General features: G+C 67.7%; 108 protein-coding genes and 2 pseudogenes (2 of these 110 running past the window's edge). 50 read left to right on the forward strand and 60 right to left on the reverse strand.

The genetic code is table 11. From position 1 onward, the window contains the following. From EV648_RS15885 to EV648_RS15905, 4 genes are all read left to right on the forward strand, one after another. A protein-coding gene (locus EV648_RS15885) for a 6-phospho-beta-glucosidase (protein ID WP_132291315.1) crosses the window boundary here: on the forward strand, positions 1-1,142 show its 3' portion. It extends 112 nt beyond the left edge of the window; 1,142 of the gene's 1,254 nt are visible here — the last part of the coding sequence; the start codon falls outside the window, past its left edge; the stop codon is at positions 1,140-1,142. 2 nt (positions 1,143-1,144) lie between these two features. Further along, entirely contained in the window at positions 1,145-2,170 is a 1,026-nt protein-coding gene (locus tag EV648_RS15890; protein WP_132292315.1) for an N-acetylglucosamine kinase, read from the forward strand. A 126-nt stretch (positions 2,171-2,296) separates the two neighbouring features. Further along, positions 2,297-2,845, forward strand: coding sequence for a hypothetical protein (locus tag EV648_RS15895; protein WP_132291318.1), 549 nt, complete (start codon positions 2,297-2,299; stop codon positions 2,843-2,845). Positions 2,846-3,450: 605 nt separating this feature from the next. Next, positions 3,451-3,903, forward strand: a complete 453-nt coding sequence (locus EV648_RS15905) for a GNAT family N-acetyltransferase (RefSeq protein ID WP_132291324.1) — start codon at positions 3,451-3,453, stop codon at positions 3,901-3,903. Between the two features lie 77 nt (positions 3,904-3,980). Here the strand turns inward: EV648_RS15905 and EV648_RS15910 are convergent, their stop codons facing one another. Together EV648_RS15910 and EV648_RS15915 are read right to left on the reverse strand one after the other, a co-directional pair. Beyond that, positions 3,981-5,285 carry a neutral zinc metallopeptidase gene (locus EV648_RS15910; RefSeq protein WP_132291327.1) on the reverse strand — a complete coding sequence of 435 codons (1,305 nt, stop codon included), beginning with the start codon at positions 5,283-5,285 and terminating at the stop codon, positions 3,981-3,983. Between the two features lie 26 nt (positions 5,286-5,311). Further along, on the reverse strand, positions 5,312-6,577 hold the full coding sequence (locus EV648_RS15915; protein ID WP_241995223.1) for a neutral zinc metallopeptidase: 1,266 nt from the start codon (positions 6,575-6,577) through the stop codon (positions 5,312-5,314). Positions 6,578-6,774: 197 nt separating this feature from the next. Here EV648_RS15915 and EV648_RS15920 point away from each other — a divergent pair, with 197 nt between their 5' ends. From EV648_RS15920 to EV648_RS15930, 3 genes are all read left to right on the forward strand, one after another. Beyond that, a complete protein-coding gene (locus tag EV648_RS15920) occupies positions 6,775-7,542 on the forward strand; it encodes an SDR family NAD(P)-dependent oxidoreductase (RefSeq protein WP_132291330.1) in 768 nt (255 codons plus the stop codon). Between the two features lie 275 nt (positions 7,543-7,817). Then, positions 7,818-8,321, forward strand: a complete 504-nt coding sequence (locus EV648_RS15925) for a DUF2199 domain-containing protein (RefSeq protein ID WP_132291333.1) — start codon at positions 7,818-7,820, stop codon at positions 8,319-8,321. A gap of 579 nt (positions 8,322-8,900) precedes the next feature. Further along, positions 8,901-9,305, forward strand: a complete 405-nt coding sequence (locus tag EV648_RS15930; protein ID WP_241995225.1) for a PPOX class F420-dependent oxidoreductase — start codon at positions 8,901-8,903, stop codon at positions 9,303-9,305. Between the two features lie 732 nt (positions 9,306-10,037). On the opposite strand, the gene EV648_RS15935 is transcribed toward EV648_RS15930, so the two are convergent. From EV648_RS15935 to EV648_RS45210, 4 genes are all read right to left on the reverse strand, one after another. Beyond that, positions 10,038-11,765, reverse strand: coding sequence for an HNH endonuclease signature motif containing protein (locus tag EV648_RS15935; RefSeq protein ID WP_132291336.1), 1,728 nt, complete (start codon positions 11,763-11,765; stop codon positions 10,038-10,040). A gap of 189 nt (positions 11,766-11,954) precedes the next feature. Continuing rightward, positions 11,955-12,749 (reverse strand): class I SAM-dependent methyltransferase, encoded by a 795-nt coding sequence (locus EV648_RS15940; protein WP_132291339.1) that lies wholly within the window; start codon positions 12,747-12,749, stop codon positions 11,955-11,957. A gap of 91 nt (positions 12,750-12,840) precedes the next feature. Continuing rightward, complete coding sequence (locus tag EV648_RS45205; RefSeq protein ID WP_132292322.1) at positions 12,841-13,389, reverse strand: NUDIX hydrolase; 549 nt, start codon at positions 13,387-13,389, stop codon at positions 12,841-12,843. 93 nt (positions 13,390-13,482) lie between these two features. Continuing rightward, positions 13,483-13,614 (reverse strand): hypothetical protein, encoded by a 132-nt coding sequence (locus EV648_RS45210; RefSeq protein WP_132292324.1) that lies wholly within the window; start codon positions 13,612-13,614, stop codon positions 13,483-13,485. Between the two features lie 396 nt (positions 13,615-14,010). Here EV648_RS45210 and EV648_RS15955 point away from each other — a divergent pair, with 396 nt between their 5' ends. Further along, entirely contained in the window at positions 14,011-14,748 is a 738-nt protein-coding gene (locus EV648_RS15955; protein WP_241995229.1) for a cyclopropane-fatty-acyl-phospholipid synthase family protein, read from the forward strand. A 106-nt stretch (positions 14,749-14,854) separates the two neighbouring features. Further along, on the forward strand, positions 14,855-15,277 hold the full coding sequence (locus EV648_RS15960; RefSeq protein ID WP_132291345.1) for a hypothetical protein: 423 nt from the start codon (positions 14,855-14,857) through the stop codon (positions 15,275-15,277). A gap of 27 nt (positions 15,278-15,304) precedes the next feature. Here EV648_RS15960 and EV648_RS15965 read toward each other — a convergent pair whose 3' ends face one another. From EV648_RS15965 to EV648_RS15980, 4 genes are all read right to left on the reverse strand, one after another. Beyond that, entirely contained in the window at positions 15,305-16,030 is a 726-nt protein-coding gene (locus EV648_RS15965; protein ID WP_241995232.1) for a class E sortase, read from the reverse strand. 26 nt (positions 16,031-16,056) lie between these two features. Beyond that, positions 16,057-16,617 (reverse strand): DJ-1/PfpI family protein, encoded by a 561-nt coding sequence (locus EV648_RS15970; protein ID WP_132291348.1) that lies wholly within the window; start codon positions 16,615-16,617, stop codon positions 16,057-16,059. Positions 16,618-16,712: 95 nt separating this feature from the next. Beyond that, entirely contained in the window at positions 16,713-17,258 is a 546-nt protein-coding gene (locus EV648_RS15975) for a molybdenum cofactor biosysynthesis protein (protein WP_199234638.1), read from the reverse strand. 76 nt (positions 17,259-17,334) lie between these two features. After that, the gene (locus EV648_RS15980) at positions 17,335-18,090 is read right to left on the reverse strand and encodes an aminoglycoside 3'-phosphotransferase (protein ID WP_132291351.1); all 756 of its coding nucleotides are present in this window, start codon (positions 18,088-18,090) and stop codon (positions 17,335-17,337) included. 98 nt (positions 18,091-18,188) lie between these two features. Between EV648_RS15980 and EV648_RS15985 the strand changes: the two genes are divergently transcribed. Next, a complete protein-coding gene (locus tag EV648_RS15985; RefSeq protein ID WP_132291354.1) occupies positions 18,189-20,522 on the forward strand; it encodes an FUSC family protein in 2,334 nt (777 codons plus the stop codon). A gap of 3 nt (positions 20,523-20,525) precedes the next feature. Here EV648_RS15985 and EV648_RS15990 read toward each other — a convergent pair whose 3' ends face one another. The 4 genes from EV648_RS15990 to EV648_RS16005 are packed head-to-tail and all read right to left on the reverse strand — an operon-like array spanning position 20,526 to position 25,080. After that, complete coding sequence (locus EV648_RS15990) at positions 20,526-21,515, reverse strand: LacI family DNA-binding transcriptional regulator (protein ID WP_132291357.1); 990 nt, start codon at positions 21,513-21,515, stop codon at positions 20,526-20,528. Positions 21,516-21,542: 27 nt separating this feature from the next. After that, a complete protein-coding gene (locus EV648_RS15995) occupies positions 21,543-22,418 on the reverse strand; it encodes a carbohydrate ABC transporter permease (protein ID WP_132291360.1) in 876 nt (291 codons plus the stop codon). Then, positions 22,415-23,428 (reverse strand): sugar ABC transporter permease, encoded by a 1,014-nt coding sequence (locus tag EV648_RS16000; protein ID WP_241995234.1) that lies wholly within the window; start codon positions 23,426-23,428, stop codon positions 22,415-22,417. Before EV648_RS16000 ends, EV648_RS15995 begins: the two co-directional genes overlap by 4 nt. Before the next feature lie 8 nt (positions 23,429-23,436). Further along, positions 23,437-25,080, reverse strand: coding sequence for an extracellular solute-binding protein (locus EV648_RS16005; protein WP_132291363.1), 1,644 nt, complete (start codon positions 25,078-25,080; stop codon positions 23,437-23,439). 181 nt (positions 25,081-25,261) lie between these two features. Between EV648_RS16005 and EV648_RS16010 the strand changes: the two genes are divergently transcribed. Next, positions 25,262-26,152, forward strand: a complete 891-nt coding sequence (locus tag EV648_RS16010; RefSeq protein ID WP_241995236.1) for an amino acid-binding protein — start codon at positions 25,262-25,264, stop codon at positions 26,150-26,152. Positions 26,153-26,172: 20 nt separating this feature from the next. Here the strand turns inward: EV648_RS16010 and EV648_RS16015 are convergent, their stop codons facing one another. Further along, on the reverse strand, positions 26,173-26,937 hold the full coding sequence (locus EV648_RS16015) for an RNA methyltransferase (RefSeq protein ID WP_132291366.1): 765 nt from the start codon (positions 26,935-26,937) through the stop codon (positions 26,173-26,175). 147 nt (positions 26,938-27,084) lie between these two features. Between EV648_RS16015 and EV648_RS16020 the strand changes: the two genes are divergently transcribed. Then, positions 27,085-27,690: a hypothetical protein gene (locus EV648_RS16020; RefSeq protein WP_132291369.1), complete on the forward strand. Its 606-nt coding sequence runs from the start codon at positions 27,085-27,087 to the stop codon at positions 27,688-27,690. A 122-nt stretch (positions 27,691-27,812) separates the two neighbouring features. After that, entirely contained in the window at positions 27,813-28,826 is a 1,014-nt protein-coding gene (locus EV648_RS16025; protein ID WP_132291372.1) for a LacI family DNA-binding transcriptional regulator, read from the forward strand. Here the strand turns inward: EV648_RS16025 and EV648_RS16030 are convergent. Both EV648_RS16030 and EV648_RS16035 read right to left on the reverse strand, forming a co-directional pair. After that, positions 28,811-29,509, reverse strand: coding sequence for an alpha/beta hydrolase (locus EV648_RS16030; protein ID WP_241995237.1), 699 nt, complete (start codon positions 29,507-29,509; stop codon positions 28,811-28,813). The two genes, EV648_RS16025 and EV648_RS16030, sit on opposite strands and share 16 nt — an antisense overlap. Positions 29,510-29,621: 112 nt before the next feature. Further along, entirely contained in the window at positions 29,622-30,398 is a 777-nt protein-coding gene (locus tag EV648_RS16035) for a uracil-DNA glycosylase family protein (protein WP_132291375.1), read from the reverse strand. A gap of 77 nt (positions 30,399-30,475) precedes the next feature. Here EV648_RS16035 and EV648_RS16040 point away from each other — a divergent pair, with 77 nt between their 5' ends. Continuing rightward, entirely contained in the window at positions 30,476-31,993 is a 1,518-nt protein-coding gene (locus EV648_RS16040) for an amidohydrolase family protein (RefSeq protein WP_132291378.1), read from the forward strand. 51 nt (positions 31,994-32,044) lie between these two features. Here the strand turns inward: EV648_RS16040 and EV648_RS16045 are convergent, their stop codons facing one another. Beyond that, positions 32,045-32,335, reverse strand: a complete 291-nt coding sequence (locus EV648_RS16045; RefSeq protein WP_132291381.1) for a DUF4287 domain-containing protein — start codon at positions 32,333-32,335, stop codon at positions 32,045-32,047. Between the two features lie 158 nt (positions 32,336-32,493). Here EV648_RS16045 and EV648_RS16050 point away from each other — a divergent pair, with 158 nt between their 5' ends. The 3 genes from EV648_RS16050 (at position 32,494) to EV648_RS16060 (ending at position 34,891) form a co-directional block, all read left to right on the forward strand. Further along, positions 32,494-32,616 carry a ribosomal protein bL36 gene (locus EV648_RS16050; protein ID WP_132291383.1) on the forward strand — a complete coding sequence of 41 codons (123 nt, stop codon included), beginning with the start codon at positions 32,494-32,496 and terminating at the stop codon, positions 32,614-32,616. A 104-nt stretch (positions 32,617-32,720) separates the two neighbouring features. Next, entirely contained in the window at positions 32,721-33,929 is a 1,209-nt protein-coding gene (locus tag EV648_RS16055; RefSeq protein WP_241995238.1) for a low temperature requirement protein A, read from the forward strand. A 95-nt stretch (positions 33,930-34,024) separates the two neighbouring features. After that, entirely contained in the window at positions 34,025-34,891 is an 867-nt protein-coding gene (locus tag EV648_RS16060) for a MerR family transcriptional regulator (protein WP_132291386.1), read from the forward strand. Positions 34,892-35,027: 136 nt separating this feature from the next. Here the strand turns inward: EV648_RS16060 and EV648_RS16065 are convergent, their stop codons facing one another. Next, positions 35,028-35,588 (reverse strand): isochorismatase family protein, encoded by a 561-nt coding sequence (locus EV648_RS16065; protein WP_132291389.1) that lies wholly within the window; start codon positions 35,586-35,588, stop codon positions 35,028-35,030. Between the two features lie 209 nt (positions 35,589-35,797). Between EV648_RS16065 and EV648_RS16070 the strand changes: the two genes are divergently transcribed. Further along, on the forward strand, positions 35,798-36,511 hold the full coding sequence (locus EV648_RS16070) for a GAF and ANTAR domain-containing protein (RefSeq protein WP_132291392.1): 714 nt from the start codon (positions 35,798-35,800) through the stop codon (positions 36,509-36,511). A 122-nt stretch (positions 36,512-36,633) separates the two neighbouring features. On the opposite strand, the gene EV648_RS16075 is transcribed toward EV648_RS16070, so the two are convergent. From EV648_RS16075 to EV648_RS16105, 9 genes are all read right to left on the reverse strand, one after another. Then, entirely contained in the window at positions 36,634-37,092 is a 459-nt protein-coding gene (locus EV648_RS16075) for a GNAT family N-acetyltransferase (RefSeq protein WP_132291395.1), read from the reverse strand. A 32-nt stretch (positions 37,093-37,124) separates the two neighbouring features. Next, positions 37,125-37,349 carry a hypothetical protein gene (locus tag EV648_RS16080; protein ID WP_132186792.1) on the reverse strand — a complete coding sequence of 75 codons (225 nt, stop codon included), beginning with the start codon at positions 37,347-37,349 and terminating at the stop codon, positions 37,125-37,127. Between the two features lie 134 nt (positions 37,350-37,483). Then, positions 37,484-38,158 carry a GAP family protein gene (locus EV648_RS16085; protein ID WP_132291398.1) on the reverse strand — a complete coding sequence of 225 codons (675 nt, stop codon included), beginning with the start codon at positions 38,156-38,158 and terminating at the stop codon, positions 37,484-37,486. Between the two features lie 92 nt (positions 38,159-38,250). After that, positions 38,251-38,631, reverse strand: a complete 381-nt coding sequence (locus tag EV648_RS16090) for an SHOCT domain-containing protein (protein WP_132291401.1) — start codon at positions 38,629-38,631, stop codon at positions 38,251-38,253. Then, on the reverse strand, positions 38,628-39,233 hold the full coding sequence (locus tag EV648_RS16095) for an RDD family protein (protein ID WP_132291404.1): 606 nt from the start codon (positions 39,231-39,233) through the stop codon (positions 38,628-38,630). Before EV648_RS16095 ends, EV648_RS16090 begins: the two co-directional genes overlap by 4 nt. Next, positions 39,230-39,793, reverse strand: a complete 564-nt coding sequence (locus EV648_RS16100; RefSeq protein ID WP_132291407.1) for a hypothetical protein — start codon at positions 39,791-39,793, stop codon at positions 39,230-39,232. Before EV648_RS16100 ends, EV648_RS16095 begins: the two co-directional genes overlap by 4 nt. A 146-nt stretch (positions 39,794-39,939) precedes the next feature. Then, a complete protein-coding gene (locus tag EV648_RS43225; RefSeq protein ID WP_199234639.1) occupies positions 39,940-40,101 on the reverse strand; it encodes a hypothetical protein in 162 nt (53 codons plus the stop codon). A 99-nt stretch (positions 40,102-40,200) separates the two neighbouring features. Next, complete coding sequence (locus EV648_RS43230; protein WP_199234640.1) at positions 40,201-40,563, reverse strand: hypothetical protein; 363 nt, start codon at positions 40,561-40,563, stop codon at positions 40,201-40,203. 178 nt (positions 40,564-40,741) lie between these two features. Next, a complete protein-coding gene (locus tag EV648_RS16105) occupies positions 40,742-41,236 on the reverse strand; it encodes a DUF1269 domain-containing protein (protein ID WP_132291410.1) in 495 nt (164 codons plus the stop codon). A 222-nt stretch (positions 41,237-41,458) separates the two neighbouring features. Between EV648_RS16105 and EV648_RS16110 the strand changes: the two genes are divergently transcribed. The 3 genes from EV648_RS16110 (at position 41,459) to EV648_RS16120 (ending at position 44,009) form a co-directional block, all read left to right on the forward strand. Continuing rightward, positions 41,459-42,577: an NAD(P)/FAD-dependent oxidoreductase gene (locus tag EV648_RS16110; protein WP_132291414.1), complete on the forward strand. Its 1,119-nt coding sequence runs from the start codon at positions 41,459-41,461 to the stop codon at positions 42,575-42,577. 112 nt (positions 42,578-42,689) lie between these two features. Beyond that, positions 42,690-43,652 carry an N-acetyltransferase gene (locus tag EV648_RS16115; protein ID WP_132291417.1) on the forward strand — a complete coding sequence of 321 codons (963 nt, stop codon included), beginning with the start codon at positions 42,690-42,692 and terminating at the stop codon, positions 43,650-43,652. 114 nt (positions 43,653-43,766) lie between these two features. Beyond that, positions 43,767-44,009, forward strand: a complete 243-nt coding sequence (locus EV648_RS16120) for a hypothetical protein (protein WP_132291420.1) — start codon at positions 43,767-43,769, stop codon at positions 44,007-44,009. 10 nt (positions 44,010-44,019) lie between these two features. On the opposite strand, the gene EV648_RS16125 is transcribed toward EV648_RS16120, so the two are convergent. Both EV648_RS16125 and EV648_RS16130 read right to left on the reverse strand, forming a co-directional pair. Continuing rightward, positions 44,020-44,415 carry a type II toxin-antitoxin system VapC family toxin gene (locus EV648_RS16125; RefSeq protein WP_132291423.1) on the reverse strand — a complete coding sequence of 132 codons (396 nt, stop codon included), beginning with the start codon at positions 44,413-44,415 and terminating at the stop codon, positions 44,020-44,022. Positions 44,416-44,438: 23 nt separating this feature from the next. Continuing rightward, on the reverse strand, positions 44,439-45,344 hold the full coding sequence (locus EV648_RS16130; protein ID WP_241995239.1) for a hypothetical protein: 906 nt from the start codon (positions 45,342-45,344) through the stop codon (positions 44,439-44,441). Positions 45,345-45,549: 205 nt separating this feature from the next. Between EV648_RS16130 and EV648_RS16135 the strand changes: the two genes are divergently transcribed. Continuing rightward, the gene (locus tag EV648_RS16135; RefSeq protein WP_132291429.1) at positions 45,550-46,437 is read left to right on the forward strand and encodes a hypothetical protein; all 888 of its coding nucleotides are present in this window, start codon (positions 45,550-45,552) and stop codon (positions 46,435-46,437) included. A gap of 80 nt (positions 46,438-46,517) precedes the next feature. Continuing rightward, a complete protein-coding gene (locus EV648_RS16140; protein ID WP_132291431.1) occupies positions 46,518-46,724 on the forward strand; it encodes a three-helix bundle dimerization domain-containing protein in 207 nt (68 codons plus the stop codon). An 11-nt stretch (positions 46,725-46,735) separates the two neighbouring features. Here EV648_RS16140 and EV648_RS16145 read toward each other — a convergent pair whose 3' ends face one another. Further along, entirely contained in the window at positions 46,736-47,971 is a 1,236-nt protein-coding gene (locus EV648_RS16145) for an NAD(P)/FAD-dependent oxidoreductase (RefSeq protein ID WP_132291434.1), read from the reverse strand. A gap of 45 nt (positions 47,972-48,016) precedes the next feature. Continuing rightward, complete coding sequence (locus EV648_RS16150; protein WP_132291437.1) at positions 48,017-48,448, reverse strand: DoxX family membrane protein; 432 nt, start codon at positions 48,446-48,448, stop codon at positions 48,017-48,019. Positions 48,449-48,535: 87 nt separating this feature from the next. On the opposite strand from EV648_RS16150, the gene EV648_RS16155 reads away from it, so the two are divergent. Beyond that, positions 48,536-49,222, forward strand: a complete 687-nt coding sequence (locus EV648_RS16155) for a metalloregulator ArsR/SmtB family transcription factor (RefSeq protein ID WP_199234641.1) — start codon at positions 48,536-48,538, stop codon at positions 49,220-49,222. Between the two features lie 4 nt (positions 49,223-49,226). Here EV648_RS16155 and EV648_RS16160 read toward each other — a convergent pair whose 3' ends face one another. The 6 genes from EV648_RS16160 to EV648_RS16180 all read right to left on the reverse strand — a co-directional run bounded on the left by EV648_RS16160 (position 49,227) and on the right by EV648_RS16180 (position 56,899). Continuing rightward, positions 49,227-51,017 (reverse strand): ABC transporter ATP-binding protein, encoded by a 1,791-nt coding sequence (locus tag EV648_RS16160; protein ID WP_132291443.1) that lies wholly within the window; start codon positions 51,015-51,017, stop codon positions 49,227-49,229. Further along, on the reverse strand, positions 51,001-52,773 hold the full coding sequence (locus tag EV648_RS16165) for an ABC transporter ATP-binding protein (protein ID WP_241995240.1): 1,773 nt from the start codon (positions 52,771-52,773) through the stop codon (positions 51,001-51,003). Before EV648_RS16165 ends, EV648_RS16160 begins: the two co-directional genes overlap by 17 nt. A gap of 141 nt (positions 52,774-52,914) precedes the next feature. Then, positions 52,915-55,506 carry a DUF4153 domain-containing protein gene (locus EV648_RS16170; RefSeq protein ID WP_132291449.1) on the reverse strand — a complete coding sequence of 864 codons (2,592 nt, stop codon included), beginning with the start codon at positions 55,504-55,506 and terminating at the stop codon, positions 52,915-52,917. Further along, positions 55,503-55,919 carry a response regulator transcription factor gene (locus tag EV648_RS44095; RefSeq protein WP_241995241.1) on the reverse strand — a complete coding sequence of 139 codons (417 nt, stop codon included), beginning with the start codon at positions 55,917-55,919 and terminating at the stop codon, positions 55,503-55,505. The genes EV648_RS16170 and EV648_RS44095 overlap by 4 nt, the downstream gene beginning before the upstream one ends. Then, entirely contained in the window at positions 55,825-56,202 is a 378-nt protein-coding gene (locus EV648_RS44100; RefSeq protein WP_241995242.1) for a response regulator, read from the reverse strand. Before EV648_RS44100 ends, EV648_RS44095 begins: the two co-directional genes overlap by 95 nt. A 73-nt stretch (positions 56,203-56,275) precedes the next feature. Further along, positions 56,276-56,899: a TetR/AcrR family transcriptional regulator gene (locus EV648_RS16180; RefSeq protein WP_132291452.1), complete on the reverse strand. Its 624-nt coding sequence runs from the start codon at positions 56,897-56,899 to the stop codon at positions 56,276-56,278. A gap of 88 nt (positions 56,900-56,987) precedes the next feature. Between EV648_RS16180 and EV648_RS16185 the strand changes: the two genes are divergently transcribed. After that, positions 56,988-57,467 carry a hypothetical protein gene (locus EV648_RS16185; RefSeq protein ID WP_132291455.1) on the forward strand — a complete coding sequence of 160 codons (480 nt, stop codon included), beginning with the start codon at positions 56,988-56,990 and terminating at the stop codon, positions 57,465-57,467. Here EV648_RS16185 and EV648_RS16190 read toward each other — a convergent pair. Further along, positions 57,450-58,214, reverse strand: a complete 765-nt coding sequence (locus tag EV648_RS16190) for an SDR family oxidoreductase (protein ID WP_132291458.1) — start codon at positions 58,212-58,214, stop codon at positions 57,450-57,452. The genes EV648_RS16185 and EV648_RS16190 overlap by 18 nt on opposite strands. Positions 58,215-58,228: 14 nt before the next feature. After that, a complete protein-coding gene (locus tag EV648_RS16195) occupies positions 58,229-58,954 on the reverse strand; it encodes an SDR family NAD(P)-dependent oxidoreductase (protein WP_132291461.1) in 726 nt (241 codons plus the stop codon). Positions 58,955-59,106: 152 nt separating this feature from the next. On the opposite strand from EV648_RS16195, the gene EV648_RS16200 reads away from it, so the two are divergent. Beyond that, positions 59,107-60,108 carry a sigma-70 family RNA polymerase sigma factor gene (locus EV648_RS16200; protein WP_199234642.1) on the forward strand — a complete coding sequence of 334 codons (1,002 nt, stop codon included), beginning with the start codon at positions 59,107-59,109 and terminating at the stop codon, positions 60,106-60,108. Positions 60,109-60,208: 100 nt separating this feature from the next. On the opposite strand, the gene EV648_RS16205 is transcribed toward EV648_RS16200, so the two are convergent. Beyond that, the gene (locus EV648_RS16205; RefSeq protein ID WP_132291467.1) at positions 60,209-60,781 is read right to left on the reverse strand and encodes a dihydrofolate reductase family protein; all 573 of its coding nucleotides are present in this window, start codon (positions 60,779-60,781) and stop codon (positions 60,209-60,211) included. Between the two features lie 149 nt (positions 60,782-60,930). Between EV648_RS16205 and EV648_RS16210 the strand changes: the two genes are divergently transcribed. From EV648_RS16210 to EV648_RS16220, 3 genes are all read left to right on the forward strand, one after another. Then, complete coding sequence (locus EV648_RS16210; RefSeq protein ID WP_241995246.1) at positions 60,931-61,944, forward strand: sigma-70 family RNA polymerase sigma factor; 1,014 nt, start codon at positions 60,931-60,933, stop codon at positions 61,942-61,944. Positions 61,945-62,125: 181 nt separating this feature from the next. Then, positions 62,126-62,812: a hypothetical protein gene (locus tag EV648_RS16215; protein ID WP_132291470.1), complete on the forward strand. Its 687-nt coding sequence runs from the start codon at positions 62,126-62,128 to the stop codon at positions 62,810-62,812. An 83-nt stretch (positions 62,813-62,895) separates the two neighbouring features. Further along, positions 62,896-63,573, forward strand: coding sequence for a cytidylate kinase family protein (locus EV648_RS16220; protein ID WP_132291473.1), 678 nt, complete (start codon positions 62,896-62,898; stop codon positions 63,571-63,573). A gap of 39 nt (positions 63,574-63,612) precedes the next feature. On the opposite strand, the gene EV648_RS16225 is transcribed toward EV648_RS16220, so the two are convergent. Next, complete coding sequence (locus EV648_RS16225) at positions 63,613-63,882, reverse strand: hypothetical protein (protein ID WP_132291476.1); 270 nt, start codon at positions 63,880-63,882, stop codon at positions 63,613-63,615. A 648-nt stretch (positions 63,883-64,530) separates the two neighbouring features. Between EV648_RS16225 and EV648_RS16230 the strand changes: the two genes are divergently transcribed. Beyond that, complete coding sequence (locus EV648_RS16230; protein ID WP_132291479.1) at positions 64,531-64,773, forward strand: hypothetical protein; 243 nt, start codon at positions 64,531-64,533, stop codon at positions 64,771-64,773. After that, a complete protein-coding gene (locus EV648_RS16235; protein ID WP_132291482.1) occupies positions 64,770-65,000 on the forward strand; it encodes a hypothetical protein in 231 nt (76 codons plus the stop codon). Before EV648_RS16230 ends, EV648_RS16235 begins: the two co-directional genes overlap by 4 nt. 42 nt (positions 65,001-65,042) lie before the next feature. Here the strand turns inward: EV648_RS16235 and EV648_RS16240 are convergent, their stop codons facing one another. Further along, positions 65,043-67,577, reverse strand: coding sequence for a LuxR C-terminal-related transcriptional regulator (locus EV648_RS16240; RefSeq protein WP_158293993.1), 2,535 nt, complete (start codon positions 67,575-67,577; stop codon positions 65,043-65,045). Positions 67,578-67,946: 369 nt separating this feature from the next. Here EV648_RS16240 and EV648_RS16245 point away from each other — a divergent pair, with 369 nt between their 5' ends. The 3 genes from EV648_RS16245 (at position 67,947) to EV648_RS16255 (ending at position 72,863) form a co-directional block, all read left to right on the forward strand. Next, positions 67,947-69,212 carry an MFS transporter gene (locus EV648_RS16245; RefSeq protein ID WP_158293994.1) on the forward strand — a complete coding sequence of 422 codons (1,266 nt, stop codon included), beginning with the start codon at positions 67,947-67,949 and terminating at the stop codon, positions 69,210-69,212. A gap of 98 nt (positions 69,213-69,310) precedes the next feature. Continuing rightward, positions 69,311-71,995 (forward strand): LuxR C-terminal-related transcriptional regulator, encoded by a 2,685-nt coding sequence (locus EV648_RS16250; protein WP_158293995.1) that lies wholly within the window; start codon positions 69,311-69,313, stop codon positions 71,993-71,995. Between the two features lie 76 nt (positions 71,996-72,071). Then, positions 72,072-72,863, forward strand: coding sequence for a CPBP family intramembrane glutamic endopeptidase (locus EV648_RS16255; protein WP_132291494.1), 792 nt, complete (start codon positions 72,072-72,074; stop codon positions 72,861-72,863). A gap of 267 nt (positions 72,864-73,130) precedes the next feature. On the opposite strand, the gene EV648_RS16260 is transcribed toward EV648_RS16255, so the two are convergent. Next, a complete protein-coding gene (locus EV648_RS16260) occupies positions 73,131-73,850 on the reverse strand; it encodes an alpha/beta hydrolase-fold protein (RefSeq protein ID WP_241995249.1) in 720 nt (239 codons plus the stop codon). A gap of 64 nt (positions 73,851-73,914) precedes the next feature. Next, positions 73,915-74,568 (reverse strand): TetR/AcrR family transcriptional regulator, encoded by a 654-nt coding sequence (locus EV648_RS16265; protein WP_132292343.1) that lies wholly within the window; start codon positions 74,566-74,568, stop codon positions 73,915-73,917. A gap of 89 nt (positions 74,569-74,657) precedes the next feature. On the opposite strand from EV648_RS16265, the gene EV648_RS16270 reads away from it, so the two are divergent. Together EV648_RS16270 and EV648_RS16275 are read left to right on the forward strand one after the other, a co-directional pair. After that, complete coding sequence (locus EV648_RS16270; RefSeq protein ID WP_199234644.1) at positions 74,658-75,704, forward strand: alpha/beta fold hydrolase; 1,047 nt, start codon at positions 74,658-74,660, stop codon at positions 75,702-75,704. Positions 75,705-75,736: 32 nt separating this feature from the next. After that, positions 75,737-76,708 (forward strand): class I SAM-dependent methyltransferase, encoded by a 972-nt coding sequence (locus EV648_RS16275; protein ID WP_199234645.1) that lies wholly within the window; start codon positions 75,737-75,739, stop codon positions 76,706-76,708. Positions 76,709-76,914: 206 nt separating this feature from the next. On the opposite strand, the gene EV648_RS16280 is transcribed toward EV648_RS16275, so the two are convergent. Then, positions 76,915-78,393, reverse strand: coding sequence for an MFS transporter (locus tag EV648_RS16280; protein ID WP_132291497.1), 1,479 nt, complete (start codon positions 78,391-78,393; stop codon positions 76,915-76,917). 87 nt (positions 78,394-78,480) lie between these two features. Here EV648_RS16280 and EV648_RS16285 point away from each other — a divergent pair, with 87 nt between their 5' ends. From EV648_RS16285 to EV648_RS16300, 4 genes are all read left to right on the forward strand, one after another. Beyond that, on the forward strand, positions 78,481-79,116 hold the full coding sequence (locus EV648_RS16285; RefSeq protein WP_132291500.1) for a TetR/AcrR family transcriptional regulator: 636 nt from the start codon (positions 78,481-78,483) through the stop codon (positions 79,114-79,116). A gap of 25 nt (positions 79,117-79,141) precedes the next feature. Beyond that, the gene (locus tag EV648_RS16290) at positions 79,142-79,684 is read left to right on the forward strand and encodes an alpha-isopropylmalate synthase regulatory domain-containing protein (protein ID WP_255512844.1); all 543 of its coding nucleotides are present in this window, start codon (positions 79,142-79,144) and stop codon (positions 79,682-79,684) included. Positions 79,685-79,981: 297 nt separating this feature from the next. Continuing rightward, a complete protein-coding gene (locus EV648_RS16295) occupies positions 79,982-80,341 on the forward strand; it encodes a YciI family protein (RefSeq protein ID WP_132291506.1) in 360 nt (119 codons plus the stop codon). Between the two features lie 161 nt (positions 80,342-80,502). Continuing rightward, entirely contained in the window at positions 80,503-80,721 is a 219-nt protein-coding gene (locus tag EV648_RS16300) for a hypothetical protein (protein ID WP_132291509.1), read from the forward strand. A gap of 127 nt (positions 80,722-80,848) precedes the next feature. On the opposite strand, the gene EV648_RS16305 is transcribed toward EV648_RS16300, so the two are convergent. Beyond that, the gene (locus EV648_RS16305) at positions 80,849-82,957 is read right to left on the reverse strand and encodes a PD40 domain-containing protein (protein ID WP_132291513.1); all 2,109 of its coding nucleotides are present in this window, start codon (positions 82,955-82,957) and stop codon (positions 80,849-80,851) included. Positions 82,958-83,838: 881 nt separating this feature from the next. Here EV648_RS16305 and EV648_RS42595 point away from each other — a divergent pair. Further along, positions 83,839-83,982, forward strand: coding sequence for a hypothetical protein (locus tag EV648_RS42595; protein ID WP_158293996.1), 144 nt, complete (start codon positions 83,839-83,841; stop codon positions 83,980-83,982). Positions 83,983-84,118: 136 nt separating this feature from the next. Next, positions 84,119-84,844 carry a hypothetical protein gene (locus tag EV648_RS16310; RefSeq protein ID WP_132291516.1) on the forward strand — a complete coding sequence of 242 codons (726 nt, stop codon included), beginning with the start codon at positions 84,119-84,121 and terminating at the stop codon, positions 84,842-84,844. A 748-nt stretch (positions 84,845-85,592) separates the two neighbouring features. Here EV648_RS16310 and EV648_RS42600 read toward each other — a convergent pair. After that, complete coding sequence (locus tag EV648_RS42600) at positions 85,593-85,748, reverse strand: hypothetical protein (RefSeq protein WP_158293997.1); 156 nt, start codon at positions 85,746-85,748, stop codon at positions 85,593-85,595. A 406-nt stretch (positions 85,749-86,154) separates the two neighbouring features. Between EV648_RS42600 and EV648_RS42605 the strand changes: the two genes are divergently transcribed. Together EV648_RS42605 and EV648_RS16315 are read left to right on the forward strand one after the other, a co-directional pair. Beyond that, a complete protein-coding gene (locus EV648_RS42605) occupies positions 86,155-86,310 on the forward strand; it encodes a hypothetical protein (RefSeq protein WP_158293998.1) in 156 nt (51 codons plus the stop codon). Between the two features lie 315 nt (positions 86,311-86,625). Further along, on the forward strand, positions 86,626-87,096 hold the full coding sequence (locus EV648_RS16315; protein ID WP_132291519.1) for a hypothetical protein: 471 nt from the start codon (positions 86,626-86,628) through the stop codon (positions 87,094-87,096). A gap of 622 nt (positions 87,097-87,718) precedes the next feature. Here the strand turns inward: EV648_RS16315 and EV648_RS16325 are convergent. Then, a pseudogene (locus EV648_RS16325) lies at positions 87,719-88,127 on the reverse strand (transposase); the annotation flags it as partial. A 348-nt stretch (positions 88,128-88,475) separates the two neighbouring features. Between EV648_RS16325 and EV648_RS16330 the strand changes: the two are divergent. Continuing rightward, positions 88,476-89,091: pseudogene (locus EV648_RS16330) on the forward strand (transposase); the annotation flags it as partial. Here EV648_RS16330 and EV648_RS16335 read toward each other — a convergent pair. From EV648_RS16335 to EV648_RS16350, 4 genes are read right to left on the reverse strand one after another with little or no spacing between them, the layout of a single operon-like run. After that, on the reverse strand, positions 89,088-89,993 hold the full coding sequence (locus EV648_RS16335) for a carbohydrate ABC transporter permease (RefSeq protein ID WP_132291522.1): 906 nt from the start codon (positions 89,991-89,993) through the stop codon (positions 89,088-89,090). The pseudogene EV648_RS16330 and the gene EV648_RS16335 sit on opposite strands and share 4 nt — an antisense overlap. Continuing rightward, positions 89,990-90,892 (reverse strand): carbohydrate ABC transporter permease, encoded by a 903-nt coding sequence (locus tag EV648_RS16340; RefSeq protein WP_132192503.1) that lies wholly within the window; start codon positions 90,890-90,892, stop codon positions 89,990-89,992. Before EV648_RS16340 ends, EV648_RS16335 begins: the two co-directional genes overlap by 4 nt. A gap of 3 nt (positions 90,893-90,895) precedes the next feature. Further along, positions 90,896-92,236, reverse strand: coding sequence for an extracellular solute-binding protein (locus tag EV648_RS16345; protein WP_132291525.1), 1,341 nt, complete (start codon positions 92,234-92,236; stop codon positions 90,896-90,898). After that, positions 92,236-92,466 (reverse strand): hypothetical protein, encoded by a 231-nt coding sequence (locus tag EV648_RS16350; protein ID WP_132291528.1) that lies wholly within the window; start codon positions 92,464-92,466, stop codon positions 92,236-92,238. Before EV648_RS16350 ends, EV648_RS16345 begins: the two co-directional genes overlap by 1 nt. A 102-nt stretch (positions 92,467-92,568) precedes the next feature. Between EV648_RS16350 and EV648_RS16355 the strand changes: the two genes are divergently transcribed. The 3 genes from EV648_RS16355 to EV648_RS16365 all read left to right on the forward strand — a co-directional run bounded on the left by EV648_RS16355 (position 92,569) and on the right by EV648_RS16365 (position 96,850). After that, entirely contained in the window at positions 92,569-94,302 is a 1,734-nt protein-coding gene (locus EV648_RS16355) for a glycoside hydrolase family 36 protein (protein WP_132291532.1), read from the forward strand. A 12-nt stretch (positions 94,303-94,314) separates the two neighbouring features. Continuing rightward, positions 94,315-95,331 (forward strand): LacI family DNA-binding transcriptional regulator, encoded by a 1,017-nt coding sequence (locus EV648_RS16360; RefSeq protein WP_132291535.1) that lies wholly within the window; start codon positions 94,315-94,317, stop codon positions 95,329-95,331. A gap of 385 nt (positions 95,332-95,716) precedes the next feature. Further along, positions 95,717-96,850 (forward strand): zinc ribbon domain-containing protein, encoded by a 1,134-nt coding sequence (locus EV648_RS16365; protein WP_158293999.1) that lies wholly within the window; start codon positions 95,717-95,719, stop codon positions 96,848-96,850. 374 nt (positions 96,851-97,224) lie between these two features. On the opposite strand, the gene EV648_RS16370 is transcribed toward EV648_RS16365, so the two are convergent. The 4 genes from EV648_RS16370 to EV648_RS16390 all read right to left on the reverse strand — a co-directional run bounded on the left by EV648_RS16370 (position 97,225) and on the right by EV648_RS16390 (position 103,166). Further along, entirely contained in the window at positions 97,225-99,300 is a 2,076-nt protein-coding gene (locus EV648_RS16370; RefSeq protein ID WP_132291541.1) for a N,N-dimethylformamidase beta subunit family domain-containing protein, read from the reverse strand. Positions 99,301-99,509: 209 nt separating this feature from the next. Next, complete coding sequence (locus EV648_RS16375) at positions 99,510-100,052, reverse strand: sigma-70 family RNA polymerase sigma factor (RefSeq protein WP_132291544.1); 543 nt, start codon at positions 100,050-100,052, stop codon at positions 99,510-99,512. Between the two features lie 405 nt (positions 100,053-100,457). After that, a complete protein-coding gene (locus EV648_RS16380; protein ID WP_132291547.1) occupies positions 100,458-101,477 on the reverse strand; it encodes a redoxin domain-containing protein in 1,020 nt (339 codons plus the stop codon). Positions 101,478-101,960: 483 nt separating this feature from the next. After that, a complete protein-coding gene (locus EV648_RS16390) occupies positions 101,961-103,166 on the reverse strand; it encodes an epoxide hydrolase family protein (protein ID WP_132291550.1) in 1,206 nt (401 codons plus the stop codon). 229 nt (positions 103,167-103,395) lie between these two features. Between EV648_RS16390 and EV648_RS16395 the strand changes: the two genes are divergently transcribed. Next, positions 103,396-105,216 carry a glycoside hydrolase family 15 protein gene (locus EV648_RS16395; protein ID WP_132291553.1) on the forward strand — a complete coding sequence of 607 codons (1,821 nt, stop codon included), beginning with the start codon at positions 103,396-103,398 and terminating at the stop codon, positions 105,214-105,216. 677 nt (positions 105,217-105,893) lie between these two features. Here the strand turns inward: EV648_RS16395 and EV648_RS16400 are convergent. From EV648_RS16400 to EV648_RS16410, 3 genes are all read right to left on the reverse strand, one after another. Continuing rightward, entirely contained in the window at positions 105,894-108,965 is a 3,072-nt protein-coding gene (locus EV648_RS16400) for a LuxR family transcriptional regulator (protein ID WP_199234646.1), read from the reverse strand. A gap of 65 nt (positions 108,966-109,030) precedes the next feature. Then, entirely contained in the window at positions 109,031-109,702 is a 672-nt protein-coding gene (locus tag EV648_RS16405; protein WP_132291556.1) for a response regulator transcription factor, read from the reverse strand. Beyond that, the gene (locus EV648_RS16410) at positions 109,699-110,100 is read right to left on the reverse strand and encodes a response regulator (RefSeq protein ID WP_199234647.1); all 402 of its coding nucleotides are present in this window, start codon (positions 110,098-110,100) and stop codon (positions 109,699-109,701) included. Before EV648_RS16410 ends, EV648_RS16405 begins: the two co-directional genes overlap by 4 nt. Positions 110,101-112,020: 1,920 nt before the next feature. Here EV648_RS16410 and EV648_RS16415 point away from each other — a divergent pair. Further along, positions 112,021-113,017 carry the start of an AAA family ATPase gene (locus EV648_RS16415; RefSeq protein WP_199234648.1) on the forward strand. It continues 4,562 nt past the right edge of the window, so 997 of the gene's 5,559 nt are visible here — the first part of the coding sequence; it begins with the start codon at positions 112,021-112,023; its stop codon lies beyond the right edge, outside the window.

Consider the following 113,017-nt stretch of genomic DNA (forward strand, 5'->3'; position numbering starts at 1 on the left):
CTGCGGACCGGCTCGCGCTGGTCGGCGGCCTGGCGCAGCGGATCTTCGCGAAACAAGGCCATCCGGGCCGGATCGTCACCACCTCGAACCTGGACGAGGGGATCGACGGCGCGGACGCCGTACTCCTGCAGCTTCGCGTCGGCGGTCAGGCCGCCCGGAACCAGGACGAGACCTGGCCGCTCGAGTGCGGCTGCGTCGGCCAGGAGACCACCGGCGCCGGCGGCCTGGCGAAGGCGCTGCGCACCGTCCCCGTCGTACTGGACATCGCCGAGCGGGTCCGGCGGACCAACCCGGACGCGTGGATCATCGACTTCACCAACCCGGTCGGGATCGTCACCCGCGCGCTGTTGTCCGAGGGCCACAAGGCGGTCGGGCTGTGCAACGTGGCGATCGGGTTCCAGCGGCATTTCGCCCGGCTGCTGGGGGTTTCACCTGACGAGGTGGCGCTGGACCACGTCGGGCTGAACCATCTGACCTGGGAGCGGGCCGTCCGCGTCAACGGGGAGAACGTGCTGCCCGAGTTGCTGGCCTCCCATGCGGCCGAGCTCGCGGACGGCCTGCACCTGCCCCCCGAGTTGCTGCTGCAGCTCGGGGTCGTTCCGTCGTACTACCTGCGTTACTACTACGCGCACGACGCGGTGGTTCGGGAGCTGCTGGACAAGCCCTCGCGCGCCGCCGAGGTCGCCGCGATCGAGAAGGAACTGCTCGACCTCTACGCTGACCCCGCACTCGACGAGAAGCCTGCCCTGCTGGAGCGACGCGGCGGCGCCTACTACTCGGAGGCTGCTGTCGCTCTGGCCTCGTCGCTGCTGAACGACACCGGTGACGTCCAGGTGGTCAACACCCTCAACAACGGGGCGCTGCCGTTCCTCCCGGACGACGCGGTGATCGAAGTACCGGCGACTGTGGGAGCAACCGGTACGACGCCGCTGCCGATCGCGCCGCTGGAGCCTTTGTACGCAGGCCTGGTCGCAGGAGTCACGGCGTACGAGAATCTTGCTCTCGAAGCGGCTGTGAAGGGTGGTGCGGACCGAGTGTTCACCGCGTTGCTGGCGCACCCCCTGATCGGGCAGATCGAGTACGCGAACGCCCTCACCGAGAAGTTGCTCGCGCACAACCGCGAGTACCTTCCGTGGGCGTGACGATGGCCGTCTCCGACGACGTGGTCCTCCCCCTGGTGCCGGGCGGCGTACTCGCCTTCGACGCCGGGAACAGCAAGACCGACGTCGCCCTGGTCGCCGCCGACGGCACAGTCCTCGGTACTGCGCGAGGCGGTGGCTTCGAGCCGCACATCGTCGGGCCGTTCGCGGCGGTGGAAGGCCTGGCTCCGCTGGTGGCCGCCGCGGCGCTCGAGGCCGGGCTCGTGATCGGCGAGGTACCGCTGGTGCAGCAGCTCTCCGCGTGCCTGGCGAACGCGGACCTCCCGATCGAGGAGGAACGGCTGGCCGAGGCGTTCGAGTCCTTCGGTTGGGCGACCTCGGTGTACGTCACGAACGACACCTTCGCCCTGCTGCGCGCGGGGGTGGACCAGCCGCGGGGCGTCGCGGTCGTCTGCGGCGCCGGCATCAACTGCGCCGGCCTGCTGCCGGACGGCCGTACCGCTCGCTTTGCCGCACTCGGCAAGATCTCCGGGGATTGGGGCGGTGGGCTGGAACTCGCCGACGAGGCGTTCTGGGCGGCCGCCCGCGCCGACGACGGGCGTGGTCCCGAAACCGCCTTGTCCACGGCGCTTCTGGCACACTACGGGGTCGATTCGGTGGCGTCGCTGATCGAGGCTCTCCACCTCGGTGACATCTCGGCCGCCCGTCGCCTGGAGGCAGCGCCGCTGCTCTTCCAGGTCGCCGCGGCCGGTGACGCTGTAGCGGCCGACCTCGTACTCCGCCAGGCCGAGGAGATCGTCTTGATGGCGGTGGTCGCCATGCGCCGCCTCGACCTGCTCGACGAACCCACTGACGTGGTGCTCGGCGGCGGGGTCCTCACCGCCGGCCACCCCCTCCTGATGGAGACCGTCGTCCGGTTGCTGACCGAGTCCGCCCCGAAGGCGATCCCCCGGGTCATCGACGTACCGCATGTGGTCGGTGCCGCCCTCCTCGGCCTGGACCACACCGGCGCCGCGCCTACCGCCCACCAAACCCTCCGCTCCACCTACCACCCGCCCCCAGCCGCCTAACCACCGCCCGATCCGCCGGTCGCCCAGCGGACGACCTGCTGTTCGCGCTTCGGCCGGCAGGTGCGTTTCCCGGCAGCTGTTCTCAGGGGTTGAGTGTCGCTTGACCTGGGGTGTAATCATGATTACATGAGTACACAGCATGAAGGTGAGCGCGTGAAGGGCTGGCTGACCGGCCGGCTTCCTTCGGACTGGTTCGAAGGCGAACCAGAGGTGACGATCGACCGCGACGAGATTCTCGTGGTCGGCAGGATTCCGGCGCCGCGGCAGGAAGGTGAGGTCAGTGCTGCCTCGCGGTCGGCCGCTGAGGAGGGCCGGATCAAGCAGTTCCGGGAGGACACCCGGGAGAAGCGGATCGAGATCGCCCGCGAGCTCGAGCACGCGACCAGGCGGAAGGTCGCCTGGGGCGTCCAGGCCGGCGACACCCGGACGATCTTCACGTCCCTGTCCGCACCGGTGATGACGAGGCTGCGGCAGCCCGAACGCCAGGTGCTCGATACTCTCGTCGACGCCGGCGTCGCCCGCTCCCGCAGCGACGCCCTCGGCTGGTGCGTCAAGCTCGTCGCCCAGCACAGCGAGAGCTGGCTCGCCGAACTCCGCGAGGCCATGGCCAAAGTAGAAGACGTCCGCCGCTCCGGCCCCGACGCCACCCCCGCCGAGGACGAGTCCACGTCTTAACCCGTTTGCCGGCCTCCTGCGGCAGCGCGGGTGAATGGCTCGGGGCTGTGAGTGGTGGGGTGTTGGGCGGGGGTGGGCGGGCGCGATCCGATCGCGCCCGCCCTGGGCTCGTGCCGGAGGTGACCCCTTCCGGCGCGAGGGATTAGCTGTGCGGCAGCGGGACTAGCTGTGCCGCGGGGGCTGGTTGCCTGGCGTACCGCTCCAGCCGTTGTCGCCGCCGGACCAGTTGCCGTTCGAACCGGCCTGCGGCGAGCCCTGGTGGGCCGGGTACTGCGCCTCCGGCGTCCCGGCTCTCCATACGCCTGCGGCTGACCGCCACCCTGACCGGCGTACCCGCCCTGACCCGCGCACCCGGTCTGACCGACGTACGCGTTGTTCTGGGCCGTGGTGCCGTTGGAGCGGCCCGCATCCGCCGCCACGCACCTGCTCCGCGACTCCGGCTACGGGCGGATGCAGTGGGTGTCTCCCTTCACCCGTTCCCGGCGACCCGGCCCGCAAACGCTGTTTTCCAACGCAATGTGATTGCGTAAGGCAATTAGCGTCACCACCGATCGATGCTGACCCCGCAGACTGAACCGGTCAACGCGGTTGAGATCCTGGGCGGTATGACCGATGTTCAGATCCGCAGCGCCACCGCCTCCGACGTCGCCGGGATCGTCGCGATGATCGCCGCCGACCAGCTCGGCGCCACCCGCGAGGACCCGTCCGACCTGACGCCGTACCTGGCCGCCTTCGAGCAGCTCGACCGGGACCCGAACCAGATCCTGGTGGTTGCCGAGCGCAACGGTGAGCTGGTCGGCACCCTGCAGCTGACGATCATCCCCGGCCTGTCCCGCAAAGGCTCGTCCCGCGGTCTCGTGGAAGCCGTCCGGGTGGCCGACTCAGCCCGCGGCGAAGGCCTCGGCACCACGCTGATCGAGTGGTCCATCGAGGAATCCCGCGCCCGCGGCTGCTCCCTGGTCCAGCTGACCTCCGACAAGACCCGCACCGACGCCCACCGCTTCTACACCCGCCTAGGCTTCACCAACTCCCACGAGGGCTTCAAACTGAAGCTCTAGTACTCCGCTTCGCCAGATGCCGCCCTAGTACTACGGCGCTTCCCCGAGTTGCCCCGGACGTCGGGAGCGGTCGGGCATCAACTGACCTTTGCGCTGGGGGCGGTGAATGTGTTGCAGGAGGCGGGGTTGGTGGTCTTGAAGGAGGAGCCGGACCAGACCCACTGGTTCTTGCGGGAGCCGTGGTCGCGGACCTTCTTCGGGTTGTACTCGTCGCCGCTGTGCTTGGTCATGTACTCCCAGGCGCGGAGCTTGTTGCCTTTGATGCCGAGGCTGACCTTGTTCGCACCGAGGAACGCCGCTCCCAGGCAGTTCGCCTGCAGCTCGACCCGGCGGCTCTCCTCCAGCTTCGCGGCCTGGGTCTTCGCCCAGCCCTCCCGCGAATCCGCGGAGATCAGGATGTTGGTGAGCTGCTGGACGTGATGGCCGTACTCGTGCGCGAGCGTGTCCATCATGTCGACCCGGGTGGATTCGTTGTCGATCTTGTAGTTCTTGACATCCTGTTGCCAGCGCATCGAGATCGTCTCGTCGGTGGGACAGTAGAACGCCGTGTCGGACTCGCCGCTGCATGCCGACGGCAACGACTTGCTGTAGAGCACCAGCCGGGGTGCGCGGAACTCGTAGTGGGACTTGCGGACCAGGGGCGCCCATGCCTTGTTCAGGCACGGCAGCAGAGCCTGGTAGTACTTCAGCACGTTCGCCTGAGTGGTCGGCCTGACGGCCGGCTCGGCGCACTTGACCGAGGGCACCTTGCCGGCGGTGTAGAGCTCGTTCTTCTGCACCCGCACCGCGTCGGGCACCGTTGGAACGGTCACCGTGACGGTGGGCTGCGGCGGCGCGGGCGCCGGCGGCTCCTCCGACGGCCTGACCGACGGACGGGCCAGCGGGTTCTCGACGGTGTTGTCGAAGTTGTCGATCAGCTTGTAGCTGGCCACCGCACCGCCGCCGAGAGCGATCAGGCCGAGCACCGAGCAGACCGCTATGAGCGGCTTCGAGAACCGCCGCGGCGGCTTCAGCGGCGGCGGAGCGGCCGTGAACTGCGGTACTCCGGTCCGGGTCGAGGTGGAGTGCCAACCGACGGGGCGGGCGCCACCGAGCTGGCGGGTCCCCTTCAACGGAGTGACCGGGGCACCGGGCAGTGGAGCGGACGGAGGTGCGCCGAAGCCACCGGCAGCCAACGGGTCGGGCGGCAGCGGAGTACCGCGTCTCAGGGACCGGTCCGTCGTGCTGCGCACCGGGCGTGCCTTGCCGAGGCCGAGTTCCTGACGAGCGGTCTGAAGCGGCGGCATCGGAGTACCGGCTGTGTCCACCGGTGCGTCGCCTGCGCCGCCGGGCAGGAAGTGGCCAGGCATGGGCCCAGCGCCCTGCGACTCCTCGTCAGCCATCAGACGTCCCCAGTCCCGGTCGGTGATCAGCTGACCTTGGTCGCTGCTGCCACGAAAGTGTTGCAAGAACCGGGGTTCATGGTCGAGAAACCCCGGGTCATCCAGAACTGGACGTTCTTGCGGGAACCATGATCGCGCACCGAGCCCGTGGTCAGTTCATCGCCACTGTGCGAACTGCGCCACTTCCACGCGTTGAGCAGGCCACCACGGACCGGGAAGGTGCCCTTCGCCGCGCTCAGGAAGATCGAGGACAGGCAGGTCGCCTGCAGCGCGAGCCGCCGGTCGATCTCCTGCGCGGCCAGTTCGCCCGGCGCCTCGTCCCGCATGTTGCGCGACGCCGCGAAGATGCCGGTCAGATTCGCCACGTGCACCCCGTAGACGTAGCTGAGCGCGTCCGCCATGTCGATCCGGGCCAGCGCCGGGTTCTTCGAGTACTCGTCCTGCAGATCCTGCCACGGCAGGGCGACGCTGCCGCCGTTCGCGTCGCAGTACGAGGAGACCTGCTTCTGTACTCCGCAGGCGGTCTCCTGGCCGTCGTCGAAGATGATCAGTTGCGGGGCCTTGAACTCGTAGCCGGCTTTGCGGACGACCGGCTCCCATGCCGTGTTCAGGCAGGTCAGCAGGGCCTTGTAGTAGGAGCGGACGTTCTCCTTCGAGGTCGGCCGGAACTGCGGCTCCCGGCACTTGACCGGTGCCAGCTTGCCGTTGGCGTAGAGCTTGTTCTCCTGCGCGACCACGGTGTCCGAGACCGGGTCGGCGTCCGGCTCCGCGTCAGTCGGTACTCCGATCGGCTTGGGTGACGGCGTGCCCAGCGGGTTCGCGACGAAGTCGTCGTACGACGAGAGCACCTTGCCGGCGGCGGCGACTCCACAACCGACGACCAGCAGCGCACCGACGACGATCGCGGCGATCAGGCCCTTCGACCTCTTCCGCGGGTGGAACGGGATGGGGTCGGGCTGGTACCGCGCCTTGAACGCTGCCGCGGCCGGATCCCCCGGCGGGGGTGGTCCGAGGCGGGAACCATGAAGCTGCGGTGGCCCCGTGGGGGTTTCCGCTCCCGGGCCGAGGCGAGGAGTCGGCGCGGCCAGCGGGGTCAGCCCGGCCTGCGGCTTGGCCATCTCGGGTTTGGGTGTTGTCGTGACTGAGGCCTGACCTGCGCCGCCTGGGAGGAAGTGCCCGGGCTTCGGGGCGGCGTCGTTCGGCGTACCGGCCTTGATCGTCTCGTCGGTCGGCGTCTCGCTCGCGCCGCCCGGCAGAAAATGCCCGGGCTTGGGCCCAGACTTGTCGGACATGGATTCCCCTGCTTCCCCAGATCAGGCCTGCGGCCCGCCCCACCCATCAGCTGATCGCGGCAAGACCCCCCGGTCCGAACCGCCGGATGATGGTACGCCGCAAACAGTCGTTCGATGTACTTGATTTGCAGCTATTGACATCGGATCGCGACCTGCGTCCGCTGGTTGCCTACTCTCCGTACCGAATGGAGCACTGAATGAATGTGCTGGACAGTTTCGCGCTGAATGGCCGGCGGGCTCTGGTGACCGGCGGCAACCGCGGACTCGGCCGCGCCTTCGCCCTGGCGCTCGCGGAGGCCGGCGCCGACGTGGCGATCGCCGCGCGCGACGCCGCGCTGAACGCTCAGGTCGTGGAAGAGCTGGAAGCACGCGGCCGGCGCGGGCTCGCAGTACAGGCCGACATCACCGCGAAGGACCAGGTGACGGCGATGGTTGCCGAGGTCACCTCGGCGTTCGGCGGCATCGACATCCTGGTGAACAACGCGGGCATCGCGATCCACCGGCCGGCCCTCGAAGTACCGGACGACGAGTGGCAGCAGGTGATGGACCTCAACGTCACCGCGTTGTGGAACACCAGTACTGCGGTCGCGCCCGGCATGATCGCGGCCGGCGGCGGGGCGATCGTGAACGTCGGCAGCATGTCCGCGCAGATCGTGAACCGCCCCCAGTGGCAGGCGTCGTACAACGCGTCCAAGGCGGCGGTCCACCACCTGACCAGAAGTCTTGCGGCCGAGTGGGCGCCGCATGGGATTCGGGTGAATGCGATCGCCCCCGGCTATGTGAAGACCGAGATGGCCCCGGTCGATCGGCCGGAGTTCCGCCAGAACTGGATCCTCGACGCTCCCTTGCAGCGGTATGCCACGCCTGAGGAGATAGCGCCTTCGGTCGTCTACCTCGCCTCGCCCGCCACCTCCTTCATGACCGGCACCATCCTGCTGATCGACGGCGGCTACTCGGTCTATTGAGCGGCTCGGGTACTGGTGGCGCTCGGGTCGTTGGAGGGGACTCGGCTACTGAGGGCGGCCCGGGTCATTGGAGAGGGCTCGGTTGTTGAGAGGGCTCGGTTATTGGGGGGCCCTCGGCTCGCCTGATCGTCGACCACCTTGCCGACAACCCCGGCGACGGCGTCGTCTTCCGGTTCACGGGCTCGATCGACCCCGTCCTGGCGGCCCGCTTGTAGACAGCCTTCGAGATCCTCGCCGACATCGTCCCCGCGGACTGGGTGCTCTAGGGTTCGCGCATGGAACTGGGGTTCAGGTGTTCTTGTTGTGGTGAGCTGCATGCGGAACTGCCGATGGCGTTCCATCTCGAGGCCCCGGTCTACTGGAGCCCGGAGATGGCCGACTCGCCGGACTGCGAGCTGACCTCGGACCAGTGCGTGATCAATCGGGAGCACTTCTTCGTCCGCGGGCTGATCGAGATCCCGGTCCTCGACAGCAAGGAGAGCTTCGTGTGGGGCGTCTGGGTGTCGCTGAGCGAGAAGAGCTTCGCCCACATCTCGGACCGCTGGCAGACCGAGGGCCGCGAGCACGACGACCCGTACTTCGGCTGGTTGTCCTCTGCCCTCGACTACGACCCGAGCACGCTCAACCTGGCGACGAACCTGCACAGCCGCCCCGTCGGCGTACGGCCCTTCATCGAACTAGAGCCGACCGACCACCCCCTCGCCGTCGAACAACGCAACGGCATCACCCTCGCCCGGGTCCAAGAGATCGCCGAACGCGCGCTACACCCCAACAACTGAAGCCGCGCAAGCAGGCCGCCTACCTCTTCTCTCTAGTCGGAGCTGGCTTGGCGGCTGGGACTCCGGGAGTTGGACTCTGGCCTGACCTCCGACATCGGCAGGCCGTGCTGCCCGGAGACGCCGCCCCGTCAGGCTGACGATCCACGGGCACCTGTCGGAGTACCGCGTCGTGCAGTGCTCCCCGGTCGACGGCCGCACGGCAGTCCAGCGGCACCGCTGCGCTCCGGTCATCAAGAACCCACAAGCTGCCGGTGGAGCTGTCGGTCAACCTCCTGCTGGGCATCCTCGGACAACTCCTCGACCGCCCGGACCTGGCAGTATGAGGCCGATCTCGGCGGCGGGCCGGACGATCCCGTTCTGCGGCTACCGTGCCCGGCGACGGCGCTCCCTGGCGCGCGTTCGGTGCCTTCCGCACACCCAGCACAACCGCAGGGCGCGCAGCCGCAACCGCCCTCCCAGGTCTGGCACAGCGCCCGATGGAACGTGGCGCAGTACGCACAGTGGCGATGCGCGCCCGGACTACCCTGTCTCGCAGCGCCCGGTGGAGGGGTGGGCCGGGCGGGCCGTAGCATCGCGCGGGTGACGGTGAGCTTGGGTGAGGACGCGCGGCGGCTGGTGGATGGCGCGAATCCGGCGATACTGGCGACGGTGAACGCCGATGGGAGTCCGCAGACCTCCGTGGTGTGGGTCGGCCGCAAGGGCGACGAGGTGGTGATCTCGACACAGGCCGGGCGGCGCAAAGACACCAACCTGCGGAACGACCCGCGCGCCAGCCTCCTGGTGATTGCCAAGGACAACCCCGACGAGTACGTCGAGATCCGCGGCACAGCCACCGTCACGGAGGATGTCGGCCGAGCGGTGGCGCAACAACTGGCGGAGGTCTACGCCGGCGAAGGCGCCGGAGCCGAGTACGCCGCGCTGCCTCCCGAAGTGGTCCGCACCGTAGTACGCATAACCCCACACAAGGTCGTCCTCCACGTCTAAACCCAGATCCACGGGGCGCTGAGCAAGAAGCGCCGTCGGCGGCTGCCGCGCTCCCGGCCTCCGCCTCGCCGCGCACGGCCGGGGGGCTACTCCGCCGACGTCCGTTCAGGACGGTTGTCCGTCTGCGTGCGGTCAGCCCGGTGGGGCACATGATGGTTCTGCCCGGTGGCCTGTGGTCCGCTTGGTGGCTGGTTGCCGCCAAGGCTCTGCTGAGGGTGGCGACCCCGGGAGCGTCGTCGACGCGGTGAGTGCCGAGCCGACTGCTGTCGTTGACCGTCCCCGCGGCACCTGGGTCGCTGACCGTGCCCGCGTTGGCCGTGCCCGCGGCACCTGGGTCGTTGAGCGTGCCCGGGTGGGCCGTGCCCGCGACACGTCGGTCGTTGACCGTGCCCGCGTTCGCCGTGCCCGCGGCACCTGGGTCGTTGACCGTCGCCGCGACAGGTGGGTCATTGACCGTCCACGTCGCACGTGGGTTGTTGACCGTGTCCGCGTTGGCCGTGCTCGCGACACGTCTGTCGTTGACCGTTCCCGCGTTGGCCGCGCCCGCGAGACGTTGGGCGTTGGCTGTGCCTGCGGAAGGCCGGTCGCGGTCGTCCCATGGGTTGAACCGCGGTTCGATGTCTCGACGGCGGGCTGTTCCGGCTTATCTGTGGGGATGCTGTGGTCGGCCCACGGATCTAGCCGTGCGTCAGCGTCGGCAGTGTTGGCCCGCGTTGGGTCATCGGTGCGGCGCTAGTGCCGGTCACCGGTGAACGTCTGTGCCGGATGGCTCGCGTGGTGCCAGTCCCGGTCGGTGGTGGCCGGTGGCGGGTTGTTGGCGTGGTGCAGCGCCCGCTGACCTGGGGACGGGTCGTCGGGTGAACGGGTGTGTTTGCCGGAGGCTGGGTCGGGCGGGTCGGGATCTGCCCAGGGGTCGAACTGTGCGGCAAGGTTGCTCTCGGCGGCGGGGTTGTTCTCGGTGGTGGTGCGTGCCGGGTCGTGGGTGCGGTTCCGGGCAGGGCTGTCCGGCCGTCCGCGGTCGCGGTGACTGGTGGTGGGTGTGCGGTAGCGGGTTCGGGTGGGGCCGGGTTCGGCCCAGGCGGGTCGGGCGACGGTGACGGCGCCGTGGTGGAGGGTGATGGTCCAGTGGCCGTGGTGGGTGTCGATGTGGTGGCGGCGGCAGAGCAGGACCAGGTTGGTCAGGGCGGTGGGGCCGTTGTCGATCCAGGAGATCAGGTGGTGGGCGTCGCAGAAGATGGGTGGGGCTTTGCACACGACGCAGCCTTTGTCGCGGGCGTTCAGGGCGCGGCGGATGGCGCGGTTGACGAAGCGTTGGGCCATGGCGACGTCGAGGGGTTCGGAGTTGGCGCCGAGCACGATCGGGATGATCTGGGCCTCGCACGCCAGGCGGCGGATCGCGCCCGCGGACAGTCCCTCGCCGTGCACCAGGGTGCCGACCGCGTGGGCTCCGGCGTCGGTGAGGTCTTTGAGGTCGATGGTGATCGTGATGTGTGCTTTCGGGCCGTGCCCGGCCTCCGCCGCGGCGCCACTCGCGGCGGCACGAGTCTGGGTGGCGCTGCCGGCCGCCGCTGGCGTGCCGTTGCCGCTGGGTGATCCGGTGGTCTCGGCATCGTCCAGGGTTGCTCCGGCCGGGTCGGCCGGATCGGCTGGATCTGCCGGGGTGGCGGTGGTGATGGCGTTGGAGGCGACGTTGAGGACGTCGGTGAGGGCGTCGGCGCGGCGCTTGTCCGGTGAGCGCGGGTCCAACTCACCGGTGACGGTCTTGCGGGGCTTCGAACCGGACAGGATCAGCGCCTGGAACAGTTCGGCGTTCTCGTTGGCCAGGTAGCCACTGAACTTCACGCCCCGGTCCGCGGGCCGCAGCCGCAACTCTTCCCGGGCATAGGCCTTGTCCTCTTCGGGTGCCGGCCCGTCGGCGTCCAGCAGGTCGCGGACCCGGCGGGCCGCCTTGCGCAGTTCCGACGGACAGAAATGGCGGCCCAGGGCGACTAGCTGTTGTTCGGCCACGGCCAGGTCCTCGACCGCGACGGTCTTGGGCACGTTCTCCAGTTCGGCCACGATCGCCGCGGCCTGCGCCGGAGACAACACCACTGCATCGGCTCCGGCCTCCCCGCCCGGCTCACCACCCGGGTCGCTGGCCGGCTCGTCGTCGTTGGCGTCTGCCGGATCCCCGACGCCGGTGGCTGGCAGGGCGTTGGCGACGGCGGGGTACTTGCGCAGCGCCTTGGCCAGGGCCAGGTCACGCTTGATCACGCCCGGGTCGAGACGGTGCCGAAACGCCAGCAGGCGGGCGGTGTCGCCGGCGCCGAGGGTCGCGGCGTGACCGGACGCGTCGTAGACGGCCAGAACCTGCAGACGGTAGGTCTGCAACCGGGAGATCTCAGCCTGCAGCGCGTCGAGAGCCGACAGCTGCTCGCTGTCACTCATCGACCACACCGGCCACTCACCCAAGAACTCCATACCCCAGACCCTAGACACCAGCTCCGACACTGTCCGGTCTGGAAGGCCCTTATTTACAAGGGATTCCGAAGATTGGCCGGAATTGTGCCGACACTCCGGATACAGACGAGTTGTCCACAACCCGACGCCACCTGTGGACCCGCGAGCAGGATCCTCGGAGTGCGGTCGCCGGGCGGAGCGCCGTACTCGTTAGGGGACGCGGCCGAAGGCTAGGAAGTGGAGGCTGGCGGACATCATCAGGGGGTCGGTCTCCAGGAGGCGAGCCAAGAGGATCGCGGACGGGAGTAGGCGGGGAACTTCTGCGAGGGTGGCGTTGTCGAGGGTGGGGGCTGCTGGACCTTCGACGCCCAGTACTGCGATGTCGGTGAGCCCAGAGTTCTCGAATTCCGAGCGCAGTTCCTCCGCATGGTGGAAGTGTGCGTTCGTGAATCCCTCGGGGTCGTCGTAGTTCCGGCCCGTCGCCAGGGCGTCCGTGAACAGGTGAAGGTTCTCCTCGGCGAGCCGGCCGTTGTTGCCGTACTCGAGCAGCCCGGCATACCGGCTGATGCCTGCGGCAACCACCACCCCACCGGGTCGCGTCACCCGGGCAGCCTCGGACAGAGCCCGGGCGCGATCCGCCGCCTCGACCAGGTGATACAGCGGCCCGAGGAGCAATGTCACGTCGACGCTGTCGTCCTCCTGGTCCAACTGCCGCGCATCCCCCACGACAGCCGCGAACGTGCCCACCGCCGCTGCCTTCTCGACATGCTCCACCAGTGGATCGACCAAGGTCACCGAATACCCGTCCGCGGCCAACCACCGCGCATGGACGCCCGTCGCTCCGCCCACATCCAGGATCGTTGCCGGAGGCACCGGTAGGAGTCGGCGCAACAGCTCTTGCGTCCGTAGGAACTCCAGCTGCCCGTGGCCCGATCGACTCAGCCGGTCCTCCTCGATATACCGGTCCCGATAGAACGATCTGATCGCCGCATCCAGTTCAACCATTCGTCCATCAAACCGTCCCTGAAAACCTCTGACATCCCATTTCCCCAGCCGCTACCCTGCGCACTCATGCCTAGCAACCGCATCGTGTTCCTTACGGATCACGGTCCACCGACAAGATGACGTAGGCACGCGGCGCTGCCGGAGCTCGTCCTCTACCAGTCGCTGGCGGCTTCCGCCGCTCGATCCGGGCTCCGTTCTGGACTCGCGGCCCAGCGGCCGGCCTGTTCGATCGGGTCCTCACCACGTGCCCGGTACTTCGGTCCCCCGACCGCCACCAACCTGTTTCAGCGGGGCTGGAGCGAGGCCGGGGTTGCAAGGGGTGGAACGGGAGGGTGGCGAGCTGGGCGATCGCGTCGGGGACGGGGAACCAGCGGGCCTCTTGGATGGAGGGGTCGGCGATGTGGAAGTCACCGGTGGGGATGTCGGCGCGGTAGTTCCAGGCTGTGCTGTGGTGCCCGTGGTCCTGGCTGATGAGGTGGACTTTGGCGATCAAGGTCAACTGGTCGGCGGTGACGATGAGGCCGGCTTCTTCGTGGAGTTCGCGGATGGCTGCGACTTCGGGGGATTCGCCGGGTTCGAGGGCGACGGAGGGGAGGTTCCAGTACCCGGTGTTCCAATGCTCGTAGCGTTCGCGGACCAGGGCCCGATCTGGTCGTCGCGGAAGGCTATGACGCCGGCGTAGTCAGGCATTCAGGTCCAGGCGGAACTCGAGTTCGCCGAAAACCGTTCTCGCTCAGTTCGGTGAAGCCGGCTGTGCGGAGGACGGCGAGCTGGCGGTGTTCGTGGGTTCGACGGCGGCGTGGATCTGGCGGGCGCCCTTGTCCGTCGCCAGCGTGACGACCTGGGCGATGGTGGTTCGGCCCAGGCCTTGGCGGCGACGGCGGGGCTTAGGTAGTACGTGACCTCGGCTTCGCCGTCGAGGATCTCGAGGTCGATGAAACCGACCGGGCCTTCGTCGTCAGAGGTGAGCCAGCCGTGCCGACTCGGTGCCTGGAGCAACGGTGTCCAGCGGGCGACCGCGTGGCCGTAGAACCCCCCGAAGATCGCGCCGCCGACCAGGTCCGCCGCCAGCCATTGTTCGACCTGCCGCAGCCCGTCCCCGTCCATCGGCCTCACCCGCATGCCACGAAACTCTGCCCCACCCCACACCCCTTGTCGACCCACCGCGCGCCGGTACGGCGGACCGCCCACGCGCCCGTACGGCGTACCGGCACGTCTAATTAGCTTGCGGGTTCCGTGCCAGGGGCGGTTGGGTGGCGGGGTGGCTGAGCTGGGGCGGGATGAGTATCCGTTGGCGTCGAAGTACGACGCGGACTGGTTGCTCGACTGTGACATGGGACCGAATCCGTTGTGGTTGCTCGAGGATCTCGCCCGGGATCTCGACCTGCGGCCGGGGATGAAGGTGCTCGACCTCGGTTCCGGCAAGGGTGCCACTTCCGTATTCCTGGCGAAGGAGTTCGGCGTACAGGTCTGGGCCGCTGACCTCTGGATCGACCCGACCGACGCGGCCGCGAACTTCGCGAGCCAGAGCATCGACGTCACCGCGATCAAGGCGGAGGCGCACGCGTTGCCGTTCGCCAGGGAGTTCTTCGACGCGATCGTCTGCATCGACGCCTACGAGTACTTCGGTACTGCGGACAACTACCTCGCCTACATCACCGGATTCCTCAAGCCGGGCGGGCAGTTCGGCATCGCCACGCCCGCGCTGACCCAGGAGGTCCGCGAGCTCGGCGAGATCCCCGCGCACATCAAGAAGCTGGTCGGCTGGGAGGCGATCGCCTGGCACACGGCCGACTGGTGGAGGTTCCACTGGGAGATCACGGAGCTCGTCGAGGTCACGTCCGCGCGGCTGCAGGAGTCCGGCTGGCGCGACTGGCTGACCTGGGCGCAGGTGAGTTCCGAGCGCAACGGCAGCCCCGATCCGAGCCTCGAGATGCTGGCGGCGGACCAGGGCGAATACCTGACGTTCGCCCTGGTCACGGCCCGCAAACCCGGCTGACCGATCCCGCCCGGCGAGGCTGACCCGTCCCGCCGGCCAGCCTGACCGGTCCCGCCCCGCGAGCCCGGGTGTGCGCGATTCACCAGTCCTGAGCAATGCTGTCCGTATGAGCTGGGCTATCTACGCGATGCGAGGGCCAGGAGGCGTACGCCGCCTCGAGGACATTCCGGACGGCTACGAGCCGCCGTCCCTCGGTACTGCGGAGGCGGTGGTCGAGGCCGTTCGCGAGGTGGTGCCGGGCGTGGACGCGAGCAAGCGGTCCTGGCTGCTGCTGAAGAGCGACGAGTACGACGTCGAGATGACGATCGGCAAGGATGTCGAGGTCCGGGACATCACCTTCTACATCAACGACGGGGCCCGCTCGATCCCGGTGGTGATGGAGATCAGCAGCCGGCTGGGCGTCACGCCGTACGACACAGAGTCGGGCAACTTCCTCACCGAGGAGTCGAAGCCGCCGGTACCGCCGCCGCTGACCGAGGAAGAGATCAAGGACAACAAACCCAAGTGGTGGAAGTTCGGCCGCAGCTGACAACCGCTCGTACTGCGGTGCCGGTGGTCAGGCGGCCGGGCGGGTGGCAACCAGGGTGCCGATCTTGTTGATGCGGTGCTCGGGGTTGCCGAGGGCGTCGCTCCAGTAGTTGCCCTCCGCGTGGTCCTCCGGGGTCGCGCAGGTGGAGAGGGTGATCATGGCGCGGGTCGGCTTCTCCCCCGGCCGACCGGGGACGGCCGCGTTCTGCTGGGCCTTCTCCTCAGGTTTGCGGAACGAGATCTTCATCGTCTTGATGACCACGTAGTCGTAGATCATCCCGTCCGCGGTCACCAGGATGTGGTCGCCGTTCTGCAGCTCCGGCACCCGCCCGAACGGTCGCCCGTGCGTGGTCCGGTGCGCGGTGAGGATGAAGTTGCCGGTTTCGCCCGGACCGACCCCGCCGGCCGATCCGCGCGGGCTGGCGGCGGCCCCGCGGTTCTGGATCACCGTGCCGGGGCGATCGTCCGCAGTACCGGTGTATGCCACTACCCGCAGCTCGCGTACCCCGATCGCCGGGATCCCGATGCTCATCGCGGTCGTCGTCATCGTCCGCTGGGCCGTCGGCTTCGGCTGCGGGCGCACGGTCTTCTCGGGCACCGAACGCTCAGGCTCCGTCGGCTTCGGGTCCAAGGTCGGCTTGGTGGGTGTGGTCGGCGGTGCCGTCGAAGGCGTCTCGGCGATCGTGTCGGCGACGTCCGAGCAGCCCACCAGGGCAGCCGTCAGCAGTACCGCGACCGCCAACCGCCCCACCATGCTGAAAAAGTAGCTCGCAACGCCAACTAGGCCGGGGCGTGCTCCTTCAGAACAGCCATGAACGCGCGCATCCAGCCCGGGTGGTCCGGCCACGCGCGCCCCGACACCACGGTGCCGTCCACGACCGCGTCACCGTCGACCCACTCGCCACCAACGGCCCGGATGTCGGCCGCCAGGGCAGGGTACGCCGACGTCTTGCGCCCCTGCAGTACTCCGGCCGCCGCCGGGATGAGTGGTCCGTGACAGAGCTGCGCCACAGGCTTCGCCTCGCCGTAGAAGTGCTTCACGATCCGTAGGCAGTCCTCGTCGTTGCGGATGTACTCCGGCGCGCGGCCGCCCGGGATCACCAGCGCGACATAGTCCTCGGGATTCACGTCGGCGAAGGCGAGATCGGCCTGCCAGGTGTGCCCGAGCTTCTCCGTGTACGTGTCGAACCCGTCCACGAAGTCGTGCACCACGAACTGCAACTTCTTCGCACTCGGCGCCGCCACGTGGACCTCGTACCCCTCCTCCTGCAACCGCTGGTACGGGTAGAACACCTCGAGCGTCTCCGCCGCATCCCCCGTGAGAATCAATACCTTCGCCATCACAACTCCTCCGCCGCCGGATCCTCCAGCCAGCCTCCGCCGCCCCCTCGCACCCGGTCAACCCCCTCGCCGTACCAACCGCATCCTGCAGACAATCAGGGGGTGGTGAGGGTCGCCGGGCCTAGGTGGAGTGTGCCGGAGGTCAAGGGTGTGCAGCGGATGCCGCCGTGGCCGCGGAGGGCTTTGAAGGCGCCGGGGGCCAGGACCTGGTCCATCCAGGCGCAGGGGTTGGCGGGGCGGTGGGCTTGGAAGGTGATGGGGCCGGAGCCGCTGTCGAGCGTGAAGGTGGCGCCTGGGACGCGGTGACCGGGTTCATCCAGGCGCGCGGCCAGTTGGTCTACGGGGAAACCGCGGAGCGCGATGTTGCGGCGGGGTAGGTGCGGGTCCGGGGCGGCCGGGAGGCCGAGGTCGTGGGCGAGCTGGTCGAGGACGCCGGCGTCGAAGACCGTGACTGCGGCGTTGCGGTGGATCGCCTGGTTGAAATATCTGTCGCCGACGATTCCGAGCCCGGCCTTGACCGTGACCTCGGAGCGCTCGATCGGCGCGGGATCAGGCCGCGGCCCGTCCAGAGGCCGCCCGTCGAACGCATGCACCGCCGAAACCACCAGCGCGACGATCTCCACCGGCACACCCTCAGCCACGCCCCCACGCTACTCGCCACCCACCGGCCCGACCGCGCTCGCCCAAGCCCCGACGTACGCTGGCGCCCGCCGGGGGTCAGCCCCAGGTGAGGGGGTCCAGGAGGTGGTAGAAGGCTAGGCGGGTGGGATCGGTGGGGCCGTAGGTGGTGAAGAAGGTGGGGGCGGTGCCGGGGTGTAGTTCGTCGAGTTGGGCTCTGAGGAGGGCCAGGTCGGAGTGGCGGTCGGCGATACCCAGGCGGCCCAGGTCGATCAGGCCGGCGCATTCCAAGGTGTCGGGGTCGAAGAGGACGTTCGGGAGGCAGGCGTCGCCGTGGCAGACGACCAGGTCGGCCGCGGGCACCTCGGCGAGCGCAGGAACCTCGGCGAGCTCGGCGTGGATCCTGGCCAGCAGGTCTTCCGGGCGGACCTGGCGCCACTCGTCGGTGAGGAACGCCGAGTTCACGGCACCACGCCGTACTACGTCCTCTGCCTGGCTGACGACGTCGTGCAACCGCCGCTCGAACGGGCACTTCTCCGGCGGGAACTCATGCAAGGACCTGATCACCCCCGCGAGGCTGTCGGACAGAGCGCGAGACCAGGGCAGGTCGGCAGCAGCGACCCCAGGAACGGCCGTCGTCAGCAGGTAAGCGCCATCGACGGACTCAACCCAGTCGACCACTTCAGCACCAGCCCACCCGGTCCCGGCGAGCCACTCCACCCGGTCACGCTCATCACGCAACTCCGGCACCCCAGCGGCGCTGCAGCGCTTGGCGAAGACGTCACCGCGGCGGAACACCTCGGCCGCCGACTCGCCAACAGTCACCGGCTCCCACCCACTCCCCGGCAGCTCCATCGATCAATCCTCACACAAGCGCCGCTCACCCCGAGGCCACCAGGAGGCGGACTATAGAGTCCCCTCAAGGTGGTTCTGACCGAGATGCGGAGCCGGACATGACGATCCTTCGCTGGCTGCGAACGCGGGATGCCAACCTGTCCGCCCTGCGCCGCAGCGCCCGGGCCGCGCTCGTGATGCCGGTGCTGTTCGCCCTGTACGCCGAGGTGGTCGGTGACCCCAACGCCGCGACGTTCGCCGCCTTCGGCTCGATGTCGCTGCTGATCTTCGTCGACTTCGGCGGCCAGATCCGGGATCGCGTCCTCGCCCAGGGGTCGCTCGTGCTGGCCGGAGCGGTGCTGATCTGCCTCGGGACCCTGGCGGCCCAGCGGATCTCGCTCGCGGTACCGGCGATGTTCCTGGTCTCGTTCGCGGTGTTGTTCAGCGCCGTCGTCAGCTCGGTGTTCGCCAGCGCGACCACCGCTCTGCTGGTCACCTTCGTGCTGCCGGTCAACCTCCCGGGAGCCGTGAGCACCATCCCGGATCGGCTGCTCGGCTGGCTGACCGCAGGCCTGGTGTCGATGATCGCGATCGCCGTCCTCTGGCCCGCACCCACCAAGGATCCGTTGCGGCTGGCAACAGCCCGGACCCTGGCCCTCCAAGCCAGAACCCTGCGCACCGAGGTCGCCCGCATCCGCGCCGCACATGGTGCCCCGAGCACCCAAACCGACAACACCCCGCCCAGCGACGCCCAGACCAGCGACGCCCAGGTCACCGACGCCCAGGTCACCGACGGCCAGACCGCCGACGCCGAGGTCACCGACGAGCTGACCGACAGCGCCGAGGCCGTCGCGGACCTGCGCAGAACCTTCTTCAGTACTCCGTACCGCCCGACCGGCCTGTCCACCGCGACGCGGACCCTGGTCCGGCTGATCGACCAGATCCTGCTGCTCCAGTCCGTCCTAGAGCAGCCCCCGCTCGCCCACACCCCGGGACGGCACGTCAAAGCAGTCTGCGAGGTCAAACTCGCCGCCGCGACCCTGCTCGACCACGGCGCCACCGTGCTGGAAACGGTCGGCGACCCCGCCACCCTCGACGCCGACCTGGCCCAGCTCCGGAAGACCCAGCGGGCAATGGAAGAAGCCATGACCTCGGCCCTTCCACTCAAGGAGGACCAAGCCGAATTCGTCACCTCACTGGAACCGGGCTTCCGTGCCCAGGAGATGGCCTTCGCGATCTCCGAGATCAGCGAGAACCTCCGCTTCACCGTCGCCGCCAGACGCCGTACCTGGTGGCAACACGTCGCCGGCAGCCCACCACCGGGCGCGGGATCGGTCCTCTCCTCGGCGCAGGATCGCGCCGGTGCCCACGTCGAGCGGCACTCCGTCTGGCTGCACAACAGCGTCCGCGGTGCCGCCGCCCTCGCGCTCGCAGTACTGGTCGCCGATCTCACCGGGGTCGGCCATTCCTTCTGGGTGGTCCTCGGCACTCTGTCGGTACTGCGGTCCAACGCGCTGACCACCGGCCAGAACGTCGTCCACGCGCTGGCCGGAACGGTCGTCGGCATTCTGATCGGCGTCGCCCTCATCTTCACCGTCGGCTCTGACACCATGGCCTTCTGGTTCATCCTTCCGATCGCCGTCCTGTTCGCCGGCCTCGCGCCCGCGGCGATCTCCTTCGCCGCCGGGCAGGCCGGCTTCAGCGTGGTGATCCTGATCCTCTTCAGCCTGATCCAGCCGGCCGGCTGGGAACTCGGCCTGGTCCGGATCGAGGACGTCACCCTCGGCGCCGTGGTCAGTCTCGTGATCGGCGTGGTGTTCTGGCCACGCGGCGCCGTCCCCGCGCTCCGGCAGGCCCTGTCCGAGGCGCTCTCCGACAGCGCCCGCTACCTCGGCAGTTCAGTCGCGTACGCCGTGTCGCGGTGCGACGCGCTCGCCCCGCGGGCGGACCCGCCGGCCGGAGAGGCTCGCGAGGCGGCGGCGTCCGCTCGGCGGCTGGACGACGCCTTCCGCGGGTTCCTCACCGAGCGCGGCACCAAGCAACTCCCGCTCGCCGAGGTGACAGCCCTGATCTCCGCGGTCGCGCTGATCCGCCTGACCGCCGAGTCGATCCTCGACCTGTGGCGCGACGACCAGGGCGAACCGGGCGTCGACAGAACGGCCGCGCGCGCCGAGATCATCGCCGCGACCGACCAGGTCCTCGCCTGGTACCAGCAGGCCGCTCAGGCCCTCGCCGGTCCCGACGACATCCCGGCACCACTGACCCCCGACCACTCCGCGAATGCCCGGCTCGTCGACGCAGTACGCCGGGACCTGGGCGGGGCGGAGACCCCGGTCGCAGTACGGCTGATCTGGACCGCCGACCACCTGGACGCGATCCGTCGCCTCCAGCAAAGCCTGTCGGCCCCGGCCGAGCCGCTCAACCAGAGCACCCTGGCGAAGTCTCCCGCCTGAAATCTAGGACGAGGACTCGCGGATGATCAGCTGCCAAGGGAAGTCGAAGACCTGGCCGGGAGCTCCTTCGCGGTCGGTCAACCGGCCGACGATGATCCGGCTCAGGGCCGCGTTGAACCCGACCGGACCGACCGTCGACAGCGACGGATCCAGGTGTTCGCCCTCCGGGGTGTTGCCCACCCCGATCACCGCGAGATCGCCCGGCACGTCCAACCGCAGCCGATGCGCCGCCCGGATCGCCGCGATCGCCGCGAAGTCCGTGGTGCAGTACAACGCGGTCGGCCGGTCCGGCTTGGTGAGCACGGACATCGCCGCCCGGTAGGCGCCTTCGGGATGCGGCTCGAAGGTCGCCACCTCGCCGAGCGGCAACCCGGCGGCCGCCATCGTCCGCCGGTACGCGTCGAAGCGCGGTGACCCCTCGAGCTTCGACGTGAGCGCGCCGATCCGGGTGTGCCGTTCGAGCAGATGCTCCACGGCCAGGTGACACCGCGGCTCGGCACCCGACCGGATCACGTCGAATCCTCGCGGCTCCAGCACCTCGCTGAACGCCACGATCTGCACGCCCTGGTCCGCGAAGGACTCCAGCTGATCCACCAGCTCCGGATCGTCGGCCACGTGGTCGATGAAGATCACGTCGGGCGTCCGGTTCGCCAGCACCGTCCGCCAGTCGCCGTCGGCAACGATCAGCGCGGTCTTCCCCAGCGGAGTCACCGCTTCGCTCACCGCAGCGGCGACAGCCTGCGCCCACGGATCGGCGAGCACGCTGAGCGACAGCAGAACGAGATCGGACTTGCCGGTACGAATTGCGCGCGCCGCGTCGTTGCGCCGGTACCCGAGCCGGGCCGCCACCTCGCGCACCCGGTCCGCGGTCGTCTCGGAGATCGTCTGGCTGCGGCGATGACCGGACAGCACGTACGACACCGTGGCGATCGAGACCCCCGCCTCGGCGGCCACCGTACGCAGCGTCGGCTTGTCGGTCATCCCCGTCGGCATGACACCGATTCTCTCAGAACGGTGACCTCAGCCCTTGACGGCGCCGGTGATGACGCCCTTGTTGAAGTGCCGCTGCAGGAACGGGTAGACCATCGCGATCGGCACCAGCGCGACCACCACGACCGCCATCTGCAGGGACTGCGGTTGCGGCGGCGGCGCGACGCCCAACTGGTCCGCCGACAGCGACTTGCCCTGCAGCACGTACGTCCGCAGGATCACCTGCACCGGCCACTTCGCCGTGTCGTTGAGGTACAGCAGCGCGTTGAAGAACGCGTTCCAGAACCCGACCGCGTAGAACAGCCCGACCACGGCGATCACCGCCTTCGACAGTGGCATCACGATCCGCCGCAGGATGGTGAAGTCGCTCGCCCCGTCGATCCGCGCGCTCTCCAGGATCTCCTGCGGCACGTTCATGAAGAACGTCCGCATCACCACGAAGTTGAAGGCCCCCAGCGCACCGGGCAGGATCAGCGACCACAGGCTGTCGATCAGCCCGAGCTGCTTGACGATCAGGAACATCGGGATGATGCCCGGCGCGAACAGCAGGGTGAACAGCACCAGCAGCAGCACCGGACGCCCGAACAGCACCGGCCGCGAGGTGGCGTAGGCCAGCGCGATCGTGGTGGCAAGGGCGATTGCAGTGCCGACCACCGTGACGAAGACGCTGACCATGATCGCGCGTCCCATCAGACCGCCGCTGAACAAGGTCTCGTAGGCCTTCACCGTCGGGTGCGACGGCCACAGCACGTACCCGCCGGCGGAGATGATGTCCTGGTCGCTGGCCAGCGACGTCGACACCACGACCATGATCGGGATGATGATCGCGAGCGCGAAGCCGCCGAGCACGACCGCCTTGATCGTCTGGTAGGCCGGCGACGGCCGCTCCTTCCAGATCGGCCTCATGACTGTCCCCTCTTCTGGAAGATGCCGGGTTCGCCCAGCCGGTGGGCGATCGAGTTGGCGCCCCAGAGCAGCAACGCGCCGACGACTCCCTTGGCCAGACCGGCCGCGGCCCCGCTGCTCCAGTCACCGCCGACCACGCCGGCGTAGTACGTGAACGTGTCCAGTACTTCGGCCGCGCCCGGGCCGACCGAGTCGCGCTGCAGGATGAACTGCTCGAAGCCGACGCTGAGCACGTCGCCGATCCGCAGGATCAGCAGCAGCACGATGACGGTCCGCATCGACGGCAGGGTGATGTGCCAGAGGCGGCGCCACCGACCGGCACCGTCCGCGGCGGCCGCCTCGTACAGGGAGACGTCCACGGCGGACAGCGCGGCGAGGAAGATGATCATCGCCCAGCCGGCGTCCTTCCAGACCAGTTGCGCGACCACCAGCAGCGGGAAGGTGTCCGGGTTCGTCATGAACGGGATCGGGTCGAGCCCGGCCTGCCGGAGCAGGTTGTTGACGAAGCCCGCACCACCGAGCGACTGCTGGAACAGCGCGATCACCAGCACCCAGGACAGGAAGTGCGGGAGGTACGCGATGGTCTGGAACGCCCGTCGGGTCCGGTTGCTGACCAGGGAGTCCACGATCAGCGCCATCGCCAGCGGCACCGGGAAGAACAGCACCAACTGGACGAACGCGAGCACCAGCGTGTTGCGCAACGCGTCCCAGAAGTCCGGGTTGGCGTACAGGTTGATGAAGTTCTGCACGCCGTTCCACTCGCTGTGCATGATCCCGAGGTACGGCTGGAAGTCCTGGAAGGCGACCACGTTGCCGAGCACCGGCACGTAGAAGAACACCAGCAGGAACAGCACGCCGGGCACCATCAGCACCAGCATCTGCCAGTCCCGCCGCAACCGGACCCCGAACGGCAACTCCTGTCCGGTACTGCGCTGACGCCTGCCGCGCCGCCGCTTGGGCGTTTCCCTGACTGTCTTGGCGGAGTCCGGCCGCTCTGTCACCAGTGTCATCGGCGGACTCAGGACGCGGTGACCGGAACGCCGGCGGGCAGCACGGCCTCGAACTCGCCGCGCATCTTGTCACCGCCGCCGGACTTCCAGCGCTTCAGCGCCTCGTCGTACGCGTCCATCTTCTGCCGGCCGGTGACGATGTCGATGATCGTGTCGCGGAACGCCTCGGTCAGCTTGGGTCCGACCTTGCTGCTGGTGTCGGAGTACGTGCCGGCGGTCGGGTTGCGCATCGCGTATTGCAGCAGCTTCTGCTCGGTCGCGTGCACCTTCCGGGTGTCCTCCGGATAGGCCGGGTTGAAGATCACGCTCTCCGGCGCGGTCATGATCTGCAGCGCGCTGACCAGACCGGGCGCCTGCTGGTTGCCGGCCTGGGTGAGCACCGGGTTCTTCTTGGCGTCCAGCGAGTACTGCTGGCCCGCGGTACCGAAGTTCTTCTGCAGGTACTCCTTGGTGCCGAAGGGCGCCGAGAGGTAGTTGACCAGGGCAAGGAGTTCGCGGATCCGGCCTTCGTCGGTCTTTTTGAACGGGGTGAACCCGACGGTGCCGTAGCCCATGTCGTAGACCGGCTTGGCCTTGCCGTCGTGGCCGAACGGGATCATCGTGTCGACGAACAGCGTCGGGTCGGCGGCCCGGAAGTCGGCGGTCGCCCGCGGTCCGACGGTGACCTGCGCGGCGATCTGGCCGTTCACCGTCTTCGGCGTCGCGTCGGCGAGGTTGAGGTCGGGGTAGAAGACCTTCGCCGCCCACAGCTTCGCGGCGTACTCGACCGCGGCCTTGTAGTTGTCGGTCTCGTAGAGGTGCGTCAGCGAGCGGTCCTGGTTGACCCGCCAGCTGTTCGGGGCGCCGAACCACTCGCCGAACATGTGCAGCATGTTCACGATCGCCGGCTCCAGCGCGTAGTTCGTGCCGCGGGTCAGCTCCTTGCACTTGGCAAAGAACTCGTCGGCCGTCTTGCACTGCAGACCGCCCACCTTGGCCCAGGTCTTAGGGTTGCCCATCATCACCTGGCCGAACGGCGTGGACGGGATCGGAGCGCCCCAGATCTTGCCGTTCACCACCGCGGTCCGCCAGGAGGCCGGCTTGAGCGCCGCGAGGTTCGGGTACTCCAGCACCGCGTCGCCGGCCAGGTACTTGGTCAGGTCCTGGAACTTCGCCTCCAGCATCGGGCCGATGTTCGGGATGCCCTGGTTCGGCGGCAGCCACATCAGGTCCGGCAGCGAGTCGCTGGCCAGCAGGGTGGCGAACTTCTCCGGGTAGCCGGGGTCGGTGCCGATGGTGAGCTTCAGGTCCGCGCCGAGCGCCTGGTTCAGCGCCTGCCACATCGGGTTGCTGCCCATCGGCGGCGGGGGCGTCGCGAACGTCTCGGTGAGCGCGGTCACCGCGTTCTTCAGCGGCGGCGCCTGCACGCTCGCAATCGCGTTCTCGGGGAACTGCAGGAAGCCGGGCTCGAGACCGGACTCGGCGCCGGCCAGTTCGGGTCGCAGCCCCTCGAACGCCTTGTACGTCGGCAGTGCCACGTCACTCGACGCCTTGGCGCCACCGCTCGCCGCGCCGCCGTCGCCACAACCAGCCAGCGTCGGGCCGAGAACGACCGCACCCAGCGCGGCACCACCCAGTCCCAGGAACCGCCTGCGCCCGTACCTGCTCTCCATAGCTGACCTCACCCTTTGCTCGATCTGACCGTTTGTGATCCGAATTTGCATCCAGCACTCACTAACGATCACTTAAACGTTAACCGGGACCGTAAACCCAGCCCTCCCGATCACGCAAGACCGAACCGAAGATTCACACCTCCGCAACAGCCGGGATACGCGGGTCCGCCAGCCTGGAGGCATGGACAAGCTGCCCAGTTCAGACTTCTCCCGGCCTGACAGCTCCCGGCCTGACATCTCGCGGGCCGTCACCGCCGGTACGGCGTGCGACGTGTGCGGGCGGTTGCCCCATCCGGCTCGGCTCCGCCTGACCCTGGCCAAGCTCGCCGCGATCTTCCCGGTCGAACTAGCTCTGCACGCCCTGATCCTGCGGGTACACCCGCCTTACCTCGTCTCCGTCAGCCTGCTGGCCCTCATCACCACCGCGCTGGTGATCTGGGTGATCGAGCCGTCCACCATGCGGCTGCTCCGGACTTGGCTGCATGCCCCCGACCACCACGCCCGGCACCAGGCTCAGACCGGTCTTCGGCAGGCGCCGTCACTCTGGCGGATCAGGGTCACGCTGGAGGACCGGGCCGGCGAACTGGAACACCTCACCCACGGACTGGCCGAGGTCGACGCCAACATCCTCGGCCTGCACATCCACCCGGTCGCGGACGGCGTACGGGATGAACTCGTGGTGTCCACTCCGGACACGGTTCGGCCGGAGGAGTTGCTGGACGTCATCACGGCTGCTGGTGGCCGGAACGCGCATCTGTGGCCGACGACTGCACTCGCGCTCGTCGACGGGCAGACCAAGGCGCTGAGTCTGTCCGCGCAGGTCGTCGCCGATCCGGCGGAACTCCCGCACGCGGTGGCGGAACTGCTCGGCGCGCAACAGGTCACCGATCCCAAGGCCTTCGAGGGACAGCAGTTGCCCAGCGACGGAACGATTCTGAAGATCCCGTCGCCGTGGAGTGGGCTGTATGTGTTCACGCGGCCGGGCGAACCGTTCACTCCGGCGGAGTCCGCCCGCGCCCATCGCCTCGCCCAGGTCGCCGAAGCATCCCGGGCGCTCAGCCCGGCGCGGTGATTAGCCGCGGTCAGTGGTGATCAGTCGCGGTTGGTGACTTCGAAGGCGACTACGGCCGCGGCGACAGCGACATTCAGGGACTCGACGCCGGCGTGCAGCGGGATCTGCAGGTCCTCGTCGGTGGCGACCGAGATGCCGTTCGTCTCGCCGCCGAGGACGAACACCGAGCGCGGTGCCAGTTCGGCCTTGAAGAGAGACTGCCGGGAGCGCGCGGACAGGCCGTAGATGCGATAACCGGCCTCGGTCAACAGATTCACGGCCGCCTTCGCGGTGGCGACGTTGACGATCGGGGCCTGGAACGCCACCCCGGCTGAGGCCTTGATCACCAGCGGCCCGACGTGCGGCGTACCGGCTTTCGGCAGGATGACGCCGTCGAAGCCGGCGCCGGTGGCGGTCCGCAGGATCATCCCGACGTTGCCCGGATTGGTCACGCCGTCGAGCAGGAAGACCTTGGTCGGCCGCTTGCCGCGAGCCCGGACGAACTCCGCCAGCGGAGTCATCCGGGGCGCGTTCACGTCGGCGACCACGCCCTGGTCGTGCTTGCCGTTGCCGGCCAGCCACTTCACCCGGGTCGCCGTCGCCCGCTCGACCGGCGTGCCGGTGCGGGCCGCGGCCTTCAGGATGTCGTCCAGCGAGTGCCCGCCGGCGTTGTCCGCGACGATGATCTTGGCGACCGACAGGGCGGGATCGTTGAGCGCCTCGAGCACCGGCTTCCGTCCGAAGATGGTGATCCACTTGTCCCGCGGCGACAACCGCTCCCGCTCCTCCGAGCCCTTCTGGTTCACCGCATCACCGTACAGGCGTCGGCGCGGTGGGCGAACTTCCGCGTCAACAGAGTCCTTCCGATAGTTTCGGAATCGGATCGCGGAAAATTCCGGTTATAGTTCCGATAGTTTCAGTGCTTCCTCCCCGGCGCTGCGAAGGAACCGTTCATGATCGAACACGTGGTCCCGTTCCGCCAGGTCGATCTGCGACGACTGGCCGCCGACGCACGCCTCGGCCGACCGATCGCAGCCACCTGTACTTCGCTGTGGTTCCGCCCCGACGCGTACTTCGGAGCGCGGCGCGCGGGCGAGGCGGAGTACGGGACTGTGCGTCAGGTCGAACTGCTGCTGAGCGTGCTCGGCGATTGGACCGAGGTGGTCGCGGTCGCCACGCGGCGGACCCGGCGGACCGCGATCGAGGAGTTGACGGCGGCACTCGTGGTGTTCGCCGACGGCACCATCGCGACGGTGCTGAACAGTCTGCTCGCGGCGCGGGAGGTCGGCTGGTTCCGCTTCGACTTCGAGCACGCGACGGTCGAGATCGACCAGCAGCAAGGGATTTGCAAGCTCAACGCGACCGCGGGCCGGGAGCAACCGGTCGTCCAGGCGTGGACGGAGAGCGTCAGCACATCAACGGCAACTGAGGAAGTAGAGGCAGTCGATCGAACGGCGGGGCACGAGTTGCTTGCCGCGCTGCGCGAGGCGGCTCGGACCGGGCGGTCGGTGCGTCGGGGTGAGAGTCGCGATGAGAACGCCTTCACCGCGACCGGCTGAGAACCGCGACCGGCTGAGGACCGCGACCGGTTGAGGACCGCGACCGGTTGAGATCTGCGCGTGATTGAGATCTCTGGACAATCCCGGTAGACCCTTGAACCGACCTGGACTAAGGAGCTTGGGTGGCGACCGCTGACGGAGCCCGCATCACCATCACCGACATCGCCCGCGAGGCCGGGGTCTCGGTGCCGACGGTGTCGCGCGTGCTGAACGGCCGCGCCGACGTGGCTCCCGGCACCCGCGCCAAGGTCGAGGGACTGCTCGAGCACCACGGGTACCGCCGCCGCGGCTCGCGGCAGACCGAGCGCGCCAACCTGATCGACCTGGTCTTCAACGACCTGGACAGCCCGTGGGCGGTCGAGATCATCCGCGGCGTCGAGGAGGTCGCGCACAGTTCGGGGATGGGCACGGTCGTGTCGGCGATCCACCGCCGGTCGACGTCGGCCCGGCAGTGGATGCAGAACCTGCAGGCCCGGACCTCCGACGGCGTCATCCTGGTCACCTCCGGCCTGGAGCCCAGACTGCAGGCGGAGTTGCGGCGACTGCAGGTGCCGAGCGTGGTGATCGACCCGGCCGGAGTGCCCAGCCTCGAGGTTCCGACCATCGGAGCGACGAACTGGGCCGGCGGGCTGAGCGCGACCGAGCACCTGATCAAGCACGGCCATCGGCGGATCGGGCTGATCGCCGGACCACCCCGGTTGCTCTGCAGCCGCGCCCGCCAGGACGGGTACAAGGCGGCGCTCGACGCTGCCGGGCTTTCCTGCGACGGCCTGATCTACGAGGGCGACTTCTACCACGAGTCGGGATTCGTCGGCGCCGGTGAACTGCTCGACCTGGCCGACCCGCCGACCGCGATCTTCGCCTCCAGTGACCAGATGGCCCTCGGTGTCTACGAGGCGGTCCGCCGTCGCGGGCTGCGGGTGCCGGACGATGTCAGCGTGGTCGGGTTCGACGACCTGCCCGAGTCCCAGTGGGCGAGCCCGCCGCTGACCACGGTCCGCCAGCCGCTGGCCCAGATGGGCATGGTCGCAGCCCGTTCGGTCATCCGGCTGATGAACGGCGAAGACCTCGAGAGCCCCAAGGTGGAACTGGCCACCGAACTCATCGTCCGCGACAGCACCTACGCCATCAGCTGATCGGTGGCAGCGGCAACCAGGTCGGCGCGGAGTTCGTGGCCGCCGTCGAACTCGCGGTAGTCGACGTCGTAGCCCTCCTGGCGGAGTACCGGCACTAGCCGCCGGCTGCAGCGGTCGATCGGCAGCACCTGGTCGCTGATGCCGTGTGAGACGAAGATCTTCGGCCGGCCCGGCCGTGGTCCCGAGACCACGAACCCCGGCGAGTAGGCGAGCACGTGGGTGAAGAGGTCACCGTTCACCAGCCCGAGGCTCAGGGCGTACGACGCGCCGTCGGAGAACCCTGCGATCCCCAAGCGAGCGGGATCGACCGCGAACCGCTCGAACGCCTCACGCAGGACCAGATCGAGCGGGCCGACGTCCGGGCCGAACCCGCCCCGGATCACGTCCCAGGTGTAGTCCTGCGATTTGGGTGCCAACAGCAAGAATCCCCGCTGCCGCGCCTCGTCCTGCAGGTATGGCAGGGCGTGGCGCGGGTTCGAGGTCGCTCCGTGCAGCAGAACCACCAGCGGCACCGGACCAGTGGGCAACTCCGGCGGCACCAGCAACGCGGCCGAGCGATCCTCGGCCCCGAGCCAGTGGAGCCCGGCCGCGAAGGACTCCCTGCTCGTCCCACCCGGCCTCGCATTCAGCATCCCGGACTGCCACCCCTGCCGCACCCCATCGGCCACCTCACGACCAGTCATCTGCAGACCATACCCAGCACAGCCCGCCGAGGTTGTCGGCGCCCAAGCCGGTACGCCGGGCCGCGCCGCGCGGGTTGACCAGCGCGGCGCGGGCGCACGCAGTACGAGGTGGTCAGGCTTGTTTCGGGGCTCGCCAGAGGAGGGAGTTGAGGGGATCGTCGGAGGGGCGTTCGACGCAGTTGTTGTGTTTCGGCTTGTCCGCGCGGCCCCAGGCGTCGTCACCGAACCAGGGCGGAACCCCGAACGGCAGATCGCGAAGCGGGACAGCGGCGTAGTCCGTCTCCAGGAACTTCGGGCCGTAGTTCGGCCCGGTCGCGTCGCCGTCGGGATCAGGCGCGACGATGTCGCGCAGGTCCGTCACGGCCTTGCGCCAACTGTCCAGCAGCACCTGCGGACTGCGGCTGGACGGATGCGGCACCTCGAAGACCGGCACGTCCGGTTTGCTGTCCCACAGCCGTACCGCGGTACGCGCCTGCGCGCCGAACGCCACGATCGCCTGGGTGTTCGGTCCGGTGATCAGGTCGAGCAGGGCGTTGCGCCAGCGCAGGTGGTCCTGCTCCGACAACAGCGGCGCCGCCTGCTGCGCGCGGGACGGTCTCAGCGCATAGGCGTAGGCGTTGACCAGCGCGTAGCTCGACGTCAGCCCGAGCTTGGTGAGGAAACCCTGCACCCGTTGGCCCGCGTCGCCGACCAGCGTCCGGCCTGCGATCCGCTCGGTCGGGCCGGGATCGGACGCCACCCCGAGCAGCCGCGCCGACCGGTTCAGCCGGCCGCGGTAGAAGATCGGTCCCCAGTCGTACCAGAAATGGTCCCGGTATGCCGCATAGCTGGGCAGCGCGCCGAGATGCCGTGCCACCGCTGCCGGTGGACCCGCGTCGAATTCCACCATCAAATGCCTCCCCCTGGAGGCTCAATAGCCTACGCTCGAAAACAGGGCCGGGGGGTCTTTGATCAGGGGAGGCGGCCATGTTCGTTCTGCGCGGCACCGTTGTCACGTTGCGACCGGACGGGGAGGTGCTCAGCCGCGGCGCGGTCTATGTCGGCGACGACGGCCTGATCGCCGCGGTCACCCCCGGCGACGACGAGCCGCCCGGCTTCGAGAACGCGCCCCGGATCACCGCGGGCGGAGTGATCTATCCGGGGCTGATCGACCTGCACAACCACCTGATGTACAACAGCCTGCCGCTGTGGACCGAACCGGCGCGCAAGGTCCCCTGGACCTCGCACAACCAGTGGGGCGGCGCCCCGACGTACAGCGACACGATCAGCAAACCCGCCCGGCTGCTGGGCGCCGCGGCCGGACGAGCCCTGCTCCGGTACGTCGAAACGCGGGCCATCGTGGGCGGGACCACCTCGATCCAGGGCAACCCGCGCGGCGCCGTACCGCCGGACAACGACCTGATCCGCAACGTCGACTCGGAGAAGCTGGGCACCCGGGAGGACTTCATCCGGGTCAGCACACTCGTTGCCGACAGCACCGAAGCGCTCGCGTCGTACGTGACGGCGGTGCAGCAGGGGCGCGGCTTCATCGCGCACACCGCGGAGGGCACGGATCCCAAGCTGCGCAAGGAGTTCCAGCTGCTCGACGACGTCGGGGTGGTGAAGCGGCAACTCGTCGCTATCCACGGCGGCGCGCTGACCGCGGAGGACTTCGCCAACCTGCAGGGCGGCGGCTCCAGCCTGGTCTGGTCGCCGTTCTCGAACTACTGGCTGTACGGCGCGACCGCGGATGTCACCACGGCCAAGGCGAAGGGCGTCCGGCTCTGCATCGGCTCGGACTGGGGACCGTCGGGCACCCGCAACGTGCTCTGGGAGCTCAAGGTCGCCGATCTGTGGAACAAGACCCAGCCGCAGCGGGTGTTCACCGACGAGGAACTGGTGCGGATGGCCACCTCGAACCCCGGTGACGCCTTGTCCGGCGTCTGGCCGCATCCGGTCGGCCGGATCGAGAAGGGCGCACTGGCCGACCTGATCGTGGTTGGTCGCGGCCAGGACGACGTGCATCGCAATCTGATCGCCGCGACCGAGGCGGACATCCGGCTCGTTGTGGTCGGCGGCCGCGCGCGGTACGGACTACGGGCGCTGATGTCCACGCTCGCTCCCGCCGCGACCCGGATCAGCGTCGGCAGGCTCAGCCGAGCGATCGACTACGGCGACCCGGCCGTCACCTGGAAGTCCGTGGTCGGTGACCTGGAGAAGGTCCGAAAGAACCCGGAGCGCGCGGCCGAACGAGCGGTGGACGCCTTGACCGCACTGGCTGCCGACGGCGTGGCCGGCGAGGATTCGTTCGTGCTGCTGCCCGACATGCCGGCGCCCGAGGTGGACGTCGACGCACGCCGCCGGAACGGCCCGGTCGCAGAGGCTCCCGCACCAGTCAAGGTGCCTCCGCCCGAGCCGCTCACCACCGGCGCGTCCTGGTTCGACGCCGTGGACGCGAACCCCTTCCACCAAGGACTGCTCTCCGGCCTCCGCGACTACGCCTGATCACGCGGCGCCCGGATCTCACGCGGGCCGGACCTCACGCAAGCCTGGACCTCACGCGGGCTTGGTGGCCTTGCCGTCGAGCCACAGGGTGTCGGACTCGTCGCGGTGGACGCCGGTGGTGCCGACGTGCTTGGTGCCGATCTTGGGTCCGTTCTTGATCACGTGCACCAGCGCCATCGCGTGTCCCCGGCCGAGGTCGTAGTCCTCCTTCAGCCAGTCCGCGACGGCTCCCGCCTTGGCGTCCGGCCCCTCGAACCCACGCTCCCGGGCCAGGTCGACCAACTCCCGCGGGGTCAGTCCGGTCTTCTCCTCGATCTTGTCCAGGTAGGCCTGAAACGACATCCCGATCACCCTTTCGCGAGCAGCCCCAGCGGCCGCCTCACCCCAGCGTCGAAGACCTCACCCCGAAATCGACACCAGCCGCTCGAGAAGTTTCCAGGGAAGGTTTGCGGGGGGATCGGTGTTGAGGAGGTGGCACAACTAGACAGAGGAGGCTGCTGATGAAGGTTCGACGTTCATTGCGCGCGTTGAAGGCCAAGGACGGCGCCCAGGTGGTGAAGCGGGGCAAGAGGGTCTACGTCCTCAACCGCAAGAACCCCCGCCTGCAGGCCCGCCAGGGCTGACCCAGCCCGCCTGAACTCCACGTGCGACCCCCGGCTGTCACAACCGGGGGTCGCTTCCTGTCTTTCCTGACAAGGATCGGTAGACAGACAGGAGCAGGACCTTGGTGACCAGCAGGATCCGCGTGCGCATGCGGGCCCGGGCGATCGACGAACCGCACCGGGCCTCCAGCCAGCTCGAACTGCTGTTCGACCTGACCTTCGTGGTCGCGATCGCGGCCGTCACCGTGCAGTTCGCGCACAGCATCGCGGACGGTCACGCCCTGGACGGCCTGCCGCCGTTCCTCCAGGTCTTCTTCGCGATCTGGTGGGCGTGGATGAACTTCACCTGGTTCGCCTCGTCCTACGACACCGACGACGTCCCCTACCGGCTGCTGACGATGGTGCAGATGGCCGGCGTCCTGGTGCTCGCCGCGGGTGTCCCGGCCGCGGCCGACCACAGCGACTACATCGGTGTCACCTCCGGCTATCTGATCATGCGGATCGGCCTCGTCGCCCAGTGGTTGCGAGTCGCCGCCGAGGAGCCGGCGGACCGCCGTACTGCGCTGCGTTATGCGGGCGGGATCTCTGTCCTCCAAGTGGGCTGGATCCTGCGCGTCTTCCTGGTGGAGCAAGGCCTTCTGTCGTCGTCTGTCCAACTGCTCCTCGTCCTTGCCCTGGCGAGCCTGGAGCTGGCCGTACCGTGGTGGGCGGAGCGGACCCAGTCCACCAACTGGCACCCGCACCACATCGCCGAACGGTACGGGTTGTTCACCATCATCCTGCTCGGCGAGAGCGTGCTCGCTGCGACGGCCGGAGCTCAACGGGCGCTGGAGGCCGGCGAGGTCACCTGGTCTCTCATCGTCATCTCGGCCGGCGGACTCGTCCTCCTGTTCGCCCTCTGGTGGCTGTACTTCCTGCAACCGGCCGGCGCGGGTCTCGCGGAGCGCCGCGATCGCTCGTACCTGTGGGGCTACGGGCACTACGGCATCTTCGCGTCCCTGGCTGCTCTCGGCGCCGGCCTGGAGGTTGCGGTCGAGCAGACCGGCCACCACGCCGAGGCCTCCTCTGTCGCCGTCAGCTATGCCATCGCAGCACCGACCGGCGTGTTCCTGATGCTCGTGTGGGCAGTCCACGCCCCGCTCGTCTCGACGCCGACGATCCCGGCGGCAGCCTCCTTCGCGAGCGTTCTCATCATCCTCCTGCTCCCGCTGGCGACACCATGGTTCGGCGTCCCCGGCACCACCGCCGCGACCGCAACCGTCTGCGCACTGCTGGTCGCCGTCACGATCGGATCAGCGCCCGTCGCTCGTGAGGCGCAGACCGCGGCGGGTTGACCCGGGGCAGGGACCGGTCGGACAGCGGCGACCTTGGTCCGGGCGCTCCGTCAAAGGCCGCAGGCGGCCGGAAGCCGTGTCATCGTAGGTTGATCATGGCAGCGGCGTCTCGAGGTGGAACACCTCCCGCGGTCTGGCCGGTCGGGCGGGTCGCGGCCATGCTCGGCGTGCCCGCGGTGACGATCCGGAGCTGGGAAGCCCGCTACGACATCGCGCCCCCGACCCGCTCCCCTGGCCGCCACCGGCGCTACAGCAGCGAGGACATCGCCCGCCTGCGCCGCATGCAACGTCTGATAGCCGCCGGTACTCCGGCCGCCGACGCCGCGCGCCTCAGCGCGATGGCGCCCGACCAATCCGATCCGCCGCCTGAGCTACCAGCAGCAGAACAGGTCGCCGCGCTGCTCGCCGATCTGGAGTCCTTCCGGATCGACGAGGCCGGTGCGAAGCTGGACGGTTGCCTCCGGCAGCGCGGACTTCAGCCCGCCTGGGAGGACGTGGTCGCTCCGGCATTGCGGCGGCTGCAGGACCGCTTCCAGGACAGTGCCGACTGCATCGACCTCGAGACTCTGCTCGCCGACGAAGCTGCCCGCGCGGTCGATCGCTACACGGGCGGCCGCCTGCTCGGTGAGACCGCCGACAGCCCGGTGTTGCTCGCCTGCTGCCCCGGCGAACGCCACTGGCTGCCGCTCAAGGTCCTGCAGGGCGTCCTCCTCGAACGAGGTACCCCCGCTGTGCTGCTGGCCCCCGACCTGCCGCTCGACGCAGTACTCCGGGCCGCCCGCCGCGCCTCACCCCGTGCGGTCGTGCTCTGGTCGCTCACCCCGCGCCCGGCCCAGGCGATCCTGCGCCGTCGCCTCATCGCCCGCGGCGAGCAAACCGTCGCCGCCGGCCCCGGCTGGTCCCCCAAAGTCGGCCCCCTGACCCACTTGGACGACGCCGTCCACCTCCTCTCCCGCCTCTGAGTCAGCCCCTTCCGCAGACCCGGGCCGATCTGGTACTGCCCGAACCACGTTCGAACCCGGCGTCGCTGCACCTCAGGGACAGTACAAACCGAACCTTGTCGCCGGTGTTACCAACAGTTACGGGCCGAAGTCTGTTTCAGCGGGGTGGCTTGGTGAACGGGACGGATCGAGAGTCGTGGACCAGTTCGATCTGGTCCGACAGGGCCCATTCGGCCACGCGAGAGACGGTGGCGGCCGGGATCAGGAGGCTGTGGCCCGGTGTTGCCGGGATGTTCGTGGTGGCGTGGGCGTCGTGCGGAAGCACCACCCGGTAGCCGAGGGACGACGCCGCCCGGGCGGTCGCGCTGACGCACATCTCGGACATCAATCCACAGACCGCCACCGAGCGGACCCCTCGCGCTGTGAGCAGGTCGGCCAGATCGGTGCTGTCGAAGGCGTTGTCGCGCGGCTTCCGGATCACGCTCTCGCCGGCGTCGACCGGCAGGTGCAGCGCCCAGCCCGGGGTCCCGGGCTCGTCGGCCATCCCGGCCGCTCCGTCGTTCTGGACATGCACGACCACCGTGCCGCTCGCGCGAGCCGCCGCCAGCAGGACCGCAGCACGGTCGACCAGGCGCTCCGCGTCCGGCACCGCGGCAAGGCTTCCCATCTGGAGATCGATCAGCAGCAGGGCCTCGACAGGCGTCACGTTCTCCGGCATGCTCGCGATCCTCGCCGCGCCCCTTCGGCTCGGTCAAACCGATTACTGTCCAGCGGACCCCGGACCGCCGTACGGCGAGGTGGTGGTGCAGGCTCGCTGCACAAGTTCAGGGCCTTCGACCCTGGTGGTTCAGGGGGTATCGGTCAAACTTGAACCAGGTCGGACCGACGGGGTCCGGGGTGTGGACGAGAGATGCTCGGAGGTGTTTCGTGACCGATACCAGAGACGCGACGGCGGTCGACCTGGCCGAGGTGTTCGGCGAGCTGGCCATCGACCTGGAGGACGCCGCCGGGGTCGAGCCGACCGTCGGGACCGTGCTCGAGTTCGCCGTCGCCGCCTTCAAGTGCACCGACGCCGGCATCGTGCTGGTCGGACCCGGCGGCCGAAAGAACCTGCGCGTCGCCGAGGTCACGAATCCCGTGGTCGCCGAGCTCAACCAGTTGCAGATCGACGCCGGGAGCGGTCCACTGATCGAGGCCGCCGAAGGTTCGGAACCGGTCCTGGTCGACGACACCCGCGCGGAGTCGCGCTGGCCGGGCTGGGCCGAGCGCGCCGCCGGCCGGGGCATCGGCACGGTGCTGCACCACCCGATGCTGACGAAGACCCGCACCATCGGAGTACTGAGCTTCTACAGCGCCGATCCCGGCGCCTTCACCGCGTACGACGAGGCGCTGGCGCAGATCCTCTGCCAGCACGCGACGGTGGCAGTGGCCTACGCCCGCAACGAGGAGACACTGGCCGAGGCCCTGGAAGCTCGTGCAGTTGTCGGCCAGGCGATCGGCATCCTGATGGAGCGCCACAACCTCACCGAACGCGGCGCTTTCAGCGTCCTCCGCCGCTACTCCCAGGACTACAACGTCAAGCTCCGCAGCATCGCCGACCAACTGATCAGCAGCCGCTCGCTGCCTCCGCCGGCCAAGTAGCGATCAGCCGTCTGTTACTCGTCGGCCGGCAGGTCGACGCCCACATCGGTGTGCCACTGGCGATGCGGGACCGACCATCCTGCGCCGACCCGCCGAACGGTCGCCACCGATTTACCCCGCCGTCAGAGGCGCTCGCGTTGGAGGAGGACGTGGGAGCGGGTGAAGCCGAGGCGGGCGTAGAACGGGAGGGCGGCATCGTTCGCGTCCACCGTGAGCTTCCGGATGCCTAGGTCGTCGGCGGTCTGGCATATCGCTTCCATGAGAAGTCGGCCGAGACCGTGGCCGCGATGCTCGGGCACGACGAAGACGCTCTGCACGTCGCCGGACAGCCGGTGCAGGTCACCTGGGTTGGGGACGCGGTCGAACACCTCGAGCCAGGCCATGCCGACCAGTTCGCCCTCCAGGACGGCGAGCTTGCAGACGGACGTGTCTCCCCGCTCCGCCATCCACTGGCCGAGGGCGGATCCGAACTCCCGCAGTTCGTCGGGCCGGGCGACTCTCTCCGAGCGCGCCCACCTCCACCGCAGGGCCGTGAGAGCGGGGAGGTCGCTGGGCGTCGCAGTACGAATCACAGCGCTCATCGGCCCACGATCGCACGCCCGGCGCGCGCAGATCAGTCTTCCGGAGGTTCGGGTTGGGGTGAGGGGACCTGGGTCACCTCCAGAATGTTGATGCCGAGCATGTCGAGGTGGTTGAGGAGGCCGGCGAGGGCCGCCTGGTCGATCAGGTCGCCATGCAGGACGGTCTGGGCCGGCTCGGAGTCGGCCGTCAGAGTGGGGAACGCGTCCGTCAGCTCACGAGACAGCCGACCTTTGACACGGATCACGTAGTGGCCCATGCGATGCCCCCTTTCCAGAGGCCCGTTACTACCGACTCTGATCCGCCTGAGGCCGGCAAGCATCATCCGTCTCGGGGGACCAACGACAGGCGCGGCGGGACCGGCTCTGCTCACCCACTCCGGGGGAGGCCCGCTCAGGTCAGGCCGGTGATCGCGTCGCCGGCCAGCTTCATCCCGATCACCAGGCAGAGCACGGACATGATGACGGCGTTGTTGTGGCCCATCCACGCCTTGAGCCGACCCAGCAGATCGGCCGACCGCTCGCCCATCGCGAGGTACAGGACCACCGGCGCCCCGACGCCGAGGCTGCCGATGACCGCGAACGTCGCGTAGGCGACGGCCTGCTCACCGCCGCTGATCCCGGTCTGCGCGATCGCCACGGCGGCGGCGACGGCCAGCAGCAGGTTCTTGGGATTGAGGCCGGCCAGCACGGCACCGGCGCCCAGCGCCTGACCGGGACCGAACTTGTCGATCGCGCCCATCCACTTCGGCAGGGGCGCCTCGTCGCCCTCGTGCGGGCGGCCCCGGAACTGCCGCACCGCGACGAGCAGCAACAGCAGCCCGAGCACGAGCTTCAGCCAACTGGCCCAGGTCGCCGGCTCGCCGTTCTCACTCGCGTCGGCCGGGCTCGCGACGGCCAGGACGATCGCGCCGACCACGCCGAGCCCGAGCAGCCAGCCGACCACGAACGCGATCCCGTTGGACCTCGCCCGTGGTGTGGTCAGCATCAGGACGACCGCGATGATCGGCACGGGGCTGAGTGCCACCCCGATCGCCAGCGGCAGCGCCTGCCCGATCGCCTCGCCCATGCTTGCCTCCGACCTGGCCGACTCGAGTCCACCCTCGCTCGCCGGCCGTACTCATCCCTCACCCCGCATGGATGAGTACGGCTCTCCCGGCGCTAGGCGAGGGCCTTCGCCTTCAAGGTGTCGAACTCGGCCTGCGTGATCGTGCCCGCGGTGAGCAACTCCTGCGCCTTCGCGATCTGCTCCGTGGGCGACGCCGAACTCCCGGCGACCGACTTGATGTACTCGTCCTGCGCGGCCCTCGCACTTCCCCACGCCGCCGACTGACGCTCGGCCATGCCCCGTCCGCGCGCTATCAGGTACACCAGGGCGGTCAGGAACGGGAAGATGATCAGGCAGATCACCCAGATCGCCTTGACCCACCCCGACACGTCCTTGTCGCGGAACAGGTCGGTGAGGATGTTGAACAGCACCATCAGGTACGCGATGAACGCGAAGCTGACGATGATGAACCAGATGATGTCCCAGAAACTCATGACTGCATCCCTTCGCTGTCGCGCCGATCAGTTGCGGTCGGCGACGAGTTGAACAGCTCGCCGCGCGTCGTGCGCGGGAGTTCGGCCGAGTCGCCCGTGGCGTTGGCTCGGATCAGGAAGTCGGACAACGGGCCGGGGAGCTCGGCGGGCCGTTCACCCCAGTCGTAGACCACCGCGGTCCCGGCGATCAGGTCGTGCAGCGCGCGATGCTCACGCTGGAACACGATCAGGACGAACCCGAGACCGAGCAGCAGCACGCTCAGCGGGAAGACACAGACGCGCAGGAAGGCCCGGCGGGGCCGAACCGTTCCGCCGTCGGCCCGCACGACCCTGAGCCCGACGATTGCTTTGCCCGGTGTTCGCGCGGTGATCGCGAGACAGCCGAACGCGTAACAGAAGGCCCAGACCAGCAGGGCCACCGTCGCCGCGGGTCCCGACGAGTCTTCCTTGATCGACTTGTCCAGGAAGGCCGTGGTCAGCAGATCCAGCCCCGCCAGCCCGAGCGTGAAGGACGCGAACACGATCAGTACGTCGAGCACCGCGGCCGCGGCCCTGCTCACGGCGCCCGCGTAATGACCGGTGATGGTGAGGCGTCCGCTCATGCCTCCTCCAGAAGCAGCGGCGGTGCCGACGGCTGCGACGGCGTGTCCCTGCGCAGCAGGTGGTTGACCACCCTGGCGAGTACCGCGTCCAGCCCGGCGAGTTGCCTGCGGGCCAGGTCGAGCGCCGAGCCGGCCACCCGGCTGGTGCTCTGGGCAACGATGTCGGGTACTCCGGATCGCTGCACCAGCCCTTCGAGATCCACGTCCTGCAGCAGCGCGTCGAGATCCACGGTCGCGAGGATGCGGTTGAGGTCGATGCGCTCGATCAGCCGCTCCATGTCGATCCGGTCGATCAGCCGGTCCATGTCGATCCGGTCGATCAGGTGTTCGAGGTCGATCCGGTCGATCAGCCGGTCGACCTCGATCCGATCCAGCAGGTGGTTCGCGTCCACCTTCGCCAGCAGCCGGTTGATGTCGATCCGGTCGACGAGCGCGTCGACATCGACGTGCTGGAGGATGATGTCCGGCTGCACCGTCTCGACGACCCGGCCCGTGACCTTGCCCGCGAGCCGGCCGAGTAACTGGCCAGGACCACCCGACGATTCGGCCGGAGCGCTCATCAGTGCTCCCTCCTGTCCGTCCGGTCCCGGCTCGACGCGGGCTGCGAGGTGGACCGTACGGCCGCTGCGGCCCCCACCGCATCACCCCCGGCGGGCGACGCCGTCACCAGGAACCAGCCTCACCACCCGTCACGGGTGACTCAGGGCTAGGCCAGCCAGATGACGATTCCGGTCAGGCCGTTCAGGACGCCGGCGACGCCGGCCCGGACGGCGGCCGCGGCGCGGGCGAGGGCGAAGGAGGCCGGGTCGTACGTCGAGGACACGCCGAGCCCTCGCCGCGGAACGAGGCGCCGGTCCAAGTCGGGCACTCCCGTGCAGACCCCTCGTGCCCAGGAGACCTCGCAGCTGACGCACTGACCCCGCCTAGGCTGGTGCGGCCCGTCTCCGGATTGTTGCTGACGGCCCCCTCAGCGCGAGCGGAACAGCCCTGGGCGACGGTGGTTGGGGCCTCGATGACTGTGGACGACCTGCCAGAACCGCGGCAGGTCCAGCAACGCGTCGGCGGATTCGTCGTCAGGGTTGCTGCACAGGTAGCGGTGGGAATCGACGCCGGCGACGAAGACCTTCGGCCCCCGAGTTCCGTCTGGCGCTTGGACATAGGCGCGGCCGCCGCCGGTGCTCAGCCAGCGGATGAGGTCGTCGGCCGAACTCTCCTCGGAGTCACCGGACGGGCACTCCCAGCGAACGGTCGCGATCCCGCGCAGGCCGTCCCAGCCTTCGGCCATGCCGATCGCCGTGATCGACAACGTCGTATAACTTGCCAGGCTCATCGATCGACGCACGCTTCCTCTAGCAACCGTCCTTCGCATACTGGCACTCACCCGGCCCACCCCGGAAGGGGTCAGCCATCGGTCCCGAGTACTGAGATTCGCCGCCGCGCCGACCACGCAGTACACCGGCACCGAGAGTGAACGAACCGGCACTCAGGCGGACCATTGAGCAGTCGTATCAGCTGGCGAACATCTCGCGGAGGGCGGCTTCCTGCTCGTCCGACAGGTTGGACTGGATGAGTTGCGGCTTCTGGAGCCCGGTCGCCTGGAACGTGTCCCTGACCTTGTCCTGAACCACGTCACTCGACATCAGGAAGAGCGCCGAGGTCCCGGGGGTGATCTGATCGCGCGCAGCCTTGATGAACTCGTCGTCGATCCCCACATCGGCCAGCGACCCCGCCAGCGCACCCGAGGCAGCTCCGATGGCAGCACCCGCGAGCGGCATCAGGAAGATCATCCCGAAGAGCATTCCCCAGAACATCCCACCGATCGCACCGGCTCCGGTCAGATTGCGCAACTGCCGGGTCTTGGGCCTCCGCGCCTCCGGCTGCCACGACACCGACGCGGCATCATGCACCTTGATCAGCTCCTGCTTCGCCAACGCCTCCAAGGTGGCGATCGCCTGATTGGCCCCGTCCCAGCTCGCGAACTTCCAGACCGTCAGTGTCGCCATCGCCCACTCCCATCGCACGCACCTGTGATCAGTCCCAGGCTCCTGCCACGCCAACGCGCTCGCCTCACCCCGACTGGGTGACGCGTGGGTAGAACTAACCATGCCGCCGGGTTGCGTTGGATGGTTCTGCCGATGCGAGGGCGCCGCAGTACTTCCTAGCGTGAAGCCGTCAGATCCAGTTGAGCAACGACGGCCCGGGCCAGTCCTGGGTGGAGGGCTCCCATGACGGCTACCAGCTCCGAACGCTTCGAGACCGTGGTCATCGGCGGCGGTCAGGCCGGCCTGGCCGTCGGGTACTACCTGGCGAAGCAAGACCAGTCCTTTGTCATCCTGGACGGCGGCGAGCGGCTCGGCGACCCCTGGCGCAACCGATGGGACTCCCTGCGGGTCTTCACACCCGCTCGCTATGACGGGCTGCCCGGTTGGGCCTTCCCCGCGCCCGGCTGGTCGTACCCGGCCAAGGAGGAGGTGGCCGACTACCTCGAGTCGTACGCAACCCGCTTCCGGCTTCCTGTCCGCACCGGGACTCGCGTGGACGGTCTCTGGCGCGAGAACGACCGGTACGTCGTCACCTCCGGGCTGAGCCGGTACTACGCAGACAACGTGGTCGTGGCAACGGGCGGCTATCAGGCGCCGCGGATCCCCGCCTTCGCCGCTGAGCTCGATCGGGAGATCCTTCAGCTCCATTCGAGCCAGTACCGAAACCCTTCGCAGCTCCGGCAGGGCAGTGTCCTGGTGGTCGGCGCCGGCAACTCGGGTGCCGAGATCGCCGTCGAAGCCTCAGCGGAGCACCAGACCTGGCTGGCCGGACGGGACACGGGTCAGGAGCCGCTCCGCGCCGGGGCTCTCCTGGATCGATTCCTCACGCCGCCGTTCTGGTTCCTGCTCTCGCACGTGCTCACCGTGCGCACTCCGATCGGCCGAAAGGCCAGAGACCAACTCTCCAACCGAGGACTCCCTCTCGCACGAGTCAGGCGCCGGGATCTCACCCGAGCGGGGATCGAGCGCCTGCCCCGCGTCACCGCAGTACGCGACGGCCTGCCAATGACCGCCGACGGCAGAGTCCACGACGTCGCCAACGTGATCTGGTGCACCGGCTTCGTCCCCGACTTCCACTGGATGGACCTGCCTGTCCTCGACCAGGACGGCAAGCCGAAGCACACCCGCGGCGTAGTCCCCTCCCACCCCGGCCTCTACTTCACCGGCCTCTTCTTCCTCTCCACAGCCGCCTCCCCCCTGATCGGCGGCACCCCCAGAGACGCCCGCTACATCACCCACCACCTCGCCCACCGCCCAAAGCCCGCCAGAACACCCCAAACAGCCAAGCACCCGTCGGACTGACGCGTCTGCCGGACCGCAACCTTTGGGGCGTAGGCCGCATCGATCAAGGTATGAGACCAAAAGGATCGATCGAGAGACCAACTGCGAGAGCGCTGGCACGCCAGTGACTCTGATGCAGGCCGCTGATGTACTACCGGACGGGTACACGATCCGGGCTCCTGAGCCGGACGATGCCGAGGGGATCTTCGATCTCATCTCGGCCTACAACACGGCAGTCGCCGGAGTCGCCGACTGCACTCTGAACAGCGTCGCCGACCACCTCGTCGAGCCCGGCTTCGACCGCGAGACCGACGGCTTCCTGGTGCTCGCCGCAGACGGTCTGCCGGTCGGTTACGGAACCGCCTTCGCCAAGGGTGACCGGAAAGCGATCGAGATCGAGGTGGCGTCGCAGCAGCCGAAGATCGCTGCCTGGCTCTTCGACCGGACGCTGCGGCGCGCCCAGGAGATGGGCCGCGACGGCGGCCATGCCGAGATCACCGTCGACATCTGCGTCTTCCGCGCCGACGAATCACTGCGCACTCTGCTGGCCGACCAGGACTTCACCACCGGTACGACGTACCACCAGATGCGGATCGATCACACCCGACCGGTTGCCACCCCGGAGACACCCACAGGCGTCGTCGTACGCCGCGGTGCGTACGACGACGCCACCCGCAGGACAGCTCACGAGATCGTCATCGAGTGCTTCAGCGGCCAGTACAACTTCACTCCTCGCCCGCACGACGAGTGGATCGAGTACTTCGAGGCCAGTTCTACCTTCGACTGGTCCCAGTTCACCCTGCTCGAGGTCGACGGGCGGGCAGTTGCCGTCCGCATCTGCAACGACGGGTTCGTCGAGCCAGAGAACTCCGGCTACATCGGCACGCTCGTCGTCCTCGAGGAGTTCCGTGGGCGTGGTCTGGCGAAGTTCCTGCTGCGCGACGCCTTCGCCCGCGATGCAACCGATGGGCGAGCCGGCACGATCCTGCACGTCGACACCAACAACCCCACCCCGGCCCTCGGCCTCTACCTGTCGGTCGGCATGGCCCCCACCCTCGTCTTCGACGGCTGGCGCAGCGTCATTCCAGTCACCTAGCGTCTACGCAGCCCAGTCGGCCACCCTGGGCTGCGCCGGGTTGTTCACCAGTTGGTCAGGAAGGTGTTCTAGGTTCGCGGTACTGGGCCGTCGGGTGCTGAGGAGAACAGGTCGATGAGTGGTGACGAGCACGAGCAGGGTCCGCTGCACCTCGAGGTCGGGAGGGGGCACCTGCCCGCGGTCGAGGCGATCCCTGAGCTCGGCCTACCGGAAGGTGAAGAGGCTCTCGCCGAGGCCGAGGAGGAGGTCGGGTTCGACCTCGGGATCGACGTCGCCCAGCCACTGGTCCAGCCGGACGGTGAAAGCTTCGACATCGCCGTCGACCTCGCCTACGGCAACGACCCCCACGAATCCTGAGGGACGCCGGCTAGAACAGCACCTCGATAGAGGCCAGGGGCACGACTCCCTTCACTGCGCGGCTGAGCTCCTCGTCGAGTGTGATGAACGCGTCCGCCTGCAGTTGCGTCAGTGCGACGTACTCCGCGTCGAGGGTGTCAGCCCACCCGAGCTGATCAGCGATCTTCCAGGCGACGCTCTGAAGGACGCGGTCTCCGAGCAGCCGGAGTCGCAACGCACGCACATAGTTGAGCCGGCGACCTGCCTCCTTCTTGGTCAGCTCACCATCGCGTACGGCTTTGTACAGGGCCGACAGCATCTGTGAGCGAAGAAGCGTCGGCGCCAGAAGCTGATGCTCAGCGGCGATCACAGCCTCGTCACCGGCCAAGCGAAGCGCGACGTCAGGACCGATCACGTACCTCGCCATAGCTGTCACCTCTCTAGCTGACGTCAGCGCTGGTCGTACCAGCGGAGTACACGGAGAGCCCGGAGGGTGTTCCAACGGCTGGGGTTGCCTTCAGATTCGTCGAGGTCGAGCTGGGTTTCGCCCGGGTGGCGGTTCTCCAGGAGCCAGCGGCCGTCGTCGGTGCGTTTCTTCTCGACCAGTGCGACGGCCTCTTCCAGGCGCTCGTCCGGTACTGCGGACGCATCGCGGAGGTAGTCGAGGGCGCGGAGTACGTCGTAGAAGTAGTACGTCGGGAAGGAGAACTGCGACCAGTCCGGATCGATCACCTCGCCGGTGGACAGCCGGTGGAGGAGGCGGCGCTCGACGAGGTACGCCTGGCCCCGCAGGCGCGCGGCCGTCAGTTCCGGGGTGACGCCCGTCGCGCGCTCGTGCTCGAGGAGACCCTCGAGCACGCAGATCGTGCTGTGGAAGGACCCTCGGGTCGAGCCGCGCTCCTGCTCGCAGTTCCACCCGCCGTCGCTCAGCTGGTCGCCCAGGAGCCGGTCGACGATCACCCGCACGTCCTGGCCGTAGTACGACCCGAGCGCCACCGCCAGACCGTTGATGCACGGCTCGACCTCGCCGTCGAAGAACGGCAGGTCGTCGTACTCCCACTTGGCGTTCTCGCGCACCGGAACCACCGCGCGCCGGGCTGGTTCGCTCCGCGGGTCGAGGCCGAGGTTGCGCAGGAGCGACAGGGTCCACGCCGTTGAAGTCCAGCTGGGGAAGTATGTCCCGCCACCCCACCGGCCGTCCGGTTCCTGCAACGCGAGCAGCTGGGCGCCCCAGCCTTCCACCGCAACCCGGGCACGCTCGGCCGCGACCGCTTCGTCCCCAGCATCGGTCAGGTCGCGCATGACCTGCCAGCGGATCGACGGATCCGAGTCCAGCAACCACTCCACGACAGCCACGGCTGCTCCCATCCCCAGGCTTCACTCCAGGTCGGGAGACTAGCCCGCGAGCGGTCGCTAACCCAGCTCCCAGAAGACAGCGATGTGGTACGCCGCGCAGATGTCGACGTCGAGGACGTACGGCGCGGGCCGCCCGCGGCGGATAGTCCGTCTCCAGGGCTGACTGCTGTCGACACCCGGCCGGGCTCTGCCCGATGATCAGGTCGTGAGCTCCGGAGAAACCGCAGCGGAGTGGGCGCTCCGTCAGGTCGAGGCCGTGCGGGATCAACCGGCGGCTCGTCTTGAGCTGATCGCTCGCACGTACCGCGGACCGACCGGCCGGGCACCTCGGCACCTACCCTTCCGCCGGTCGGCGATGAGCTTCATCCGCTGGCAGATCAACCGTGGCGTTCTGGCGCCACTGACCGCAGACCCTCCAGGTAGTCCATGGTGGCGGGCGGTCAACGAGCGACTGCTGCGCGATGGCTGCGAGGCCGTCGCCCGCAGCGGCGGATTGAGCGGTACTCCGTCGTCCCACGCCGTCGAGCAGTGGATGGCGTTCGTCTCTGACCCAACCGCCGGCACGTGGTACCAGGCACACAACGCCAGCATCACCTCCGCCTACCTCGACCATCGTGACCTGGCGGACGCCGAAAGCCGTCCCGAGCGGTTCTTTCTGAACGTCGTACTGCTGCGGGTCCTCTACGCGCATGCCTTGGTCGAGGCGCCACGTCTCGCCCTCGGCCGACTCGCGTCCCTCGGACCGCTTCTCGGCGATCCCCGACTCTGGATCCCCGGAGTTTTCGTGTCGCTGTCGCGGGTTCTTCCCGACCGCTATCCGCTCGGCGACGAGGTCGCCGCGTACGTCGCCGCGGAGCGCAACATCGGCCAGATTCTGGACTACGGTCTCGTCAGACCCCGGCTGCAACAGCTCTACGGATGGTCCGCCCAGCAACTCGCCGAGCCGGCTCTCCTCGAGTGCATCCGCGAAGGCAGCCCCACCTATGCCTGGTCCTTCGCCGATCGGGCCGTCTGGCATCCCGCGCGACTTGCCCCGGCTGTCCGCGCAATCGAACGCGTCGCGCCACCGACCAACCACTGGGAGCAGCGATAAGACCGTCGACACCGGCCGTGGCACGTGAACTCTTCGGTCTCGGTATTGCGCCACCGCACCAGCAGAGCAACGGTAGAAACATGAACCGCTCCGAGGAAGACCGTGCCATCGCTGAGGCCGTCGAGCGACTCATCAAAGCATTCCCCGGCCTCTCACCCGCCACCGTCGAACGCGCCGTGGCCGAGAGCCGCCCCGAGTTCGAAGGCAACCCGATCCGCGACTTCGTCCCGCTGTTCGTCGAGCGCTCCGCCAGGCACCGCCTACGCACCCTGACAACCGCCGGCTAAGCCCCCAGCCGCTAGACCAGGACGTGGGCGGTCAGGGGGACTGACGTGTCCGCGAGCCGATCCGGGTCGACCTGTTGCCTGCCACGGATCAATTCCTGGACCGGCGCGATGCCGTCATCCCACAGGTTGACCTGCATCCCCGCCATCACCCGGTCATCTGCCAACCAGAACGCGTGGAACGCCTTGCCCTCGACATCCCCGCGGACGACCAGCCGGTCGTAGCCGTCCGGTCCGATCCACCCGGTGAACTCCATCCCGACGTCGTACTGGTCGGTGAAGAAGTAGGGAAGCCGGTCGTAGGCGACCTGCTGACCGAGCATCGCCCTCGCGGCGACGGGTCCGCCGTTCAGCGCGTTGTCCCAGTGTTCGGTCCGCAGATGCCCGCTGTAGAAGGGATGGTACGAATTCGCCACGTCGCCGACCGCGTAGATGTCGGGGTCGTCGGTGCACAGCAACTCGTTGACGACAATTCCGTTGTGACAGGACAGGCCGGCCTGTTCGGCAAGCTCGATGTTCGGGCTCGCGCCGATCCCCACGATGACCGCGTCGGCCGCGAACTCGCTGCCGTCCTCGGTCAGCACGCCGGTCACCCGCTCGGTCCCCTGGAACGCCGTCACGTTGTGACTCAGCCGCAGATCGACACCGTTGCGCCGATGGAGCCCGGCGAAGAACGCGCCCATCTCAGTCCCGAGCGCAGCGAGCAGAGGTACCGGCTGCGGATCGAGGACGGTCACGTCACAGCCGTACTCCCGAGCCGCCGCCGCGGTCTCCAGGCCGATCCACCCGGCACCCACGACGACGATCGGGCCGCCGGCCCGAATCGCCTCGCGCAGCCGGTCCGAGTCCCCGACCCGGCGCAGGTAGTGGATGCCGTCGAGTTCCGCGCCCGGCAGCCGCAGCCGGCGTGGTGACGACCCTGTCGCCAGCAGCAGCTTCGCATAGCCGATGCGTTCGCCGGTGTCGAGTTCCACCTCGTGAGCAGCGCGGTCCAGCCTCGTCGCGCGTCTGCCGAGCAGCAGTTCCACCTGGTGTTCGTCGTACCAGGACTCTTCGTGGACGTAGATCTTCGCTCTTTCGTCCTTGCCCAGCAGGTAGCCCTTGGACAACGCGGGGCGCTCGTACGGGCGCTCACTCTCGTCGCCGATCAGGACGATCCGCCCCGCGAAGCCTTGCTCCCGCAAAGCCTGGGCCGCCTTCGCGCCCGCCAGACTCGCGCCCACGATGACGTAGGTGGATTCCTTGTTCATGATCACCTTTCCAGTACGGAAATCTCAGGGGCCCGTGCCTGCTGCTCAGGAGCTGTGCCGGGCCGGTGCGTACTTGGCGGCGAGCCGGGACAGCGCCAAGGCGCCGACCAGGAGACCGAAGTCGCGCAGCGCGACGTCGTAGAAGTCCGGGATCGTCAGGAGGTTGACGATGATGCCCGCGAGCCAGGCGGCGACGATCAGCGCGCCGTACCGCGGGATCAGGGCGACGGCCACGCCGGCGACGATCTCGACGACGCCGATCACGTACATCGCGTCCTGGCCGGACCCCGGAACGATGTCGTTGATCCACGGCGCCAGGTACTGCGGCCAGTCGGTCAACAGGTTCGCGAACTTGTCCAGCCCGAACAGGACCGGCGCCACGGTGAACACGGTGCGCAACAACAGGAACGCCTGGTAGCCAGGATCCGACAGCGCTTCGCGGTCGACTAACCGGGTGGTCGGCTGGTGGGTGGTCATGAGCTTCTCCTTCTAAAGTAGATGTGTTTTGACTTTAGAAGCGGTCCAGGCTTTTCGTCAATGGGAGTTGGCTTTAGAGTGGAACTCGTGGACGACTCCCGGGAGGCTCGGATCCTGGCCGTCGCCGCGTTGGAGGAGCCGACGCGGCGCCGGCTGTACGACCACGTCGTACGGCGGGTGGATCCGGTGACCCGGGACGAGGCCGCCACCGCCTTGGGTCTGCCCCGCACCACCGCGGCGTTCCATCTCGACAAACTGGCCGACGAGGGTCTGCTCGAGGTCGTCTACGAACGACGCAACGGCCGATCCGGCCCCGGTGCAGGACGGCCGTCGAAGCTGTACCGTCGCGCCGCCCAGCACGTCGCCGTGTCGCTACCGGAGCACCGCTACGACCTGGCCGGAGGCCTGCTGGCGACAGCCATCGAAGACGCGGTAGCCACCGGTGAATCCCCGCGAGCGGCTCTCGACCGCCGCGCCCGCCAACTCGGTAACGAACTCGCCCAGGCCGCCCGGGAAGAGGCAGACGGCCCCGACGTGATGCGCGTCCTCGAGGAACAAGGCTTCGAGCCGCGCACCGACGAGAACGCGATCGTCCTCGGCAACTGCCCCTTCCACGCGCTGGCCCAGGACCACACCGACCTGGTCTGCGAGATGAACCTCTGCCTCCTCGACGGCCTGCTGACAGGCCTGGGCACTACCCACCTACAGGCTCACCTCAAGCCGACACCCGACACCTGCTGCGTCCGCCTAGAGCCAACGCCGGCGCCTGGCTGAGACATCAGCGGTAGGCGCGCGCCTGGAGGTTGAAGAGTTCTGCGTAGCGGGCGTCTGCTGCGAGGAGGTCTTCGTGGCTGCCTACCTCTTCCACGCGGCCGTTGTGCATCACCACGATGAGGTCGGCCATGCGTACGGTCGAGAAGCGGTGTGAGACCAGGACGGTTACGCCGCCGGTCTCGGCCGCGGCAATCCTGGCGGCTGCGGCGTACTGCTCGTACAAGCGGTGCTCGGCTTCCGGGTCCAGCGCTGCGGTCGGCTCGTCGAGCAGCAACAGCAGTGGGCGTTCGCGCATGAATGCTCGTGCCAACGCGAGCCGCTGCCACTGGCCGCCGGACAGCTCGACACCATCGGTGAACTTCTTGCCCAGCTGCGTGTTCAGCCCGCGCGGCAGTCCGGCGACCACAGACTCCGCGTCACCCCGCGAGATCGCGGAGCGCACCGCCGCCTCGTCGGACTCCCGTTCGACGTCGCCGATCCCGACGACCTCACGCGCCGTCAGCTCGAACTTGACGAAGTCCTGGAACCCCGCCGAGAGCTGCGACCGCCAGGCGTCCGGTGAGATCGTCGCGAGGTCCACGCCGTCGACGAGGACGCGTCCGGTCGTCGGGTCGTACATCCGCGCGAGCAGCTTGACCAACGTCGTCTTGCCGGCGCCGTTCTCGCCCACCAACGCGACGGCCGAGCCCGCAGGCAGGACGAGGTTGACATCGCTGAGTACGGCGGAATCCGTGCCAGGGTAGGAGAATCCGACATTGCGTAGCTCGATGCCGGACGTGATCCGCGCCGGCGCCGGCTCGACGCTCGTCTGCCACGCGTTGTCCTTCGCGTACTCCCGCAACCAGTCGTAGCGGCTGAAGCTCCGTACCACCTCGCCTATCCAGTAGACGTTGCGCGCGATCCCACCCGTCATCTGATCCACCTGCGGTGCCAGCAACAGCACGAGTACTACGTCGCCGGCGGTCTGCTGCCCGTTGCGAGCGCGCGCGATCACCCAAACGATGGCCGCGGCGTACGCGAGGCCGAACGCCAGTCGCACCGACCCGTCGACTTTGCCACCCCAGCGAGCCGCCTCGACCCGGCGCCGGTACCGGTCTGTCTGCAACGAGAAGATCCTGTCCAGCAATACCTGCCCGAGCCCGAAGACCCGCAGCTCCAGCCCCGTCCGCGCGTCCTTCGCCACCTCGATCAGCCGGTCGACCAGCCGCTCCTGCGGCATCGAGTCCTCCCAGGCTTTGTGCTGCCGCGTGCTGCTCACGTACGCCGACCAGATCCGCGTCGCACCGAGCAACGGCAGCAACAGCAGCAGCGGATTCACGGACCCGAGCAACCCGAGCACGGTCACCGTGTTGGCCACCGTCGCGAACGCCCACAGCAGTACCTCGGCGCCGACGCCCATCCGCCAAGCGCGTTCGCGGACCAGCTCCAGCCGGTCCGCGACGTCTGGCCGCTCGTGATGCGTGAGCCCTGGAATGCCCGTCGTCACGTCCAGCAGATCGGCGTGCACGCGGCCGGCCATGCGCTCCTGCGCGGTGTCCTGCAGTGGCCAGCCGATGACGTCGGCGACGAACGCAACCGCCAGACCACCGACGATGATGCCGATGCCCAGCGCGATCGTGCTCGACTTGTCGCTCGCGAGCCCTTCGATGAGCAGGCTGACGCCGTATGTCTGGGCCGGCGCCGTGATCGCGCGCGCCGCGACGAGGACCGCCGAGATCGTCATCAGCAACGGGGCCGCACGGAATGACGTGGTCAGCCACAGCCAGGAGATCCGGAGGTTACGCATCGAAGGCATCGCCCTCAGGGCGTCCCCGGGCCTCGGACGTCACGTACCGCTCGGCCTGGAGGCGGAACATGGTCGCGTACGTTCCGCCCTTGTCCAGCAGCTGTTCGTGCGTACCGTCCTCCGTGATCCGCCCGTCGGCGAGCACGCAGATCCGGTCGGCGTTGCGGACCACCGAGAACCGGTGGGAGATGATCAAGGACGCCACCCCCGACGTCAGCTCGAGGTATCGCTCGACCAGCTCAGCCTCTGCACGCACGTCAAGCGCCGCCGCCGGCTCGTCCAGCACGAGCACACCAGCCCCGGCATGTACGGCGAACAGCGCTCGCGCCAGCGCGACTCGTTGCCACTCACCGCCGGACAGGTCGACGCCGCCGTCGAAGGTCTTGTCGAGCACCGTGTCCCAAGCGGCCGGCAGGCGGCGCACGACCTGGTCGATACCGGACTCCCGCGCGACCTTGGCCAGCGCGACCTGGTCGTCGGCTCGTTCGACCGCGCCGAACACGACGTTGTCGGTCACCGACAAGGGGAAGCGCAGGAAGTCCTGCACGATCGCGGCGATGCGCCGTTGCCAGGCGGCCTGGTCGAGCTCGGAGAGGTCCACGCCGTCGACGGTGATCCGGCCCTCGGTCGGCTGGTACGCGCCGGCGAGCAGTTTCACCAGCGTGGACTTGCCCGCCCCGTTGACGCCGACAAGCGCGAGCGCTTCGTGCGCGCGGATCGTCAGGTCGAGGTCGCGGAGCACGTCGACGTCGGAGCCGGGGTACCGGAAGCTGACGTTCTCGAACCGGACCTCGCGCGCCGGCATGGTCTCCACCCGGTGCCTGCTCGTCGCGACCGGCTCGGGGTGGCGCTCCGAGATCGTGCCGGGCAGCTTCTCCATCGCACGGTACGCCGACAACCCGCGCCGCACCTGGACGACGCCGTACCCGTTCATCGACACACCGATGGCGAGGATCGCCGGAACGGTGGTCGCGACCTCCGTGAGTGGCAGTTCGCCGGCCAGCGCAGCCCGGCCGACGAGCAGGATCGCGAGCCCGTTCGCAGCCAGATGCAGGCCGCCGGTGAGGATGGACCACTTCACGTTCTTGCGGCGCCGGTTCCAGACCGGGCGGAAGCCCGTGGTCCACTCCCGGATGTACCGCTGCACCAGCCAGTCGTGCAGTCCGAAGACGCGAAGCTCCTTCGGTGCGTCGCGCATGCCCAGGTCGAACAGGTAGTCGGCCCGCCGCTGCTCCTCGGTGTTGCCCCACCAGACATCGATCTCGCGCTCGATGAGGCGGCCGCCGTACCACTCCAGCAGCAACGTCACCGCGACCAGCATCGCGGCGACCGGCCAGGAGAACATCACACCGACGATGACCGCGGAGCCGACCAGCGTGACCCGGCTGGCGAGCAGCCAGGGCAGATTCCCCAAGCCTTGCGCGAGATGGAACCCGCCCTTGCCCTTCGCCCGCTCCTGCACGTCCAGCACCACGGTGTCCTCGAGGTGCGCGATTCCGCTCGGCTGGAGCAACGGCTCGGTGATGCCGGTACCGATCTGCCGAACGAGCGCCGCGTCCATGATCAGCGACGCCACCTGGTGGATCGCGGGCGTGAGGCTCTCCAGGACGAACACGAGCAGCAGCGCCCCCAGCAGCCAGCTGAACCCGGTGAGCGACATGGCTCCGGGGGCATCGTCGATCACACCTGGAACAGCCCCGACAACCTGGCCGGTGAGCAACGTGACCGCCATCCCCAGCACGGAGCCGAGCACAGCGAGGCCCATCGTCAGAACGGTGCTACCAGGTGAAGCACGAAACGCGTACCGAAGGAGAGTCAGCACCCGATCGACCGTAACGGCGACCACCGACAAAAGCATCCGAGTTTCGGGAACGAGACCTCACAGTGAATGCTGCTGGCAACTAAATCAGCCGGCCGGCTTGCTGACACAGTTGGTGGCCGTGGGGTGGGAGCGGATCAGCGGCTCGGCGCGGTGGCGGCCGAAGTTCCATTCCAGCCAGTCGTCGTCACTGGGCTCGTGGCCCGTCAGCGCGCAGCCGGCCACGTCGGCCGGGAGGGTGGCCAGGACCGGTACTGCGTCTGCCGAGAGCCCCTGCAGGTACTCCCAGTCGACCTCGCCGCTCGTCTCATACCTGTCCAGGTTGCGCTGCGCGATCCAAGCATCCGGATTGATCGCGGCCAGCAGGAAGAGGAAACCGGCCCCACTGAGTAGCGCGGCGCGGGGCAGCCAGCCGGCTTTGAGCGTCACGCCCGCCGCCATCACACCGAGGACGAGCAGTCCCAGCCAGCCTTCGAACACATCGACCAGAAGGCGAAGTTGAGTGAATCCGTACGCCTCTTGGTAGAGGTGCATCCGGTAGAGCGCGGAGGCGACCACGACCAAGGTCAGCACGCAGAGCAGACCGAGCGACCCACGCAGCCAGGCGAGATCCGCGGCCGTCGTACGCGGCGCCTTGCGAGCGGCTGCCCACACCACGAGCAGCGTGAGCGCTGTAGCCACAGTCAACTGACCGAAGCCCTGGTGGACGTACTCCGCGTAGGTGAGCCCCGTGATCCGCTCGAGGTAGTCGTGCCCACCGAAGTTGGCAGTGGCCTGTGCTGCCAGGAAGACCAGGAAGACGGCGTCCACGATCAGCACCGGCGCAAGCCACTCGTACCGGCGGGCGACCGGCCTCGTCGGGCCGGACCCGGTCTCGACGTCGGGCGGGTTCAGGCCGAGGTACGTCGCCGCCAGCACGACACCTCCCACCGCGACGGTGATGAAGGCCCGCAGTACGAACGAATCGAGTTCGATGTCCGGGACGATCGCGCCCGCCCACTCGGCGAAGAGCGCGTCGGCCGAGGCGAACAGCACTCCGAAGACGAGCAACCCCAAGAGCGACCACAGGACCGTGCGCAGCGCGGCCGCACTTGCTCGCAAACCCTTGACAGCCTGAGCGGAGCGACCCAACCACGGAAGCCCCCGCAGCCCCGCGAGCGGCCAAGCGATCCCGGCGAGCACGAAGGCAGGCAGCGTGCGACCGTTCGCCAAGCCGGCCATGCAGACCGCGCCACCCGCCAACAGGCACAACACCACGATCCACTCCGCGTCCCGGACGACAACGGTCACGGCCAGGAGCAGGCAGAGCGCGGCACAGGCCAGGGTGAAGCGGGACCGGCGGTTCACGCTGAATCCGAGGATCACTCCGCCCGCCGCCAGCAGTACTACGAACGTGCCGAGGCCGAGGTCGCGGTACGGCAGGACGATGCCGGCCAGCAGGCCGACCCCCAAGCAGTACAGGACAGCACGCAGGTTGCCGGACAGGCCGGCCTCGCGCCAGAACTTGCCGAACATCATGTCCATGCCCGACTCCGGCACCCGTGCCACAGCGGGCGCGGGCGGTACGGCGGGCTTCGGCGGTACGGCGGGTGTGGACCGTCCGGATGGTGTGGGACTGTCGACCGGCTTCGTCATGAGTTGCTCCTGTGCCTTCCTGGTGACGGGAGTGGGTTGCAGTGGTTCGCGCGGCAGGTCGACGCGGACCCGGGCACCGGTACTGCGCGGCGTGGGGTCGACGAAGTGGATGGCGCCGCCGTGGAGGTCGGTGACCCAGCGGGCGATCGCGAGGCCGAGGCCGGTGCCGCCGCCACCGTCGGCCTCCGCCAGCGTCCCGAACCGCTCGAAGACGCGGTCCCGGTCGGCGGCCGGGATCCCCGGCCCCTCGTCGGCGACCTCCAGCCGCCAACCGGTGCTCGTGGACTCGGCGGTGATCCGCACGACCCCACCGGCCGGACTGTGCCGGGAAGCGTTGTCGAGCAGGTTGCCGATCAACTGGTGGAGCCGGGCCGGGTCTGCCGGGACAGTGAGGTCCGGCGGCGTGACCAGTACGTCGTACTGCACCTCGCGACTGCTCACTTGCGCTTCGGCGACGGCGCGCTCCAGCAACTCCAGGACGGGCACCTGCGTGGTGGACAGCCGGACTTCACCCGCATCCACGCGGGCGAGGTCGAGCAGGTCGGAGGCAAGGGCGGACAGCCGCTCTGCCTGATCGAGCGCCGTTCGCAGGGTCACCGGATCCGGCTCGGCGACTCCGTCGACGAGGTTCTCGAGCACCGCGCAGAGGGCGGCGAGTGGAGTACGAAGCTCGTGACTCACGTTCGCCACCAACTCGCGGCGCTGGCGGTCGACGGCAGCCAGGTCCTCGGCCATCCGGTTGAAGGCCCTGGCGAGCTCTCCCACCTCGTCGCTCGAGCTCGCCGTGACCCGGGCGGAGTAATCGCCGCGCGCCATCCCCCGTGCTGCGGCGGTCATCTCGCGCAGCGGCGAGGTCATACCGACCGCCAGCAACTGGGTCACGCCTAGGGCCAGGGCCACCGTGACCGGAATGCTCAGCCACAAGGGCACAGTGCCGACCGCGCCAACCGCCGCGAGGATCGAAGCCACAGTGACGCTGACAGCGACGAGCAAACCGAGCTTGACCTTGACCGACGTGACCTGGTCCAGCAGCGGGCTACTCACGCCGTACTCCCGGGCTCGAGGGCGTAGCCGACGCCATGTACCGTCCGCACCCGGTCCGCGCCGATCTTGGCTCGCAGCGCCTTCACGTGGCTGTCGACCGTTCGGGTCCCGGAGGCACCCGGCCAGCCCCAGACCTCGGCGTACAGATTCTCCCGGGTCAGCACGACGCCCGGGCTGGCGGCGAGACAGAGCAGCAGGTCGAACTCGGTAGGCGTCAGGTGGACCTCGGTGTCGTCGACCCAGGCTCGGCGAGCGGCCGCGTCGACCCGCAGGTCGCCCAGCTCGGTGGGTGACCGGACAGCCAGTTCAGCTGCCCGGTCAACCCGTCGGAGAAGGGCGGCGACCCGGGCCACCAGTTCCCGCATCCGGAAGGGCTTCGTGAGGTAGTCGTCGGCGCCGACGCCCAATCCCACCAGGATGTCCGCCTCGGTCGTCGCGCGCGGTCAGCATCAGCACGGGCACCGGTCGCCCGGCTTGGATCTGCCGGCACACCTCATGCCCGTCGAACCCGGGAAGCATCACGTCCAGCAGAACCAGATCCGGCGCGGTCTCGGCGAACCGTGCGACGGCACCCGGCCCGTCCCAGGCCTGAACAACCTCGTACCCCGAACCGCGCAGCCGGTCGGTCACCGCCTGGTTGATCACCGGCTCGTCCTCAACCACAAGGATCCTGCGGCCTACTCCGCTGACTGACATAGCCCGACCCTAGGAGCCACCCTGGTCAGAAAGAGCGCCCAACTCGTGAAGGTTCTGTGCAGGTTGTGGTCGGTCAGCCGACGGTGGGGCTCGACCAGATCGTGCGTAGTGGCGCCATGCCGTCCTCGACGTACTCGGCGATCGGGCGCACGCCACCGTCGAGGTACCACTGCTCGAGCGCGGCGAAGTAGCCGAACACGAGCGCGTTCGCCGCGACGCGCGCCTGGGTCTCGGTCAGCTCGCCGCGGCCGGCCATCATCGGGGCGATCCGCTGACTCGCCCTGTCGAGCGCCGCGCAGGCGGCCATCCGCACCGACGGCTCTTGGAAGAAGTAGCGCACCCGGCGCCAAGGGCTCTTCTCCCTCTGCGAGCCGCGTGGCCCTTCCTCGGGCTCGGGTGTTTGCTCCGCCGTTGATTCGTACTCGCGCACGATCCGCAGCAGGCTGCCGACGGGATCATCCAGATCCAGGATCTCGTCCAGCGCCTCCTGGCTCATGCTGTCGAACTCGTCGGCGACCAGGAGCCCTTCCTTGGTTCCGAAGTACCGGTAGACCGACGACGGCGACACCTCCGCCGCGGCGGCGATCTCCTCGATCGTGACCGCGTCGAACCCTCGCTCGTCGAACAGGTCGAGTGCCCGCTCCTGGATGGTGTGCCTGGCTTTGACTCGCCAGCGTTCCCGTAGACCGGATGCCATTCGCCGATTATAGACAGCCACACTCTTCAGCAAGTGACTTCCTCAAACCCTTTGACTTGCCGCGCGAGTCGTTCGTACAGTCACTTGCATGAGACAGTCACTATCTGAAAACCCGGTCGGCCCGACGGCGGCGACCGCTGGCCGGCGCTCGGCCGGGTACGCCGTCCTGGTGGCGGTCGCCTTGTCGGTTGTCCTCGCGGTGGCGGCGATCGTCGACCAGACCGGCGGCCACACCCTCAGCGATCACGCCGATGCCGTGTACGCGTCGTCCGGCAAGCAGCCGTCCGCGAGCCTGCTCTACGGCCTCGTGTACGCCGTCGCCACCGTCAATGCCTTGTTGTGGCTATTCGTACTGCGCGTCGCGCGCTCACGCCGCCGGGCGGCGGCGGTCCTGGCCGTGATCGTCGCCGCGGTCACCGCAGGCCTCGCCGTACTCCTCCTCGTTTCTTCCGAGTACGACGCACGGATCTTCCCCCCACTCTGGGGCGTCCTGGCGATCCTGCCGGCGGTCCCGGGCATCCTCGCGACCGCGCTCCTCCTCCGCCAGGATTCAGGGCAGGTTCTGTAGCCCGGCAGCGGTGAGCAGGTACTCCGGAGCGGTGGTCGCCGGGTCTGCGCGCACCAGGTCGACCAGGGCGGATCCGGCGATCTCGGGTGTCAGCAGGTCCCCTAGTTCCTTCAGGTACTCCTCATCGCTCTGGCCGCTGCGACCCGCGTACGCCCGAATCCCCCGCCTGCCTACGTCTCCGTACGGCGTCATCGTCGGCATCACCGCGGTGACGGTGATGTCCAGCCCGGCACGGCGCGACTCGTCTCGGGCGTACCCCGTGATGAATCGCTGCGTGGCCTTCGCACCGGCGTACCCACCACTGAGCGGCGAACCGTTGCGGTTGATCGCCGCACCGCTGCTGACCACGACCACCCTGGTCCCGGGCCGCAGCGGCGCGAGCAAAGCCTCCCGCAGCCAGTGGAACGCGATCCGGACATCGGTGTGCCAGTTGACCGAGAACGTCTCCCACGTCTGCTGGTGCAGCGGACGCATGTGCGGGCCGGCGCCGGCCACCAGAATGACGACCTCCGGCTCGTAGCGATCGAGAAGGTCGGCGGCCACGGTGGCGTCACCGGCGTCGGCGACCTCCGGCTGGATGGTGCCGACGGTGGTGGTGGTGGTGGTGGCCAGCTCGGCCAACGCCGCCGCAGTACGGGCGACCGCGACCACCGGGGCGCCGGCCTCGGCGAAGGCCGTTGCAATCCCGCGGCCCAGGCCACGGCTCGCACCGACGACGATCGTTGTCCTGCCAGACAGGTCGCTCATGATTCCTCCCGCGCTCATGAGCTGATCGGCTCTGCTTGTACGAACGCCGCCATCTGGCGTTCGAGCGCCTTGGACGCACTGTCGCGCCAACCTTCCGCCATGGAGGCCGACAGGGGATCGGGGAAGATCTCCTCGTCCCCGTTCTCCACGGCGTCGAGGATGGCTAGCGCGACGGACTCCACCGAGGCCTTCGGGATATCGATCCTCGGGCCCATATCGGTGTCGACGGGGCCGGACAGGACGGCATGTACCGCCACGCCTCGTCCGGCCAAGGCGGCGCGCAGCGACTGTGTGAGGGAGAACGCCGCGGCCTTGGAGATCGAGTACGTCGGATCGAGCGGCACGGGCGCCAAGGCCGCCAGCGACAGCACGTTGACGATGGTTCCCCGGGAACGAGTCAGCAGCGGCAGGAAGGCCTGGGTCGTGTCATAGCTGCCGAAAAGGTTGACGGCGAGGTGCTGCTCGAGGGCGGCGCGATCGCTGAGGTCCGCGTAGAGCCCCACACCGGCATTGTTGATGAGGACATCGAGAGACGCGACACTCTCCACAGCCGCCTGGATCTGCGCGGCATCGGTCACGTCCAAGGTCAGCGGCGTGACGCGCTCGTCCGGATGGGCGAGAGGTGGACGCGTCCCGGCATAGACCCGCTTCGCCCCTCTCCTCAAGGCTTCCTCGACCAACGCCTGCCCGATACCGCGATTGGCCCCGGTCACCAGAACTGATCTGTCTGCGAATGTCATGCATACCCCTAGCTAGCGCTTCCGACCTGTCGAAAATGCAGACATCGCGATCTCGAGAAACTGGGCGCGCGCACTCCGCCCAGTTCTCGGCCCGGCCGGTGTCAATACTGGAGACCGGCCAGGAGTGAGCTACATGACGCGAGGGTGGAGTGGTGACGACAAACCTGATCACGAGGGCGCGGGCCGGAGACGGCAGCGCGTTCCGGGAGCTGACCGAGCCGTACCACCGGGAGCTCCAGGTGCACTGCTATCGGATGCTCGGATCCTTCCAGGACGCGGAGGATGTCCTCCAGGACACGCTGCTGGCTGCCTGGCAAGGTCTCGCAGGATTCGAGGGACGCGCCTCGATCCGCACCTGGCTGTACCGGATCGCCACCAACCGGTGCATCAACGCGCTTCGCTCCGCCAAGCGACGCCAGGCCAAGGAGTGGGACGCGCCCGAAATTCAGCCACCTGAGCCGACCGGACTCTCGGAGGTCGTCTGGCTCGAGCCCTATCCCGACGCCCTACTCGAGGGTGCGATCGACGGACCGCCCGGACCGGAGACACGCTACGAACAGACTGAAGCGATCTCCCTGGCCTTCGTGACCGCACTGCAGGTCCTACCCGCTCGCCAGCGCGCCGTACTCATCCTGCGCGAGGTTCTCGGATACCACGCGAGCGAGGTGGCAGACATGCTCGACTCGTCGGTCGAGTCGGTCAACAGTGCGCTCAAACGGGCCCGCGTGGGTCTGCAGCGCCGCCTGCCGCCGACAGGCGAGCAGCCCCCCGCTCCCGACTCACCCGCCGAGCAGGCGCTCGTGGAGAAGTTCGTCCGCGCGTACCAGTCCGGCAATGTCAACGCGCTGGTCGCCTTGCTCACCGAGGACGTCCGCGTCTCGATGCCGCCCGTTCCCCTCGAGTACTACGGCCGCGATGCCGTGCACGGCTTCTACACCAGCGTCATGCGTCCGGATCGCCTGTACGACCTCGTGCCGACGCGGGCGAACGGCCAGCCGGCCTTCGGCACCTACCTACGAACCTCCATCGATGGCGTCCGCCGCGGGACGGGCCTCCTCGTCCTCACGCTCACTGGCGACCAGGTCAGCGCTGCCACCCGCTTCGACAACAGCGCCCTCCCCTGGTTCGGCCTCCCCCGATCGCTCCCCGGCTGACCGTGAGCTCACTCGGCGCGCTCCACCTCGGTACTGGCCAGACGCGACGAGCCTCCACCCTTCGCGCGTGGTGGGGCGCGAAGGGTGGAGGGCGCGGTCGTCAGGCGTCCCGGACGACCTCGTAGGTGAGCAGGACGAGGGCGTCACCGACGGCCTGGGTATCGACCAGCCGCGTGGATTTCGTGTCACCGATCTCGCCGAAGAGGCGCTCGCCGGCCCCGAGCACGACCGGGTAGACCATCAGCCGCAGTTCGTCGACGAGGTCGTGATCCATCAGGGTGCGCGCGAGCTGACCGCTGGCGTAGACGACGATGTCCCCGGCCAGTTCCTGCTTCAGCTTCGAGACCTCATCCAGCGGCTCCCCCTTCAGGACCGTCGAGTTGTTCCAGTCAGGATCTTCGAGCGTCGAGGACACGACGTACTTGGGCAGGTTCCTCAATCTGTCCGCCCACTCTCCAGTCCGGGTTGCCCACCGGGGGGCGAACCACTCGTAGCTCCGCCGACCCAGCAGCAGGGCCTCGGCGCCCAGCGCCTCGGCGTACTCGGTCTTGGCCCACTCTTCCCCGGCCCGTTCGAAGTCGAACCAGCCGCCTTGTTTGAAGCCCTCGTCACCGGTCGGGTCCTGGACGACCCCATCGAGCGTGACGTTCACGCTGACGACGATCTTTCCCATCTCGATCTCCTTTGTTGGCGTTGTCGGCTACCACTGATCTAGACACCGCGACATCGGGAAAGGGGGCTCTGGTCAATCGACCCCTTCGGCACTCGGCCGGCGTCCATACAGGATGGAAGGGCGACAAAGCGCAGAGAGAGGTGGCGAGAGTGGAGTTGGTGAGAGCCGACCTGATCAGCAGGGCGCGGGCCGGGGACGGCGAGGCGTTCCGGGCGCTGACCGAGCCGCACCGCCGCGAGCTACAAGTGCACTGCTACCGGATGCTCGGATCGTTCCAGGACGCCGAGGATGCCCTCCAGGACACCCTGTTGGGCGCCTGGCGGGGTCTCGGCGGGTTCGACGGCCGCGCGTCGCTCCGGACCTGGCTCTACCGGATCGCCACCAACCGGTGCCTCAGCGCACTTCGCTCGGCCAGCCGACGCCCGGCCAAGGAGTGGGACATCCCCGGGGTCGAACCGCCCGAACCGACCCGGCTCGGCGAAGTCGTCTGGCTCGAGCCGTACCCCGACGCCCTCTTCGACGGTGCGATCAATCTGCCGCTCGGCCCGGAGGCCCGCTATGAGCAGACCGAATCCATCTCTTTGGCCTTCGTGACCGCCCTGCAGGTACTGCCGCCTCGCCAGCTCGCCGTACTCATCCTGCGCGACGTCCTCGGATTCCACGCGAACGAGGTGGCCGACATGTTGGACACGACCGTCGATTCGGTCAAGAGCGCCCTCAAACGGGCGCGCGCCGGCCTCGAACGCCGACGGTCGACGGCCGCCGACCGCGAACCGCCTCCCGCCGCCGACTCGACCACCGAGGATGCGATCGTGGCGAAGTTCGTCAGCGCGTGGCAGTCCGCCGATATCGACGCGCTGGTGGACCTGCTGACCGACGACGTCTTCATGTCCATGCCACCACTGCCCCTCGAATACGAGGGCCGAGACGTCGTAGCCCACTTCTGCGCCACCCTCTTCGGCGCAGGCCGCAGATTCGACCTCGTGCCGACGCGAGCCAACGGCCAGCCGGCGTTCGGCGCCTACCTGCGCACTCCCACCGGCATCCGCCACGGCACCGGCCTCTACGTCCTCACCCTCGCAGGCAACCACATCTGCGCCCTGACCCGCTTCGAAAACACCGCGCTCCCATCCTTCGGCCTACCCCGATCACTCCCTCGCTGACCAGCTGATCAGACCTCGCCCGCCAGGTACCACGTCCAGCCGAAAGGCGAGGCCGCCGCTCGGCGCCGCGACGATCGCACCGACGAGAACCTCGATGCCGGTCGCCCTGACGTTCCACCGCGAGACCGGCTGATAATGACAGGACGTCCGAACCGGACCGTCCCTGTCCCGAGGAGAGACCATGTCGTCATCCGGGAGCCAACCTCCGGCGGAACCGACCCCCGCGCCCGCGGCCGTGCCGCAGGCAGTCCGGGCATCTCTGCTCGCTACCGAGCACTGGAGCCTGCTCGGGACCCGAGGCACAGTCTGGTCGGAGGTGATGAGCCGGATCTCCATCCACCTCACGGTCGCCTCCGCATCGCTGGTGGTGATCGCCCTGGTGACGCAGGCGTCCGGGTTCGGCACCGCCTTCAAGGTCCTCTCGATCGGCCTGAGCTCGGCGGTGCTGGTGCTCGGCACGCTCACCGCCATCCGGGTGCACAACGCGAGCGTGGACGACACGGTGCTCGTCATCGGGATGAACCGGCTGCGCGCTGCCTATCTCGAGATGGACCCGACGCTGGCGGACTACTTCGTCACGTCGTGGCACGACGACCAGGCCGGAGTGATGAGGACCTACACCATGGGAACCCGCCCAGCCATGAGCCACAGCCTGGGCAGCACGACGATGTTCGTGAACATCGTCAACACGATGGTCGCGGGCACGCTCGGGTCCCTGATCTCGAACGCCGCTGGGGCGGGGCCGACCGTGGTCGTCATCGTCGGCACGATCAGTGGTCTGGCGTACCTGGCGGCCACGATCGAGGCCGCCAGGCGGACCTTCGCCAGACCCCCCGTCATGGCACACTTCCCGTCTCCGGCGGACTGACCGGCTCAGCTACCTGGCACACCTCGAGACCGGCATAGGGTGCACTCGACGCGACGTACACGACGCAGGGACGGCGGCAGAATATGGGCAACGGCACCCGCGACGAGCTGCTCAGTCGCCTGGCGGAGGCGGTCGGATCCGTCACGATCGCACACCCGACGCGGGTCGCCGTCGACGGACCGCCCGCCGCCGGCAAGACCACGCTGGCTGACGAGCTCGCCGTCGTCCTGCGCGCGCAAGGCCGCGAAGTCATCCGCGCGACGATCGAAGACTTCCTCACCCCCCGGTCACAGCGCTATCGGCGCGGCGAGGACTCTGCCGAAGGCTGCTATCACGACAGCTTCGACTTCGACGCGCTGCACCGGGTTCTGCTCGATCCGCTGGGCCCGGCCGGAGACCGAAGGTTCCAGCAGGCGGTCTACGACAGGGTCACGGACACCGCACTGTCCCAGCCGGTCAAGACGGCACCCGCCGACGCCGTGCTGCTCTTCGACGGCGTGTTCCTCCTGCGCCCGGAGCTGATTGACCGGTGGGACCTGCGCATCTTCGTGTCCGCCGCTTTCGAGAAGACCCTGGATCGCGCCCGGACCCGAGACCAGACCCCGTTTAGACCCGCCACCGAGGTCGAGCGACGCTACCGCAGCCGCTACATACCCTCCCAGCAGTTCTACTTCGACACGACCCGCCCGACCGCTCACGCCGACATCATCGTGCACAACGACGAGCCCCACGAGCCGGCCTGGGAGGCCCGACCACGCTGATCAGATACACAGGAACTGGCAACTACCCTCTCGTGGCATTCACTCGCTCCCGTCGTCTCCCTCTCCAGGCTCGACGGCGACCCATTCGGTCGATGCCGACGTCGTCGCATCTGGTACTCGGCGAATCTCGACGACTTCGATGTTCAGGGCCCGGAGTCGTGACAGCAGGCCATAGAGGGCCGACTGATCCGGGATGCCGTAGACGATGGTGTTCACCTGATCGACCGCCAGTGTCACGGCGCCCAGATCTCGAAGGTCTTGCTCCGGTACGGCGCCCGCCACGCGCAGCTCGTACGTCGCATCCTCCATCGAACCCACTCCGTCCCAACGTGTGCGTCGACGGTCGCAAGGACGACGTCACGCGGCTTCATCCCGGTGGGGTGAATTGCCGGGCTCGAACCGGGCCTGCTGGACATATCGAGGTCGCGCCGTCTTCGATTGCCCGGCATTCGGACGTCAACCGGCGGTCGGCGCCGCGACGTACGGACGAGCGCTGCTCGGATCGGGCGATCGCGACGCCAATCTGACTGCAGCTGCACGCAGATCCCGACCTACGGGCCCGGGCCCAGTCGCATCACCCGGCACGGATGATTCGCCACTGTGGATGCTGGTGATCCTCGTTCTGTTCCTCCGGCGTGGTCGGCCCGTGGCCATGCCCGCCGACCACACTCACGAGCTATCAGCTGACCGCTCGGCGCCACCTTCGGCGTCATACTCGCCGACCACGGGGACCGCCTGGATGAGGTCGGTGGATGGCTGCACCTGACCGGTCTCGATCGCCTACGACGATTCGACGACCTGGATCGTCGAGCGCCCCGTGACTGACAAGTCTGCGGTCATACGTCAGGGATGACGACAGATCCGCGAACCAACGGTCCGATGGTGGCAACGAAAACCACACGGTGCCGCGAGATTCGCTTCATGACTCGTGGAGGACGACACCGGAGGGAGGCGCAGATGGCACTGACAACCTACGAGATCCGCATTGTCGGCCCGGTGTCGGCCGGGCTTCTCGCCCAGCTCGGCGACGTCACAGCCGTGGAACTGGAGCTGAGGACAGTGCTGACCGGCAGGTTCATCGATCAGGCTGCGTTGCACGGGTTCTTGCAGCGCCTGCGTGCACTCGGTCTCGACCTCGTGGAAGTGCGATCGGTGGCCTCACCCGAAGACGACGAGCCACAGGGCGAGGAGTCACCATGATCGAGCACCGGTGCGGTACGGCGTACGAGTTCACCGTCGCCGGCCCGATGGGTCCGTTGTTGCGCGCCGCGTTCCCCGGACAGCGATTCGCCGCGATCGAGGCGTGCACGGTCATCCGGATGCAGGTCCCTCCTGACCGCGACCTGGATCTGGTGGATCTGGTCGGCCTCTTCGAATCTGCGGGGGTATTCGTCCAGGACCTCTATCGGGTCAGCCCGCCGGCCTAGCGAGGGGCAGCGTCGACCTGGGTGCGCGACGGAATCGGCTGACTACTCGGCCAGGAGTCCGAGTTCGCGGGCCCGGTGGACGGCCTGCCGACGGGTGCCGACGTCGAGCTTCCGATGGATCCGCTTGAGATGTGCCTTCACCGTGTTGACAGATACGTACAGCTCCGACGCGATCTCCGCGTTCGTCATCATCGTCGGCAGGTACCGGAGAACAATCAATTCACGGTCGGTCAGCGGTTCGGCCGGTACGCCGGCTGGTGCGCCGGGTGACCTGAGGAGGCCCATGTCGACCAGGAGTTCGTCCGCGAAGTCGGTGAGATCTGGCCCCGAGTGCTCCAGCCAGGTCAACAGACGAGGTAGCTGCTCGGGGTCCAGGACGAGGAACGGTCTTCGGATCCCCTCCGGTCGAGCGGCCTCCAGCGCGCGGCCGAGCGCCTCCGCGGCGCGATTGTCTTCACGCAACCGGCCGGCCACCAAGGTCGTCAGGAGCCACACCTCGACGACGGCACTGCGCTCGACCGACTCGTCACGAAGGCGCGCGAGAATCTCCTCGGCCCGGTGTGGCGCTCCGCGGGCCAGAAACGCTCGCGCAAGGCAGACCTGCTCGCGAGCGAACGGCGTCGTCCGGCCGGCGGGAGACCCGAACCTGGTCAGGGCGGTGCCCGGGTCACCGGCCGCGAGGTCGATCTCGGCCTCGGTGATCGCGAGCCATCGTGCGATGAAGACCGGCGGCGCCCACTCGGCGAACTCGTTCCTCAGGCGGGACAACTCCTCTCGTGCGGCGTCCACTCTGCCGACAGAGGCGTCCAGTCGAGCTTGTGCAAGGCCGATCGCGTACGTGGAAGCGACTTCCGCCGAAGCCCTCCGACCCTCGCCCAGCAATCTGCGGGCGTCGTCGAGGTTGTTCCACTGGAAGTGGACCATGGCCAGGGCCAGGTATGCGGTCGCCGCCTGTGGCATCGGCGCCCAGCCGCGAGCTTCGACGACCGCGACTGCCTGAGCGGCGAACCCGAAGGCCTGCTGCAGGCGACCTGATGAAGCGGCAAGCAGCCCGAGATGCGCCAGTACGTTGATCCGGGCAACGTCCAAACGGGTCGCTTCGGCAACGCGAAGGCCATCCAGCAGACACGCTTCGGCGTCGGCCAGGCGACCGGACCAGAGCAACGCAGTACCAAGGTTTCCCAGCGCGACGGCCCGGTACTGGTCCGCGGCCGGTATAGACAGACCCGGCCCGGCGAGCGCGTCGCAGGCGTCCGAGGCGGCCGACACCACGGCCGCGATGTCGCCACGTGCCCGTGCGGGAGGCAGCGAAAGCATCCGGATCGCGATGTACGTGGGGGTCCGTGACTCCGGACTGGTTGTGTCCAATCGCGCCTGAGCGAAGTCGATCTGCCGTTGCATGTCTTCGTGACGGCCGGCGAACATCAGGCGCCCAGCGGCGCACAGCGCCATCTCCGGGCCGTCAGCGAAGAGGTGGCTGGGGATGCGAGCCAGGATGGCGTCAAGCTCCGTCCGTTCGGACGAAACCAGCAAATGCATGGCTTGCCTGACGAACAGACGGCCCAGCAGCTGCCAGTCGGCCGCCTCGGCAGCTTGCCGCAGCGCCTCCAGCGGGTGTCCGTTCTCAGCGAACCAGAGGGCCGCGCGCCGGTGCAGGCCGGGCAGGCGCTCCGGTTCGTCGACCGCCAGCCGATGGTGCAGCATCTCGCGAAGCATCGGGTGGTACCGGTACCACTGCCGATCCGGGCCGAGGCCGACCACGAAAGCGTTGGATTTCTCGAGCATCTCCAGGAACTGCAGACCGCGAGGCTCGTCGGACAACACCTCGGCCAGTCCGCTGTTCAGCCGCTCCGCGACGGAGGTCCGCAGCAGGAACCTCCGCAGCTCAGGTGGCTGGCTCTCGAACACCTCCGCGGCCAGGTAGTCGGAAACCGCTTGGTCGTCGCCGGCGAAGTCCGCCGGGGTCCGGCCTGGCTCCAGCCCGTTGAGGAAGAACGCGGCCAACCGCAGCCCGGCCGGCCACCCTTCGGTGCGGTCGACGAGTAACTGGGCCTCGTGGGGAGCTACCAGGACACCCTCCGCGGCAAGCAGCGAGGACGCCTCGGCGACGCTGAACGCGAGATCCGGGGATCGGATCTCGGCGAGATCTTCCGTCATCCTGAGCCGGTGCAGGGGCAGGGCGGGATCTGCCCGTGTCAGGAGCACCAGCCGCAACTGGGGCGGCGGGTGCCGCAGCAGCTCGGACAGGCGCGAGAGCACGACCGGTTCATGAAGGACCTGGAAGTCGTCGAGAACGATGACGACCGGCGCGCGCAGCCCGGTCAGGCCCGCGCGGAGCAGGCGGAAGTGCTCGTCCTCGCTGCCGAGTCCCGGCGCCAGCTCGGCCAGTGGGTTGCCGCGGGGAATCAGCACCGCGCTGCGGATGGCCGTCACCAGATAGGTCCAGAACGCCACTGGATTGTTGTCGCTCTCGTCCAAGGAGAACCAGACCACTGGGCCGGCAGTAGGTCCGGAGGCCGCCCAGGAAGCCGTTGCCAGCGTCTTCCCCCAGCCCGCGCCGGCGCTCACGACCGTCATCGGCCTGCAGGTTCCGGCATCCAGCAAGCGATTGATCTGTGGGCGGGCGACATACGAGGACGGCACTCGTGGTCGTGCCAGCTTCGTCGCCAGCAACTCGAAGTCAGCCGCCTCCGGACGCAGCGGTAGACGTCCTGCCGCACCGATTGCCATATCCCCCCGACCCTGTCGACCGCCCGCTCCCTGCTCGAGCTGCTGTCGCCAGACAGGTCGGGTCGCGGGTGCTGCTGCCGATCGCCAGTCCCGCACAGTTAGGCCGGACCGCACGCCCCAGGATCAGCCAGATCGGTACACATGTTACGTGAGGTCCACCGAATACCACCCGTAACGGGCCAGGCCGCTTCGGGCGGCTCGGTTCACGATGATGGCGTGACCTTCCGAGTCAGAGGTGGCGGTCGGCCGATCATCGCGACCTGCATCGCCAACGCCATCGAGTGGTACGACTTCGCGGTCTACGGGGCACTCGCGTCGGTCCTCGTCGCCGTCCTGCTACGGCCGGGCCCCGGAGACGGCGGGCTGACCGCGATCTTCGCCGTGTTCGCGACGTCCTTCCTGGCGCGACCGGTCGGTGCATTGCTGGTCGGAATGCGTGCGGACCAGGTCGGGCGACGCCGCCTGCTGGCCGCCACGATCCTGCTGATGGCCGGCGCCACCGCTGCGATCGGGCTGCTGCCACCCTGGTCAGCGGTCGGAGTCCTGGCACCGATGTGCCTCGTGGTCCTCCGCCTGGTGCAGGGATTCGCGTCCGGAGGCGAGATCAGCGTATCCATCGCCTACCTGCTCGAATCGTCACCTCCGCGTCGTTGGGGCTACTACGGAGGCTGGCACACGGCGACCATCGCGCTGGGGTTCACCGCAGGCCTGACGGCCGCCGCGGTCGTCTCGGCCACGCTGTCGACGGCCGATCTCGAGCGTTGGGGATGGCGGATCCCGTTTCTCGTCGCTCTTCCACTGGGTCTGGCCGGCCTCTACATCCGCTTACGCCTTCGCGAGACGACCCCGTTCGAGCAGGCCGGCAGGAGTGCAGACAGGAGCGCGGCGACCATCCAGACCGCCTGGCGCGAGCACGCTCCGGCTGTCTGGACGGGCTTCGCCCTGGTGAGCGTTCTCTCCGGCACATTCAACATCTGGTTCGTGTTCCTGCCGTCGCATCTCGTCGCGGAGGACATCCACGACCTGCCCGTGGCCTTGGCCTGCGCGGTAGCTGGGCTGGCGGCGGCCGCAGTAGCGGCACCGCTGTTGGGGCTACTGTCCGACCGGATCGGGAGACGCCCGTTACTGGTGGCCGGCACCTCGCTCCTGTGCCTGCTCGCAGTGCCTCTGTACGAGCTGGTGCTCCAGGGCTCGATGCTTCGACTGCTCGTGGCCGACCTTGCGATCGGGATCCTTCTCGGCACGCTGGTGATCTCCGCGCACATCGCGGAGCGGTTCCCCGTCACCGTCCGTGCGAGCGGCATCGCGCTGACGTACGGCTTGGCGACGGCGCTGATCGGCGGCACGGCCCCCGTCGTCGCCAGCCTGCTGACCGAGCACGGATTCTCCGTCTGCGTCCCCCTCTACTTGCTCGGCCTCAGCGCGGCCGGACTCACCGCGGCCCTGCACTCCCCACCGGTCGTGGCCTCGGGGGGCACCTGAACCAGCGACACCCGGATCGGGTGATGCCGTCGGTCGAGCGCCGCGAGATGGTAGATCCCACGGCGCCACGAGGAAGTCTGGTGGGGATGATGGATGCGATGCGATCTGCCGCGAGGGTCGCCGAGGGGGACGCGGACGACCCTCTGCTGGCGGTGAGGTTTGCGATCCCGGGGCCTCCGAGGGCGTACGTCGAACGCCGGCGACTGACGGCGCGGCTGGATCGCGGTGCCGAGCTCCCGCTCACCCTGGTCAGCGCTCCCGCCGGCAGTGGAAAGACCGCATTGGTCGCCTCTTGGGCGACGAAGCGCCAAGCGCCCGGCGGCACGGGGTGGATCACCTTCGAGGAGCGGGATACGCCGGCCACGGCGTTCTGGCCGCACGTCCATGAATCGCTCCGCCAGCTAGGCGTGGCCCTGCCGGTCGCGCGCTACGACACCCCGCGCGCACACTCCCGGATGCTCACCAGGCTCGCCGGTGCGCTCGCCGGGCAGACCCATCCGGTGACCCTCGTACTCGACGGCTACGAGCTCGCAACCACGGAGGAGTCGAACGATATCGACTTCCTCTTGCGACACACTGGTGAGCGCCTGCGGGTCGTGCTCCTGACCCGTGTCGACCCGGTGCTCCCACTGCACCGCTATCGGTTGGCCGAGATGATGACCGAGGTGCGGATGGCGGATCTCGCGTTCACCGAGGAGGAGACGTCGCGCCTGGTGCGGCAGTCGGGGATCAGTCTGAGCGCGACTTCGATCAGTGCACTCACCCATCGCACCAGAGGCTGGGCCGCGGGTCTGCGCTTCGCGAGCATGTTCCTCGAGCGGAGCCACACTCCGGACGAGGCCGTCGACCAGCTGGCCGGCGACACTGGCAACATCGCTGAATACCTCATGTCCGAGGTGCTGCAGACACAGCCCGGGCGGGTGCGGGCATTGCTGCTGCGCACCAGCGTCGTCGACGTCCTTCAGCCCGGGCTGATCGAGGAGCTCGCCGGACGGTCGGCAGGACGCACGCTCGCCTCGCTGGCACGGGGCAACATGCTTGTCGAGGCGCTGTCGGATCACCCTGGCTGGTATCGCTACCACCCTCTCCTGCGTGACCTCCTGCGCGCCGAGCTCGTCCATCGATCACCCCGCGGCCAGGTCCGCCTGCACAAGAAGGCCGCTCAGTGGTATGCCCGGCAGGGATTCCTCCGCTCCGCCGTGGGCCTGGCTGCAGCCGTCGGGGCTTGGAGCGATGCTTCGGCGTACGTCATCGACGACCTCGCCATCGGGAAGGTTCTGCTGGGCAACGACCCTAGCGGTCTGGACGACGACCTCAGGAAGATGCCTCGCGACGTCAAAGATCCCGCCGCGTCGGTCGTCAGGGCTGCGCTGGCGCTGGCTGACCACAAAACCGATCGCTGCGCGGAGGAACTGGGGCGTATCGGCGAGACAGCTGCACCAGAGTCGGCCCACAGTCGCGCTGTCGAGCTGTCAGCCGACATCGTCGAGACCGTCAGATCAGGTCTGCTCGACGATCCGGAGACCGTCGCCCACGCCGACCTGGCGCAAGAGGAGCTCGGCAGGCTGGAGCGCGAGAAGGTCGTCGCACACCCCGAGCTGACCGCGCTCGTCCAGGCCAGCAAGGGAATGGCGCTGCTGCGCGACGGCAAGATCGACGATGCGCGGGAGTCCCTCGCGTCGGCGGCCCGCCTGCGGGCACCGGGATGTGACGCGTTGACGGTGTCGTGCCTCGGCTATCTGGCCCTGATCGAATCTCACCAAGGTCAGCTTCGTCGTGCCCAGGACTGGGCGTCGCAGTCGAGGTCCGTCGCCCAACAGACCGGTCTCCCGTCGGTGGGTTGGCCTCCGGCGGCAGAGATAGCTCTTGCCCTGGTGAGCGCAGAACGCTACGACCTCCGTGCCAGTCGCGAACACCTCAGAGCAGCACTCCGTTCGTACGACGTGAGCGAGGACCCGGTGATTCAGGCGTCGTCGGCCATCGTTCAAGCCCGCCTGCTCCGCGCCCGCGGGGAAGAGGATCAGGCGATCGACCTGCTCGAGACGATCGGCACTCGATCGCAAGGCAAGGCCGGCTGGCCGGGCGAGATCCTCCAGCTCGAAATGGCGATGCTCAAGGTCGTGCGGGGCGAACCCGAGGTCGCAGTGCGAATGATCGACCAGCCGAGTGACCGGGATGAGGCCAGCAGGTCGCTGGTCCTCGGTCACGCACAGGTGGAACTGGAAGACTGGGTCGGCGTGGAGAAGTCGGTGTCCGCGATCCTGGACCACGACGACAAGGAGATCCCGCTTAAAACCCTCGTGGGTGGGCGACTGCTGGAAGTCGCCTACGAGCTGCACCGTCGACAGCCAGGACGGGCGAGGATCGCGCTCAACCGCTCTCTGCGCCTTGCAGGCCCGGAGGACCTGCGCCGGCCGTTCCGTGAGGCTCCTCCGGCCGTCCGGCGATTCCTGGAAACCGATGCAGCGCCGTCCGATCAAAAGGCATTGCTCGGATCCGTTGTCGACTCCGGTCGCGAGGTTCTCACCCAGCGAAGCACTCCGGCGGGAAGTAGCACCAACGAGATGCGCGACGAGGGCTATCTCGCGCCACTCACGGTGAAGGAGCTGGAAGTGCTCGGTCACTTGTCCGAGTTGCTGACCACTGAGGAGATCGCGACGGTGATGTTCATCTCGGTGAACACCGTCCGTTCGCACGTCCGCAACATCCTTCGCAAACTAGCGGTCTCACGCCGGAACGAGGCCGTGCGACGTGCCCGTGATCTCAGCCTGATTCCCGGCTGACGCCTGGACACCTACGACATCCGGCAGCTGGGCCAGAACATCCTCACTGGTCCGCCGCCGGCTGTTACCGTTTGGCATGGCAGATCAGCCGCGGGGCCGGAAGTCGTTGCCATACTGGGGATTCGGGGTCGTCGTCATCGTGTACCTGGCGATCATCCAGGGCGGCGGGATCCTCGTCGAACACGTTGGCGACCATGACGATACGGCCACGACAACCGAAGGCGTGATCTACAACCTCTGGATCCCGCTCGGAGCGGCCCTCGTCTTCACCTACGCCGTCGTCGCCGTACTGGGCTGGTGGCGCCCGGTACTCCGAGACGATCGACCAGTACGGCGATGGGTCTGGGCAGTGCCGATCATCTTCGCCTTGTGCAGTCTGGCCGCCATCGACTACGCCGCACTCGGCGACAAGACCGCGGGATATGTCCTCGCGCTGTTCATCGCCACCCAGTTCGTCGGCTGGGGCGAGGAAGGCATGTTCCGCGGCATCGGCGTCACCACTCTCCGGTCGCACGGCCTGACCGAAGGCAAGGTCGCGTTCTGGTCCAGCGTCATCTTCGGCGCAGTGCACCTGTCCAACTCCCTCACCCACGGCGCACAAGCGATCCCCCAGGCTCTCGCCGTCAGTTGCGCCGGCTACTTCTTCTACCTGACCCGCCGGGTCGCCGGCACCAACGCCGTCAACTCGATCCTGCACGGCCTCTTCGACTTCTCGATCCTCACCGGCACCGTCGTCCTCGTCGACCAGAACCCGTACGCCGGAGCAGCCGCCGCGATCCTCGCCTACCTCATCGTGGCCGCCCTCCTCCTGGTCCGCCGCCACCACATCGAGGCCCCAACTCCAGCCCCAGCCGCAGCCACCGACTGAATCGTCGACCTGGGCGGGATGGATTCACGCAGCAGGACGCAGTCGACAGGCTCGGCTGGAAGAAGACACGACTCAGTCTCATCGAAACTCCTCCGAACCAGCGACGAATCTGGACGCTGATATCGGCAATCAGTTGAGTAAGTTTGAGTTGGGCCTCTGAAGTTCATCACCCCAGAGGCATACTGCCTGGCTAGAGCCGACGAGGGGACCCGAACCCCCAACCACCGCATTCTGAGCACTCGCCTTTCGTTGCGACCGACGACGGCTTCAGCGTCCAAACGCCCAGGCCACCATCAGCGGGAACTCGGCTTGCCAGAACGGGTCGCCGTGGTTTCCGATCCGCTCGGTCATCACGACGTCCGCATCGGCATCTCGCAGTGCGTCCGCCCACCGGGTCGCGTTCTCGAGGAACCACGGCTCCAGCGTTCCGGCGACGAGGTAGGTGCGCGGAAGAAGGCTTGGCATCACGGCAGGCGGGCGGTAGCCGCCGCCGGGCGAGGCGGAGAAGACCGCGCCGTAGACGCCCGGATGCCGAAGCCCCATGGCGAGCGCGAGCTCTCCACTCGCCGACACCCCGCACACCGCAGTACGTTCGGCCGGCAACGCGACGCTGAAGCGCGAGCGCACCCAGCTGCGGACGTCCTCGACGAAGAAGCTCTCGTGGGCCGCGAACCGTTCCTGGTCGAACGTTGGTGAGTACTCGTGGATGCGCACCATCTCATCCTCATCGTCCGTGCGGTAGGCACCGACGATCATCGTGGGCGGTACGTCGGCCGCCTCGAGGTACCCGCCCCACTGCGAGATCAGCTGGCCGTCACCGGCGAATACGACTGCCTCAGGCGGATCCGGCGGCACGTACACCGTGACCTGCCGGCCGCCGTCGTACTCGAACGTCTCGGTGACGAGCTCTCCCGCTATCGGATCAGCACGAGCTGGTTCCGGCGCCGATCCGGCACCACCGGGGCCGACGACTGCTTGGTCATCCATTGGTCGCACCTCGACCTTTCATGGTCGTGACCCTTGCGAAGCGGGCCGCATCTGTGAGTTTGGACTACGTGAGGCTGTTGCCTATGAAGGCCAGGGTGAGGGCCTCGATCCGGCGGAGCTCGGTTTCGGGGGCATCGCGGAGCGGGCCTTGGCCGGTGAGCACGGCGGTTCCGTGGACGACAGACCAGATAGGGTATTCGATGCCTTCGCGTCGTTGCGGATCGAGGACGCCGGCTTCCATTAGTTCGTCCAACGCGGCACGCAACAGCCCCAGAGGGGTGCGATCCGATTCGCCCTTCGCCTCGCCGCGGTCCGCGTAAGCATGCTGCTGCGGCACAGCGAACGCAGTTGCGAACAGGCCGGGTTCATCGTGGGCGAACTTCAGGTAGGCCGACCCGATCGAGCCCAGCCGGCGGCGAGCCGCGACCGGGTTGCCGCGTTTGCCGCTGACACGAGCGATGTCCGCGGCCATGCGGTCGGCCAGCTCCTTCATCGCCGCAGCGCAGACCTCGGCGAGTAGCTCGTCGCGGTCGGCGAAGTGCCGGTAGGCAGCGTTGGGAACGACGCCGACCATACGGGTGGCTTCGCGAAGCACCACGGCGTCAGGCCCCCCGGTGCGAGCCAGTTCGACTCCGGCAGCGACCAGGCCCGCGCGTACGTCGCCACGCGGGCGTCGTCGCCGCGACCGTGGTGCTTCCTCTGCTGCCGCTTCGCCCATGCTCACGCGGTCAGGATAACAATGTGGACACCGTCCACTAAACCGAGCTAATGTGGACAGTGTCCACTAACTGTGAGGAAGGGCCTCTGATGGAGGAGAAGACGAAGCCAGACATGCGCCGCGGCGATCTGGTGCGGGTGACCGCGGACGCCTGGTTCGCAGGCGGACAGCGGATTTGGTACGACGCGACGTCTGCAGATGTACTGCCCGACGACGAGGCCGCCGCGAGACCCGGCGTACTGAAGGTCTTCGAGCGCACGACGACCGCAGGGACGGACGCTGACGCCGTGTGGCTGACGATGCTGCCCGGGTTTCCGGACGGTTCCTACGGCTGGGCTCAAGTGGATCGTCTGCTCCCCGCCGGGCTCGGTCCGCGGCTGTACGTCGAGCCCGTCGGTCAGGGCGATTCGGACAAGCCCAAGCGCTACCCGCATTCGACATACGGACGAGCCGATCTCGTCGAGGCCTTGTGGCGGCACCACGGCGTCGGTCGTACTGTCGTGGTCAGTTTCGACTACGGCTCGCTGACGCTGCTGGAACTTCTTCGCCGCCAGGTGGTGGAGCCTGATCGGATCGCGCCGTCGATCGCGGCGGGCTTCATGGTGAATGGTGGTTTGTTCGCCGACGCGCATTCGCACCCATGGCAGGGAACTCCGATGCTCAGGTCTCCGCTTGGTGCCCTTGGTGCGCGGGGTTCGCAACACTCGTCGGCGTCGTTCATCCGGGGATGGAAGCAGGCCCGGATGTACTCGCGCGACTACCACCCGAGCCAGACCGAACTCGTCGAACTGTGGTCGGCATTGGTCCGCCGGGGCGGAGCAATGTTCCTCCATGACGGTGCCGGCTTCGTCAAGGAACATCGCCGCAACGCGACGCGCTGGAACTTGGCCGCGCTCGCACGAGAACTGAACGGCACGGTGCCGTTGTACGTCGGCGGCAGCGACGAGGACCCCTACGAGCATCGCCAGCTCACGGCGGCCCGCGAACGAGTACCCGAAGCCCAGATCATCACCTTCCCAGGCGGCCACCTGACCACCAGCGAGCACCCAAACCTCCTGGCCGATGCGATCACTGACATCGCGTCCCGGCACGGAGTAGGCCCCGGTACGCCGACCGCAGACGAGACGAGCGTCTGACATGCGAGTCGCGGCGTCAATGCTCTTCTGCTGTGGTTGATTTCCACGGGCTCGGAACATTTCGCCGCACGCCTTCAGATCCAGAACTTCTGGCCGGCGCTCATCGGTGGGGTGATCGCGACCACGGTCTCGCTCGTCCTGCACGCGGCGCTGCCGGCTGCCAAGAACTATCGTTCACTCACGGAGGAAATGGCATGAACGACACCGCAATTCCGTCCCAGTACGTGACGACGACGTCCCGGGCCGACATCGAGCAGGCCCTTGTTGCCGCAGGCAAAGACCTGGACAGGCTTCAGGCCGCAGATCTCGCGATGATGGAGGACTACCACACCGGCGGACGAATCGCGACCGGGCAGCTCGTCGACTTGGTCGACATCACGCCGGACAGTGAGGTGCTGGACGCCGGCGCGGGCATCGGAGGAACCGCGCGCTATCTCGCAGCCCGTTTCGGGTGCGCAGTGGCAGCTGTCGACCTCTCTGACGAGTACTGCGAGACTGCCCGCTGGCTCAACCGTCTCGTAGGCCTGGATGACCGGATCGTCGTACGTCAGGGGGACGTGACCACGCTGCCCTTCGACGATTCCTCGTTCGACGTCGTGTTCAGCCAGCACGTCCAAATGAACGTGGCCGACAAGGACGGTCTCTATCAGGAGGCGAGGCGAGTCCTGAAGGCCGGCGGCCAACTCGCCCTGTGGGACATCACCGCCGGCAACGGACGCGAACTCGACTACCCGTTGCCGTGGGCCGACGTACCCGACCACACCCATCTCAGCACACCAGCAGCCGTGCGTGCCGCCATCGAGGCTGCCGGATTCACCGTCAAGCACTGGAGGGATTTGACCGAGGAAGTCGGCACCATGATGCGAACGATGGGATCACTTCCACCCAGTCCGCTCGGGCTTCACGCGTTCGTCCCCAACTTCCGCGAGCGCGTGAAGAACCTCAGCGAAGCCTTGACCGACGGCCGCCTTCAAGCCATCCAAGCGGTCGCCCTAGCACGCTAGCCAGCGCGTCCGCCGCTGGATGGAGCCGAGGTGCCGCCGCCGGTGACCGGCGGCGGCCCGGGGCGCAGTCGTCCGGGGCGATCGCCAACGGCATCCGGTCGTGGATCCGGCCGATACCGTCCGTCGCGGTGGGATTCCCACCCACCTGGGCTGTGCCCTTGCCGAAAACAGCGCCCGCTATCCCGCCCGGCCGAGGCCGGTTGGGATCAGTGCTCGGCGCCGGCTCGGGCGGTCTTGGGGAGCAGGAAGCCGACCGCGAAGGCGAGCAGGATCCCGCCGACGGTGGCGAGGAGCGCCGCCTGGGTGCCGTCGAGTGCGGCCAGGGCGCGGGTCGCGGGCGTGGCGTGGGCGACCTTGCCCATGAAGATGGTGCCGATCACCGCGATACCGAGCGCGATACCCACCTGCTCGAGCGAGCCCAGCATTCCCGTGGCCGAGCCGACCTCCTCGTCCCGGACGCCGCTCAGGATGATGTCGAACAGCGGGACGAAGACCATGCCCATACCGGCTCCGCCGATCAGGTTGGGGACCACGAGATCCCAGTGCCCGACGTTCAGGCCGGTCAGCGCCAACACGCCGTACAGTCCGATCAGTCCAGTCGCCATCAGCGCCAGGCCGATGTGAAGCAGCTTGCGACCGTACTTCTGCATCGCGATCCCGGAGACCGCCGAGCCGATCAGCGCCCCGAAGGCCCAGGGCGCCATCGCCAGGCTCGCGCGGATCGGGGTGTAGCCGAGGCCGACCTGGAGGAACATGCCCAGGACGAACGTGCCGGCCATCGCACCGAAGAAGACCACCGCGAAGAGCACGCCGGACAGGTACGAGCGGCTCCGCAGCAGCCGCGGCTCGATCAGCGGGGTCGCGCCGCTGCGCTGCCGGCGGGACTGGTAGACACCGAACCCGGCGAGCACCGGTACCGAGGCGACCAGCAGCGCCTTCGACCACAGCGGCCAGCCGATCTCGTGACCCTGCACCAGCGGGTAGACGAGGGCAACCAGGCCGGTGCCGGCGATCAGCAGTCCGGGAATGTCCAGCGAGATCCGGCGGCCAGTGGGCCGGGAGTTCGGCAGGTACTTGGCCGCGACGATGAAGGTGAAGATGCCGACCGGGATGTTCACCAGGAAGATCGCCCGCCAGCCGGTACCCATCAGGTCCGCGTCGAGCAGCGTGCCGCCGACGATCGGGCCGATCACCGCGGACAGACCCATCACCGGACCGAAGAACCCGAACGCCTTGGCTCGCTCGCCCGGTTCGAACAGGTCTCGGGCCAGTCCGAAGCCCTGCGGCAACATGATCGCGGCGAACGAGCCCTGGGCCACGCGCGCGGCGATCAGCATCTCCGACGACACCGCGAGGCCGCACAGGAACGAGGTCACGGCGAACCCGCCGACGCCGATCAGCAGCGCCTGCTTCCGGCCGACCAGGTCACCGAGGCGGCCGCCGACGAGGAGCAGGACGGCCAGAGCCATCGTGTACCCGGCGGCCATCCACTGAAGGCTCGCGTAGGAGCCGCCGAGGTCGGCGCGTATGGCGGGGGCGGCGACGTTCATCACAGTCGAGTCGAGCAGGTCCATCACCGACGCGCTGATGACCGCGGAGAAGGCGAGCCAGCGCTTGCGACGGCGCCGCGGGGCGGCCTCGACGGCGGCGGCTGCGCTGCGGGGGAGTTCTACGACTGCGGTCATCATCGACTCCAAGCTCGAACGGAACGAACTGTTCTGTTCCAACTCTAGCGGAACAGAGCATTCCGTTCAAGTGGTAGGCTGGGTGACATGACGAAAGCTCTCAGTGGCCGGAAGGCGCAGGCGGCCCGCAACGACGAAGTGATCCTGGCCGCCGCCCGGGCGGTGTTCATCGCCGATCCCGGCGCCCCGATCTCCGCGGTGGCGGAGCGCGCGGGTGTCGGCATCAGCGCGCTCTACCGGCGGTACGCGAGCAAGGAGGAGTTGCTCCGCAAGCTCTGCAGCGACGGGCTGGCCCGGTACATCGAGGAGTCGGAGAAGGCGCTCGCCGACGACCGCGAGCCGTGGGTTGCGTTCGGAGCGTTCCTCCAGGCGCTGGTCGACGCTGACACCAACTCACTGACCCAGCGGCTGGCGGGAACGTTCACGCCGACGCCAGACCTCTGGCAGGACGCCGCCCGGGCGGCTGAGCTGAACCAGGCCATCTACGCGCGGACGAAGGAGCACCTCCGGCCGGGGATCGTGGTCGAGGACTTCGGAGTGATCCTGGAGCAGATCACGTCGATCAAGCTCGGCGACGAGGCTCGGACGAACCAGCTCCGGCATCGGTACCTCACCCTGATGCTGGAGGCGATGCACCGGCCCGGGGAACGACCGGGCGGCGGTTCGGAACTCCCGGGACCGCCGCCTAGCAATGACGAACTGACCGACCGCTGGCGGGCCTGACTGGTGGGGCGGCCGAGTCAAGGAGGTGCTCGTTCCCCGCGGTCGGCACGGTGAAGGGCCAGAGTTCGGCGGCGGAGATCTGTTTTGTGCCCTTCGCAGGTCGGACCGGTTAGGCTCCGGCTTAGGGCGCCGGGCGCAATATGCTTTCGAGGAAGTACCGCCCCTGGCTTTGCTGGACATCAAGGGGGATCGCATGACGGAACCGTCCACAGGCTGGCAGCTCGACGCCATCACGTACTCCGGAGGCACGCAGGACGGGCCGCGCGCCAACGTGAAGCTCTCCCGGGCTGGTGAACCGGTGCACGGTGAGGGTTCTGGCACCGGGCTCATCGACGCGGTGTGCCATTCGATCTCGCTGGCGACGGGCGTGGAAGCGCGGGTAGTCGCGTTCCGGGCGTACTCAGTCGGCCCGGGCAGCGAGGCTGTCGGAGAGGTCGAGCTCGAGGTGGAGCTGCCGGGCCGCAGGGTTGCGGTCCGGGCGTCGTCCTCGGATGTCGTGGAGGCCGCCGGGCTAGCCCTCGTCGCGGCCCTCAACCAGTACAACGCGAAGCGGCCGGCACGAGGCTGAGTCCAGTGAGCTGACCGTGGTCCGATGAGCGCGAGCGCCGCCGCCCGCTGCGGTGGGTGAGTCCCAGGACTGTGGCTCGGTCGGGACCGGCGGAATGCGGCAGATGAGTGCGGTTGCGCTACTCGCAGCCGGTGGCAGGGCGGATGATGTCCGCGAATAGGGGACATGGCGCCTGCGCGGGGCCGAACGGCGGAGGTCCCGTGAAAACTCTTGCCGATAGCCTGTCGGATCCACCGGACGCCGTTCGTAGCGTAGGTGGAGGCGGACAGCGGGTCCGCCCGAGCCGAAGGAGCAGACATGCCCGAGTACCTCATCTACTTCAACCAACAGTGGGTGGGTGAGCACACCGAGGAGTGGTTCCGCGGGCGCGGGCCACTCGCCATGGCGGTCGTGGACGAGATGAAGGCTGCCGGCGCTTACGTCTTCGCCGGAGGGCTGGAGGAGGAGGACGGCCCGGTCTACAGCGCCGACCCCACCAGTGGCGACGTGTTGATCACCGACGGACCATACGTCGAGACCAAGGAGTTTCTGGGCGGGTTCGCTCTGGTGGACGTGGCCGATGACGAGGCCGCCAAGATGTGGGCGGGCAAGGTCGCGGAGGCATGCGGTTGGCCGCATGAGGTTCGCCGCTTCAAGCCGCAGCCTCAGGCCAAGTGACTCCATCGCCCGGCTCGGTCCAAAATGGTGAGGAACATCGGCGCGGCTCTCTTGCGTGCTGTATGGACCACCAGCAGCAGTACCTCGCGAAGAAACCTCGTTCGGGTACCACTGCCACGCCAACACCGGGCGTGCGCTTCTCCGAGACCGCCTGACGCCTAATGGTCGACCGCGATCTCATCGTGGAACGGCTGCCGTTCCACGATGAGATCGCGGAATGCTCGGAACTCGAACCGTCGCAGCTACTGACGTCTCTGGCGTTCGTTGGACACCTGTCGCTGAAGATGCGGCGTAGTGCATACATCGACATGGTCGTCGCCGCGGGCGTGCGCATCCGCCGCTTGCCGAGCGCGCGTGGTCTCGGCAGCGCAAAGACCTGACCGATCGGTTCCCCGACGTCGCCGCGGCGGCGCCGCAGGATTCGCGTCCGCGGAGGCACCGAGGCGGGATCTCGACAGACGTTGGGAGCAGGGACTTTGCGCACATCCCAGCTCCCAACGTGCTGTCTCAGGTGCGACGGACAGCGAGACCGTCGATCTGGTAAATCTTGCCGGTCACCCTGGTGGTGAGGAGGACCGACCCGGTCAGGAAGGTCGCCGGCACCGGGAGCGGCACCACGGCTTGGTACTCGGTCGTCGCCTTGTAGAGGTTCACCACGCCCACGTACTTGCCGTTGTAGTAGACGTTCAGGCTGCCGCAGGTCACGCATTTCGTTGCGATCAGGAACAGCCGCTTCGCCTGCACACCTTGGGAGACGGAGATGCTCTTCGCCTTGGTGACGGTCGCGGTTCCGAGGTAGTAGGCGGGATGGGCTGCCCGGACCCAGCCCTTGGCCGCGCCCATCCGGCGGTCGTCCGACGGTCGGGAGAAGCACTTGTCGGCGGTCCAGGCCGACAGGTTGCCGGCGATGTCACGCGCCCGGACCGACACGCAGTACTCGTAGCCCGCGGCAACGCCGATCGCCACGGAGCTGGCCGTCGTACCGGACTTGATCGTGGCGTAGGCGCCGAAGTTCGCCGCGGTGGACGCGATCCGCCACCGGACGTCGTACGAGCCGATGCCGCTGTTATCCGTCCCGGAGTAGGTGACCCTCGCGGTGGCCAGCTTCGTCACGTCGAACGTCGGTCCCGTGATCCGGACACTCGGCACGGCGGTGTCGACGGTCAGCCAGCGGACAGCTTCGGTACCGCGTCCGCCGGCCTCGACGGCCCAGACCCGCAGCACGTGCGTGCCGGCCGCGACACCGGCTTTCTGGAACGGCGATGCCGGGCATGGCGCCGTCTTCACACCGTCGAACTCGCAGCTCACGTAGGGATTTGCCAGTCCGGTGGTGTCGAAGGGCACCGACAGATTCGGCCCCACGGCAGCCGCGGTCGGCTTGATTGTGATCCGCGGGCCCTGCCAGACGGCCGACTCGACCAGTTCCCCGGCCGGCGGGTCGAACAGTTGCGCGTTCACGTACGGTCGTCCGTCGTTGACCGGCACCTGCTGGAGGGTGCTTCCGCTCTCTGTTCGACGAGCGACGAGCAAGAGGTTGGATCTCGCCCAACTGATCGACTCTCCACTCGTACCGAACGGGTAAGCCGGTACGGGAGTGCCGCCACCGACCGGGATCACGTTCACCGAGGTGTTCTTGAAGTAGGCGATCCACAGACCGTTCGGTGACGCGACCGGGTGCTGCGCCAACTCGGTACCGGCGTAGGTGGTCAGGACCACACCGCCGGCCTTTGCCTGGACGCGTTGCAGCTTCCCTGTCACCTGGTCCTTGACGATCAGCGCCTGGTTGTCGGGCAGCCAGGACGGCGCGGCCAGGTTGCAGCCGACCCGGATCGGTGCGCCGCCGGTCGCACCGATGACCTCGACACAGGAGGTACCGTCCTGTTCCCGTTCGAAGGCGATCCGGGTGCCGTCCGGGGACCAGGACTTCGCCGTGATCCCACTCGACCCGTCGAGGATCTTCACCGGCTGGGCGTGCGGGACGACCGCCGAGACCGTCCACAGGCTCGTCTTGGCCTGCGAGAAGACGACCTGCCGCCCGTCGGCCGACGCCGCGATGGCCTTGTCGACCTGCTGCGTCGGGCCAGAGGCGGCGATCGGAATGACGTGGGTTGCCCCCTGGACGGCGATCTGGCCGAGGAACGTGCGGCTGACGCCGCCTGTCGTCACGGTGTGAGCGACGGTGATGGCATCGGTCGGGTCGGCGACAGTGGCACCCGGTACGGTGTCGGCCGGGCCGGGAGTGCTGGACGGTCCCTCACCGTCGGCGTTCACCGCAGCGACGGAGTACGTCGCCTTGGGGAGCCGCTCGGTGTCCTGCCAGGTGAAGGTGGTGACCGCCGTTCGCGGCACGGTGTAGGCGGTCTCGGTCCCGTTCACGGACCGGCGAACGACGAAGCCGGTCACCCCGTCGACGGTCCCTTCGTCCGCCGGAAGGTTCCAGGCCAGGTCGATCCCGGTGAAGGTGCCCTTCACTCGCACCCCGAGCGGCACCGACGGAACCGACGCCGCCTGCTGGGTCGACGTGGTGAAACCGGTGACCGCCGTTGCCGGGACAGCCGCAGTCAGGAAGACGGCCGACAGAGCCATCGGCGTGGCGAAGCGCAGGAACGTGCGCAAAGGGAACCCCCAGAAGTCAGAGCGGCAGAAAGATGGCCGCGCCCCCCTATCGGCTACGGCAGCCGAACGTTACATCGGCAGCTCCGCACCTTTAGGCGACCCGGATGGCGGTCCGAGGCCGCCGGCGCGCGATGCCGTGTGGGCGCCGTCTGAACCGTCTGCACTATCGCCCTGTCGAGCGTCGCCTTCCTGTGCCGGCTCTGCCCGCCATTGACAGACCGTCTGCGATCCCGGCTACAGGGAGTAGTAACGCCTGGTCAGAGAGCCGACGAGGGGACTCGAACCCCTAACCACCGCTTTCTGAGCCCAGGCCTCTCGTTGCCTGCCATCAATCCGCACAAGCACTCATGACCTGGGCTTATGCCTAACCGAGCATGTCGCCGACGCTCAAGAATTCTCACTCTCTGCCGCTGATTCACGTGAGTTAAGACGTGAGTGCCCCCGCGGGTCCGGTGTGCGCCAAGACGCCCTCGAGTAACCGGCGACGACCGGTCGTTCCTCGTCCGTACCTTCCGTGGAGCGAGGGCTCCGGGCTGGCCCGGGCCGCTGCTGTCGGACAAGTTCAAGCTGATCGACAACCTGGACGCCCTCACCGCGACCCTCGACGGTGTCCGCGCTGCCGGCGTACCGATCGACATCCGAGGTTGCGACCTGACCCGACTCCCGCATGTGCGTCCGGATCCAGGCCGAAGAGGTTGCAGCGTTCGCACCCTAGCTGCTGAAGGGCTACCGCTCACGGTTCACCGGCGCCACGGCGCCACCGGCGCCACCGGCGCCGAAAACCCCACCGTGTTCGCCGGGTTCATCATCTCCCGCAGCGAGGTCGGCGCGGAGCGTTCACCATCACTCCCCATCTGGTCGTGCAGGTCTGCGTCAACGGCATGACGATCACCAAGGACGTACAGCGCGCCGTGCACGTCGGCAGCCGGGTGGCCGACGGACTGATCCGGTGGTCCGACGACGCCCGCGAGAAGGAGATCGCCCTCATCCGGGCGCGCACCAAGGATGCACTGGGTTGTCGTTGAAGTTCTCGACGATCTCGTTGGTGACGAGGAGGAAGTCGCGTACTCGCGTCGCGCGAGTGCGCGCAAGCACCCTGTCCCTGGGTAGGGTCTGCTTTCGGCCGGACGAGCGAGTCCGGCGGGGACGAAGGAACACCAGATGATGCGTGCCGGTTTTGCCCTGCTTGCTGTGCCACTGCTGGTCAGCTGCGGCGGCTCCTCCGAGCAGAGTGCGCCGCCACCGACGACGGTCTCGGCGATAACTTCGGTGACTCCCGCACCACGGGCGTCGGCTCCTGCGGCGACACCGTCACGAGCCGTATCGCCGCGGCCGACCGCGCCGACTGCCACGCCACGGCAGGTCGATCTCGCGCGGCTGGTGGTCCGATCCGCCACCTTCACTCGAAGGTCGCCCCGGGACTGGGATCGGCAACGGGTCGGTGCGTTCGACGTGGAGCGGTTCGTCAGCAAGTTGTCCGGGACCCCGCAGGAGGATCGCCAGCTGCTCGCCCGGACCGGATTCGTCCGCGGGTACGTCAGCATCCGCATGTCGTCCGACGACCGACGACTGGCGGTCTATCTGTACCGGTTCCGTTCTCACGAGGGCGCGGTGACGCTCCAGAACCGTTTCTGGGGACAGTACGAGCACGGCGACACGTTCACGGTCCGGGGCATCTCGCGCACCTGGACGGATTCAGGACTGACAAAGAAGTCGTCTCCCACGCGCTTCACGGCAGGTGCGAACGTGAATTTTGTCGTCGGCAACGTCCTCGCCCAAGTAACGGTGACCGAGTCAAGCCAGACCATCGACGGCCTCCGCCCCGACACCCGGCTGGCCGCCGCCATTTCGAACCTCCAGCAGGATCTCCTCAAGGCCGCCGGCTGATCCGTCACCCCAGCGATACCAACGCCAGGCTCCACGCCGATCGTGCGCGGAGCCTGCCGGAACTACCAGATGAGCTTCGAGGGCGGTAGGTGGGAGATGTAGGGGGCAGGCCGGACCGGGCTTCTGCCAGCGCCTCGACGCAACCGTCGATGACCAGGACAGCCTTATCAGTGCACGTTGGGACGGCTCCAACGACAGCGACCGGGTCGGGCCGCTGGGCGGGCGGGGGTGCCGGAAGCTTGCGCGACGGCGGGGACGACGTCCGGGCAGCCTTCGAAGCCGAAAATTAGGTAGCTGTGCTGGGAAGCCCGTGGCGGTCTGGCAGCTCTTGATAAGCCAGTCCACCCACACCGTTGTGTAGCCGGAGGACTTCGGCAGTTCGATGTACAAGCAGTACTGTCCGTTCGGGATGTGGGTCGTTCGAGCCTGCCAGCGGGCGGATGCCTTTGAGCCTCCCGGCGTCGAGGAAGTGCCGATTGTTGAACTTGTAGGGGATGGCAGCGGCCACCCGGCGCTGGGCCTCCCCAGCGCCCAGCAACCCGTAGCCGACGACAGACCGCTTCTGTTCACGAATCACCGTTTGGCCGCGCTTACCCATCTGTGCCCTGCTCAGGGCCCGAGTCCGGGCCGGGGGCATCGGCCGAGTCCGGATCCGGACCGGGCGTTGCAGGTGCTCGGCGCCGAGTCGTCCCAGGCCGCAACGAACCAGCCAGCAACCCGGTCAGGATCGACACCGAGCAGCTGCAGGTCAGCGTCGGCAACCGAACTCGCTGACCAGGCGGTCGAGCCCGGCGGCGTACGCGCGGCGGGTTTTCGGCACGGTGATCGTGCCGAGGAAAGTGGCGGCCGCGACATCCAACCGCACCCCGCTCCCCCGGCCCGGCAACGCCTGCGCGACTCCCATCCGCCACCCTCTACCACTAACGAAGATAACTTCCCGAGTCGCACCCGATCCGGCGTACGCCGGCCGAGCGGAAGCGTCGTGAGGCGGGTGAACCTCTTCAACGACGTGCGTGTCACGGCACGGCAGGTGTTCACTGATCCCGGTCTGAAGGATGGTGAGCACACCTTGCACATCGTGAAGATCTCGGGTGAGGCGCTGCGAACGACACGATCCGGTACACGATCGCGAGACAGCCCTGACACCAGGGTGCTGGGGCTTTGCCCTGATCCACAGGTGACTTCGGTGGACTGATGGTGGCGCGACGCGATGCCCGTGCGGGCTGGGAGATCGGGACCTGTCGACGGTTCCAGCTCACCCAGCGCGAAACGCATCCGTCGCGCTGAACCGAGCCGACGTATACGACGCTATGGGCTCGCGGGTCGGCCGCGACAGCATCGAGGCCATGCGCCGGGCGGCCGCGCGCCGGGCCGGCGCGCGGCGTACGAAGTGGAAACCGGCTGCCACGCGCCCGACCGCCGGCTGGGCAGCCCTCACCGATGCCGAGCAACGCGTCGCGAACTGATCGCCGCCGGCCACACCAACAAGTCGCCGCCTCGACCCTCGGCATCTCCGACAACATCGTCGGCACCCAGCTCCGCGCCATCTTCGCCAAACTCGACGTCCAGTCCCGAGTCCAGCTCACCAACACCCACCACGCAGCGCACATCCGACCCGACCAGCCCCGAAGCCGCAGGCGATCTCCATGAGACCCGACCGCAAACTTCCTCACCCGTTGACGCGACACCCCGTCGCCGGAGCGATCCGCAGACTGTGATCCGTGGCCGAGACGGCCCGGCTGTGGGACGGTGGCGGAAGAGTTTCCCTGGAAGGACTGCCGATGACTGAGCCGGCCGCGATGGACAGTGTCGCCAAACAGCGGGTCAAGGACGCGCTGATCGCCCACGCCGAAGCCGAGCTTCGGTCGTCGCGCGCGGGCGCCGCGGAACACGAGTCCGCGGCACAGTTGGCCCCTGACGTAGCGGACTCGGTCGGCGATCTGTCCCAGTCCGCTGAGGCCGGTGACCTGAGTGGGCTGCTCAACGATGTCGAGGACCGGCAGAAAACAACCCTGACCCGGATCGAGAATCTCGACTTCGGCGTCAAGACTGCAGTAGCGCACGGAGCGTTCGTCGGCTTTGACGGCGCTCGTTACGTCGTCGGCGTCGTGGCGGCCGCGTTCGAGTGCGACGGCGCGACCTACGAAGGCCTGTCGTCCGATTCGCTGATCTACTCCTCGCTTAAGGGACTCCAACTCGGCGACACCTTCACCTTCGCCGGCCAAGAACACCGCATCGACTTTCTCGCCTGACATCAGCCGACCAAGCGGCGGAGTCCGACGCGGCGAGATCAACCGGCCGCAGGAGCACCGGGCAGCGATCGAAGCGCGGCGGACGATCATCGATGGCCGGCGCGACAAACTCGTGCGCCGGCGTGACGCGGCCGGCTGCCCGACTCGAGCCTGCGCCGGCTCGGGCGCGAGCTGGCCGGGAGGAACGTGCGCTGCTGGAACTGTGATCAGGAGATCAGTACGACACTGGACTCCGCGGTGAGGGCCAGGAATGTCAGCGACTCCTGCAGATAGAGCTCGACCCCGCTCGGCGTCGTGGGACAGATACCCGATCGACAGGTCCTTGCCGAGGTGTCTCGTAATCGCCGCCCCGGGTCGACACCAGCAGGGCACCTTCCAGAGCCGTCGCGCAGATGATCTCGCCGTCGTGCAACAGCGGCCAGATGGTCGCGGATCGGACAGCCGTGGTCGGTGGTCTCCGCGACGGCGGTGTACTGGTCGGCGGGGCACCATTGCGTTGGCGGATCGCCGCGGTCAGTGAAGGGCGTGGGTCGATGAAGCACACTCCTCGTGCGAGGCCGCCCGTGACAGTGCCGTCGGGGTTCACCGGGTTCCGTTTCCCACCTGAAGTGATCCTGTGGCGGTGCGCTGGTGTATCTGCGGCCAGCGCCCACACCCGCGCGCGGGCCGCCGCCCGGGCGACATTGATCGCATTCAGCACCCGCTCGACGTCGCCGGCCAGCGCGTCGATCGTGCGGGACACCGTCGGATCTGAGGCGACCGGGCCGAACACGCCCGGCTCGCCGCGCAGCACCGCGATGTCGGCCAGGCAGTTCCCACCCAACCCGAGCACGATCGCCAGATCGGTGACGATCTTGGCCGGGTCGTGCCGGGCCAACGGCTTGCGCCACACGGCACCAGCGCTCGCGACGCTCCGCGCCCAGGCCACTGACCCGCACCGCCTCAGTGAGCAACAGACCACCGGCCTGCGACACCACCCCCGAACCGGCAGCATCAACCCGAACGCACGGATACAACCCGGTAGTCTTCATCACCTGGAAGGTGCTCCTCGGCTCCGCACGACATGGTCCTAGACAAACCACATCGTCGCTGGTCAGGAGCACCTTTCAGTCTGCCCACGCGAAATCCGCCGCCCTGCTGCCGGCCTCACGCTGCTTCGCACGCAACTCCTCCCTGCGCTTCGCTTGGGCCTCTGCCTGGACTTGAGATGCCTTGTCACTGGTCAGGAGTCCGTGAATCTCTCGGACGAGAGGGGCGACTTCATCCAAGACCGTTATGAGTGTGAGCAGGCTGGCGGGTGAGGGTCGATGGGGCCCTGACCCTGGTTCTTGGACACGCTGAATCCAGCATGTGCTGGGGAAGCGAGATGATTGAGAACTATGGCCCGTAAGAACTACTCCGAGGAGTTTCGTCGGCAGGCCGTCGACTTGTACGAGTCCACTTCGGGGGCGACGTTGCGTGGGATCGCGCCGGATCTCGGGATCGAGCGGGCGACCCTGGCTCGCTGGGTCGAGGTGTATGGCTCGGGCGAGAAGACGACCGGCGACGGCACCATTGTCAGCAGCCCTTCGCGGACCCGCCGGCGTAAGACACCGACGGGTGCCGCGCCGGAGTCGCCGGAGGCGAAGCTCGCCCGGCTCGAGGCCGAGAACGCGCAACTCGGGCGGACAAGACCAAGCTCACGACCGAGCGGGAGATCCTGCGCCAAGCGGCCAAGTATTTCGCCGGGGAGACGAACTGGTGAACCGCTTCCAGTTCGTCGCCGACCACTCCACCACCTCCCGCCCCTGGCTGGAGCGTGAAGCGGCTGTGCGCGCTCGTCGAGATCGAGCGCTCGTCGTACTACGCGTGGCTGAAGGCCGCTCCCGCCCACCAGGAACGGACCGCAGCAGACGCGGCGCTCGCGGAGCGGATCCGCGCCGTCCACGATACCGACAAGACCAGGGTGCTCCACGGATCACCGCCGAACTCAACGACAGTGCCGGTATCGGTCAAGTCTTCGAACCGGACAGAGCGATACCCTGCACGATCTGACGCTGGGCGATGATGAAGACCAGCAGCATCGGCAGCGCTGCCATCGTCGTGGCCGCCATCAGGCTGGTCCAATCGGAGGAGTAGGCGCCCTTGAACTGGTTGACCACGAGCGGAATCGTGAAGTTCTGATCGCTGTTCAGGAAGATCAGCGGATAGAAGAACGAGTTCCACTGCCCGAGGAACACGAAGATACCGAGGGCCACGAGTGGGGTACGCAGCAGCGGCAGAATGATGGTCGTGAAGATCCGGACCCGCCCCGCGCCGTCGATCGCGGCAGCTTCCTCCAGCTCCAGCGGAATGCCGCGGACATACTGGCGGAGGAGGAAGACGCCGAAGGCGTTGAACAACGCGGGCGGGACGATCAGCGCCAGGTGGGTGTCGATCCAGCGGAGCTGCCCCAGGATGACGTAGAGCGGGATCACGGTCAGCTGGAACGGAACCATCATGGTGGCCAGAAAGATGCCGAAGATCACCCTGCGCCCTGGGAAACGGATCCGCGCGAAGGCGTACGCGGCCATCGAGCAGGTGATCAGCGTGAGGATCGTGACCAGGGCGGCGATGTAGGCGCTGTTGAAGTACGCCCGGGCGAAGTCGGCGCCCTGCCATGCGGTGACGAAGTTCTGCGGTTGCCAGACCTTCGGCAGCAGTCTCGGCGGCTGGGCGAAGATCTCGTCCAGCGGTTTCAAGGCCGAGAACAACATCCACAGGAATGGCACGAACATCACCAGCGAGCCCGCGGCCAGAAGCAGGTGCAGCGGAATCCAGGACGGCTTGAACCGACCCCCGCTCAGCCCATGAGAAAGACTCTTTCGACGCGCCGGTTCGATGGCCCGGGCGCTGATCTCGCCTGATGAGGAAGTCATTCGGTGTAATGCACCCATCTCTTCTGAGCAAGAAGCTGGAGGCCGGTCAGGACCAGCAGGATCAGGAACAGGTAAATTGCGATTGCCGCAGCGAACCCGAACTTGAACTCACGGAAGGCGATGTTCACGATGTCGTACACGATCGTGTGGGCGTTCGCCGGCGCTGTGGTGTCGAAGAAGAAGAAGATGTAGTCGAACACCTGGAAGGACCCGATGATCGAGGTGATCGACAGGAACAGGATGGTCGGCGACAGCAGTGGCACGGTGATCTTGCGCAGCTTCTGCCATTCCGAGGCGCCGTCGATGTCCGCGGCCTCCATCAGGGTCGGCGAGATGTTCTGCAGGCCGGCGACGAACATCACGATCATGTAGCCGAGGCCCTGCCAGATCGACACCAGGACGATCGCAGGGATCGCCGTCCCCGGATCCTGCAGCCAGTCAGGTGGGTTGGGCACCCCGAGCGACTTCAGCAGGGCGTTGATAGGACTGATCTCGGGGTTCAGCAGCCAGAGCCAGACGGCGGCCACCGCGACGGTTGACGTGACCTGGGGCGCGAAGAAGAAGATCCGGTAGAGGGGCGTCAATCGACCCGCCTTCTGGATGAAGAACGCGAAGAAGAAGCCGGTGATCATGAGCCCGGGCACCTGTAGGGCCGTGAACCATGCAGTGTTCAGCCAGGACTGCCGCAGCTGGGCGTTCTGCCACACACCGGTGAAGTTCTGCAGTCCGACGAACGTGCGCGAGCCCAAACCGTCCCAGCTCGAGAACGACAGAAAGAGGGCGAAGATCAGGGGACCGAGCATGAAGGCGATCAGGCCGACGAGCTGAGGGGTGAGGAAGGCGTACCCCCACAGCGCTTCGGTCCGCCGTCTGCGCTTCACATCGGGCGCGAGCGGCATGCCTCAGCTCCCGTTGTTGATGAACTTGCAGATCTTGTCGGCCCACACCTTCGCGCTGTCGCCGGCCTTGATCGACTTGTCCATCTCGGTGCCGAGGTTGGCTCCGACCTCCGCCTTGGACGCGATGGCAGGCGGGATGGCATAGCCGTTCTTGGCGACGTCGGTGAACCAGGCGCAGTGCTCGGGCAGCTTGTTCTCCAGCACCACGTCTTCCAGTCCCGCGGTGGCCGGCACCGCGTTGCCTCCGCCGGAGAGCCGGGCCTTTTGACCGTCCTTGTTGACGAACCGGGTGGCGAAGTACATCGCGGCTTCGGGGTCCTTGGCCTTGGCGTTCACCCCCATGGCCGCGGTGTAGACAATCACCGGCGGGACGGTCTTGCCGTCGGCGGAGGCGAACGGTGCGATGTCGTAGCCGAACTTCAGCTTCTTGAGGTTCGGGAGAATCCAGCGTCCCATCTGGCAACTGGCGAGCTGCTGGCCGTAGAACAGGGCGTCGATGCCCTGACCCTTCGGCAGCGACCCACCATAGGTGATGTTGCGATTGGCCATTCCCTCCCAGAGCCACTCGAGGGTCTCCATCGACTTGGCGTCCTCGTTGAAGATCGCCTTGTCGCCGTCGACGACTTTGCCTCCGAAGGCGGTCATCCAGCTGAACATGGGGCCGAAGCCGCCTTCCAGCACCATGCCCCGCTTACCAGTGGCCTTGATCTTGGTCAGGAAGTCGTCGAGGGCGTCCCGGTTCCAGGTACCGGATTCCTGCAGTTGAGCGGGATTCTGGGTGATCCCGGCGGCCGCGGCCATGTCCTTGTTGAACCAGAACACGATCGGGTTGCAGTCGACGACCAGTCCGTAGGTGCCCGGGCTGCCGTCGGCAGGCTTGCACCACTCCATCAGGTTCGGGTACAGGTCGTCGAGCTTGAGCGGCGAGTCCGGCTTCGACGTGAACTCGGTGAAATCGGCGACGTTCTTGGATTGGATGAGCCGTTGCATGCCGGAGTCCTGCACGTAGAAGACGTCCGGACCGCTGTTGCCGGCGAGCTGGGTGAGCAGCTTGGCCCCGTAGTCACCGACGACGACCTGGAAGGTGACCTTGCTCCCGTGCGCGGCCTCGTAGTCCTTCGAGATCTGCCGGAACCGTTCCGCCTCGCCGGGGTTCGCCCATGAGGCCCATGTCAGGCTGCCGCCCTTGCCAGGGGTGCTCGAGGTGCCGCCCCCGCCTCCGCCCGCGCTTCCGCCGGCGCAGGCGGTCAGCAACGCGCTCGAGCCCACTCCGGCGAGGGCCGCACTGGCCAGGAAACCACGACGTGTGATCGGTCGTCCGAAGGGCTTCTCATTGGTCGGCATCAACAGTTCTCCTTCTCTAGGTTCGATTCCCCGTGCTGGCTGTTGTCCTGCTGCCCGGGCGGCCGCCGCCGTCGCGGGTTCGGTTGCCCCGAAGATCCGCGCCGGCGTCGCCGAGCGGGCGAAGTGCCGGAACCCCGGGTCGGCGCCGTCTGGACCCAGCCCAGCGCCTGCTTCCGGGCCCAGCCGAAGGCGTCCTCGACGACCGCGCTGTCGGAGCTCAGAGCCAGCACGGCGACTCCTCGGAGGATCGGATATGAGCGCTAAAACTAGAAGCGCCCAGCAATTCCGTCAATACCTTCTGGCAACTCTGTTTTATCGCTATATTCGCTATCGTGACGACTTTCGAGATCCGGTCTCCTGACGGCCGCACAGTCCGGACCGCGTCGGTCACCGGTGCCCGTTCGATCACCGAGCTCACCGGCACCCAGCCCGGCGTGCTGCGGTACGACGTGGTCGCCGACGACGCCGTCCGGATCTGCTGGACCTGGCCGGCCGAGTCCGCGGTGACGCTGTGGCGCGCGACGCAGGGATCGCATCGGGAGCTGCCGACCGACTGGGGTTCGCACCGCGACATCCGGTCGGTCCGCTCGGCGCCGGTCGCGGCCCTCGTCGACGCCGGCGACCGGAGTCCGCTGACGATCTCGCTGTCCGCCACGGTCCGCGGCTGCGACTTCGCGGTCGGCGTCAACGAAGAAGGCGCGGAGCAACTCGTCCAGCTCGCGGTCGACGACATCGAGCCGACAGACGGCGTCCGCCGCTTCACCTTGCGGATCGACCTGCGGGAGCTGCACTTCGCCGAAGCGCTGCGCGGTGTGACCGACGAATGGACGGCCGAGCTGGGCCACCGGATCGCGCCGGTGCCCGAGCCGGCCCGGCAAGCGATGTACTCGACTTGGTACAGCGACCACCAGCACGTCTCCGCCGAGTCCGTCGAACGGCACGCCCGTGCAGGAGCGTCGTACGGCTGCTCCGCAGTGATCGTCGACGACGGCTGGCAGACCGACGACACCGCGCGCGGCTACGCCCATTGCGGCGACTGGGAGCCGACCAGTCAGATCTTCCCCGACATGGCCGGTCATGTACGGCGGGTGCACGAGCTCGGAGTGGATTACGTGCTGTGGATCGCGCCGCCGCTGATCGGTGAGCACTCCAAGGCGTGGGACCGGATGAAAGACCGCACCCTCGGCTACGTCGACGGTCTGAGCGCCTCCGTGCTGGATCCGAGGTACCCCGAGGTGCGCGAGCACATCGTCGAGAGCTGTGTCCGGCCGGTGCGGGATTGGGGTGTCGACGGGCTGAAGCTCGACTTCCTCGACACCTGGGCATGGTCGTCCCCTCACCCGGCGCCCGATGGCGACTGCTCGTCGATCGACGAAGGTGTCGAGCTGATCCTGCACGCGATCACGGCCGAGCTGCGCAGGTTGCGGCCGGACCTGCTGATCGAGTTCCGGCAGGACTACGTGAACCCGCGACTGTGGCAGTTCGGCACGTTCCTGCGGGCCGGCGACTGCGCTATGGATCCGGTGGAGAACCGTGTGCGCACGATCGACAGCCGGTTGCTGGCGGGCGATCGCGCGGTCCACTCGGACATGCTGATGTGGCATCCGTCGGCCTCCCCGGAGACCGTCGCCCAGCAGTTCATCGGTGCGATGTTCAGTACGCCGCAGGTGTCGATGGAGCTCGTTGCGTTGCCGGCCGTGCAGCAACGCGTCGTACGGTTCTGGCTCGGATTCCTGCGGGACCACGCCGATGCGCTGCTGCACGGCGTACTGACTCCGTCGCGCCCGGACGCGCGCTACACGCAGGTGCGGGCCGCCGGTGCGGAGACTGTCGTGGCCGTTTTCACCAACCCAGTTGTGCGTTTGAGTAACTCCGACCGGTCGGTGGTGCTTGTGAATGGCGGCAGCGAACCACGCATACTGGTCGAAGGCGCCGGACCTGGACCGGTCGACCTCGTAGTGTGGGACTGCTCGGGCGCCGAGGTCCATCGCAGTACGACGGCAGCCACCGAACTGTGGGCGATCGACGTACCCGTGGCCGGCCTGGCGCGGATCGAGCGGAAGTGACAGGGGGCTGGATTGACGCAGCAGAAACCACGCAGGACGACGGTCGCGGACGTCGCCCGATTGGCCGGAGTGTCGGCCATGACGGTGTCCAACGTGCTGAACGCGCCGCACCGGGTGAGCGAGCCGACCATCCGGACGGTGCGCGCCGCGATCAAGGAACTCGGCTACACCCCGAACCACGCGGCACGGGCGTTGTCGTCCGGCCGAAGCCAGGTAATCGGCCTGCCGCTCTACCTCGAGGACGACGCGTTCAGCGACCAGCACCCTGGCCTGGGTGGCTTCCTGCACGGCTTGCTCGGCGGTCTGGTGAAGTCGGCGGCGATCTCCGGGTACGGCGTCCACGTCACGACGCCGACCGAGGGCGCGACCGAGATCGCGCTCTACGAGAGCTTGATCGCGGCCCGGCAGGTCGACGCGATCGTCGTACTGGAGACGATGCCGCAGGACGAGCGGATCGCGTTCCTGAGTCAGCGGCCGTTCCCGTTCGTCGCGTTCGGGCGGACCGGGCCGCGGCATCGGCAGTGCTGGGTCGACGTCGACAACGAGACCTCGATGGCAGGGATCGCCCGCCATCTGGCCGGGAACGGCCGGACCAGGGCCGCCTACCTCGCAACGGACAGCGCGCTGCCGTGGGTGCATCAGCGGCGGGCCGGGTTCCTGCGGGAGTTCCCGTCGCCGGCGGTGGTGGAGTCATTCAGTTCGCTCGAGCAGGTTTCTTCGTACGTCGAGGAGACCTTCGGCCGCAGTGATCGGCCGGATGTGTTCGTGGCGGACAACGACGCCTATGCCGTGGTCGCGATGCGTGCGTTGCAGCGGCACGGGGTCAAGGTCGGCGAGGACATCGCCGTCACCGGGTTCAACGACTTCCCGCTCGCCGGCATGCTCGACACCCCCCTCACGACGGCGCGGATCCCGCTGCGCGACATCGCCGCGTGCCTCTTCGACCGCGCAGTGCGCGAGATCAGCGGCGACCCCGACCAGCCCGGCAGGCTCGTCACGGCACCACTAGTTGTTCGCTCGAGTGCTTGAGGGCTGCCCTCGCCAGTAGCAGCGTGGCCGTCGTACCGACGATGCCGGCCAGGTAGATCGTCAGGTTGGGGCGGAGGAACGTGCCGACGGTGAAGAGGCGGCCCCGGTACGACGGATCGACGGTGGTGCTCTGTCGCGAGCGTGGTCAGATGTGGCGGCTGTCCTGGGGCGAGCAGGTGCCGAACCGAACGGCCGCTGCTGTGCAAACGGCCTGTCATGCCAATGTAGGAGCACATGCCGAAACAGCATGAAGGGACATGAGCGCCGGCTGATAGTGCGCATTCGCTCGCATCTGCCTCCGGTCGATGGCAGCTGCTGAGGATTGTTGACCGGGTCGGGGCGCAGGGCGGACGCTGCCACTACAGCACCAAGGGGGCGGACAGTCGTGGTCGAGGTCCTGATAGCCGTCGCGAGTGCAGCAGCGCTATTAGCCGCCGTATGGATCGGTCTCCGTGTCGCCGGCCGGCTCAGAACCCACTTCGGTCACCGGCGCGATAGTTCCTTGCAGCAGACGCCGAGGTCAGAGCCGCAGATCCAGCAGCCCGTGCCGACCGCCACGAACCGGTCGGTGCCGGACCGAACAGCCGAGTGCCAGGACTGCGGGGAGCGCAACCCCACCGGATCCACCTTCTGCCACCACTGCAGTGCCTATCTCGGCTGGGAGGACGGCGACGCGGAGCAGTCGAGCACATCTGCCCCACGCGATAGCGACGACGACGGCCGACTGGACGCCAGCAATGACCGGTCGGTGCCGGACCGAGTGGCCGAGTGCCAGGACTGTAAGAAGCTCACCCCAACCGGATCCGCCTTCTGCCTCTACTGCGGTGCCTATCGCGGTTGGGAGAGCGGCGACGTAGAGCAGTCGAGCACATCTGCCCCACGCGATAGCGATAGCGACGTCGACCGACTGCAGATACAACTTCCGGCAACCGTCGCGCAGGCAGCGGAACCGATAGGTTCGGTGGAGATTGACCCGTCCACCGTGAGCCTTGACGCGGCGGTGCGAAAGGCGCTCGGCATCGAGGTCCGCCTCGGCGCCCTAGGCATCGATGTGCCGCCGCTGCGGCAAGGCCGGAGCGACATCGTGAGAGTCGTGATATCCCGCGGCCAGAAGGCCGACGGCATCATCGCTGCCCTGGTCGCCGACTCCCAGGTTCCCGCCATCGAGGTCATCAACACCTCGGCCGTCATGGTCGTCGATCTGATGGGCCGCTCGTTCCGCGTCGAGCGGCTCAACCCACCCGAAGGTGAGCAAATCGTCTCGGACACCGCGACTTGGGATTTCGACGTGCTTCCGCTGATCGCGGGCAAACAAAGCCTCACCGTGTCCGCTTCCATGCGGGTGCCTGTTCCCGGTCACGGGGAGCGGGCGGTCAGCGTCCCCTCGCTGACACGGGAGTTCACCATTCAGATCGACCGCCTGTACGCGGGCCGCACCTTCGTGCAACGGAACTGGCAGTGGGTAGGAACCAGCGTGCTTGCCGCTGCAGCCGTCGTCGCTGGGATCATCTGGCGCTGACGGAACTGTCAGGTGCCCCAACGCCCGGATCGCGGCTATGTCAGTGTGTTGCGATAGCTACGGTCTTTGGGTGACGGAGCCTCTGCTGCGAGCCTTTCCCTCGCGCTTGCATTCCGCGGCGGTGCCCGTACAGGAGCTACGACCCGACGCCAGAGCAGGCGCAATCACGCTCGCGAGGCACCTATGGTGCTGGGATGAACGATGCCCAAAGCAACCGTCATTCTTGGGCTGACCAAGGCACCCAGGGGCGCGGAAGCCGTAGCCGCGGTCCCCGGGTCAGCCGGCGCGGGTCGCGGGAGTCGAGTCTGCAGGGCATCGAGCCGGCGGCCACGACGCTGCTGCGCCGCGGCCGCCCCAAGCAACGCGAGCGTGGGTCAGGGCTGCGTTGTCGTCTCCAGCTTGTACTTCGGTACTGCGACTCGGACCTTGGCCGCCACGGTGTCGGCTGGTAGGTCGACGGTGCCCCGAGAGACCCATTCCGTGACGTTGCCGACCATCGTCGCGACCGCCTGCTGTGAGGCTTCGTCGGGCGCGGGCACGGTCCAGTTCGTCGGGCAGCGTCGTACCAGGAAGCAGCCGTAGGCGAAGGTGGACCCGTTCATCACCCGGGCGCCCGACGGTGCGGTGTAGGCGGTCACGTGCACGGGAGTCACCTTGCCGCTCGAGCGGCACGTTCCGGTGCTGCTGACCAGCGTGGTCAGCCCAGGGTGCTTGTAGAGGTTCGGCCAGACGAAGTCGACCTCTCCGGCGATGAATCCTGGCAGCTGGGTGCCGGCGGGGACGCCGTCGAACATCCAGCCGGTCCCAGTGGTCAGGGTGTTGCCCGGCAACGGACAGAAGTAGTCCGCACCCAGCAGCGCCTGCGACGAGTACGCATCGCCCTGGTACCGCCAGGTCGTGGAGTTGTACCCATCGGTGTATCGGTCGATGTCCCACGCCCGCCGGCTGTCGTCGGTGAAGGTGATCCGGCGGTAGGCCGCGTTCGCGCCGAGGTTGGCGACGTTGACGCCGCGGGCGATGGCCTGGCTGAGCGCGGCGCGCATCCGCAACGAGTAATACTCGTCGTGCCCGGGCAGGAAGATCGTCCCGGCCCGTGACGGCAGTTGACCGCCGAACTGGTTCAGGTCGTTGTCGGTCCAGTAGGTGACGTCCAGCCCCTTCGACTCGGCCCAGAACACCAGCCCCTGCTCGAGCGAGAGGTACTGCCCGGAGCCCTGCCCCTCGTTGTACGGAGGGTCGAAGGTCAGCCGGCCGGAGCCGGTGTCCACTCCGCTGTAGAAGCTCACGCCGCCGTAGCTGTTGTACGCCTGCCAGGTCGCGTTCGCCTGCTGGATCAACAGGTCGTGCTTCGTGCCGGTGTCGTCCCTGACCGTCAGCGGCGCGTACGACGCAGACGTCCCGTCGCTGACCTTGATCAGATACGTGCCCGGGACCCAGTCCTTGTCCACCGCGATGCTCAACGTCTTGGTCCAGTGTGCCGCCGACGTCATCCGCAGGGCTTTGCCGTCGGCCGACGTACCGCCGGTGACCGGCTTGTCCTGAACCACGGTCGGTACGTCGTCCTGTCGCCAGACCTCCCGCCCCCCGAGGCCGGCGTAGTACCCCATCCGGTAGGCGACAACGCTCACCGGATTGCCCGAGGTGACCTTCAGATCCACAGTGTCACCGCAGCTGGCCGACACCTCGGTCAGGTAGGCAGCCAACGAGCCGTTCATGGTCTGCGGGATGACCCAGTCGGCCGTGCCGGCCTTGGCGTTCTCAGCGGACGTCGTCGGCCAACTGTCGGGGCACCCGTCCGGAATCCCCGCGAACTCGGTTGCGGCGAGCGCCGGCATCGGGGCGGGCGGCGCGATGAACGGCACGCTCGCGGAGCCGGCGGTCAGGACGACACCGGTCGAGGTCGTCGCGGACACGGTCATGCTCATCGTGCCGCCGTACTTGGACAGCACGACACCGTTGACCGGAATCCCGAGGCGTGCGCCGGGCTGGACGCTGATCGGCGCCTTCGGCTTCCAGGTCACGTAACTGCCGGCGACGCTGAGGGTGCCGTTGATGGTGGTGTACTTGCCGATGGCGCCGGTCGGCAACTGCATGCGAACGGCAGCCAGGGCGCCGGCGCGAGTGACAGTGGCCTGATACACCAGGTTCGTCGTCTGTGCGGGGATCGGGTTGGTCGCCTTGATCGCCACCTGCGGTGTGTAGGTACGCAAGGGCTGCAGGACGCCGGCGCCGGACGTCAGCACCTGTCCTGCCGTTCCGATCGCCTTGAATCCCAGCGTCCACGGGCCGCCGGCGGGCAGCTTCAACCCGTACATCGGGATCGCGAGCCGGGCACCGACGGCGACGTTGATGATCTTGGCCGGACGCCAACGCAGCACGGTGCTCGTGACCGAACTAACGGTGCCGTTGATCGACGTCACCCGCCCGGTCGTCCCGGCAGGAATCGCCATGGTGATCTCGCGGATCGTGCCCGCAACGGCTGGGCATCCGCCTACGAGCCGGAGTCGCGGCCGATCACGCCCTCGAGGGTGCCGCCGCGCGCGTACCGACAGGGACCAGCCGATGTTTGAGGTGGCTACTGTCCTTGCGCATCAGGGCTCCCTGACCATCGATGGTGCCGCGGCCGGGGACGGTGATGTCGGATGCAACCGCAGTGTCTCTATGGTGCGGTGCGAGTCCGGTGGGCTAGGGCGGTGCGTAGCTGTGCGCGGGCGCGGTGCAAGCGGCTGGCGACCGTGCCGTACTTGATGCAGAGCAGCGCCGCGATCTCCTCATAGGTCAGGCCGTCGACGTCGTGGAGCACGATAGCTGCCAGATAGCCGGGAGGGAGAGCGTCCAGAGCGGACCGTACGTCGGGTTCGAACGTGCGGTCCTCGATGTCTTGGTCGGGGGGCGGTCCCGCGAAAGCTTGCAAGGTGTCGGCGAGTGGTACGAGCCGGACACCGCGGCGGCGTCGGACCCGGTCGAGGAACAGGTTGACAGTGATGCGGTACAACCAGCCCTCAAAGCTTCCGGGAGTGTAGTTGGGCAGGTTGCGGAACACTCGGACGAAGACCTCTTGGGTGAGGTCCTCGGCGTCGGGCCGGTTGCCGGTGAGACGGTAGGCATGGCGATAGACGCGTGCGGAGTGAGTGCGAGCCACCTCGTCCCAGGTCGAGTCGGCCGAGCAGGCGTTGGGTGCGTTGCTGCTGCAGTTCTCCATGGCGGGACTTCCGAGTTCTGTGGCTGGCTTGGTGGAACGGCGGGCGGGCGCTGAGGGGAGTCGGAACGCCCGCCCACCGGTCTGCTGGGCTCCGGCCGCAGGAGAACAGCGGTGGGCGACCGGCAGGTGCCCTGGTCGGGTGAGCAGCGGCCTTGCTCCCTGGATGGATCAGGGTGCGCGTCGGGCAGGGGTCGTTGGTGATCCGCAGCCCACCTGAGCGCCGATCCATTGCTGCGGCGTACTGGTCCGCAGCCGCGGGCTCGGCGACGAGTTCGGCGATCACCCGCCGACCGAACCAAACCCGTACCCGTCATCGCTGGGGGCCTGTGGCTCCTTGTGCGTAGGTCGTGCTCGCTTGCTCAGCTTCGTCTGAGCCTTGGTGAGACATGGCCGGACCTCCCTGGTCTAGCCGAAGGTGAATGCGTAGACCTCGACATGAGGGTCGAGGAAGGTGATCTCGAAGGTGCGGTCTGTGATCTGATCGCGCTGGCGAACGAGTTGGTACAGCCGCTGTTCGGTGGCCGTTCCGTTGCCTTGTTCGTCGACATCGACCCCGCGCGCCGCTCCGGGCGGTTGCCCGTCGATGAGCACACGGAAGCGTACGGACGTTGCCGGTTCCGCCGGTCCCATGACCAGGTGAAGATCGCGGGCGTGGAAGCGGCTGACGATGCTCCCGTTCGCGGCGTTCAGGGCGGTGGCCTGTTCCGTCATCGTCCACTCCCCTGACAGAGCCCAGTGATTGAGTTCCAGCGCCGTAGGGGCGGTGTAGATGTGAGGCATGCCCGGCGCCACGCGACCAGCGGACAAGAAGCCCTGAGTGCGTGCGAAGCCGAGGTATGTCTCTGGCGATCTCAGGCTGCCCCAGTCAGCCGGCGCCTCGGCACCACGTGCGTCGACCGTCGCCAGCTCCCGGCCCGTGTTGGTGGACCCCGCCTCGGCGAGCAGTTGCTGGATGACTTGCTCCGACAGCTCGTACTTGCCCTCGCCGAAGTGGCGCTGCCGGATCAGCCCGTCGACATCTGCGAAGTAGAGAGCCGGCCAGTAGTGATTACTGAAGGCGGTCCACACCGCGTAGTCGCTGTCGATCGCAACTGGGTACTCGATCTTCATCTCCCGCACGGCCCGGACGACGTTGTCTACGTCTGCCTCGAATCCGAACTCGGGGGTGTGTACGCCGACTACGATCAGCCCCTGGTCCGCGTACTTGGCGGCCCATGCACGGAGATAGGGAAGCTGGCGTAGCCAGTTGATGCAGGTGTAGGTCCAGAAGTTGACGAGGACCACCTTCCCTCGCAGGCGGACCTCCGTCAGCGGTGGTGAGTTGAGCCATCCGGTCGCACCGGCGAAGGACGGCAGTTCACCCTGGACCGTGAGCCTGATGAGGGCCGGTTGGGGCCTGCGGGGCTTTGCAGATTGTGCTTTCATGACTTGCCATTCCTATGACTGGAGTACGACGTCGCCGTGCGACCGGCGGGGCGGCCGACTCGGTCTGAGCCGGTCGGTCGCCCGCCGAGCGAGGCGCAACCGCGGACCTTCGGAACGCGGTCAGCTAGCGCAGTGATCGGAAGCTTGCGCGAAGTTCCTCGGAGAACAGTTTCGGCTGTTCCCAGGCTGCGAAGTGGCCGCCAACGGGGAGCTTGCTGTAGCGCAGGAGTTTGGGATATGCCTTCACTGCCCAGCTCCGCGGGGCTTGGTAGATCTCGTTCGGGAACACGCTCACGGCGACAGGGAGCTTGATGCCTTTGACCGCGAAGCGGATGAAGGGTGGAACAGATCCGGGACGACTAAGCGAGGCCGAGGTGACCCTCTGGACCGTGCGCGGCTCGGTCACCCACCCGGGATGAGGGTGCGGCCAAGGCGCTGGTCCGGGATCGCCCTGGCCGCCGCTGTGGGTTCGAGAACGTTGGCCTAGTGCAGCGATCGCAAGCCCACGCGAACCTCGTTGACGAACAGGTCTGGTTGCTCCCAGGCCGCGAAATGCCCGCCTTTGTCGACCTCGTTGTAGTGGATGAGGTTGGGGTAGGCCTGCTCTGCCCAACTCCGCGGCGCCTGATAGAGCTCGCCCGGGAAGATGCTCACCGCGACGGGGACGGAGACCCCCTTCGGACCGAAGAAGGACGCCTTGTTTTCCCAGTAGAGACGTCCCGAAGAGATCCCTGTGTTCGTCAACCAGTAGTGGGTGATGTTGTCGAGCACGTCGTCTCGGGTAAGGCCTTCGGACTGTCCGTCGAAGACCCGGGCGATCAGTGCCAAACTGGTCGCGTCGTGGTCGAGGATCCAACCGGCCAGGCCTACCGGCGAATCCGCAATTCCGTACAGCGACTGCGGGTGGGTCGCCATCTCCAGCGCATAAAACACGTCTGTCGCCCAGAAGTCCCGCAGTTTCTCGTAGAGGCGTGTTTCGTCGGCGTCAAGACCAGCAGGCGGCGGGCTGGCCGAGAAGACCGCCGCGGATACGTCGTCCCGGACAGCACCCGGGAAGTTGGTGTGGATGCCGACCAACCCCGGAGCTGCCTGTGCACCCATCAGATCAACGATTTGTCCGCCCCAATCGCCGCCCGTGGCGACGTAGCGGTCGTATCCCAGACGCTCCATCAGCTCCGTCCAGGCACTCGCGATGTGCACAGGATCCCAGCCGGTGGCGGTCGGTTTGCCGGAGTAGCCGTAGCCCGGCATCGACGGGATCACCACGTGGAAGGCGTCCGATGCCTGGCCGCCGTGCGCGGTCGGGTTGGTCAGCGGCTCGATGATCTTCAGCTGCTCGACGATCGACCCCGGCCAGCCATGGCAGGCCAGCAGCGGCAGCGCGTCCTCGTGCGGCGAACGGATGTGGAGGAAGTGGACATCCAGGCCGTCGATCTCAGTCAGGAAGTGCGGATACGAGTTGATCCGCGCCTCGCACTTGCGCCAGTCGTATTCGGTCGCCCAGTACTGCGCCAGCGCCTGGACGGTCGCCAGCGGAGTGCCCTGGGACAGGTCGTCGACGGTCTCCTTCTCCGGCCAGCGAGTGGCCAGAATGCGGGCCTTCAGGTCTTCGAGATCCGCCTCGGGGGTCTCGATCCTGAACGGCCGGACCGCTGTGCCGGTCGCCGGATGTTCGGTGGTGATAGCCATGACATCTCCTCTGTCGGGGGCGGTGAGTGGGGTGATGACTCGAAGCCTCGCTCCCCCGGCCGCACCTCCGCCCCAGTACGACTCCCTGGGTCAGCTCCCTGGGATCGGCGTGCCCCGGTACCCCGCGAGCCGATCCCGTGGTCCCGACCAGTACCTCGCCCGGGCGCGAGCGTGCGCCCCTGTCACCGACCTTGGGGACAAGAGCACGGCCCGGAGCAAGGGGACGACCATGACTCGGCGCATTGAGGACTACGCCCTGATCGGGGATCTGCGGACGGCTGCGCTGGTCAGCCTCGACGGCGAGATCGACTGGCTGTGCCTGCCGCGGTTCGACTCGCCAGCTGTCTGTTCGGCGCTCCTCGGCGACGCCCGGCACGGCCGATGGAGCCTCGCCCCCACCGACCGGGCACGGTCCGTACGACGTCGCTATCGCACCGGCACTCTCGTCCTGGAAACCCGATGGACCACCCCCGACGGCACGGTCGGCGTCACTGATCTGATGGTCCCGAACTCTCCGGTGCCGATGGTGGTGCGGATCGTGGACGGCCTGGCCGGCACGGTTCGGATGCATACCCACCTCGCGCCACGGATGGGCTACGGCAAATACAGCCCAACCTTGTACGCCGCCGACGGACACCTGGTCGCGAACTCCGGCGATGACGAGCTATGGCTCGAGACTGACCTCGATCTGAATCAGGATGACGCTTCCTGGAGCGGCGACTTCATCGTCTCAGCGGGCCAGCGGATCGCGTTCAGCTTGAGCTACGCCGCTGGCGATAGCCCTCGGGAGCCGACCCCGACCGTCGACGCCGCGCTGGCTGAGACCGTCGCGTTCTGGACCGAATGGACGGGTCGGTCGACTTACACAGGACCCTGGGAGGCGGAGGTCACGCAGTCGCTGATCATGCTCAAGGCGCTCACGTACGCGCCAACCGGCAGCATCCTGGCCGCCGCGACCACGTCACTGCCCGAGCAACTCGGCGGGTCCCGCAACTGGGACTACCGGTACTCGTGGCTGCGCGATGCCACCTTTACCCTGCGCGCCTTCCTCGCCACCGGCTACCTCGAAGAAGCCGCGGCCTGGCGCGACTGGCTGATCCGCACGGTCATCGACGATCCCTGCGACCCGCAGATCATGTACGCCGTCGACGGCACCGCCGAGCTCCCCGAACAGACACTCGACTGGCTCCCCGGTCACGCCCACTCCGCACCGGTCCGGGTAGGCAACGCGGCAGCAACCCAACAACAGAACGACGTCTGGGGCGAAGTCCTCGACACTCTCTTCGCGGCCCGCACCGCCGGCCTACCGGACGCAGCCGGGCAGGAGAAGCTCGAACGCGCCCTGCTCGACAACATCGAAACCCACTGGCGAGACCCGGACCACGGGCTCTGGGAGGTCAGAGGTCCCCGGCGCCACTTCGTTCACTCCAAGCTCCTGGCCTGGGTCGGTGTCGACCGAGCTGTCCGGACCCTCGAGCAGTACGGGTGGTCTGCCCGTCTCGATCGACTCAGGAGATTGCGTCGCACCATCGCCCGAGAGATCACCGAGCGCGGCTACCATCCACGTCGCAACGCCTTCACCCAGTCCTACGGATCCTCACGACTCGACGCTGCCGTCCTGCTGATGCCTCGCTACGGCTTCCTGCGGTGGAACGACGAGCGCATGATCGCCACGGTCGACGCGATCCAGCAGGACCTAACCGATCACGGCCTCGTCCTGCGGTATGCCGTTGCCGACGGCAGCCCCAATGTGGATGGCGTTCCTGGTAGCGAGGGCACTTTCCTGGCCACCTCGTTCTGGCTCGCAGACGCGCTCCACAGCATCGGCCGCACCGGCGAGGCGATCGACCTGTTCGAACGCCTCCTCTCCCTTCGCAACGACGTCGGCCTCCTCAGCGAGGAGTACGACCCGGCCACCGGGCGGCACCTCGGCAACACCCCGCAGGCCTTCAGCCATGCAGGCCTGATCACCACCGCCCTTACCCTCACCGCGGCCGATGCTTCGACCGACGGGTGGGCCGGGGTTTGCGGAGCCGTGGTGGGTTGGTGATGACACGAAGTCTGGTCGTCACGAGTGCACGGCGCGCCCGTTGGAACCCCGAGTCGGCTCCCTGGGTGGCACTCTGGGTTGGCTGCTCACGGTCGCCGTTGCGTCGTCACGTGAAGCGTCCGCGCGGTGCGCCCGCGTGCCGGGACAGGTTTCACCAGCAGGTGAAACTGACCCCCAGGCGGCAGCGGGTTCCAGGGCGACTTCGAGCTGGGTCGCAACACATTTCGGTCAGGCTAAGGCTTGCTCCGTTGAAGAATCTGAGCTGGCGTTGCCCACTGCAACGGCTTGCCAGGTCGATTGTTCAGCGGCCGCTCGACGTGGCGCAGGTCCAAGGGAGCTGCTCGAGGGCGCTGCCCGTAGGGAGGTACTGGCGCAGCAGGTCGTCGGAGTTCTCGTTGGTCGGGCGCTGCCACGGTTTGCCAGCATGGACGAATAACACACCGTCGCGGAAGAGTGGCGTGGTCCGGACGTGGCCGGGCATCTCCGAGCCCTGGTCCGAGGTCAGCGTGAAGCGGAACGGCCGACCGAGACATCCGCAGGACGACCAACGTCGTCGGGACCGTCCTGACCAGAATTCGATTATCCGGATCCGCGGCGCGGTGCTGCCGAGCACACGAAGAATAGACCTCTGGCCGCCACTACCTCGGCTGCAAGCTCCTCGCCAACGACGGCCACGGCTACGCGCTCGCGAAGGGGAGCTTGCCCTCGGACAGGGCCATACGAAGCTGCTTGCGAGAGCTGATACTGAGCTTGCTGAACACGTTGCGCAGGTGCCACTCGACCGTGCGGCAACTGATGAAGAGCTGCGCTCCGATCTCCGGATTCGACAGGCCATTCCGCACGAGACGGGTTATCTGCTCCTCCTGCGGAGTTAGCTGGCCCCGCGTCTCGACGCCGCGCTTGGGCACCTTCTCACCTGTTGCGATCAGTTCACGGCGTGCGCGCTCTGCGAACGCCTCCATGCCGATCATGGCGAACATGTTGTAGGCCCTATGTAGCTGCTCACGTGCGTCGACGCGCCGACCTTCCCGGCGGAGCCACTCCCCGTAGAGCAGACATGCGCGAGCGAGATCAACGCGGATGAGCGTGCGGTCGAGCCGTTCGATAGCCTCGCGATAGAGAGGTTCCGCTGCATCCGTGTCGCTCACCAGCGCGCGTGATCGGGCTTCGACGCCCAGCGCCCAGTCCGTTCCGCTCGCGCCAGTCGTCTCGGACAGCCGCTCGACTACGTCAGTCGCCAGCTCGGTCGCCCCGCTCCGTACGGCCGCCTCGATCAGCTCGATCGAGACCCAGCCTGGCGGGACAAATGCCCGTGGGTACTTCACCACCTCCCAGGCCGCCGCCAGCGCATCCTCGTACCGGCACAGCGAGTTGAAGAGTAGCGCACTCGCCCAGTGGATGAGGGTCACGCCGATTCCCTCGCCACGGGCCACAGCCTCGCTCATGGTGGCATCGATCAGCGTATGGACGTCATCCTCGCGACCCTGCCAGGCAGCGAGTCCAATCGCGCCGTAGGGCACGAGATTGCCCCCGGTAGCCTCCGTGACCGACTGTGCCTCCCGCACCAGCGACGAAGCCTCCGCGAGCTTGCCTGCGAACAGATGAACGTAGATGCGAGAGGTGAGCGCGGCGGGCAGCTCGCTGATTGCGCCAGCCTCGCGGGCAATCTCTACGCGGCGGGCGGAGAAGCTATCCCAGCGCCCGTCGTCCCACAGATCCACGGCAGTGGCGGACGTCAACCAGAGCAGGCGCAGCCCTTCCTGGATGGAGCAGTCCTCATCGCAAAACGCTTGTATGGCGCGTTTCGAGAGATTCACCGCGGCCACGTCCCCGTCTATCAGCCGCGCGGCCAGGGCATCCAAGAGCAGGTCTCCCTTATGCGCCCGGGGCGGCGTTGGCGCCGCGCGAGCTGCCTGTGCGACCTCAAACAGGCTCGGGCCGTTCGCCAGGTGCCCGGCACACATCGCAGCCTTGAGTGCATCCAGATAGGCCTCTCGGGCGAGCCCAACATCGTGCCGCTCGAGCGTGCGTGCCGCAGTCAGCAGCAGTGGAGAGGCCTCACTACAACGGCCTTGGGCAAACGCAATGTGCGCACGCGTGAGATCGACCCTCGCGTACAGGAGTTCATCGAGCGGTCCAGCCTCCGCGGTAGCAAGCATCGAGATCGCCTGTCCGAACCCTGCTGCCTGCAGTTTGGCCTGTGCGGCCTTGAGCGCACGCTGCGCTCGGCGGGCAGGATCCGGTGTCAATTCGGTCGCCTTTCCTAGGAATGCGGCAGCCGCCGCGACGCCGCCATGAGCCGCAGCCAAGCCGGCCGAGCGCTCCAGTTCTGCGGCGACGTCTTCGTCCGGTGCATCCGCCGCGTGCGCCCGGTGCCATGCTCGGTGGTCGGCGTCGGTAGCTAGGTCTGTCACCTCGGCCAGCACCCGATGCGCCTCCCGGCGGTCGGGCACAGACGCGCCGCGGTAGACCGCCGAGCGCAACAAAGGATGACTGAACTGGACGTGGACGCCGATATCGACCAATCCCGCAGCCTGCGCCGGCACAGCCGCATCAGGTCCAAGCCCGAGCCGCCCCGCCGCACGCCACAACAAGCTCACGTCGCCGCGTGATTCCGTCGCAGCGAGTAGCAAGAGGCGTCGAGATTCTACGGGAAGCAACGCAAGCCTTCGCAAGAAAGTCTGCTCGATTCGGTTCACCGACGGCATGACGTCGGGAAGCGCAAACCCGCCCGCTAGATCCGCCGGCGTCACACGATATGCCAACTTGAGCAGAGTGAGCGGGATGCCGCGTGACTCGCAAACGATGCGGTCACGCACCCGGTCGTCCAGCCGTCCGGCAAGGACCGACTCCAGTAGCGCCCCAGCATCCCCCGCATTCAGGCCGCTGATCGCCAGCTCCGGAAAGCCCGAGAACTCCCGCAACTCCCAGGACTCGGGCACCGCAAAGACCAAACCGATCGAATTCATCAGCAGGCGGCGCGAAACGAACGCGAGAGCCAGCGCTGACGCAGTGTCCAACCACTGTGCATCGTCGACCACACAGACGAGCGGACGCTCCCTAGCGATCTCAGACAGCAGACCGAGTACGGCCAGACCGACGACAAAGGGATCGGGTGCCGGTCCCGTGCGCAGGCCGAACGCCGTCGCGAGTGCATCGCGCTGCGGGGCGGGCAGGCGCTCCCGGAGATCAAGCACCGGGCCGCAAATCTGATGCAGACCTGCATATGCAAGCGTCATCTCGGACTCGACGCCCGCCGCTCGCGCGACGCGACATCCCGATGCCATTCCCGCCAGGTACTCCAACAGCGCCGACTTGCCGACTCCGGACTCGCCACGCAAGATCAGCACCCCGCTCCGACCCGCCCGCACACTCTCCAGCAGTTGGTCGACGGTCCGGCACTCGCGGCGGCGACCCAGGAGAGCTGGCGCACGATGACCATTCGAAATGGCGTCCGCCGGACCCGCTGCCCGGGTATCACCACGGCTCGATGTGTGCGCCGGGAGCGGGTACTGAATCAGCGTATTGCTGCGGACAAGATGTCCACGGAATTGGGCAAACACATTCTGCTCGGGCGGCGCCACTAGCTCGGAATTCTGTGGCGCTGCTTCGACGGAACGACAGCTGGCTATTTGCTTGTCATTCGCACGACGCGCGCGCTCCGCGTTGTCACCCTCATGTGCAGGCATCTCGGCAGCACCTGGCGCTTTCTCGATCATACATGCTGGGATCGGCTTGACCTGACCCATAAATCGAGAGTACGCGTCTGCATGAGCACGTCTATTGGACGATGGTGTTGGGCGACACCTTGGTATCAGTCGTGCGCGACGAGCGGCACGTCGAGCGCAGTGGCAACCCTCACCAGATCGGCGAGTGAATCAACCCGCATCTTGCGCATAACCTGGCCTCGATGGGCCTTCACTGTGATCTCACTGATACCGAGCTCTGCTCCGATCTGCTTATTCAACAGGCCGGAAACGACCAACTCCATGATTTCCCGTTGGCGTGGTGTCAGTGATTCGTGACGATGCCTGATTTCACGCAGTTCGACAACTTGGGCCAAGTGGGCGCGGCTGCGATCAATAGCTTGCGTGATGGCCTGCCGTAACACTTCATCGGCGAGCGGCTTTGTTAAGAATTCGGCTGCACCGGCCTTCATTGCCCGCACCGTCGTCGGCACGTCTCCATAACCTGTGATGAAGATGATTGGCATATCTGGTCGATCAGTAATGCGTTTCTGGAGATCGAGACCGTTGAGGTTGGGAAGTGTCACATCGAGCACCAGGCAGCTCGGACCATCGATGCGCGAACGCGCCAGAAAGTCCTCCGCCGACGCGAAGGTCTCTGGATGCCAGCCGGCCGAGCGAATCAGCAGCTCCACCGATTCCCGTACTGACACATCGTCGTCTACAACGAACACAACAGGGGTCACACGCGCGGTCATTGCCGTTCTTGATTCGGTACCTGCTCCGCCCGGTGAGCTCATGTCGCACCTTCCGGCCCAAAATGCGGCCGGCGGAGTGCGGCTCCCACCGCCTCCAGCAGGGCTGCCTCGCTGAACGGCTTGAACAGGCACTCCACTGCCCCCCGCGCGAGCAGGCGCGGACGCAGGTTCCTGTCTCCGCTGGCAGTGATGAACACAATTGGAATCGTCTGCCGCAACCTTGTCAGCTCCTGTTGGACTTCGGGGCCCGACATTCCAGGCATCGCGACGTCTAGGAGAAGACAGCTCGTTTCGCTGACGAGGTCCGACCCGAGAAACTCCTCGGCGGACGAAAACGCCTCGGTGGCAAAGCCACATTGGCGCAACAGATCCGGCAGAGACTCGCGCACCGACTCATCGTCATCGACGATCGAAACCAGTGCTTGGCTGATGTTCATCATGGGCGCCCTATCATCATGCCACGTCCGTAACGCTGTCTGGATCGCTGGAGATGGAGAACGAGAGGTGGCGCCTGGGCCATGTTCAGCTCCGCCCAGAGACGGCCACGATGTCTCTCGATGATGGAGCGGCTGTCCGCCAGCCCGATACACACGCCGTTGAGAACGGCGCCTCATACCAAGCCCTGGGGCACATCCTCGAAGCGCTGCGCGCGTCCTACCTCAACGAACGCTCGGTGTGCTGTGTGCGGCGATCACGCCCCAGACTCGACCACATCCATGCCGACCTCACATCGAGTCCTCCCGTGCCGTCGCCGTGATGACGACTATGGCGCACGAAGCCGAGGCTCTATCGCGGTTCTGCGTTAGGGTCGATGCAATACCAGCGTCGGTCTTTATTCCGCAGACGCGGACCCCTCCTCGGTGGTCGCCCGTCGGAGCGTTGGCAACGCTGCTGCGGTGACCGTATTCGGTTGCGGTTGGATCCTGCCCGCTGGAACAGGACCACTCCAGACTGCGCGCGTTTCCGGGCGATCGCAAGAGTTTGCGGGCGGGCGCGGACTCTCGCGTACGCCGCGAACCCGTCCCGATCCGGCGCAGCAACACGGATGACCGGCGGGGTGCGCCACCGCAGGTGTCACCAGGTCACGGACCGCCTCGCTGTACCACGCTGCCTTTGTCGGCCCCGAGGGCCGAAACCGACGGCGGTCTTGTCTCGCCGATAGCGGTCCAACTTCGGCGCCCACCCGGCACAGGCTCTTGTACTCGGTCAGGTCGAAGCCAAGCTGGGTGCCGTCGGGATACAGGTCGAGGGTCGCCAGCCTGAACGAGGTGAAATGTTGACTCGCGTCTACCTCTACGAACACTCCGCTCTCCACGTGAACGAAGTCCCCCGACAACGCAGTGACCTTCTTGGCGACCATCTCCGCCTCGACGCCGCCATGTGCGTGGATGGCACCGCGACTCGTGGGCGAATCACCTCGAGCAGGTCGGCGCCCTGGCCGCCCTCCATGGACCACCAGCCCTCCCGGAAGGGTCGTCCCGCCGAGATGCACCACGGCCATGTTGATGTACGGAAACGGGCGGGCGATATCGCGAACGCCGTCGTACATCGACGCGTCGCCCGTGGAGGTGGGCCAGACGCTCCACCTCCCTCGATGTGTCGCTGAGCTCGAGCATGCTGCCATCACTGGCGGCTCCCGCGCAGTGAGGTTCCCGAAGCACAGACCGCTGTTATGGGAGGGTGACCAGGCGTGACGACCCCACGTGCCACCGCTCGCCGGCGCTGCAGGCTGACGATCTCGCGACGCTCGGCGCCGTCGTCTTGGGCCCGTGGCCGACGGTCCAGGCAAGTGGCCGCGGTACCACCGTCGCCGCGCGCACCTCGATCCGCTGGTGGGCGCCATGTCGGCGTGATCGCTTCGAGCCCTACTGGGCGGACCACCCGCAGGCATCCCGGGAGCCACCCCGCGGTCCCATCGACGCTGGCAACTGACTGCCGCGGGTTTGGCGGCGGCCGGCCGGAGGTTCACCTGCTGAAGCGCGGGGGGCGCCGAGAGGCCACCGAGTCGCCGACGCGACCGGCGCGGTGACCTCGGGAACATCATGGAGCCCACATCGCCCATCCGCTGTGCATCGCCGGCGCAATCGCTACCCCGGGACCCCTTGCGGTCGCCGTGAAACGCGCGCAGTGTGAAGTGTCCTGCCCAAACGGCAGGAGCCAACCGCAACGGCCGCAGACGGATCACGGCCGCAGCGGTTTCGCGCCCACCGATGACGCGGTGGCGCGCCTCACAGTCGGCACCGTTCTGCCTTGCCGTGACATTCGAGCCATCGCTCCGCAGCAGGACCGGCGCGATCGGCCACGAAGAGGTTGTGCGAGGCGTCTGGGCGGGGGGACCTTGCCTGAGAGGAGACCCGGCGATGAAGGCATCCGCTCTGTTCGGTGCTGGTTGGGAAGACGAATCGGTGGAGGTGCTATGGACAGACACGGAGCGCGTCTTTTGCCGACTATGGCACGAAGGCGCCGAGGGCGGTAGGCACGCTTTCATACCCTTGCCTCTCGGCATCGAGCAACCGGCTCCCGACAGCATCGCTCGCCTCATACACGAATACGAACTGAAAGACTACGTGGACAGTTCGTGGGGCCTGCAACCAGTCGCCCTCGTGCGCGACCGCGGGCGGACGTTCCTGGAAGTTGGGTACACCGGAGGCGAGCCGCTCGATCGCCTCATCGGCGGTCCAATGGAGATCGGACGCTTTCTGGAGCTGGCCGTCTCGCTGACTACCGCACTTGGCCGACTCCATGCAGCTGGACTCATTCACAAGGACATCAAGCCGACCAACGTGCTCCAAGACGCCGCGACCGGAAGGGTTTGGCTTACCGGGTTCGGCATCGCGTCCGGATTCGCGCGCGAGCGCCAGTCGCCGGCGCCGCCGGAGGTCATTGCGGGCACTCTTGCGTACATGGCGCCCGAGCAGACGGGCCGCATGAACCGCTCCGTAGATGCGCGCAGCGATCTTTACGCGTTGGGCGTGACCCTGTACCAGATGATCACAGGCGTACTGCCGTTTACAGCCACGGATGCCATGGAACTGGTGCATTGCCATCTCGCGCGCCGACCCGTGCCACCGGCCGAACGGACTCCTGGCGTGCCTGCGGCAGTCTCGGCTGTCGTCATGAAGTTGCTCGCCAAGACACCGGAGGACCGGTATCAAACCGCGGTCGGTGTGAACGACGACCTGAGACGCTGCCTGACGCTGCATCGGCACGGGATCAGCATCGAGCCTTTTGCCCTGGCGGCGCACGACGTGCCTGATGTCCTCCGCATCTCCGAGACGCTGTATGGGCGCGAGCGGAACATTCAGGAGCTGGTCGCGGCATTCGAGCGTGTCGCCAATGAGGGCAGCAGCGAGCTTG

The organism is Kribbella sp. VKM Ac-2568 (genome assembly GCF_004345365.1).
GTDB lineage: Bacteria > Actinomycetota > Actinomycetes > Propionibacteriales > Kribbellaceae > Kribbella > Kribbella orskensis.

What these genes read in the sequence shown, in the direction of transcription:
- EV648_RS15890 (WP_132292315.1), top strand. Translation starts at nt 1,145, where the DNA reads ATGGCCGTCTCCGACGACGTGGTCCTCCCCCTGGTGCCGGGCGGCGTA.
- EV648_RS15895 (WP_132291318.1), top strand. Translation starts at nt 2,297, where the DNA reads ATGAGTACACAGCATGAAGGTGAGCGCGTGAAGGGCTGGCTGACCGGC.
- EV648_RS15905 (WP_132291324.1), top strand. Translation starts at nt 3,451, where the DNA reads ATGACCGATGTTCAGATCCGCAGCGCCACCGCCTCCGACGTCGCCGGG.
- EV648_RS15910 (WP_132291327.1), bottom strand. Translation starts at nt 5,285, where the DNA reads ATGGCTGACGAGGAGTCGCAGGGCGCTGGGCCCATGCCTGGCCACTTC.
- EV648_RS15915 (WP_241995223.1), bottom strand. Translation starts at nt 6,577, where the DNA reads ATGTCCGACAAGTCTGGGCCCAAGCCCGGGCATTTTCTGCCGGGCGGC.
- EV648_RS15920 (WP_132291330.1), top strand. Translation starts at nt 6,775, where the DNA reads ATGAATGTGCTGGACAGTTTCGCGCTGAATGGCCGGCGGGCTCTGGTG.
- EV648_RS15925 (WP_132291333.1), top strand. Translation starts at nt 7,818, where the DNA reads ATGGAACTGGGGTTCAGGTGTTCTTGTTGTGGTGAGCTGCATGCGGAA.
- EV648_RS15935 (WP_132291336.1), bottom strand. Translation starts at nt 11,765, where the DNA reads ATGGAGTTCTTGGGTGAGTGGCCGGTGTGGTCGATGAGTGACAGCGAG.
- EV648_RS15940 (WP_132291339.1), bottom strand. Translation starts at nt 12,749, where the DNA reads ATGGTTGAACTGGATGCGGCGATCAGATCGTTCTATCGGGACCGGTAT.
- EV648_RS15960 (WP_132291345.1), top strand. Translation starts at nt 14,855, where the DNA reads ATGAGCTGGGCTATCTACGCGATGCGAGGGCCAGGAGGCGTACGCCGC.
- EV648_RS15965 (WP_241995232.1), bottom strand. Translation starts at nt 16,030, where the DNA reads ATGGTGGGGCGGTTGGCGGTCGCGGTACTGCTGACGGCTGCCCTGGTG.
- EV648_RS15970 (WP_132291348.1), bottom strand. Translation starts at nt 16,617, where the DNA reads ATGGCGAAGGTATTGATTCTCACGGGGGATGCGGCGGAGACGCTCGAG.
- EV648_RS15980 (WP_132291351.1), bottom strand. Translation starts at nt 18,090, where the DNA reads ATGGAGCTGCCGGGGAGTGGGTGGGAGCCGGTGACTGTTGGCGAGTCG.
- EV648_RS15985 (WP_132291354.1), top strand. Translation starts at nt 18,189, where the DNA reads ATGACGATCCTTCGCTGGCTGCGAACGCGGGATGCCAACCTGTCCGCC.
- EV648_RS15990 (WP_132291357.1), bottom strand. Translation starts at nt 21,515, where the DNA reads ATGCCGACGGGGATGACCGACAAGCCGACGCTGCGTACGGTGGCCGCC.
- EV648_RS15995 (WP_132291360.1), bottom strand. Translation starts at nt 22,418, where the DNA reads ATGAGGCCGATCTGGAAGGAGCGGCCGTCGCCGGCCTACCAGACGATC.
- EV648_RS16000 (WP_241995234.1), bottom strand. Translation starts at nt 23,428, where the DNA reads ATGACACTGGTGACAGAGCGGCCGGACTCCGCCAAGACAGTCAGGGAA.
- EV648_RS16005 (WP_132291363.1), bottom strand. Translation starts at nt 25,080, where the DNA reads ATGGAGAGCAGGTACGGGCGCAGGCGGTTCCTGGGACTGGGTGGTGCC.
- EV648_RS16010 (WP_241995236.1), top strand. Translation starts at nt 25,262, where the DNA reads ATGGACAAGCTGCCCAGTTCAGACTTCTCCCGGCCTGACAGCTCCCGG.
- EV648_RS16020 (WP_132291369.1), top strand. Translation starts at nt 27,085, where the DNA reads ATGATCGAACACGTGGTCCCGTTCCGCCAGGTCGATCTGCGACGACTG.
- EV648_RS16030 (WP_241995237.1), bottom strand. Translation starts at nt 29,509, where the DNA reads ATGACTGGTCGTGAGGTGGCCGATGGGGTGCGGCAGGGGTGGCAGTCC.
- EV648_RS16035 (WP_132291375.1), bottom strand. Translation starts at nt 30,398, where the DNA reads ATGGTGGAATTCGACGCGGGTCCACCGGCAGCGGTGGCACGGCATCTC.
- EV648_RS16040 (WP_132291378.1), top strand. Translation starts at nt 30,476, where the DNA reads ATGTTCGTTCTGCGCGGCACCGTTGTCACGTTGCGACCGGACGGGGAG.
- EV648_RS16045 (WP_132291381.1), bottom strand. Translation starts at nt 32,335, where the DNA reads ATGTCGTTTCAGGCCTACCTGGACAAGATCGAGGAGAAGACCGGACTG.
- EV648_RS16050 (WP_132291383.1), top strand. Translation starts at nt 32,494, where the DNA reads ATGAAGGTTCGACGTTCATTGCGCGCGTTGAAGGCCAAGGACGGCGCC.
- EV648_RS16060 (WP_132291386.1), top strand. Translation starts at nt 34,025, where the DNA reads ATGGCAGCGGCGTCTCGAGGTGGAACACCTCCCGCGGTCTGGCCGGTC.
- EV648_RS16065 (WP_132291389.1), bottom strand. Translation starts at nt 35,588, where the DNA reads ATGCCGGAGAACGTGACGCCTGTCGAGGCCCTGCTGCTGATCGATCTC.
- EV648_RS16075 (WP_132291395.1), bottom strand. Translation starts at nt 37,092, where the DNA reads ATGAGCGCTGTGATTCGTACTGCGACGCCCAGCGACCTCCCCGCTCTC.
- EV648_RS16080 (WP_132186792.1), bottom strand. Translation starts at nt 37,349, where the DNA reads ATGGGCCACTACGTGATCCGTGTCAAAGGTCGGCTGTCTCGTGAGCTG.
- EV648_RS16085 (WP_132291398.1), bottom strand. Translation starts at nt 38,158, where the DNA reads ATGGGCGAGGCGATCGGGCAGGCGCTGCCGCTGGCGATCGGGGTGGCA.
- EV648_RS16090 (WP_132291401.1), bottom strand. Translation starts at nt 38,631, where the DNA reads ATGAGTTTCTGGGACATCATCTGGTTCATCATCGTCAGCTTCGCGTTC.
- EV648_RS16095 (WP_132291404.1), bottom strand. Translation starts at nt 39,233, where the DNA reads ATGAGCGGACGCCTCACCATCACCGGTCATTACGCGGGCGCCGTGAGC.
- EV648_RS16100 (WP_132291407.1), bottom strand. Translation starts at nt 39,793, where the DNA reads ATGAGCGCTCCGGCCGAATCGTCGGGTGGTCCTGGCCAGTTACTCGGC.
- EV648_RS43230 (WP_199234640.1), bottom strand. Translation starts at nt 40,563, where the DNA reads ATGAGCCTGGCAAGTTATACGACGTTGTCGATCACGGCGATCGGCATG.
- EV648_RS16105 (WP_132291410.1), bottom strand. Translation starts at nt 41,236, where the DNA reads ATGGCGACACTGACGGTCTGGAAGTTCGCGAGCTGGGACGGGGCCAAT.
- EV648_RS16110 (WP_132291414.1), top strand. Translation starts at nt 41,459, where the DNA reads ATGACGGCTACCAGCTCCGAACGCTTCGAGACCGTGGTCATCGGCGGC.
- EV648_RS16115 (WP_132291417.1), top strand. Translation starts at nt 42,690, where the DNA reads ATGCAGGCCGCTGATGTACTACCGGACGGGTACACGATCCGGGCTCCT.
- EV648_RS16120 (WP_132291420.1), top strand. Translation starts at nt 43,767, where the DNA reads ATGAGTGGTGACGAGCACGAGCAGGGTCCGCTGCACCTCGAGGTCGGG.
- EV648_RS16125 (WP_132291423.1), bottom strand. Translation starts at nt 44,415, where the DNA reads ATGGCGAGGTACGTGATCGGTCCTGACGTCGCGCTTCGCTTGGCCGGT.
- EV648_RS16140 (WP_132291431.1), top strand. Translation starts at nt 46,518, where the DNA reads ATGAACCGCTCCGAGGAAGACCGTGCCATCGCTGAGGCCGTCGAGCGA.
- EV648_RS16145 (WP_132291434.1), bottom strand. Translation starts at nt 47,971, where the DNA reads ATGAACAAGGAATCCACCTACGTCATCGTGGGCGCGAGTCTGGCGGGC.
- EV648_RS16150 (WP_132291437.1), bottom strand. Translation starts at nt 48,448, where the DNA reads ATGACCACCCACCAGCCGACCACCCGGTTAGTCGACCGCGAAGCGCTG.
- EV648_RS16160 (WP_132291443.1), bottom strand. Translation starts at nt 51,017, where the DNA reads ATGCCTTCGATGCGTAACCTCCGGATCTCCTGGCTGTGGCTGACCACG.
- EV648_RS16165 (WP_241995240.1), bottom strand. Translation starts at nt 52,773, where the DNA reads ATGGGCCTCGCTGTGCTCGGCTCCGTGCTGGGGATGGCGGTCACGTTG.
- EV648_RS44100 (WP_241995242.1), bottom strand. Translation starts at nt 56,202, where the DNA reads ATGTCAGTCAGCGGAGTAGGCCGCAGGATCCTTGTGGTTGAGGACGAG.
- EV648_RS16180 (WP_132291452.1), bottom strand. Translation starts at nt 56,899, where the DNA reads ATGGCATCCGGTCTACGGGAACGCTGGCGAGTCAAAGCCAGGCACACC.
- EV648_RS16185 (WP_132291455.1), top strand. Translation starts at nt 56,988, where the DNA reads ATGAGACAGTCACTATCTGAAAACCCGGTCGGCCCGACGGCGGCGACC.
- EV648_RS16190 (WP_132291458.1), bottom strand. Translation starts at nt 58,214, where the DNA reads ATGAGCGACCTGTCTGGCAGGACAACGATCGTCGTCGGTGCGAGCCGT.
- EV648_RS16195 (WP_132291461.1), bottom strand. Translation starts at nt 58,954, where the DNA reads ATGACATTCGCAGACAGATCAGTTCTGGTGACCGGGGCCAATCGCGGT.
- EV648_RS16205 (WP_132291467.1), bottom strand. Translation starts at nt 60,781, where the DNA reads ATGGGAAAGATCGTCGTCAGCGTGAACGTCACGCTCGATGGGGTCGTC.
- EV648_RS16215 (WP_132291470.1), top strand. Translation starts at nt 62,126, where the DNA reads ATGTCGTCATCCGGGAGCCAACCTCCGGCGGAACCGACCCCCGCGCCC.
- EV648_RS16220 (WP_132291473.1), top strand. Translation starts at nt 62,896, where the DNA reads ATGGGCAACGGCACCCGCGACGAGCTGCTCAGTCGCCTGGCGGAGGCG.
- EV648_RS16225 (WP_132291476.1), bottom strand. Translation starts at nt 63,882, where the DNA reads ATGGAGGATGCGACGTACGAGCTGCGCGTGGCGGGCGCCGTACCGGAG.
- EV648_RS16230 (WP_132291479.1), top strand. Translation starts at nt 64,531, where the DNA reads ATGGCACTGACAACCTACGAGATCCGCATTGTCGGCCCGGTGTCGGCC.
- EV648_RS16235 (WP_132291482.1), top strand. Translation starts at nt 64,770, where the DNA reads ATGATCGAGCACCGGTGCGGTACGGCGTACGAGTTCACCGTCGCCGGC.
- EV648_RS16240 (WP_158293993.1), bottom strand. Translation starts at nt 67,577, where the DNA reads ATGACGGTCGTGAGCGCCGGCGCGGGCTGGGGGAAGACGCTGGCAACG.
- EV648_RS16250 (WP_158293995.1), top strand. Translation starts at nt 69,311, where the DNA reads ATGCGATCTGCCGCGAGGGTCGCCGAGGGGGACGCGGACGACCCTCTG.
- EV648_RS16255 (WP_132291494.1), top strand. Translation starts at nt 72,072, where the DNA reads ATGGCAGATCAGCCGCGGGGCCGGAAGTCGTTGCCATACTGGGGATTC.
- EV648_RS16260 (WP_241995249.1), bottom strand. Translation starts at nt 73,850, where the DNA reads ATGGATGACCAAGCAGTCGTCGGCCCCGGTGGTGCCGGATCGGCGCCG.
- EV648_RS16265 (WP_132292343.1), bottom strand. Translation starts at nt 74,568, where the DNA reads ATGGGCGAAGCGGCAGCAGAGGAAGCACCACGGTCGCGGCGACGACGC.
- EV648_RS16270 (WP_199234644.1), top strand. Translation starts at nt 74,658, where the DNA reads ATGGAGGAGAAGACGAAGCCAGACATGCGCCGCGGCGATCTGGTGCGG.
- EV648_RS16280 (WP_132291497.1), bottom strand. Translation starts at nt 78,393, where the DNA reads ATGACCGCAGTCGTAGAACTCCCCCGCAGCGCAGCCGCCGCCGTCGAG.
- EV648_RS16285 (WP_132291500.1), top strand. Translation starts at nt 78,481, where the DNA reads ATGACGAAAGCTCTCAGTGGCCGGAAGGCGCAGGCGGCCCGCAACGAC.
- EV648_RS16295 (WP_132291506.1), top strand. Translation starts at nt 79,982, where the DNA reads ATGCCCGAGTACCTCATCTACTTCAACCAACAGTGGGTGGGTGAGCAC.
- EV648_RS16300 (WP_132291509.1), top strand. Translation starts at nt 80,503, where the DNA reads ATGGTCGACCGCGATCTCATCGTGGAACGGCTGCCGTTCCACGATGAG.
- EV648_RS42595 (WP_158293996.1), top strand. Translation starts at nt 83,839, where the DNA reads ATGACGATCACCAAGGACGTACAGCGCGCCGTGCACGTCGGCAGCCGG.
- EV648_RS16310 (WP_132291516.1), top strand. Translation starts at nt 84,119, where the DNA reads ATGATGCGTGCCGGTTTTGCCCTGCTTGCTGTGCCACTGCTGGTCAGC.
- EV648_RS42600 (WP_158293997.1), bottom strand. Translation starts at nt 85,748, where the DNA reads ATGGGAGTCGCGCAGGCGTTGCCGGGCCGGGGGAGCGGGGTGCGGTTG.
- EV648_RS42605 (WP_158293998.1), top strand. Translation starts at nt 86,155, where the DNA reads ATGGGCTCGCGGGTCGGCCGCGACAGCATCGAGGCCATGCGCCGGGCG.
- EV648_RS16315 (WP_132291519.1), top strand. Translation starts at nt 86,626, where the DNA reads ATGACTGAGCCGGCCGCGATGGACAGTGTCGCCAAACAGCGGGTCAAG.
- EV648_RS16335 (WP_132291522.1), bottom strand. Translation starts at nt 89,993, where the DNA reads ATGACTTCCTCATCAGGCGAGATCAGCGCCCGGGCCATCGAACCGGCG.
- EV648_RS16340 (WP_132192503.1), bottom strand. Translation starts at nt 90,892, where the DNA reads ATGCCGCTCGCGCCCGATGTGAAGCGCAGACGGCGGACCGAAGCGCTG.
- EV648_RS16345 (WP_132291525.1), bottom strand. Translation starts at nt 92,236, where the DNA reads ATGCCGACCAATGAGAAGCCCTTCGGACGACCGATCACACGTCGTGGT.
- EV648_RS16370 (WP_132291541.1), bottom strand. Translation starts at nt 99,300, where the DNA reads ATGGCGATTCCTGCCGGGACGACCGGGCGGGTGACGTCGATCAACGGC.
- EV648_RS16375 (WP_132291544.1), bottom strand. Translation starts at nt 100,052, where the DNA reads ATGGAGAACTGCAGCAGCAACGCACCCAACGCCTGCTCGGCCGACTCG.
- EV648_RS16380 (WP_132291547.1), bottom strand. Translation starts at nt 101,477, where the DNA reads ATGAAAGCACAATCTGCAAAGCCCCGCAGGCCCCAACCGGCCCTCATC.
- EV648_RS16390 (WP_132291550.1), bottom strand. Translation starts at nt 103,166, where the DNA reads ATGGCTATCACCACCGAACATCCGGCGACCGGCACAGCGGTCCGGCCG.
- EV648_RS16395 (WP_132291553.1), top strand. Translation starts at nt 103,396, where the DNA reads ATGACTCGGCGCATTGAGGACTACGCCCTGATCGGGGATCTGCGGACG.
- EV648_RS16400 (WP_199234646.1), bottom strand. Translation starts at nt 108,965, where the DNA reads ATGGGTCAGGTCAAGCCGATCCCAGCATGTATGATCGAGAAAGCGCCA.
- EV648_RS16405 (WP_132291556.1), bottom strand. Translation starts at nt 109,702, where the DNA reads ATGAGCTCACCGGGCGGAGCAGGTACCGAATCAAGAACGGCAATGACC.
- EV648_RS16410 (WP_199234647.1), bottom strand. Translation starts at nt 110,100, where the DNA reads ATGATGAACATCAGCCAAGCACTGGTTTCGATCGTCGATGACGATGAG.